At 73.9% G+C, this 107,321-nt stretch carries 78 protein-coding genes, 1 tRNA gene and 96 pseudogenes (1 of these 175 running past the window's edge); 76 read left to right on the plus strand and 99 right to left on the minus strand.

The features are described 5' to 3' along the window. The 22 genes and pseudogenes from UK94_RS55855 to UK94_RS55915 all read left to right on the plus strand — a co-directional run. Positions 1-30, plus strand: a pseudogene (locus UK94_RS55855) (nitrogenase component 1); its annotated part reaches 295 nt to the left of the window's first position; the annotation flags it as partial. Between the two features lie 92 nt (positions 31-122). Next, positions 123-1,447: pseudogene (locus tag UK94_RS17345) on the plus strand (nitrogenase component 1); the annotation flags it as partial. A gap of 1 nt (position 1,448) precedes the next feature. Then, positions 1,449-1,826, plus strand: a pseudogene (locus UK94_RS55860) (nitrogenase component 1); the annotation flags it as partial. Next, positions 1,820-2,032, plus strand: a 213-nt coding sequence (locus UK94_RS55865) for a NifB/NifX family molybdenum-iron cluster-binding protein (protein ID WP_313949534.1), incomplete at its 3' end; no start/stop codon positions are given. The pseudogene UK94_RS55860 and the gene UK94_RS55865, both read left to right, overlap by 7 nt. A 1-nt stretch (position 2,033) precedes the next feature. Continuing rightward, positions 2,034-2,251 (plus strand): annotated as a pseudogene (locus tag UK94_RS55870) (nitrogen fixation protein NifX); the annotation flags it as partial. Further along, positions 2,248-2,691, plus strand: a complete 444-nt coding sequence (locus tag UK94_RS17355) for a NifX-associated nitrogen fixation protein (RefSeq protein WP_011607841.1) — start codon at positions 2,248-2,250, stop codon at positions 2,689-2,691. The pseudogene UK94_RS55870 and the gene UK94_RS17355, both read left to right, overlap by 4 nt. After that, positions 2,681-2,747, plus strand: a pseudogene (locus UK94_RS74200) (hypothetical protein); the annotation flags it as partial. The gene UK94_RS17355 and the pseudogene UK94_RS74200, both read left to right, overlap by 11 nt. Before the next feature lies 1 nt (position 2,748). After that, a pseudogene (locus tag UK94_RS17360) lies at positions 2,749-2,914 on the plus strand (CCE_0567 family metalloprotein); the annotation flags it as partial. Beyond that, positions 2,911-3,306, plus strand: a complete 396-nt coding sequence (locus tag UK94_RS17365) for a nitrogenase-stabilizing/protective protein NifW (protein WP_011607839.1) — start codon at positions 2,911-2,913, stop codon at positions 3,304-3,306. The pseudogene UK94_RS17360 and the gene UK94_RS17365, both read left to right, overlap by 4 nt. After that, positions 3,303-3,953: a nitrogen fixation protein NifZ gene (locus UK94_RS17370; RefSeq protein WP_055750687.1), complete on the plus strand. Its 651-nt coding sequence runs from the start codon at positions 3,303-3,305 to the stop codon at positions 3,951-3,953. The genes UK94_RS17365 and UK94_RS17370 overlap by 4 nt, the downstream gene beginning before the upstream one ends. Before the next feature lie 17 nt (positions 3,954-3,970). Then, positions 3,971-4,767: nitrogenase cofactor biosynthesis protein NifB (gene nifB / locus UK94_RS55875; protein WP_235488442.1), on the plus strand; the 797-nt coding region annotated here is incomplete at its 3' end. A 1-nt stretch (position 4,768) separates the two neighbouring features. Next, a pseudogene (locus UK94_RS55880) lies at positions 4,769-5,483 on the plus strand (NifB/NifX family molybdenum-iron cluster-binding protein); the annotation flags it as partial. 7 nt (positions 5,484-5,490) lie between these two features. Further along, positions 5,491-6,111 carry an iron-sulfur cluster assembly accessory protein gene (locus UK94_RS17380; RefSeq protein WP_041939983.1) on the plus strand — a complete coding sequence of 207 codons (621 nt, stop codon included), beginning with the start codon at positions 5,491-5,493 and terminating at the stop codon, positions 6,109-6,111. A 59-nt stretch (positions 6,112-6,170) separates the two neighbouring features. Further along, complete coding sequence (locus UK94_RS17385) at positions 6,171-7,004, plus strand: HesA/MoeB/ThiF family protein (RefSeq protein ID WP_055750689.1); 834 nt, start codon at positions 6,171-6,173, stop codon at positions 7,002-7,004. Next, positions 7,001-7,417, plus strand: a 417-nt coding sequence (locus UK94_RS55885) for an aminotransferase class V-fold PLP-dependent enzyme (protein WP_235488379.1), incomplete at its 3' end; no start/stop codon positions are given. The genes UK94_RS17385 and UK94_RS55885, both read left to right, overlap by 4 nt. Before the next feature lies 1 nt (position 7,418). Then, a pseudogene (locus UK94_RS17390) lies at positions 7,419-8,455 on the plus strand (aminotransferase class V-fold PLP-dependent enzyme); the annotation flags it as partial. A gap of 83 nt (positions 8,456-8,538) precedes the next feature. Continuing rightward, on the plus strand, positions 8,539-9,000 hold a 462-nt coding region (locus tag UK94_RS55890; RefSeq protein ID WP_235488381.1), incomplete at its 3' end, for a 2-oxoacid:acceptor oxidoreductase family protein. A 1-nt stretch (position 9,001) separates the two neighbouring features. Beyond that, positions 9,002-9,260: pseudogene (locus tag UK94_RS55895) on the plus strand (2-oxoacid:acceptor oxidoreductase family protein); the annotation flags it as partial. Between the two features lies 1 nt (position 9,261). After that, a pseudogene (locus tag UK94_RS55900) lies at positions 9,262-9,934 on the plus strand (2-oxoglutarate ferredoxin oxidoreductase subunit alpha); the annotation flags it as partial. Position 9,935: 1 nt separating this feature from the next. Continuing rightward, positions 9,936-10,584, plus strand: a pseudogene (locus UK94_RS55905) (2-oxoglutarate ferredoxin oxidoreductase subunit alpha); the annotation flags it as partial. Beyond that, positions 10,581-11,136, plus strand: a 556-nt coding sequence (locus tag UK94_RS55910) for a 2-oxoacid:ferredoxin oxidoreductase subunit beta (protein ID WP_235488383.1), incomplete at its 3' end; no start/stop codon positions are given. The pseudogene UK94_RS55905 and the gene UK94_RS55910, both read left to right, overlap by 4 nt. A 1-nt stretch (position 11,137) precedes the next feature. Further along, positions 11,138-11,663, plus strand: a pseudogene (locus UK94_RS55915) (2-oxoacid:ferredoxin oxidoreductase subunit beta); the annotation flags it as partial. Positions 11,664-12,336: 673 nt separating this feature from the next. On the opposite strand, the gene UK94_RS17405 reads toward UK94_RS55915, so the two are convergent. After that, a complete protein-coding gene (locus UK94_RS17405; RefSeq protein ID WP_011607830.1) occupies positions 12,337-12,672 on the minus strand; it encodes a ferredoxin family protein in 336 nt (111 codons plus the stop codon). A 723-nt stretch (positions 12,673-13,395) separates the two neighbouring features. Continuing rightward, positions 13,396-14,253: an SDR family oxidoreductase gene (locus UK94_RS17415; protein ID WP_011607828.1), complete on the minus strand. Its 858-nt coding sequence runs from the start codon at positions 14,251-14,253 to the stop codon at positions 13,396-13,398. 89 nt (positions 14,254-14,342) lie between these two features. On the opposite strand from UK94_RS17415, the gene UK94_RS17420 reads away from it, so the two are divergent. After that, positions 14,343-14,771 (plus strand): helix-turn-helix domain-containing protein, encoded by a 429-nt coding sequence (locus UK94_RS17420; protein WP_083867063.1) that lies wholly within the window; start codon positions 14,343-14,345, stop codon positions 14,769-14,771. On the opposite strand, the gene UK94_RS17425 is transcribed toward UK94_RS17420, so the two are convergent. Further along, a complete protein-coding gene (locus UK94_RS17425; RefSeq protein ID WP_235488385.1) occupies positions 14,728-15,345 on the minus strand; it encodes a group III truncated hemoglobin in 618 nt (205 codons plus the stop codon). The two genes, UK94_RS17420 and UK94_RS17425, sit on opposite strands and share 44 nt — an antisense overlap. A gap of 462 nt (positions 15,346-15,807) precedes the next feature. Between UK94_RS17425 and UK94_RS17430 the strand changes: the two genes are divergently transcribed. Then, positions 15,808-16,254 (plus strand): response regulator, encoded by a 447-nt coding sequence (locus UK94_RS17430; protein ID WP_095212807.1) that lies wholly within the window; start codon positions 15,808-15,810, stop codon positions 16,252-16,254. On the opposite strand, the pseudogene UK94_RS55920 reads toward UK94_RS17430, so the two are convergent. The 4 genes and pseudogenes from UK94_RS55920 to UK94_RS17445 all read right to left on the minus strand — a co-directional run. Then, positions 16,226-16,534, minus strand: a pseudogene (locus UK94_RS55920) (SAM-dependent methyltransferase); the annotation flags it as partial. The gene UK94_RS17430 and the pseudogene UK94_RS55920 sit on opposite strands and share 29 nt — an antisense overlap. A gap of 16 nt (positions 16,535-16,550) precedes the next feature. Next, positions 16,551-16,957, minus strand: a pseudogene (locus UK94_RS55925) (class I SAM-dependent methyltransferase); the annotation flags it as partial. Positions 16,958-17,060: 103 nt separating this feature from the next. Then, a complete protein-coding gene (locus tag UK94_RS17440) occupies positions 17,061-17,264 on the minus strand; it encodes a cold-shock protein (protein WP_009741546.1) in 204 nt (67 codons plus the stop codon). Positions 17,265-17,465: 201 nt separating this feature from the next. Beyond that, on the minus strand, positions 17,466-18,461 hold the full coding sequence (locus UK94_RS17445; protein WP_011607823.1) for a LysR family transcriptional regulator: 996 nt from the start codon (positions 18,459-18,461) through the stop codon (positions 17,466-17,468). A gap of 74 nt (positions 18,462-18,535) precedes the next feature. Here UK94_RS17445 and UK94_RS17450 point away from each other — a divergent pair, with 74 nt between their 5' ends. The 5 genes and pseudogenes from UK94_RS17450 (at position 18,536) to UK94_RS17465 (ending at position 22,700) form a co-directional block, all read left to right on the plus strand. Next, complete coding sequence (locus UK94_RS17450; RefSeq protein ID WP_157734316.1) at positions 18,536-19,336, plus strand: CTP synthase; 801 nt, start codon at positions 18,536-18,538, stop codon at positions 19,334-19,336. Between the two features lie 66 nt (positions 19,337-19,402). Continuing rightward, a partial coding sequence (locus UK94_RS55930; RefSeq protein WP_313949538.1) for an SRPBCC family protein occupies positions 19,403-19,576 on the plus strand: 174 nt, incomplete at its 3' end. Position 19,577: 1 nt separating this feature from the next. Next, positions 19,578-20,173, plus strand: a pseudogene (locus UK94_RS17455) (cyclase); the annotation flags it as partial. A gap of 377 nt (positions 20,174-20,550) precedes the next feature. Beyond that, positions 20,551-21,543, plus strand: coding sequence for an adenosine deaminase (add, locus tag UK94_RS17460; protein WP_268761414.1), 993 nt, complete (start codon positions 20,551-20,553; stop codon positions 21,541-21,543). A 50-nt stretch (positions 21,544-21,593) separates the two neighbouring features. Continuing rightward, positions 21,594-22,700: a glycerate kinase gene (locus tag UK94_RS17465; protein ID WP_231861428.1), complete on the plus strand. Its 1,107-nt coding sequence runs from the start codon at positions 21,594-21,596 to the stop codon at positions 22,698-22,700. A 69-nt stretch (positions 22,701-22,769) separates the two neighbouring features. Here the strand turns inward: UK94_RS17465 and UK94_RS55935 are convergent. Further along, positions 22,770-22,992 (minus strand): peptidoglycan-binding domain-containing protein (locus UK94_RS55935; protein ID WP_235488387.1); only part of this gene is annotated, 223 nt, incomplete at its 5' end. Position 22,993: 1 nt separating this feature from the next. Beyond that, positions 22,994-23,570, minus strand: a pseudogene (locus UK94_RS17470) (N-acetylmuramoyl-L-alanine amidase); the annotation flags it as partial. Positions 23,571-23,918: 348 nt separating this feature from the next. Here UK94_RS17470 and UK94_RS17475 point away from each other — a divergent pair. Together UK94_RS17475 and UK94_RS17480 are read left to right on the plus strand one after the other, a co-directional pair. After that, positions 23,919-24,962, plus strand: coding sequence for a GNAT family N-acetyltransferase (locus UK94_RS17475; protein WP_235488388.1), 1,044 nt, complete (start codon positions 23,919-23,921; stop codon positions 24,960-24,962). Between the two features lie 140 nt (positions 24,963-25,102). After that, positions 25,103-25,726 carry a hypothetical protein gene (locus UK94_RS17480; RefSeq protein WP_041939979.1) on the plus strand — a complete coding sequence of 208 codons (624 nt, stop codon included), beginning with the start codon at positions 25,103-25,105 and terminating at the stop codon, positions 25,724-25,726. A 126-nt stretch (positions 25,727-25,852) separates the two neighbouring features. Here UK94_RS17480 and ahcY read toward each other — a convergent pair whose 3' ends face one another. The 6 genes and pseudogenes from ahcY to UK94_RS17495 all read right to left on the minus strand — a co-directional run bounded on the left by ahcY (position 25,853) and on the right by UK94_RS17495 (position 30,822). After that, on the minus strand, positions 25,853-27,289 hold the full coding sequence (gene ahcY, locus UK94_RS17485) for an adenosylhomocysteinase (protein ID WP_041939978.1): 1,437 nt from the start codon (positions 27,287-27,289) through the stop codon (positions 25,853-25,855). A 229-nt stretch (positions 27,290-27,518) separates the two neighbouring features. Further along, on the minus strand, positions 27,519-28,133 hold a 615-nt coding region (locus tag UK94_RS55940; RefSeq protein ID WP_235488392.1), incomplete at its 5' end, for an MMPL family transporter. Position 28,134: 1 nt separating this feature from the next. Next, positions 28,135-28,423 (minus strand): annotated as a pseudogene (locus UK94_RS55945) (MMPL family transporter); the annotation flags it as partial. Between the two features lies 1 nt (position 28,424). Next, positions 28,425-28,834: pseudogene (locus tag UK94_RS55950) on the minus strand (RND transporter); the annotation flags it as partial. 27 nt (positions 28,835-28,861) lie between these two features. Further along, positions 28,862-30,094, minus strand: a pseudogene (locus UK94_RS55955) (MMPL family transporter); the annotation flags it as partial. Positions 30,095-30,615: 521 nt separating this feature from the next. Beyond that, positions 30,616-30,822 (minus strand): DUF1918 domain-containing protein, encoded by a 207-nt coding sequence (locus UK94_RS17495; RefSeq protein ID WP_055750744.1) that lies wholly within the window; start codon positions 30,820-30,822, stop codon positions 30,616-30,618. A gap of 596 nt (positions 30,823-31,418) precedes the next feature. Here UK94_RS17495 and UK94_RS55960 point away from each other — a divergent pair. Both UK94_RS55960 and UK94_RS55965 read left to right on the plus strand, forming a co-directional pair. Continuing rightward, the coding region (locus tag UK94_RS55960) for a phosphatase PAP2 family protein (protein ID WP_235488394.1) at positions 31,419-31,925 on the plus strand (507 nt) is incomplete at its 3' end. A 1-nt stretch (position 31,926) separates the two neighbouring features. Further along, a pseudogene (locus tag UK94_RS55965) lies at positions 31,927-32,528 on the plus strand (phosphatase PAP2 family protein); the annotation flags it as partial. A 53-nt stretch (positions 32,529-32,581) separates the two neighbouring features. On the opposite strand, the pseudogene UK94_RS55970 reads toward UK94_RS55965, so the two are convergent. From UK94_RS55970 to UK94_RS17505, 3 pseudogenes are all read right to left on the minus strand, one after another. After that, positions 32,582-32,717 (minus strand): annotated as a pseudogene (locus UK94_RS55970) (acetyl-CoA C-acyltransferase); the annotation flags it as partial. A gap of 38 nt (positions 32,718-32,755) precedes the next feature. Beyond that, a pseudogene (locus UK94_RS55980) lies at positions 32,756-32,960 on the minus strand (acetyl-CoA C-acyltransferase); the annotation flags it as partial. Between the two features lie 40 nt (positions 32,961-33,000). Further along, positions 33,001-33,802, minus strand: a pseudogene (locus UK94_RS17505) (beta-ketoacyl synthase N-terminal-like domain-containing protein); the annotation flags it as partial. A gap of 180 nt (positions 33,803-33,982) precedes the next feature. Between UK94_RS17505 and UK94_RS17510 the strand changes: the two are divergent. Together UK94_RS17510 and UK94_RS55990 are read left to right on the plus strand one after the other, a co-directional pair. After that, positions 33,983-35,266, plus strand: a complete 1,284-nt coding sequence (locus UK94_RS17510) for a hypothetical protein (RefSeq protein ID WP_235488396.1) — start codon at positions 33,983-33,985, stop codon at positions 35,264-35,266. Next, positions 35,194-35,886 (plus strand): C2 family cysteine protease, encoded by a 693-nt coding sequence (locus UK94_RS55990; protein WP_235488398.1) that lies wholly within the window; start codon positions 35,194-35,196, stop codon positions 35,884-35,886. Before UK94_RS17510 ends, UK94_RS55990 begins: the two co-directional genes overlap by 73 nt. A gap of 14 nt (positions 35,887-35,900) precedes the next feature. On the opposite strand, the gene UK94_RS74205 is transcribed toward UK94_RS55990, so the two are convergent. The 4 genes and pseudogenes from UK94_RS74205 to UK94_RS56000 all read right to left on the minus strand — a co-directional run. After that, on the minus strand, positions 35,901-35,946 hold a 46-nt coding region (locus UK94_RS74205; RefSeq protein ID WP_268761416.1), incomplete at its 5' end, for a hypothetical protein. An 18-nt stretch (positions 35,947-35,964) separates the two neighbouring features. Beyond that, positions 35,965-36,030, minus strand: a pseudogene (locus tag UK94_RS55995) (hypothetical protein); the annotation flags it as partial. A gap of 1 nt (position 36,031) precedes the next feature. Beyond that, positions 36,032-36,758 (minus strand): annotated as a pseudogene (locus UK94_RS17515) (universal stress protein); the annotation flags it as partial. Positions 36,759-38,043: 1,285 nt separating this feature from the next. Continuing rightward, positions 38,044-38,235: hypothetical protein (locus tag UK94_RS56000; RefSeq protein WP_235488400.1), on the minus strand; the 192-nt coding region annotated here is incomplete at its 5' end. Positions 38,236-38,430: 195 nt separating this feature from the next. On the opposite strand from UK94_RS56000, the gene UK94_RS17525 reads away from it, so the two are divergent. From UK94_RS17525 to UK94_RS17530, 3 genes and pseudogenes are all read left to right on the plus strand, one after another. After that, positions 38,431-40,008: a hypothetical protein gene (locus tag UK94_RS17525; RefSeq protein ID WP_055750702.1), complete on the plus strand. Its 1,578-nt coding sequence runs from the start codon at positions 38,431-38,433 to the stop codon at positions 40,006-40,008. Positions 40,009-40,114: 106 nt separating this feature from the next. Further along, positions 40,115-40,476: FAD-binding protein (locus UK94_RS56005; protein ID WP_235488401.1), on the plus strand; the 362-nt coding region annotated here is incomplete at its 3' end. A gap of 1 nt (position 40,477) precedes the next feature. After that, a pseudogene (locus UK94_RS17530) lies at positions 40,478-41,881 on the plus strand (GMC family oxidoreductase); the annotation flags it as partial. A 167-nt stretch (positions 41,882-42,048) separates the two neighbouring features. On the opposite strand, the gene UK94_RS17535 reads toward UK94_RS17530, so the two are convergent. Next, a partial coding sequence (locus UK94_RS17535; RefSeq protein ID WP_313949535.1) for a hypothetical protein occupies positions 42,049-42,846 on the minus strand: 798 nt, incomplete at its 5' end. A gap of 280 nt (positions 42,847-43,126) precedes the next feature. Here UK94_RS17535 and UK94_RS17540 point away from each other — a divergent pair. Then, positions 43,127-43,654, plus strand: coding sequence for a peptidylprolyl isomerase (locus UK94_RS17540; protein WP_011607801.1), 528 nt, complete (start codon positions 43,127-43,129; stop codon positions 43,652-43,654). A 652-nt stretch (positions 43,655-44,306) separates the two neighbouring features. Beyond that, a complete protein-coding gene (locus UK94_RS56010; protein WP_235488448.1) occupies positions 44,307-44,759 on the plus strand; it encodes a rhomboid family intramembrane serine protease in 453 nt (150 codons plus the stop codon). Between the two features lie 35 nt (positions 44,760-44,794). Here the strand turns inward: UK94_RS56010 and UK94_RS17550 are convergent, their stop codons facing one another. Further along, positions 44,795-45,286 (minus strand): PH domain-containing protein, encoded by a 492-nt coding sequence (locus UK94_RS17550; protein ID WP_011607799.1) that lies wholly within the window; start codon positions 45,284-45,286, stop codon positions 44,795-44,797. 163 nt (positions 45,287-45,449) lie between these two features. Here UK94_RS17550 and UK94_RS56015 point away from each other — a divergent pair. The 10 genes and pseudogenes from UK94_RS56015 to UK94_RS17560 all read left to right on the plus strand — a co-directional run. After that, positions 45,450-45,574, plus strand: a 125-nt coding sequence (locus tag UK94_RS56015) for a hypothetical protein (RefSeq protein ID WP_235488450.1), incomplete at its 3' end; no start/stop codon positions are given. Between the two features lies 1 nt (position 45,575). Next, a pseudogene (locus UK94_RS56020) lies at positions 45,576-45,654 on the plus strand (hypothetical protein); the annotation flags it as partial. Between the two features lies 1 nt (position 45,655). Continuing rightward, positions 45,656-46,142 (plus strand): annotated as a pseudogene (locus UK94_RS56025) (glycosyl hydrolase family 15); the annotation flags it as partial. Between the two features lies 1 nt (position 46,143). Then, a pseudogene (locus UK94_RS56030) lies at positions 46,144-46,341 on the plus strand (glycosyl hydrolase family 15); the annotation flags it as partial. A 1-nt stretch (position 46,342) separates the two neighbouring features. Beyond that, positions 46,343-46,429: pseudogene (locus UK94_RS56035) on the plus strand (hypothetical protein); the annotation flags it as partial. Position 46,430: 1 nt separating this feature from the next. Next, positions 46,431-46,573 (plus strand): annotated as a pseudogene (locus UK94_RS56040) (hypothetical protein); the annotation flags it as partial. 1 nt (position 46,574) lies between these two features. Then, a pseudogene (locus UK94_RS56045) lies at positions 46,575-46,656 on the plus strand (hypothetical protein); the annotation flags it as partial. Positions 46,657-46,683: 27 nt separating this feature from the next. Continuing rightward, positions 46,684-47,045: pseudogene (locus UK94_RS56055) on the plus strand (glycoside hydrolase family 15 protein); the annotation flags it as partial. Between the two features lies 1 nt (position 47,046). After that, a pseudogene (locus tag UK94_RS56060) lies at positions 47,047-47,354 on the plus strand (glycosyl hydrolase family 15); the annotation flags it as partial. 52 nt (positions 47,355-47,406) lie between these two features. Further along, complete coding sequence (locus UK94_RS17560) at positions 47,407-47,766, plus strand: hypothetical protein (protein ID WP_011607796.1); 360 nt, start codon at positions 47,407-47,409, stop codon at positions 47,764-47,766. Positions 47,767-47,779: 13 nt separating this feature from the next. Here the strand turns inward: UK94_RS17560 and UK94_RS56065 are convergent. The 3 genes and pseudogenes from UK94_RS56065 to UK94_RS17570 all read right to left on the minus strand — a co-directional run. Next, positions 47,780-47,974, minus strand: a 195-nt coding sequence (locus UK94_RS56065; RefSeq protein WP_268761415.1) for a Rid family hydrolase, incomplete at its 5' end; no start/stop codon positions are given. A 3-nt stretch (positions 47,975-47,977) separates the two neighbouring features. Next, positions 47,978-48,172 (minus strand): annotated as a pseudogene (locus UK94_RS56070) (Rid family hydrolase); the annotation flags it as partial. A 174-nt stretch (positions 48,173-48,346) separates the two neighbouring features. Then, positions 48,347-48,656: pseudogene (locus UK94_RS17570) on the minus strand (cell division protein CrgA); the annotation flags it as partial. A 241-nt stretch (positions 48,657-48,897) separates the two neighbouring features. On the opposite strand from UK94_RS17570, the gene UK94_RS17575 reads away from it, so the two are divergent. Beyond that, positions 48,898-49,773 (plus strand): DUF881 domain-containing protein, encoded by an 876-nt coding sequence (locus UK94_RS17575; RefSeq protein WP_083866962.1) that lies wholly within the window; start codon positions 48,898-48,900, stop codon positions 49,771-49,773. Positions 49,774-49,786: 13 nt separating this feature from the next. Here the strand turns inward: UK94_RS17575 and UK94_RS56075 are convergent. The 23 genes and pseudogenes from UK94_RS56075 to UK94_RS56180 all read right to left on the minus strand — a co-directional run. Then, positions 49,787-50,185: pseudogene (locus UK94_RS56075) on the minus strand (aminodeoxychorismate/anthranilate synthase component II); the annotation flags it as partial. Between the two features lies 1 nt (position 50,186). Continuing rightward, positions 50,187-50,437 (minus strand): annotated as a pseudogene (locus tag UK94_RS56080) (aminodeoxychorismate/anthranilate synthase component II); the annotation flags it as partial. 35 nt (positions 50,438-50,472) lie between these two features. After that, positions 50,473-51,342, minus strand: an 870-nt coding sequence (locus UK94_RS56085; protein ID WP_235488403.1) for a PASTA domain-containing protein, incomplete at its 5' end; no start/stop codon positions are given. Positions 51,343-51,380: 38 nt separating this feature from the next. Then, a pseudogene (locus tag UK94_RS56095) lies at positions 51,381-52,075 on the minus strand (protein kinase); the annotation flags it as partial. Between the two features lies 1 nt (position 52,076). After that, positions 52,077-52,225 (minus strand): annotated as a pseudogene (locus UK94_RS56100) (protein kinase); the annotation flags it as partial. Position 52,226: 1 nt separating this feature from the next. Then, positions 52,227-52,578 (minus strand): annotated as a pseudogene (locus tag UK94_RS56105) (protein kinase); the annotation flags it as partial. After that, entirely contained in the window at positions 52,575-54,245 is a 1,671-nt protein-coding gene (locus UK94_RS17590) for a serine/threonine-protein kinase (RefSeq protein ID WP_011607790.1), read from the minus strand. The gene UK94_RS17590 and the pseudogene UK94_RS56105, both read right to left, overlap by 4 nt. Next, positions 54,242-54,392, minus strand: a 151-nt coding sequence (locus UK94_RS56110; protein WP_268761417.1) for a penicillin-binding transpeptidase domain-containing protein, incomplete at its 5' end; no start/stop codon positions are given. The genes UK94_RS56110 and UK94_RS17590, both read right to left, overlap by 4 nt. A gap of 1 nt (position 54,393) precedes the next feature. Next, positions 54,394-54,586: pseudogene (locus UK94_RS56115) on the minus strand (penicillin-binding transpeptidase domain-containing protein); the annotation flags it as partial. Position 54,587: 1 nt separating this feature from the next. Beyond that, positions 54,588-54,912, minus strand: a pseudogene (locus UK94_RS56120) (penicillin-binding transpeptidase domain-containing protein); the annotation flags it as partial. A 1-nt stretch (position 54,913) separates the two neighbouring features. Further along, a pseudogene (locus tag UK94_RS56125) lies at positions 54,914-55,222 on the minus strand (penicillin-binding transpeptidase domain-containing protein); the annotation flags it as partial. A gap of 461 nt (positions 55,223-55,683) precedes the next feature. Next, positions 55,684-55,832, minus strand: a 149-nt coding sequence (locus UK94_RS74210; protein ID WP_268761418.1) for a hypothetical protein, incomplete at its 5' end; no start/stop codon positions are given. A 1-nt stretch (position 55,833) separates the two neighbouring features. Further along, a pseudogene (locus tag UK94_RS56130) lies at positions 55,834-56,093 on the minus strand (FtsW/RodA/SpoVE family cell cycle protein); the annotation flags it as partial. Position 56,094: 1 nt separating this feature from the next. Continuing rightward, positions 56,095-56,259: pseudogene (locus UK94_RS56135) on the minus strand (FtsW/RodA/SpoVE family cell cycle protein); the annotation flags it as partial. A gap of 12 nt (positions 56,260-56,271) precedes the next feature. Beyond that, positions 56,272-56,882: pseudogene (locus UK94_RS56140) on the minus strand (FtsW/RodA/SpoVE family cell cycle protein); the annotation flags it as partial. Position 56,883: 1 nt separating this feature from the next. Next, positions 56,884-57,180: pseudogene (locus UK94_RS76180) on the minus strand (FtsW/RodA/SpoVE family cell cycle protein); the annotation flags it as partial. A gap of 492 nt (positions 57,181-57,672) precedes the next feature. Next, positions 57,673-58,158 (minus strand): annotated as a pseudogene (locus UK94_RS56150) (serine/threonine protein phosphatase); the annotation flags it as partial. A gap of 1 nt (position 58,159) precedes the next feature. After that, positions 58,160-58,370: pseudogene (locus UK94_RS56155) on the minus strand (serine/threonine protein phosphatase); the annotation flags it as partial. A gap of 1 nt (position 58,371) precedes the next feature. Further along, a pseudogene (locus tag UK94_RS56160) lies at positions 58,372-58,624 on the minus strand (serine/threonine protein phosphatase); the annotation flags it as partial. Further along, positions 58,621-58,825: FHA domain-containing protein (locus UK94_RS56165; protein WP_235488406.1), on the minus strand; the 205-nt coding region annotated here is incomplete at its 5' end. The gene UK94_RS56165 and the pseudogene UK94_RS56160, both read right to left, overlap by 4 nt. 5 nt (positions 58,826-58,830) lie before the next feature. Next, a pseudogene (locus UK94_RS56170) lies at positions 58,831-59,118 on the minus strand (FHA domain-containing protein); the annotation flags it as partial. Positions 59,119-59,124: 6 nt separating this feature from the next. Beyond that, on the minus strand, positions 59,125-59,938 hold an 814-nt coding region (locus UK94_RS56175), incomplete at its 5' end, for an FHA domain-containing protein (protein ID WP_235488408.1). Position 59,939: 1 nt separating this feature from the next. After that, positions 59,940-60,522: pseudogene (locus UK94_RS56180) on the minus strand (DUF3662 domain-containing protein); the annotation flags it as partial. A gap of 160 nt (positions 60,523-60,682) precedes the next feature. On the opposite strand from UK94_RS56180, the gene UK94_RS17620 reads away from it, so the two are divergent. After that, a tRNA-Leu gene (locus UK94_RS17620) sits at positions 60,683-60,765 on the plus strand. A 481-nt stretch (positions 60,766-61,246) separates the two neighbouring features. Here the strand turns inward: UK94_RS17620 and UK94_RS17625 are convergent. Beyond that, the gene (locus UK94_RS17625; protein WP_055750714.1) at positions 61,247-62,062 is read right to left on the minus strand and encodes an HNH endonuclease family protein; all 816 of its coding nucleotides are present in this window, start codon (positions 62,060-62,062) and stop codon (positions 61,247-61,249) included. Between the two features lie 287 nt (positions 62,063-62,349). On the opposite strand from UK94_RS17625, the gene UK94_RS56185 reads away from it, so the two are divergent. Beyond that, on the plus strand, positions 62,350-62,568 hold a 219-nt coding region (locus UK94_RS56185), incomplete at its 3' end, for a helix-turn-helix domain-containing protein (RefSeq protein WP_235488410.1). Positions 62,569-63,028: 460 nt separating this feature from the next. On the opposite strand, the gene UK94_RS17635 is transcribed toward UK94_RS56185, so the two are convergent. Beyond that, positions 63,029-65,143 carry a DUF4352 domain-containing protein gene (locus UK94_RS17635; RefSeq protein WP_235488412.1) on the minus strand — a complete coding sequence of 705 codons (2,115 nt, stop codon included), beginning with the start codon at positions 65,141-65,143 and terminating at the stop codon, positions 63,029-63,031. A gap of 349 nt (positions 65,144-65,492) precedes the next feature. Here UK94_RS17635 and UK94_RS34715 point away from each other — a divergent pair, with 349 nt between their 5' ends. Next, the gene (locus UK94_RS34715; RefSeq protein WP_173402717.1) at positions 65,493-65,666 is read left to right on the plus strand and encodes a hypothetical protein; all 174 of its coding nucleotides are present in this window, start codon (positions 65,493-65,495) and stop codon (positions 65,664-65,666) included. Positions 65,667-65,684: 18 nt separating this feature from the next. Here the strand turns inward: UK94_RS34715 and UK94_RS17640 are convergent, their stop codons facing one another. Beyond that, a complete protein-coding gene (locus tag UK94_RS17640) occupies positions 65,685-66,080 on the minus strand; it encodes a cold-shock protein (protein ID WP_009741588.1) in 396 nt (131 codons plus the stop codon). A 237-nt stretch (positions 66,081-66,317) separates the two neighbouring features. Between UK94_RS17640 and UK94_RS17645 the strand changes: the two genes are divergently transcribed. Continuing rightward, positions 66,318-66,545: a hypothetical protein gene (locus tag UK94_RS17645; protein ID WP_041939968.1), complete on the plus strand. Its 228-nt coding sequence runs from the start codon at positions 66,318-66,320 to the stop codon at positions 66,543-66,545. A 108-nt stretch (positions 66,546-66,653) separates the two neighbouring features. Further along, on the plus strand, positions 66,654-66,965 hold the full coding sequence (locus UK94_RS17650) for a hypothetical protein (protein WP_235488414.1): 312 nt from the start codon (positions 66,654-66,656) through the stop codon (positions 66,963-66,965). A 140-nt stretch (positions 66,966-67,105) separates the two neighbouring features. On the opposite strand, the pseudogene UK94_RS17655 reads toward UK94_RS17650, so the two are convergent. Continuing rightward, positions 67,106-67,605: pseudogene (locus UK94_RS17655) on the minus strand (HAD hydrolase-like protein); the annotation flags it as partial. Positions 67,606-67,756: 151 nt separating this feature from the next. Between UK94_RS17655 and UK94_RS56190 the strand changes: the two are divergent. After that, on the plus strand, positions 67,757-67,923 hold a 167-nt coding region (locus UK94_RS56190; RefSeq protein ID WP_235488452.1), incomplete at its 3' end, for a phosphoribosylformylglycinamidine synthase subunit PurS. Between the two features lies 1 nt (position 67,924). Beyond that, positions 67,925-68,026, plus strand: a pseudogene (locus UK94_RS56195) (phosphoribosylformylglycinamidine synthase subunit PurS); the annotation flags it as partial. Between the two features lie 58 nt (positions 68,027-68,084). On the opposite strand, the gene UK94_RS56200 reads toward UK94_RS56195, so the two are convergent. The 12 genes and pseudogenes from UK94_RS56200 to UK94_RS56230 all read right to left on the minus strand — a co-directional run. Then, positions 68,085-68,257 (minus strand): rhodanese-like domain-containing protein (locus tag UK94_RS56200; RefSeq protein WP_235488453.1); only part of this gene is annotated, 173 nt, incomplete at its 5' end. A 1-nt stretch (position 68,258) separates the two neighbouring features. After that, positions 68,259-68,303, minus strand: a pseudogene (locus UK94_RS56205) (rhodanese-like domain-containing protein); the annotation flags it as partial. Position 68,304: 1 nt separating this feature from the next. After that, positions 68,305-68,435: pseudogene (locus UK94_RS56210) on the minus strand (rhodanese-like domain-containing protein); the annotation flags it as partial. A gap of 16 nt (positions 68,436-68,451) precedes the next feature. Continuing rightward, on the minus strand, positions 68,452-69,330 hold the full coding sequence (locus tag UK94_RS17670; RefSeq protein ID WP_011607773.1) for a DNA-formamidopyrimidine glycosylase family protein: 879 nt from the start codon (positions 69,328-69,330) through the stop codon (positions 68,452-68,454). Positions 69,331-69,398: 68 nt separating this feature from the next. Next, on the minus strand, positions 69,399-69,471 hold a 73-nt coding region (locus UK94_RS74215; protein ID WP_268761420.1), incomplete at its 5' end, for a hypothetical protein. 1 nt (position 69,472) lies between these two features. After that, a pseudogene (locus tag UK94_RS17675) lies at positions 69,473-70,244 on the minus strand (1,4-dihydroxy-6-naphthoate synthase); the annotation flags it as partial. A 20-nt stretch (positions 70,245-70,264) separates the two neighbouring features. Continuing rightward, positions 70,265-71,245 (minus strand): futalosine hydrolase, encoded by a 981-nt coding sequence (gene mqnB / locus UK94_RS17680; RefSeq protein ID WP_041941148.1) that lies wholly within the window; start codon positions 71,243-71,245, stop codon positions 70,265-70,267. Positions 71,246-71,560: 315 nt separating this feature from the next. Continuing rightward, the gene (locus UK94_RS17685; RefSeq protein WP_157734317.1) at positions 71,561-72,019 is read right to left on the minus strand and encodes a hypothetical protein; all 459 of its coding nucleotides are present in this window, start codon (positions 72,017-72,019) and stop codon (positions 71,561-71,563) included. Positions 72,020-72,166: 147 nt separating this feature from the next. Beyond that, a pseudogene (locus UK94_RS56215) lies at positions 72,167-72,764 on the minus strand (MFS transporter); the annotation flags it as partial. 1 nt (position 72,765) lies between these two features. Further along, a pseudogene (locus UK94_RS56220) lies at positions 72,766-73,051 on the minus strand (MFS transporter); the annotation flags it as partial. A gap of 1 nt (position 73,052) precedes the next feature. Beyond that, positions 73,053-73,598 (minus strand): annotated as a pseudogene (locus UK94_RS56225) (MFS transporter); the annotation flags it as partial. A 1-nt stretch (position 73,599) separates the two neighbouring features. Next, positions 73,600-73,783: pseudogene (locus UK94_RS56230) on the minus strand (MFS transporter); the annotation flags it as partial. 238 nt (positions 73,784-74,021) lie between these two features. On the opposite strand from UK94_RS56230, the gene UK94_RS17695 reads away from it, so the two are divergent. After that, a complete protein-coding gene (locus UK94_RS17695) occupies positions 74,022-75,044 on the plus strand; it encodes a DUF3027 domain-containing protein (protein ID WP_235488416.1) in 1,023 nt (340 codons plus the stop codon). A gap of 7 nt (positions 75,045-75,051) precedes the next feature. Here the strand turns inward: UK94_RS17695 and UK94_RS56235 are convergent. From UK94_RS56235 to UK94_RS76190, 14 genes and pseudogenes are all read right to left on the minus strand, one after another. Continuing rightward, positions 75,052-76,441, minus strand: a 1,390-nt coding sequence (locus UK94_RS56235) for an AIR synthase-related protein (RefSeq protein ID WP_235488417.1), incomplete at its 5' end; no start/stop codon positions are given. A 1-nt stretch (position 76,442) separates the two neighbouring features. After that, positions 76,443-77,223: pseudogene (locus UK94_RS56240) on the minus strand (AIR synthase related protein); the annotation flags it as partial. Between the two features lies 1 nt (position 77,224). Further along, positions 77,225-77,439, minus strand: a pseudogene (locus UK94_RS56245) (hypothetical protein); the annotation flags it as partial. Between the two features lie 85 nt (positions 77,440-77,524). After that, positions 77,525-77,571: hypothetical protein (locus UK94_RS74220; protein ID WP_268761421.1), on the minus strand; the 47-nt coding region annotated here is incomplete at its 5' end. A 1-nt stretch (position 77,572) separates the two neighbouring features. Further along, positions 77,573-77,698: pseudogene (locus UK94_RS56250) on the minus strand (amino acid ABC transporter substrate-binding protein); the annotation flags it as partial. Between the two features lies 1 nt (position 77,699). Next, positions 77,700-77,830 (minus strand): annotated as a pseudogene (locus tag UK94_RS56255) (glycine betaine ABC transporter substrate-binding protein); the annotation flags it as partial. Between the two features lies 1 nt (position 77,831). Beyond that, a pseudogene (locus tag UK94_RS56260) lies at positions 77,832-77,944 on the minus strand (amino acid ABC transporter substrate-binding protein); the annotation flags it as partial. Positions 77,945-77,952: 8 nt separating this feature from the next. Then, positions 77,953-78,097: pseudogene (locus UK94_RS56265) on the minus strand (glycine betaine ABC transporter substrate-binding protein); the annotation flags it as partial. Position 78,098: 1 nt separating this feature from the next. Beyond that, positions 78,099-78,269: pseudogene (locus tag UK94_RS56270) on the minus strand (amino acid ABC transporter substrate-binding protein); the annotation flags it as partial. Between the two features lies 1 nt (position 78,270). Next, positions 78,271-78,610 (minus strand): annotated as a pseudogene (locus UK94_RS76185) (hypothetical protein); the annotation flags it as partial. Between the two features lie 318 nt (positions 78,611-78,928). Next, positions 78,929-79,600, minus strand: a complete 672-nt coding sequence (locus UK94_RS17710) for an ABC transporter permease (RefSeq protein WP_011607765.1) — start codon at positions 79,598-79,600, stop codon at positions 78,929-78,931. Then, on the minus strand, positions 79,597-79,955 hold a 359-nt coding region (locus UK94_RS56280), incomplete at its 5' end, for an ABC transporter permease subunit (protein ID WP_235488419.1). The genes UK94_RS56280 and UK94_RS17710, both read right to left, overlap by 4 nt. 1 nt (position 79,956) lies before the next feature. After that, positions 79,957-80,190, minus strand: a pseudogene (locus tag UK94_RS56285) (ABC transporter permease); the annotation flags it as partial. A gap of 1 nt (position 80,191) precedes the next feature. Then, positions 80,192-80,346 (minus strand): annotated as a pseudogene (locus UK94_RS76190) (ABC transporter permease); the annotation flags it as partial. Between the two features lie 171 nt (positions 80,347-80,517). Here UK94_RS76190 and UK94_RS56290 point away from each other — a divergent pair. Together UK94_RS56290 and UK94_RS56295 are read left to right on the plus strand one after the other, a co-directional pair. Then, the coding region (locus UK94_RS56290) for an ATP-binding cassette domain-containing protein (protein WP_235488456.1) at positions 80,518-80,634 on the plus strand (117 nt) is incomplete at its 3' end. A gap of 1 nt (position 80,635) precedes the next feature. Further along, positions 80,636-80,889, plus strand: a pseudogene (locus tag UK94_RS56295) (ATP-binding cassette domain-containing protein); the annotation flags it as partial. A 596-nt stretch (positions 80,890-81,485) separates the two neighbouring features. Here the strand turns inward: UK94_RS56295 and UK94_RS56300 are convergent. The 10 pseudogenes from UK94_RS56300 to UK94_RS56340 all read right to left on the minus strand — a co-directional run. Next, a pseudogene (locus tag UK94_RS56300) lies at positions 81,486-81,614 on the minus strand (phosphoribosylformylglycinamidine synthase subunit PurQ); the annotation flags it as partial. A 1-nt stretch (position 81,615) separates the two neighbouring features. Beyond that, a pseudogene (locus UK94_RS56305) lies at positions 81,616-81,888 on the minus strand (phosphoribosylformylglycinamidine synthase subunit PurQ); the annotation flags it as partial. A 1-nt stretch (position 81,889) separates the two neighbouring features. Beyond that, a pseudogene (locus tag UK94_RS56310) lies at positions 81,890-82,196 on the minus strand (phosphoribosylformylglycinamidine synthase subunit PurQ); the annotation flags it as partial. A gap of 135 nt (positions 82,197-82,331) precedes the next feature. Then, a pseudogene (locus tag UK94_RS74225) lies at positions 82,332-82,509 on the minus strand (ATP-binding protein); the annotation flags it as partial. Position 82,510: 1 nt separating this feature from the next. Then, a pseudogene (locus UK94_RS56315) lies at positions 82,511-82,581 on the minus strand (ATP-binding protein); the annotation flags it as partial. A 1-nt stretch (position 82,582) separates the two neighbouring features. After that, positions 82,583-82,628 (minus strand): annotated as a pseudogene (locus tag UK94_RS56320) (hypothetical protein); the annotation flags it as partial. A gap of 1 nt (position 82,629) precedes the next feature. After that, positions 82,630-82,731: pseudogene (locus UK94_RS56325) on the minus strand (ATP-binding protein); the annotation flags it as partial. Between the two features lies 1 nt (position 82,732). Continuing rightward, positions 82,733-83,060: pseudogene (locus tag UK94_RS76195) on the minus strand (hypothetical protein); the annotation flags it as partial. Positions 83,061-83,427: 367 nt separating this feature from the next. Beyond that, a pseudogene (locus UK94_RS56335) lies at positions 83,428-83,555 on the minus strand (NADP transhydrogenase subunit alpha); the annotation flags it as partial. A gap of 1 nt (position 83,556) precedes the next feature. After that, positions 83,557-83,862: pseudogene (locus UK94_RS56340) on the minus strand (NAD(P)-binding protein); the annotation flags it as partial. A 451-nt stretch (positions 83,863-84,313) separates the two neighbouring features. Here UK94_RS56340 and UK94_RS17740 point away from each other — a divergent pair. The 4 genes and pseudogenes from UK94_RS17740 to UK94_RS56355 form a co-directional block, all read left to right on the plus strand. After that, a complete protein-coding gene (locus tag UK94_RS17740) occupies positions 84,314-85,528 on the plus strand; it encodes a DUF5926 family protein (RefSeq protein WP_095212810.1) in 1,215 nt (404 codons plus the stop codon). Positions 85,529-85,560: 32 nt separating this feature from the next. Next, positions 85,561-86,213, plus strand: a 653-nt coding sequence (locus UK94_RS56345; RefSeq protein WP_235488420.1) for an FAD-dependent monooxygenase, incomplete at its 3' end; no start/stop codon positions are given. A 3-nt stretch (positions 86,214-86,216) separates the two neighbouring features. Next, positions 86,217-86,536 (plus strand): annotated as a pseudogene (locus tag UK94_RS56350) (geranylgeranyl reductase); the annotation flags it as partial. Between the two features lies 1 nt (position 86,537). Then, positions 86,538-86,817, plus strand: a pseudogene (locus UK94_RS56355) (geranylgeranyl reductase); the annotation flags it as partial. Positions 86,818-86,835: 18 nt separating this feature from the next. Here UK94_RS56355 and UK94_RS56360 read toward each other — a convergent pair. Together UK94_RS56360 and UK94_RS56365 are read right to left on the minus strand one after the other, a co-directional pair. Further along, entirely contained in the window at positions 86,836-87,057 is a 222-nt protein-coding gene (locus tag UK94_RS56360; RefSeq protein ID WP_235488457.1) for a hypothetical protein, read from the minus strand. A gap of 54 nt (positions 87,058-87,111) precedes the next feature. Next, a pseudogene (locus UK94_RS56365) lies at positions 87,112-87,696 on the minus strand (MinD/ParA family protein); the annotation flags it as partial. Between the two features lie 2,717 nt (positions 87,697-90,413). Between UK94_RS56365 and UK94_RS56370 the strand changes: the two are divergent. Continuing rightward, positions 90,414-90,956, plus strand: a pseudogene (locus UK94_RS56370) (phosphatase PAP2 family protein); the annotation flags it as partial. Between the two features lie 89 nt (positions 90,957-91,045). On the opposite strand, the gene UK94_RS32770 reads toward UK94_RS56370, so the two are convergent. From UK94_RS32770 to UK94_RS56395, 5 genes and pseudogenes are all read right to left on the minus strand, one after another. Then, on the minus strand, positions 91,046-91,685 hold a 640-nt coding region (locus UK94_RS32770; RefSeq protein WP_235488422.1), incomplete at its 5' end, for an aminoglycoside phosphotransferase family protein. A gap of 34 nt (positions 91,686-91,719) precedes the next feature. Then, positions 91,720-92,116: pseudogene (locus tag UK94_RS56380) on the minus strand (hypothetical protein); the annotation flags it as partial. Beyond that, positions 92,047-92,475, minus strand: a pseudogene (locus UK94_RS56385) (hypothetical protein); the annotation flags it as partial. The pseudogenes UK94_RS56380 and UK94_RS56385, both read right to left, overlap by 70 nt. A gap of 1 nt (position 92,476) precedes the next feature. Next, positions 92,477-92,929, minus strand: a pseudogene (locus UK94_RS56390) (hypothetical protein); the annotation flags it as partial. 1 nt (position 92,930) lies between these two features. Beyond that, positions 92,931-93,636 (minus strand): annotated as a pseudogene (locus UK94_RS56395) (hypothetical protein); the annotation flags it as partial. Between the two features lie 1,353 nt (positions 93,637-94,989). On the opposite strand from UK94_RS56395, the gene UK94_RS76200 reads away from it, so the two are divergent. The 10 genes and pseudogenes from UK94_RS76200 to UK94_RS56415 all read left to right on the plus strand — a co-directional run. Continuing rightward, complete coding sequence (locus UK94_RS76200) at positions 94,990-95,325, plus strand: GNAT family N-acetyltransferase (protein ID WP_313949539.1); 336 nt, start codon at positions 94,990-94,992, stop codon at positions 95,323-95,325. A 40-nt stretch (positions 95,326-95,365) separates the two neighbouring features. Continuing rightward, positions 95,366-96,383: pseudogene (gene folP, locus UK94_RS17780) on the plus strand (dihydropteroate synthase); the annotation flags it as partial. Between the two features lie 53 nt (positions 96,384-96,436). Further along, the gene (gene folB, locus UK94_RS17785; RefSeq protein WP_095212816.1) at positions 96,437-96,868 is read left to right on the plus strand and encodes a dihydroneopterin aldolase; all 432 of its coding nucleotides are present in this window, start codon (positions 96,437-96,439) and stop codon (positions 96,866-96,868) included. 4 nt (positions 96,869-96,872) lie between these two features. Further along, complete coding sequence (gene folK / locus UK94_RS17790; protein WP_235488425.1) at positions 96,873-97,475, plus strand: 2-amino-4-hydroxy-6-hydroxymethyldihydropteridine diphosphokinase; 603 nt, start codon at positions 96,873-96,875, stop codon at positions 97,473-97,475. After that, a complete protein-coding gene (locus UK94_RS17795) occupies positions 97,472-97,909 on the plus strand; it encodes a DUF3180 domain-containing protein (RefSeq protein ID WP_041939961.1) in 438 nt (145 codons plus the stop codon). Before folK ends, UK94_RS17795 begins: the two co-directional genes overlap by 4 nt. A 3,113-nt stretch (positions 97,910-101,022) precedes the next feature. Beyond that, a pseudogene (locus UK94_RS56400) lies at positions 101,023-101,913 on the plus strand (hypothetical protein); the annotation flags it as partial. Position 101,914: 1 nt separating this feature from the next. Further along, a pseudogene (locus UK94_RS17810) lies at positions 101,915-103,584 on the plus strand (helicase-associated domain-containing protein); the annotation flags it as partial. A 143-nt stretch (positions 103,585-103,727) separates the two neighbouring features. Next, positions 103,728-104,163, plus strand: a 436-nt coding sequence (locus UK94_RS56405) for a helicase-associated domain-containing protein (RefSeq protein ID WP_235488427.1), incomplete at its 3' end; no start/stop codon positions are given. A gap of 1 nt (position 104,164) precedes the next feature. Beyond that, positions 104,165-104,873: pseudogene (locus tag UK94_RS56410) on the plus strand (DEAD/DEAH box helicase); the annotation flags it as partial. Position 104,874: 1 nt separating this feature from the next. Next, positions 104,875-105,464, plus strand: a pseudogene (locus UK94_RS56415) (helicase-related protein); the annotation flags it as partial. A 28-nt stretch (positions 105,465-105,492) separates the two neighbouring features. Here UK94_RS56415 and UK94_RS17820 read toward each other — a convergent pair. Both UK94_RS17820 and UK94_RS17825 read right to left on the minus strand, forming a co-directional pair. Next, entirely contained in the window at positions 105,493-106,083 is a 591-nt protein-coding gene (locus UK94_RS17820; protein ID WP_041939958.1) for a Uma2 family endonuclease, read from the minus strand. A gap of 808 nt (positions 106,084-106,891) precedes the next feature. Beyond that, positions 106,892-107,321: TCP-1/cpn60 chaperonin family protein (locus UK94_RS17825; RefSeq protein WP_313949536.1), on the minus strand; the 430-nt coding region annotated here is incomplete at its 5' end.

Here is a 107,321-nt window from a genome sequence, read left to right on the forward strand (position 1 = left end):
GCCCCCTGGGACCTGGTCGGGGCCCACTGATGGCCGAGATCATCACCGGGGAGCGCCGCGCCGCGATCGACCCGCTCAAGTNCAGCCAGCCGCTCGGTGCCGCGCTCGTCTTCCTCGGCCTNGCCGACTCGCTGCCGATCATGCACGGCTCGCAGGGCTGCGCGTCGTTCGCCAAGGCCCTGCTGACCCGGCACTTCAACGAGCCGATCCCGCTGCAGACCACGGCGATCAGCGAGGTCACCGCGGTCATGGGCAGCGGCGAGGCGATGGTGGCCACCCTCGACGCCATCCGCAAGAAGCAGCGCCCGGCGATCATCGGCCTGCTCACCACGGGCGTCACCGAGGTCTCCGGCGAGGACGTCGGCGGCCAGCTGCGCACCTACCTGGCCACCTGGGCCGACGCCGACGCCGACACCGCGCCGCTGATCATCGGGGTGTCCACCCCGGACTTCCTGGGCGGGCTGTCCGACGGCTGGGCGGCCGCGCTGGAGGCACTGATCCGAGCGGTGGTGCCCGCGCCGATGACGGCCGAGGCCGGCCCGGACGCGCCGACCGCGCTCATCGCCGCCTCCGCCCCGCCGGCCGCCACCCTCCCCGCCGCCCCGCCGGCCGCTGCCCCACCCGCCGCTGCCCCGTCGGCCGTCACCTCGTCGGCCGTCACCTCGTCGGCCGCCACCATGCTGACCGGCGCCGCCCGCGCGATCCCCGCCGCGGCGCCGGTCACCACCACCGTCCCGGCCTCGCCCCTGTCCCGGCGGGCCGGTACGACCGACGAGGACGTCGCCGACCAGCGAGCAGCCGCCGACCAGCGAGCAGCCGCCGACCAGAGCCGGGTCGCCGACCAGAGCCCGCTCGCCCCTCGGGAGCCGGGTGGCGACCGGGAGCTGGTCGCCGTCCTCGCCGGTCCCGCACTCACCGCGGCCGACCTTGACGAGGTCGCCGGGCTGGTCCGGGCGTTCGGGCTCGAACCCGTGCTGGTGCCGGACCTGTCGGCCTCGGTCGACGGCCATCTCGCCCCGGCCTGGCAGCCGACGACGACCGGCGGCGCGGGCCTCGCCGAGCTGCGCTCGCTGCGCCAGGCCGGTGCCGTGCTCGTCGCGGGCGCCACCGCCGCCCCCGCCGGCGAGCTGCTTGCCGCCCGCACCGGCGCCCGGCTGCTGCGCCACCGGCACCTGTCCGGCCTGACCGAGACGGACGCCCTGGTCGCGGAGCTGATGGCGCACACCGGCCGGACCGCCCCGGAGCAGGTCCGCCGGGCCCGCGCGCGCCTGGCCGACGGCCTGCTCGACGCGCACTTCGTCCTCGGTGGCGTCCGGGTGGCGATCGCCGGCGAGCCCGAGACCCTGCTGGCCGCCGGTTCGCTGCTGTGCGACGTCGGCGCCGAGATCGTGACCGCGGTGTCGCCGACTCCGGCGCCCGCCCTGGCCGACGCGCCGTGGGCCGAGGTNGTCATCGGCGACCTGACCGAGTTCGCCGAGCGGGCGCAGGCGGCCGGTGCCGAGCTCGTCCTCGGCTCCAGCCACGCCCGGGCAGTCGCGGAGCGGATCGGCGCCGCGTTCCTGCCGATCGGGTTCCCGATCTTCGACCGGCTTGGGACGGCGATGGCCGGCACCGCCGGCTACGCGGGCAGCCTGCGGCTGCTGATCGACGCGGCGAACCGCGTCCTCGACCACGGGCACGCGCACGCCCGGCCGGGCCGCCCGCCGCTGCCCGCCTCGCCGGGAGCCGCGGCCGGTCATCTCGCCGCCACCGAGATCCCCCAGCAGGGGCGCGCGACGGCAGAACCCGACGAACTCGACAACCTGTTCCAGGAGTCCCCGTGTTGAAGATTGCCTTCGCGACCGGTGACGGCACCGCTGTGGACCAGCACTTCGGCTGGTGCCGACGGTTCGACGTGTACGAGGTCGGCCCCGAGGGGTCACACCTGTTCGAGACCCGCCTGCTCGAGGCGGCGTCGGACGACGAGCAGGACAAGATCGAATCCAGGCTGGCCGCGGTCACGGACTGCGTGATCCTCAACATCGCCGACATCNGCGGGACCGCCGCGGCGAAGGTCGTCAAGGCCAAGATCCACCCGGTGAAGGTGGCCAAGGGCACCAGCGTGGAGGACCTGCTCACCCGCTACGTCGCGACCCTGGCGGGGACCCCGCCGCCCTGGCTGCGCAAGGTCCTCAAGGCCCGCGACCCGCAGCCGGCCGCGCAGAGCTGGACCCGCAGCGTCGCCGCGGTGCTGAAGGGAGACGCGGCATGAGCGAGGCGAAGGACTTCCTGCGCGATCTGCTCGACCAGGTCCGGGCCGGCGACTCCTACGGCCAGCTCGACCGGTTCACCGACTCCCAGCTGCTCGCCCCGTTCGTGGTGACCAAGGAGCAGCGCCGCACGATCGCGACCAACTGCGACCTCGACATCGCCACCGCTGCCCGGCTGCGGTCGTTCTACCAGGCCGTCGCCGCCGCCACCGAGAAGGCGACCGGCGCGTTCACCACGACGATCCTCGACCTCAACAGCGAGGGCTTCGGCCGGGTGATCATCTTTGCGGGCCGGCTCGTCGTGCTCGACAACGCGCTGCGCGACGTGCAGCGGTTCGGCTTCAACTCGTTCGAGGAGCTCGCCGCCCGCGGCGAGGCCCTGGTCAGCGGCGCGAGCAAGCTGATCGAGCGCTGGAGCGAGGTCGCCCGCGATGACTCCTGAGACGCCGGCCCCGGACACCGCGGGCCTCGACGCCGCCGCCGCCCAGCAGCGGCTGCNCAAGCTCCAGAGCAAGGCCACCCAGCTCAAGCTCGATCTGCACGACCTCGCCGAGGACCTCCCGATCGGCTGGGAGGGAATTCTCGACGTCGCCCGCCGCACCTACGACGCCTACGCCGAGATCGCCCTGTTGGAGGGCCTGGCCGAGAAGGAGACGTCGCGATGAGCGCGACCACCGACGCCGGCCAACTGGCCGCGTTCCACCGCTGCTCCACCGCCGAGGAGTACTTCACCCTGCTGGAGGTCGACTACGACCCGCGGGTCGTGGCCGTCAACCGGCTGCACATCCTCAAGCACTTCGCCGGCGAGCTGGCCAAGCTGCCCGAGGCCGGGGCCGACGCGGCGAACCCGCGCCACCTCCTGCACGACTACCGCGACGCGCTCGTCCGCTCCTACGAGGCGTTCACCAACGCCACCGCGCTGGATCACCGCCTGTTCAAGGTGTTGAAGGACCGCGCGCCGAAGTCGGCCTTCGTGCCGGCGTCCGAGATCACCGTGGAGCGGCTGGGTTCCACCCAGCCGTCGGAAACGTCCGAGCAGACGGAGGAGGCCCGATGACCACCAACACCTACGACGTCGGCGACGTCGTCACGGCCGCCAAGGCGCTGCGCAACGACGGCACCTACCCGGACCCGGCGATCTCCATCGGCGAGATCCTGGTCGAGGCCGGCACCCGCGGTCAGGTCATCAACGTGGGCCTGTACCTGCAGGAGCACATCGTCTACGCGATCGCGTTCGAGAACGGTCGCATCGTCGGCGCGCTGGAGCGCGAGCTCGAGGCCGCCGAGGACGACCCGGCCGCGCAGCCCGCGGACGCCGAGCCCGTGGCCACGCCCGCCGCCACGGCGAGCGTCCCGGCGAGTGCCGCCGCGGCGGAGGGCTCTGCTCCGGCCGCCGTCCTGGTGGCCGAGAAGGTGCCGGCCGAGCCCGCGGCGCACGGTGCCGGCGGGCACGGGGGAAAGACCTGCAAGCACGGGTCCGCGAACTGCAAGTCCGCCGCGGCGGACGCCGAGCCCGCGGTGCCGGCCACGCCCGCCGAGCCCACGCCGACGGCCACGTCCGCCGCCCCGGCCAAGCCCGCCGCCCCGGCCAAGCCCGCCGCCCCGGCCAAGCCCGCCGCCCCGGCCAAGCCCGCGCCGCCGGCCACGCCCGCGGGCAAGACCGTCGGCGCCGGCACGCCCGGCGCGAAGGACGGCCGACGGTGACGGGGGAGCTGGCCGGGCTGCCGGTGGTCGCTGCCGTCCCCGCCGGCGGGCTCCCCCGGCGCGCTGCGCAGGCGCCCGCCCCGGCCGGCGGCTGCAAGACGACGACGAGCTGCGGCACCAGCGCCCCGGTGCAGGACCCGGAGATCGCCGAGAAGATCGCCAACCATCCGTGCTACAGCGCCGAGGCGCACCAGTACTACGCCCGCATGCACGTCGCGGTCGCGCCGGGCTGCAACATCCAGTGCAACTTCTGCAACCGGAAGTTCGACTGTGCCAACGAGAGCCGGCCGGGCGTCACGAGCACCCTGCTGACTCCCGAGGACGCGCTCGCCAAGGTCAAGCTGGTCGCCAGCGAGATCAAGCAGATGAGCGTGCTGGGGATCGCCGGCCCCGGTGACCCGCTGGCGAACCCGAAGCCGACCTTCCGCACGATGGAGCTGGTGGCCCGGGACTGCCCGGACATCAAGCTGTGCCTGTCGACCAACGGCCTGCGCCTGCCGGAGTTCGTCGACCGGATCGTCGACCTCAACGTCGACCACGTGACGATCACGATCAACATGATCGACCCCGAGGTCGGCGAGCGGATCTACCCGTGGGTCGCCTGGCGGGGCAAGCGGTACACCGGCCGGGAGGCGTCGAAGATCCTCTCCGAGCAGCAGCTCGCCGGGCTCGCGGCGCTGACCGAGCGGAAGATCCTCTGCAAGGTCAACTCGGTGATGATCCCCGGGATCAACGACGAGCACCTCGTCGAGGTCTCCCGGACCGTCAAGGGACTCGGCGCCTTCCTGCACAACGTGATGCCGCTGGTCTCGGCNCCCGAGCACGGCACCGTCTTCGGCCTGACCGGCCAGCGCGGACCGACCCCGCAGGAGCTCAAGGCCCTGCAGGACCGGTGCGAGCAGGACGACGGCGCCGAGATGAACATGATGCGCCACTGCCGGCAGTGCCGCGCCGACGCGGTCGGCCTGCTCGGTGAGGACCGCGGCGACGAGTTCCTGCCCGAGACGTTCCAGGGCCGCGAGATCGCCTACGACCTCGCCGGCCGCCAGCAGGCGCACGAGGAGATCGAGCGCTGGCGCACCGAGGTCGCCGCGACCCGGCAGACCCTCAACATCGCCACCGGCGCGCGCATCCCCGACGTGCCGGCGGCCGAGCCCGTGCGGCCCGACGAGGTCGTCCTCGTCGCGGTCGCCACCAAGGGCAGCGGCGTCGTCAACCAGCACTTCGGCCACGCCGGCGAGTTCTGGATCTACGAGGCCGGCCCCGGCTGGGCCCGTCTGGTGCAGACCCGCGACGTCGACCGCTACTGCAATGGCCCGTCGGACTGCGACGAGGACGCCTCGAAGCTCGACCGCACGATCGAGATGCTCTCCGACTGCGCCGCCGTGCTGTGCAGCAAGATCGGCCTCGGGCCGCGCGAGGCGCTCGAGGAGGCCGGCATCGAGCCGGTCGAGATCTACGACCTGATCGACAAGGCGGTGGCCGAAGTCGGCGCCCGCCTCGTCACGGACCGCGCCCCTGCGGAGGTAGNCACCCCATGACCGCGACCGCCACCGTCATCGAACTGACCGACAAGGCCGTGGCGCAGGTGCGCCACCTGCTCGGCTCGACCCCGGGCACCGAGGGCTTCGCCCTGCGCATCGGCGTCGACCCGGGCGGCTGCTCCGGCTACACCTACAAGCTGGCGCTCGTGCCCGGCGCCGAGGCCGGCGACGTCGTGCTGCCGCAGGACGGCTTCGACGTCGTCGTGCACACGACGAGCGTCGATCTGCTGCGCGGGATGCGCGTCGACTACACCGAGACGCTGACCTCCTCCGGCTTCACCTTCGCCAACCCGAACGCGAAGAGCTCCTGCGGCTGCGGGTCGTCGTTCGGCTCGTCGGACGATCCCGAGCGCACCGCGGCCGACGCGAAGCTGCGCGAGCAGGTCGAGGAGATCATGGAGGAGATCCGCCCGATGCTGCGCGGGGACGGTGGGGACGCGGAGGTCGTCGCCGTTCTCGCCGGGGGCGGGCAGCCCGGTTCCGCCGAGGTGCACCTGCGCCTGACCGGCGCCTGCGGCGGCTGCTCCAGCGCGAACGCGACGCTGACCGGCGTGATCGAGGCCCGGCTCAGGCAGGAGCTGCCGGAGATCGGCCGGGTCGCGCTGGTCGCCTGAGGCGCCCCGCCCGACCGCTCCGCCTTTCCCACCGTCCTGCCGAATCCGCGGAGAGCTCGATGGTCACTGCCCGGTCTCACTCACACCCGCGCCTGCGGTCGATGTGCCCCGGCCCGCCCGCGCGGATCCTGCCCGTCCAGGCGACTCCGCCCACGGCCGAGACCTCCCGGCGCTTCGACCGGCAGGTGACCATCCCCGGCTTCGGGGTGGCGGCCCAGCGGCGGTTGAGCCAGGCGACGGTGCTGGTGGCCGGCGTCGGCGGGGTCGGCGGGGCGGCGGCGACCTACCTGGCCGCCGCCGGGGTCGGCCGCCTCATCCTGATCCACCCGGGCGACCTGGCGGAGCCCGACCTGAACCGGCAGACGCTCATGCGGCCGGAGCGGGTCGGCGAGCCCCGGGTGTTCTGCGCGGCGGACACCCTGCGCGCCCACCACCCGGGCGTCGAGATCGTCGCGGTCGACCGTGACCTCACGGACCCGGCCGTGCCCGGCCTGATCGCCGAGGCGGACGTCGTCGTCGACGCCCGGCACAACTTTCCCGAGCGCTACCTGATCAACCGGTTGTGCGTGCAGGCGGCGGTGCCGCTGGTCGTCGCCGCGATGAACGCCACCGAGGCGTACCTGATGGTGGTCCGGCCGGGGGAGCCGTGCCTGCGCTGCGTGTTCGGTGAGGGCGACCCGGCCTGGGAGCCGCTCGGCTTCCCGGTGCTCGGCGCCGTCGCCGGCACGGTGGGCTGCCTGGCCGCGACGGAGGCACTCAAGATCGCCGGCGGGTTCGGCGAGTCGGCGGTCGGCCGCCTCGTCCATCTCGACCTGTGGGACGTCGACCTGCGCACCCCGCGGACCCGACGCGACCCGGCCTGCCCGGACTGCGGCCCGGGGAGCACGCCGTGATCTACCTCGACCACAACGCGACGACGCCGGTCGACCCCGAGGTCCTCAACGCCATGCTGCCGCTGCTGCGGGAGCACTTCGCCAACCCGGCGAGCCCGCACCCGGCCGGTCAGGCCGTCGCCCGGCTCGTCGAACGGGCCCGCCGCGACGTCGCCACCCTGGCCGGCGCGCGCCCGCGCGACGTGGTGTTCACCAGCGGGGCGACCGAGGCGGCCAACCTGGCGATCGCCGGGGTGCTCGCCACGGCGCCCCCGCACCGGCGGCGTGTCCTGGTCGGGGCGACCGAGCACCCGGCCGTCCTCGCCGCGGCGCACGCCGCCGCCGACCTGCACGGGGGCAGCGTGCAGACCGTCCGGGTCCATCCGAGCGGCGCCGTCGACCTGACCCACCTGCGCGCGCTGCTGCACCCCGTGNCGCTGTCCACAGGGGCCGGGCCGGCCGCGGATCCCGGGGGCTCAGGGGGCTCCCGGGGCCGCGACGAGGCCGACCAGGTCGACGAGGTCGACGAGGTCGCGCTGGTCGCGGTCATGGCGGCCAACAACGAGACGGGGACGCTCAACGATCCCCGACCGGTCGCCGCCCTCACCCACGAGGCCGGCGCCCTGTTCCTGTGCGACGTCACGCAGGCGTTCGGTCGCATCCCGGTCTCGGTCACCGAGACCGGGATCGACTTCGCGACAGCGTCCGCGCACAAGATCTACGGTCCCAAGGGCGCCGGTGCGCTGATCGCCGGCAGGTCGGCGCGGGCGCGCCTGGCGCCGCTGATCCACGGCGGCGGCCAGGAACGCGGCCTGCGCGCGGGCACCCTCAACACCCCCGGCATCGTCGGCTTCGGCGCCGCGGCCCGCATCGCCGCGGCGTTGATGGACGACGAGGCCACCCGGCACCGGGCCCAGACGGAGCTGCTGTTCGACCTGCTCGTCGGCTGGCTCGGCGTGGGTGCCCTGGAGGTCAACGGGCCGGTCGAGGACGGCACCGGCCGGCCCGGCCCGATCCGGCTGCCGAACACGCTGAACCTGCGCTTCCTCGGCGCCGACGCCGACGCCGTCCAGTCCTGCCTGCCGGACGTCGCGGTGTCCGCGGGCTCCGCCTGCCACGGCGGGGGAGACGAACCGTCCCCGGTGCTGCTGGCGATGGGCCGCTCGGCGACCGCCGCGCGGGAGAGCCTGCGGTTCAGCGTGGGCCGCTTCACCACCGTCGACCAGATCCACGCCGCCGCCGCGACGGTGGCCCGTGCCGTGCTGCGCGTGCAGTCCCTGCGGGCGGTCGGGTCCGGCGAGGTCCCCCAGCCCGCGGAACCCGAACCCGCCGAGTCCGCCGGGCCTGCCGGGCCCGCCGGGCCCGAGCGGCCGGGTGCGAGCGGCCGGCCCCCCGCCGGCTGGTCCGGCGCGGCCACCCCGCCCCAGGGGCGGACCCCGGAACTCCCCGTTCCCCGATCTGCCCTGCCCTGAATGACGGCCCGCGCTGCCAGTCTCGCCACGCCGTGGTCCTGGCACTCCCGGCGCGGGATCGCGACGTTGAGATGAGGTCCCTCATGCCCACCGAGCAGTTGTCCGAACGGTCCGAAGGGGCCAGACGGCTGGAGAACGTGGTGATCCGCTTCGCCGGTGACTCCGGCGACGGGATGCAGCTCACCGGTGACCGGTTCGGCGCCCAGGCGGCCGCGATCGGCAACGACGTGGCGACGCTGCCGAACTACCCGGCGGAGATCCGCGCCCCAGCGGGCACCGTGGCCGGCGTGTCGAGCTACCAGCTCCACATCGCCGACCACGACATCCGGACCCCCGGTGACCAGCCTGACGTCCTCGTCGCCATGAACCCCGCGGCGCTCAAGGCCAACGTCGGCGAGCTGCGTCCCGGCGGCGTCATCATCCTGGACACCGACGCGTTCTCGGTGCTGGGCCTGGAGAAGGCCGGCTACGACGTCGACCCGCTGACCGACGGCTCGCTGGACGCCTTCCAGGTGCACGCGATCAACCTCACCGGGTTCGCCGCGNCCGCCGTCGCCGATCACAACCTCAAGCGCAAGGACGCCGCGCGGACGAAGAACATGTTCGCCCTCGGCCTGGTCTCCTGGATGTTCAGCCAGCCGATCGAGGACACGATCGCCTACCTGCACAAGCGCTTCGCCTCGAAGCCCGACGTGCAGGCCGCGAACGTCTCCGCGCTGCGCGCCGGCTGGATCTACGGCGAGTCGACCGAGGCCTTCGCGAACGTCTACGAGGTGAAGCCGGCCCCGCTCCCGGCTGGCACCTANCGGCACATGAAGGGCAACAAGGCCGTCGCCTACGGGCTGGTCGCCGCGGCGCACCAGGCCGGGATGCCGCTGTTCCTCGGCGCCTACCCGATCACCCCGGCGTCGGAGATCCTGCACGAGCTGTCCGCGCTGGCGTCCAACGACGTGCGCTCCTTCCAGGCCGAGGACGAGATCGCGGCCATCGGCGCGGCGATCGGCGGGTCCTTCGCCGGCATGCTCGGGGTGACCGTCACCTCCGGGCCCGGGATGGCGCTCAAGGCCGAGGCGCTCGGCCTCGCGGTGATCATGGAGCTGCCGCTCGTCATCGTCAACGTGCAGCGTGGCGGGCCGTCCACCGGCCTGCCGACCAAGACCGAGCAGTCCGACCTGCTGCAGGCGCTCTACGGCCGGCACGGGGAGGCGCCGCTGCCGGTGCTCGCCGTGCGCTCGGCGGCGGACGGCTTCGACGCCGCGATGGAGGCCGCGCGGATCGCGCTGACCTACCGCACCCCGGTCATCCTGCTCTCCGACGCCTACATCGCCAACGGCAGCGAGCCCTGGCGGGTCCCCGACGTCGAGGAGCTGCCGTTCATCGGGATCGACCTGGCCACCGAGCCGAACGCGGTCGACGCCGAGGGCAACCCGGTCTTCCTGCCGTACGCGCGTGACCCGATCACTCTCGCCCGGCCGCTGGNGATCCCCGGCACCCCGGGGCTGACCCACCGGATCGGCGGCCTGGAGAAGGCCGACCTCACCGGCGCGGTGTCCTACGACCCGGACAACCACGACCTCATGATCCGGACCCGGCAGTCGAAGATCGATGGCATCGACGTGCCGCCGCTGGAGGTCGACGACCCGAGCGGCCCGCCCGGATCCGGCGCGGACGTGCTCGTGATCGGCTGGGGTTCGACGTGGGGCCCGATCGGGGAGGCCTGCCGGGAGGTTCGGGCCCAGGGCCTGAAGGTCGCCCAGGCGCACCTGCGTCACATCGCGCCGCTGCCGGCGAACCTCGCCTCGGTGCTCTCCGAGTACCACACCGTGCTCGTGCCCGAGATGAACCTGGGGCAGCTGGCCGGCCACCTGCGCCGCGAGACCCTGATCGACACCGTCGGTTACAACCAGACCCGCGGGATGCCGTTCCGGACGGCGGAGCTCACCTCCGTCATCACCCGGGTGATCCAGGGCATCGACGCCGACACCGCGCCGGAGGCGGGCACGAAGCCGCTCGGCGACGTCGGCGCGCGCCTCGCGGCCAGGTCGGACGCGGCGTCGGCGAAGCCCGCGGCACACACCGGCACCCCCACCGGTACCCAGAACGACGCGACCCGGGAGGCGGGACGATGAGCACGGTCAACGGAAAGGCCGAGGAGCCGGCCGGCGCGAGCGGCCGACGGGCGCCCACGGTGGCGGACTTCACCACCGGCCAGGAGGTCCGCTGGTGCCCCGGCTGCGGGGACCACGCGATCCTGTCGACGATGCGCGGGCTGCTGCCGGCCCTCGGCGTCGCGCCCGAGAACACCGTGGTGGTGTCGGGCATCGGCTGCTCCTCGCGGCTGCCCTACTACCTCGACACCTACGGCATCCACTCGATCCACGGTCGGGCGCCGTCGTTCGCGACCGGCATCTCGATCAACCGGCCGGACCTGTCGGTCTGGGTCGTCACCGGTGACGGCGACGCGCTCGCCATCGGCGGCAACCACCTGATCCACGCGTTGCGGCGCAACGTGAACCTCAAGATCCTGTTGCTCAACAACGAGATCTACGGCCTCACCAAGGGGCAGGCCTCGCCGACGTCCAAGGTCGGCACGATCGGCCCGTCGAGCCCGTTCGGCTCGCTCGACAACCCGTTCAACCCGGTCGCGCTCGCGCTCGGCGCCGGAGCGACGTTCGTGGCCCNCACGATCGACTCCGACCGCCGCCACCTCACGGCGACGCTGACCGCCGCCGCGGCGCACAAGGGCGCGGCGCTGGTGGAGATCCGCCAGGGCTGCCCCACGTTCAGCGCGATCCCCCGCCAGGGCGGCCGGGGTGCCGCCCAGGCGGCTCCCGCGGAGCCGGACAACCCGGGGGCGCCCGAGCACGGCCCGATCCGGCTCTCGCCCGGCCTGCCGATCGTCTTCGGCAGCAACGAGCAGTGGGGCGTGATCCGCGACCCGAGCACCGGCGAGCTGGGCATCGGGCACGGCGGCGACTCCCGCGTCGTCGTCCACGACCCGGGCACCCAGAACTCGACCTACGCCTACGCGTTGGCCCGCCTGGCGGAGACGTCGCTCGCCGAGCCGCCCATCGGGGTGTACCGGTCGGTCTCCCAGCCGAGCTTCGACCAGCTCTACCAGGAGCGGCTCGCGACGGCGCGTCCCGGCGGTCGTGGGGACCTGGGGACGCTGCTCAAGGGCACCGACTCCTGGGTCCACGCCGGCTAGCAACCAGATCGCCGGCCGGGGAGCTGCGCCCCTGGCCGGGGCGGACGGGCGGCCGGGCGGACCGCCCGTCCCGCGATGTGAGGGGACCAGGCCGACTCCGGTCGGCCTGGTCCCCTCCTGTGTGGCACGGCCGGGTCTACCACCGCGGAATGCCGCCCGGGAAATACCGCGTCGGCCGACCCCGCACGGGGGAACCTGTCCGGGCGGGTCGGTATCGGAAGGCCGGAAAGACCGGTGGGGGAGAGGCCGGAGCCGGCAGGCCGGGACCGTAAAGGCCGGAACCGGGGGCCGGAACCGGGGGCCGCAGTCGGAAAGGCCGAAGCCGGAAAGGCTGGAACCGGAAAGGCTGGAGCCGGAAAGGCCGCAGCGCGAAAGGCCGGAACCGGGGGCCGGATCCGGAGAGGTCGGGAGAAGGCCGGAGCGGAGTGGGTCGGCGCACGGAGTGGGCCTGAGCCGGGAGAACTCGAGTGGGAAAGCGGCGCCGGTCGGGGCATCGTCTGCCGGCGGGGGCCCACGACAAAGCCGCCGGTCGGCCGCTTCGCTGCGGCCGACCGGCGGCATGATGTGACGTTGAAAGGCCGGTGCCCGGACGGGGGTGGTCCTGAGCACCGGCCGTAGCCGGCGGTCCCGCTGACGCCGTGGCCGCGTCAGCCTTCGCCGGCGGCTTGTGCCGTCAGCGTCCGTACCCCGCGACGAAGGGGGTGTCGGCCCTGATCGGGCCTACCCTGCCTGCGCCGCCCGGATCGCCGACGGGTGCATCCCGCCCAGGCAGGATGGTGGTGAAGAAGCGGGCCTCGTCCACGACGAACTCGGCTTCCGCCCGCGGTACCAGCCGGACACTCATGATCGCGTCGACCGGACAGGCCGACTCGCACGCCCCGCAGTCGATGCACTCGTTCGGATTGATGTACAGCTTCCGCACGCCCTCATAGATGCAGTCGACCGGACATTCGCCCAGGCAGGCGGTATCCTTCACATCAATGCAGGCGGACGTGACGACAAACGTCATGAGTGCCTTCTTTGCCGGTCGCCGGGACGGGTCGAGTGTTGAAGGCGGGCCGGGTGTTCGGTGACCCGCGGATCGATGGTGGACTCCGTCGTCGACCACGAAATCCGTGCCACCGGAACCGGCCCGGTTCTACGGTTCGGCCTTACTTGCGGCTTCCAGGAAAGCGTAACAGGGGAGCGGGCCGGTTGGCGAGGACNGCTGTAAAGGGAGCGTAAACAAGTCGACTCGAACTCTGCGGCCATCGATATGAGGATCTCGCGGCCCCGGGAAAAACCTAAGGATAGGTTTATCCCCGGCCCGCCGGCGTCGGGCGGGACCTGGCGCGGCTCGGGTCGGCTCGGGTCACAACGAGTTGCCTCGGGCCGCCTCGGGTCACCATGAGTCGCCGCGGGTCGCTGCGCCGCGGCGACGCGTCGCAGGCCTGGCCGGCGTCGGTGGCGGACTGCTCCCCGACCGTCGCCGAGAGGATCGACTCATCGTCGACCCCGGGCCGCAGCGGCCCCGCCGTGGTCGTCGGGCGGCCGGCGGGGCCGGCGGGGCCCGGGGCCGGCGGGGGAAGCATCGCGGTGCGTTGGGCACGGTTTCGGGGCTCAGGCCGTGCAGAGCGCACCGCACCCGGTCCCCGCCGGGTCCGGGCTCACCCGCCTGGACGTCTCGATCTCCGCTTCGTCCCTGTGGAGAGGGCGGGCGAGGCCGGGGCTGGGTGGTCGGGGTGCGGCGGCGTCAGACCTTGGCGGCGCGCACGGAGTCGGCCAGGCTGGTGGTCGGCCGTCCGAGCAGCCGCTGCAGGTCGTCCGCGTCCACATCGAGCGCGCCGCCGCGGATCGACCCGTCGATGCCGGCGAACAGGCCCGCCGTCGCCTCGTCGAGCCCGACCTGGCCCAGCGTGGCGGCGAGCTCCGCGACCGTGACGTCGCGGTAGGTGACGGTGGTGCCGGTGACCTCGGTGATCGTGGCGGCCAGCTCGGCGAGGGTGAAGGGCGTGCCGCCGAACTCGTAGATCGCGTTCTCGTGCCCCGTGCTCGTGAGGACCTTCGCGATGCCCGCGGCGAAGTCGGCCCGGGAGGCGCCCCTGATCCGGCCGTCGCCCGCGGCCCCCAGGACGAAGCCCTGGCTCAGGTACTGGCCGAGCTGGGCGGTGTAGTTCTCGTGGTACCAGTTGATGCGCAGCACCGTGAAGGGCACGCCCGCGCCCGCGAGCACCTCCTCGGTGGCCTTGTGCTCGGCGGCCAGGGACAGGTCGGTGACGTCGGCCCGCGGCGCGCTGGTGTAGACGATCCACCCGACGCCGGCCGCCTTCGCCGCCTCGATCACGGCGGTGTGCTGGGCGACGCGCTGACCGAGCTCGCTGCCCGAGACGAGCAGCAGGGTGTCGACCCCCGCCAGGGCGGCGGGCAGGCTCGCCGGGTCCGAGTAGTCGCCCGCCCGGACCTGTACCCCCCGCTCGGCGAGATCGGCGGCGCGGGCGGGCGTCCGCACCACCGCGACGATCGTGGACGGCTCGACCCCGAGGGCGAGGAGCTCCTCGACGACGAGCCGGCCGAGGTGTCCCGTCGCTCCGGTGACGGCGATGGTGGCCATGGTGTTCTCCCCTGTCGGTTGCGGTTTCCTTTGGTAAGTACTAACTATCAGACAGCGGTGGCCGCCAGGTGGATCGTAGGCTTGTGACCATGTCTTCCGAGCGTGATATGGCGGTGCGCGAGCCGTGTCCCGGGGAGATCGGGCCCAGCGACGAGCTCATCAGTGACGTCTTCGCCCGGGGATGCAGCTCGCGGGCGGCGCTGGAGGACGTGGGGTCCAAGTGGGGGATGCTCGCCATGCTCGCGCTGGGCGAGGGCAGCTATCGGTTCAACGCGCTGCGTCGCCGCGTCGAGGGTGTCAGCGAGAAGATGCTCTCCCGGACGCTGCAGGTCCTGGAACGCGACGGCCTGGTGATCCGGGAGGTGGTCAGCACGATCCCGGCGCGGGTCGAGTACTCGTTGACCCCGCTGGGTGGCCGGGTCGCCGGGCAGCTGCGCGCCCTGGCCGACCTGTTCGAGGCGTCGGCGGCAGAGATCAGCCGGGCTCGGACGGCCTACGATGCCGACCGGGGGCCGTGACGGCGGTTGTGACGGCGGTTGCGACGGTGGCCGTGGCGGCGCGGGTGCTGGCGGGGGCGGGCGTCCCGGGGGCCGTCGGGGCTTCGGCGAGGCGGCGGCCCATCGAGGCGGCGATCCGGTGGGCCTGGAGCTTGGCGCGGTCCGCGTGGGGGCCGCTGTGCAGCTCGTCGACGGTGGTCGTCCACAGCTCCAGCCAGCGGGCGAAGAGCTCGGGCGTGAGTGGGACGCGGGAGTGCAGGTCGGCGTGCACCCCGAAGGCGTTGCGCCGGTAGGTGCCGGCCCGGAAGATCACCGCCTGCCAGAAGTCGCAGATCACCGGCAGGTGCGCGGGTAGGTCGAGCCGCGCGACGTCGACGAAGACGTGGCCGAGCCGCGGGTCGGCGAACGCCCGTCGATAGAACTCCGTCACCAGCGCGGCGATGTCCGCCCGCCCACCGATGTCCGCCCGCCCGCCCACATCTGCCCGCCCGCTGCTGTCGGGCTGCCCGGTGCTGTCGGCCCGCGCGCTGCTGTCGGCCCGCGCGCTGCTGTCGGCCCGCGCGGTGTTGTCGGCCCGCGCGCTGCTGTCGGCCATGGCGTCCGTGTTGGCCTCCCAGGGCTGCGGGCCGTCCGCGGGACCAGCCGTGTTCGAAGGGATCCGGGTCGGCCGAGCGTCGACAGTGGAGCGCGGGTTCCGGCAGGGCCGTGGTGGAACGAGGCGGTCCCCGCTACCGAGGCTACGTCTCGCCGGGCAGCGCGGCCGCGACCCTCCGCCGGGAGTGCCGGCGCCATACCCCGACCGGGGCGGTCGTCTGTGACAGTCGCCACAGAGCCGGCCGCGGTCGCCTTACAGTGCCCAGGGTGACGGCATCGTTGCCGAGGTGGAGGGCGACAGGTCAGCTCATCTGGCGTANGGTCAAACGACCGCTAGTTCGGTCCTGTATGCGGGCTTCTCGTCAGCGGCTGTCTCCGATCTTCCTCGACGAGGTTGCGGACGCCCCGCCTTCACCNTCGGCCGACCGCATCGCGGGTCGGCCAACACATCCTGAGGTGCCAGATGATGACGAGTCGGCCCGTCAACTCGTTCGACGTACTGCTGGTCGAGGACGATCCGGGGGACGTCCTCATGACCCGTGAGGCGTTCGCCGACGATCGGATCAACGGCCGGTTGCACGTCGTCAACGACGGCATCGAGGCCATGGCGTTCCTGCGGCGCGAGGCGCCGTTCACCGACGTCCCCAGCGCCGACCTGGTCCTGCTCGACCTCAACCTGCCCCGCCGCAACGGCATCGAGGTGCTTGCGGAGATCAAGGCCGACGCGGAGCTGCGCCGCATCCCCGTCGTGGTGCTCACGACGTCGGACGCGGCCGAGGACATCCTGCGCAGCTACAACCTGTACGCCAACGCCTACGTGACGAAGGCGGTCGACTTCGATCGCTTCGTCGACGACGTGCGCTTCATCGACGACTTCTTCATCACGGTCGTCCGCCTGCCCCGCCGCTGAGTGCTGGGCCCCGGCGCCACACCAGGGCGAGGGCGAACGGATGCCCGCGGAATCGTCCCCACTGCGGCTTGGCGGTGAGCCAGGCGTCGTCGACGACGTTCTCCCGCATCTCCGCCAACGCCCAGCCGGTGCACAGACCCGCCTCGATCTGGTCGCTGACCAGGTGGACGTGGGTGGTGATCGCCCGGTGCACGCCGCTGCGATCGGTGTAATGGGTCGGCATGCCGGAGGTCATGATGAAGTGCGGGTGGAAGGCGACCAGGACGAACAGGGCGCCGGGNCGGGCCAGCCGGGCNGCCTCGGTGTAGAGCGGGACGAGTGCGGGCAGGTGCTCGTCCATCAGGCAGGCCACGACGAGGTCGTAACCGGCGGAGGGCAGGCCGGTGGCGGTCGCGTCCGCCTCGATCAGCCGGTCATGCGCACCTCGCTGCGCCGCGAGCGCCAGCATCCCCGGGGTCAGGTCCACGCCGTCGACGGCCGCGACCCCGCGGGCGCGCAGCCAGGCGCCGGTGCGGCCGGTGCCGCAGCCCAGGTCCGCCGCCCGCCCGACCTGCGTCCAGGCCGGCTGACGGAGACGGTCCAACAGCGCGAGGTCCATGAAGTCCTCGACCGTCTGGTCATAGCTGGCCGACCACTGTTCGTAACCGGTCCGGACGTCCACGGTCGGGTATCCGCGCAGGTCGAACTGCGAGAAGGAGGACATCGGCGAAGTATCGCCAGATGAGACCCGGCCCACAACGCAGTTTCGGCGCGTGGCTCCTGGAGCGGAGCCACGCGCCGAACGCAAAGCTGGGGGTGGTGCGACCTTAGGCGGGAGTCACGTTGTCCGCCTGCGGCCCCTTCTGGCCCTGCACGATCTCGAACTGGACGCTCTGGCCCTCATCCAGGGACTTGTAGCCGTCCGCCACGATCGAGGAGTAGTGGACGAACACGTCCGGGCCGCCACCGTCGACGGAGATGAATCCGAAGCCCTTCTCCGCGTTGAACCACTTGACGGTACCCTGCGCCACGATACTTTCTCCTTGCCGCGCTCCCGGTAGGCGTCCTTCGCGTACCGGCCTCGCACCAGACCCCGATCGGTTCCGTGGTCTGGTCGTGCCGTTCTCCCGCGTAGGTCACGCACCGAGAAACAAGCAACACCTCCAGCCTACCCCCCGCCCGGCCCGACGCGCAGTACCAGCGTCGGNCTCGCTGCGGTCCGGGCCCGGCGATCACCCGCCGAACGCCCTGGACAGCGCCAGAGCCGCAGGTCCCGGGCGGCCGGTCCAGAGCAGCTCCGTGCGGAACTCCGGGGCGGGCCCGAGCAGCGGCACGCCGATCGGGTCCGCCCGGACGGTACCCGGGCTGTCGTCGCCGCCGTGCTCGGCGCCGCCGGACGTGGCGGGGCCGCGCGTGTCGGCGTCGTGCGGGTCGAGATCCTCGCCGCCGGCCGGACCGTGGCGCCGGCCGGCGGCGAGCAGGCGGCGGGGGAGCATCCCGAGGCCCTGGCCGGCGGCGACCAGCGCGAGCAGGCCCGCGACGTCCGCGCCGTCGTAGCGCAGGTGCGCCCGCAAGCGCAGCTCCCCGGTCACGAGCCGAAGATCGGCCATCGCGGTCGCCACCTCGGGCGCGTCGATCCAGCGGGCGTCGACGAGGTCGGCCAACCGCAGCCCGGTGCGCCGGGCGAACGGGTGCCCGCGGGGGAGGGCCACGGCGGCCGGATCCGCGGCGACCCCGACCGCCCGAACGGGCCCCACATCGGGTAGCCGCAACGGGTCGCCGGGTGTGGCCAGCCCGACGGCGAGGCCGAGATCGAACTCCCCCCGGGCCACGCCGTCGGCCACCGCCGCGGTGCCGGCGACGACGACGCGGACGTCCAGCCGGGGCCGGCCGGCCAGGACGTCGGCGAGGACCGGGGCGAGCCGGTCGGCGGCCAGCGCATGGGTGGCGACCGACAGCCGCTCGCTCGGCGCGCCGGCAGCGCGCGTGACGTCGGTGCGCGCGGCGGCCAGGCGCAGCAGCAACGGCCCCGCATGCTCCAGCAGGCGGGCGCCGGCCTCCGTGACGCCTACGGGCCGGCGGTGCAGCAGCACGACGCCGAGGTCGGCCTCCAGCGCCGCGATCTGCTGCGAGACGGCGGACTGGGTGTAGCCCAGTTCGCGGGCGGCGGCCGAGAACGACCCGGCGGTGGCGACGCCGACGAACGTGCGCAGGTGCTGGGGATCCACGACATCAGTCTTGCTTATCCGGGCTGCACCGATAATCGTTGGACCTGAACTGGGTGCACACCGACGATCGAGCCATGACCTCCAGCGCCGCCGTCACACCGTCCACACCCGTCGCGTCCTCGGCCCCCTTCCCGCGGTCCGCCCCGGTTGCTCGCGTGGCGCTGGTCGGCGACCGCAGCGCCGAGATCGCCGCGCATGGCCGCATCCCCGACCTGCTCGACGCGCTGCGCCGACGCGACGGACTCCCGCTGGACGCCTACTGGATCCCGACCGACGAGGTGGTCGCCGCGGGGCCGCTCGACGGCTTCGACGGCATCTGGCTCGTGCCGGGCAGCCCGTACGCCAGCGAGGCGGGCGCGCTCGCGGCGGTCCGTACGGCACGGGAGCGCGGCATCCCGTTCCTCGGGACCTGCGGCGGCCTCCAGCACGTCGTGCTGGAGTTCGCCCGCTCGGTGTGCGGGTTCGCCGACGCCGCGCACGCCGAGGTGGACCCCGACGCGCCCCACCCGCTGATCGTGCCGATCGCCTGCGCCCTGAACGGTCACGAGGGTGCCGTCCGGATCACCCGCGACTCTCTCGCGGAACGGGTCATCGGCGCGGACCGCACGGTCGAGCGGTACTACTGCTCGTACGGGATCAACCCGGACCACGTCGGCCTGTTGCTCGCCCACGGCCTGCGCTTCAGCGGGGTGGACGAGGCCGGCGACGTCCGCGTCCTCGAGCTGCCCGGCCATCCGTTCTTCCTGGCGACGCTGTTCCAGCCCGAGCTCGGCTCGGACGCCAGCCGCCCGCACCCGGTCATCCGCGGCTTCGCCCAGGCCGCGGTCGCGATGGCCGCGGCCAGGCGAACCTCGACGAGGGTGCCCGGCGCGTAGGTGTGTTAGGGGCTGGCGGCTGGGGATGAGCGTTGCATCCGACACCGAAGTCAGCCGGGAGGAAACATGGCGAGCACGGTACAGGAATCGATCGAGGTCCACGTCCCGATTCGCACCGCCTACAACCAGTGGACGCAGTTCGAGTCCTTTCCGAACTTCATGGACGGTGTCGAGTCCATCGCCCAGCTCGACAACACCCACACCCACTGGAAGGTGAAGGTCGGCGGGCAGGAGCGGGAGNTCGACGCCACGATCACCGAGCAGCTGCCCGACGAGCGGGTGGCGTGGAAGAGCACCGAGGGCACCTCGCATGCCGGCGTGGTGACCTTCCACCGGCTCGCGGACGACGAGACCCGGGTGACGGTCCAGATGGACTGGCAGCCCGAGGGGCTCGCCGAGAAGGCGGGTGCCGCGCTCGGTGCTGACGACCGGCGGGTCAAGGCCGACCTCAAGCGGTTCAAGTCGTTCATCGAGCACCGTCAGAGCGAGACCGGCGGCTGGCGCGGCGAGGTGCCCCGGCCCGATGCCGCCGGGCCTGCCGGCAGTGCGGGGGATCCCCGCCAGGGCCGGACGACGGGCGAGCCGTCCTTCGGCGCCACGGGGACTCCCGGGTCGACCGGTGGGTCGGGCTTCCCCGGTTCGGGCGGTTCGACGGGCGCTCCCGGGTCGGGTGGCGCCCCGGGGTCGGGCGGCGGCCCGGGTGCGGGTGGTGCCTCGGGCGCACCCGGCACCGGTGGCGCGCCGTACACCCCCGGTTCGGGCGGCGCGGCGGGTGGCCGTGGCCAGGCCTCCGGCGCCCAGAACCGGACCCCGGGGAGCCCTGCCGGCGGCTGGTGAGCGCGGCTGAACACAGCGCGAAGGCACGAAGCATGAAGGCACCAAGGCACGAGTGCACCAGTGCACCAGTGCACGACAGGCGGCGCGGCCGGTCCGGACCTCGGGCCGGCCGCGCCGCTTCTTCTTCTCCTCCTTCTTCTCCTTCTCTTCCTTGATCCTCCNAACGTCGCCCGGCGCCGCCCGCAGGCCGGGAGATGACAGGGAGGTAACAGGCCTCCGCGGAGCGGACCCGGCCCCGCGGAGCCGGAACCGGTTCTGATCCACCGCCGCCGCCGGCATGTGATAGTCCGGACGGCGGGGACGGCGTCAGGGCCGTCCCGCGAGGGCGTGAAGCCGTGCCGCGAGGAGGAAGAACGTCGATGCGGGACCTCCGCNACCTGCCCAAGGGGCATCTGCACCTGCACTTCGAGCTGGGAATGCGGCCGTCGACGCTCGCCGATCTGGCCGCCGCCGCGGGCATCGCGACCCCCCGAACCGGGGGATTCACCGAGTTCGGCGGCTTCAGCGACGTGATCGGCGGAATCCTGCCGGTCTTCCGCCGTCCCGCGGACTTCGAGCGGCTCGTGGACGAGATGGTCAGCGACGCGGCCGACGAGGGCGTCGTCTACCTCGAGCCCAGCTTCTGGCCGTATGCCCACCTGGGCGTCTTCGGCAGCGCCGACGCCGCCTGGGAGACCGTGCTGGCCCGATCGGAACAGGCGGGCGCGCGGTACGGGGTCACGGTTCGCTGGATGGCCGCGGTGGACCGGGTCTACGACTCCCCCGATCAGGCGGTGGAGGTGGCCCACACCGCCCTGCGCCACGCCGATCGGGGCATCGTCGGTCTCGGACTGCACAACGACGAGAACGGCTGGCCGCCGGAGCCGTTCGCGGCCGCGTTCCGGGTGGCCCGGGAGGGCGGGCTGCTGTCGACCCCGCACGCCGGCGAGCTCGACGGTCCGGAGTCGGTGCGCGGCGCCGTCGAGACCCTCGGCGCCGACCGCCTGCAGCACGGCATCCGGGCGATCGAGGACCCGGCGCTCGTCGACGACCTGCTCGACCGGGGCACGTGCCTGGACGTCTGTCCCACCTCCAACGTGCTGCTGTCGGTGGTGCCCTCCCTGGCCGCGCACCCGCTGCCGGCGCTGCTGCGCGCCGGGGTGCGCTGCTCCATCAACGCGGACGATCCGCTGCTGTTCGGGCCCACCTGCCTGGAGGAGTACGAGCTGTGCCGCCGCGAGCTCGGCCTGTCCGACGAGGAGCTGGCGGCCTGCGCGCGTAGCTCGGTGCTCGCCGGCGCGGCCCCACAGGCGGTGCGGGCGGCGGCCCTGGCCGGCATTGACGCCTGGCTCGCGACGCCGGCCCCGCTGACCGCTCCGGCCGCCGGCTGAGCCGGGCAGCCGGAGGCGCCGCGGTGTGCCCCGTGGGCGGAGCCGGGTCGGTGGCGGATGACCGGCCGCGGCGGGTGGTCATCGCCCCCGACTCGTTCAAGGGTTCGGCGACCGCGACGGAGGTCGCCGCGGCGCTCGGGGACGGCTGGCGCTCGCGCCGGCCGGGCGACGAGATCGTGACGCTGCCGATCGCCGACGGCGGCGAGGGCACCCTCGACGTCTTCGCCGCCGCCGTGCCCGGCTCGGTGCGCCACCCGGTGCGCGTGACCGGCCCGGACGGGCGTCCACACGACGCCGAATGGCTGGCGCTGCCGGGCGACGTGGCCGTGGTCGAACTCGCGCGAGCCAGCGGCCTGCCGCTCATGCCGGCCCCGGACCCGCTGCGGGCCCAGACCATCGGCCTCGGCGAGGCGCTGCGGGCCGCCCTGGTCGGCGGCGCCCGGCGGATCCTGGTGGCGCTGGGCGGTTCGGCCTCGACGGACGGCGGCACCGGTGCCCTCGCCGCGCTGGGTGCCCGCTTCCTCGACGCGCGCGGGGCGGTGCTGCCCCCCGGCGGGGGCGCCCTGCCGGAGCTGGCCCGGGTGGAGCTGGCCGGCCTGCGCACCCCCCCGCCCGGGGGAGTGCGCTGTCTGGTCGACGTGGACGCCCCCCTGCTGGGCCCCGCGGGCGCGGCCGCCGTGTTCGGTCCGCAGAAGGGGGCGGGCCCGGCCGACGTCGACCTGCTCGCGGCCGGGCTGCGGCGGCTGGCCGAGGTGCTCGGCGGTGAACCGGCGGCTCCGGGGGCGGGTGCGGCCGGCGGCACCGCCTACGGTCTCGCCGCGGCCTGGGGCGCCGACCTGGTGCCGGGTGTTGAGACGATCACCGAGGCGGCCGGGCTGCCGGCCGCCCTCGCCGGGGCCGACTGGGTGGTGACCGGCGAGGGCCGCTTCGACCGGACGTCCCTGGCGGGCAAGGTGGTGGGCGGGGTGCTGACCCTGGCCCGGGCGGCGGGCGTGCCGCTGCTTCTGGCCGCGGGCCAGATCGATGCCCCTCGTCCGGAGGGGGCGATCGCCGAGGTCGCCCTGGCCCGGTTGGCGGGCGGTGCGCCGGCGGCGGTCGCCGAGCCGCTGCGCTGGCTGCGCGCGGCCGGCGCGGAGCTGGCCGGCCAGGCTGGCTGACGTTGCAGCGAGAGTGTGTCGACCCTGCCAGCCCTGCCAGCCCGGTCGGGCGGGACGGCGGGGCCGACGTCAGACGGTGCGGTTCATCCCGGTGAGGATGTAGCCGATCTTGCGCCAGGTGTTCGTTCCGCAGACGCCGTCGTCGGGGATGCGGCCGAACCACGGGGACGCGTAGCGCTGCAGCGAGGCCACCCGCGCGGTGGTGCGTGGACCGTACGCGCCATCCGGACTGATCCGGTTGGGATCGCCGATCGGCGCCTCGTGGCCGAAGACGATGTTCAGCGCGTTCTGGNGCTCCACGACGTCGGCGCCACGGGCTCCCTCGCGTAGCGTCGGCCGGCCGGCATACCGCTCGCGGGGATCGGACGTCACGCCGCGACCGTCACCGAGTGCGAGCGACAGGATGTCGCCGCGGCGTGCCGCCCGGAGGTCGCCGGGGCAGGTGTGTCCGCCCCAGGCCTGCCCGCCCATCCGGTGGGTGCCGAGGCCATAGCCGTTCGGCGAGTCGGCGATCTCCGCTTTCCAGCCGAACTCCCGCATCCCCCAGCCGAACAGCTCGGCCAGCCGGGTGATTTGTACCGGTGTGTAGTCCTCGGTGTCGTAACCCTCGCATTCGCACGAGATCCAGTACGGATTCCCGGCCGCCTGCGCCCAGGCCCGCTGATCGAACGGCACATACTGCTCGAAGTCGCCGTTCCTGGACAGCCACAGATGGGAGCTGACCTGGCTCGCGGCGTTGTCGAACCAGCCGAACAGCGAACCGGTGCCGACCTGGACGTGCGGGATGAGTCCGCGGGTCGGCTGGATCATCGCGCCGGACGTGTTCCGCACCGGGCGCAGCCGGGCGGGCGGGTAGAGGGTCGGCGCCATCGTCAGCGGCCCTTCCGCGCGCACGCGTCGTCACGACTGGTTCTCGTCTGGACATTCACGATTCCGGGCCGCTTCCTCTTCGTGCGGTCGATAGTCGGTCGACCCAGGATGGTCGGTCCCGACCGGTACAGTCCTGCTTTCTACTCGGAGCGTCGAGATGGTCGCGATGCCGGGTCTGGTGGGTCGGTCCGTATCGGGCAGGATGCCCGGACATACCGCCCACGGAAACCTACGCGTCGCGCATCGTCGGCCTGGTGACGCACCCGCCGGTCGGCTGCGGGACCGGCGCCTAGACTGCCGGCCTATGTCCGGATCCGGCCCGTGCCTCCCCCGATCGGACCGGTGCCGGTGAGCGGGCGCGCCGGCGACGCCGCGGTCACCGTGGTCGCGGGGACGCCCCCGCGCACCGCGCTCGACCTGCGATACGAGGTCTTCGTCCGCGAGCAGGGCGTGCCGCCGGAGCTGGAGTACGACGGCCTCGACGCGACCGCGGACCATGCCGTCGTCCTCGATGACGACGGGCGGGCGGTGGCCACGGCCCGCCTGCTCGATCCGGGGCCCCGCCGGCCGGACGCGGAGCCGGTGGGGATCATCGGGCGGGTCGCCGTCTCCGCCGCCTGGCGCGGCCGGGGCCTGGGCCGGCTGGTCACCGCGGCCCTGGAGGCACGGGCGGGGGAGCGCGGTCTGCCGGCCGTGGAGCTGCACGCTCAGGCGAGGGTGGCGGACTTCTACACCCGCCAGGGGTACCGGCCGATCGGCGAACCCGACGTCGAGGCGGGCATCGAACACGTGTGGATGCGCCGCGAGCTGCTCCCCGGCCTGCGGCGGGTGCGGGACTCCGACGCCGCGGCGCTCCAGGAGCTGATCGCGACCGTCTGGGCGGAGTACCCGGGCTGCGTCCTCGACGTGGACGCCGAGGAGCCGTGGTTGCGGGCCCCCGGATCGGCCCACGCGGCGGGCACGGGGGAGCCCGCTCGGGCCATGTGGGTGGTCTCGGCGGACGCTGCCGGTCCGATCGGGGCGGGGCCGGCCGGCGGAGTGCTCGCCAGCGTGGCGGTGTGGGCGCGACCGGCGGCGGATCCCGCGGCGGCCGCCGATCCCGGCGCGGCCGCCGAGCTGAAGACGCTGTACGTGTCGGCCCTCGTCCGCCGCCGAGGGCTGGGTGCGGCCCTGGTGCACCGCGCGGAACGGGAGGCCCGGCGGTGGGCGGCGCGGCAGATGCGGCTGTGGACCGACACGAGGTTCACCGACGCGCACCGGCTGTACCGGCGGCTGGGTTACCAGGCCACCGGGCACAGCCGCGACCTGCACGACCTCTCGGCCACGACCGAAATCGAGTTCCGCCGCCCGCTGTCCTCACCGGCAGGGACGAACGAAGTCCCAACGTCCTGACAACTCTCGCTATCCTGGCGGGTATCTGCTGTTTTATTTACGGGAATCCCGGACCAAAGGGTGGAACGGGTGTTCCGATCCCGCGCAGACGGCTGTGGTCCGACGGTCGTTCGTGGCCGGGTTCGACAAGGAGGCATTCAATGCCGTATGCCGCAGCCTCGCGTCGGCGGGCCGGGCAGCCGATGCCCGCCCCCGCGGGGGCCCCGCCCGCTCCCGGTGACCACCACCCGCCGACCCGGCCGAGCGCAGGCCGGCGGGGCCGGTGCCTGCGCGGATCCCGGCCGGCCCGCAGGACCCTCGCGGCGGCCGGCGCCACGATCGCCCTGACCGGGCTGTTCGCCGTGGCCGACGCCGGGGCCGCCCGCGCCGGCGGCGTGATCTGGGCGAGCTGCCCGTCCGGCCAGGTCAGCGAGGTCAGCGTGCCGGCGTCGGACGGGGCGCCGGCGACCGGCGCGACCTGGCTCGAGGCCGGTTACTACGCCCACATCGCGACGTTCTGGCGGCCGGTGACGGCGCTGCTGTGCCGGACCGAGGCCGGCCGCGGGGTCGACGCGGGCGAGCCCACGTTCCGGTTCGAGCACCAGGGCTGCCCGGGCGGGGAGGCGACCTTTGGTGTGCCGCGCCCCGCCCTCGCCGACGGCGCGAACGGTGCCGCCGGGCCGCCGGTGACCTGGGGGACCTACCTGCCGGACGGCTGGTACGACCTCGGGGACACCGGAAACCCGGCGTGGACGTCGGTCTGCTGGTCGTCCTTCAAACGCTGACGGCCGGGCCGCGCCCCGGCGGGGGCCCTGGTCTTCTCCAGGCGGTGGAGAGGGCCCCCGGCGGGGATGGCCGCCAGTACCGGTAGCCGCCAGTACCGGTAGCCGCCGGTGGTGGTGCCGCCGGTACTAGTAGCGGTAGTGGTCGGCCTTGTACGGACCCTCGACGGGCACGCCGATGTAGTCCGCCTGCTGCTTGGTCAGCTCGGTGAGCTTCACCCCGAGCGCGTCGAGGTGAAGTCGGGCCACCTTCTCGTCGAGGTGCTTGGGCAGCACGTAGACGCCGATCGGGTAGCTCTCGGTCTTGGTGAACAGCTCGATCTGCGCGATCACCTGGTTGGTGAAGCTGTTCGACATCACGAAGCTCGGGTGGCCGGTCGCGCAGCCGAGGTTCATCAGCCGGCCCTCGGCGAGCACGATGATCGAGTGGCCGTCCGGGAACACCCACTCGTCGACCTGCGGCTTGATGTTGATCTTCTCGATGCCCGGGGTCTTCGTCAGGCCGGCCATGTCGATCTCGTTGTCGAAGTGTCCGATGTTCGACACGATCGCCTGGTGCTTCATCGCCGCCATGTGGTCGGCGGTGATGATGTTGAAGTTGCCGGTGGTGGAGACGAAGATGTCGGCGATCCCGACGACGTCCTCGAGCACGGTGACCTGGAAGCCGTCCATCGCGGCCTGCAGCGCGCAGATCGGGTCGATCTCGGTGACGATGACCCGGGCGCCCTGGCCGCGCAGCGCGTCCGCGCAGCCCTTGCCGACGTCGCCGTAGCCGCAGACCACGGCGACCTTCCCGCCGATGAGCACGTCGGTCGCGCGGTTGAGGCCGTCGATGACCGAGTGGCGGCACCCGTACTTGTTGTCGAACTTCGACTTCGTCACCGAGTCGTTGACGTTGATCGCCGGGAAGGCGAGCGTGCCGGCCTTGGCCATCTCGTAGAGACGGTGCACGCCGGTGGTGGTCTCCTCGGTGACGCCCTTGATGTTGGCCGCCGTCTCGGTCCAGCGACCGGGCTTCTCGGCGATGGTGCGGCGCAGCGTCTCCAGGACGATCGCGTACTCCTCGCTGTCGGAGGGGTCCGTCGCCGGCACCGCGCCGGCCGCCTCGAACTGCGCGCCCTTGTGCACGAGCAGGGTCGCGTCGCCGCCGTCGTCGAGGATCATGTTCGGCGCGCCGCCGTCCGGCCAGGCCAGCGCCTGGTCCGTGCACCACCAGTACTCCTCGAGGGTCTCGCCCTTCCAGGCGAAGACCGGAACGCCCTGCGGGTCGTCCTTGGTGCCGTTGGGCCCGACGACGATCGCCGCGGCCGCGTGGTCCTGGGTGGAGAAGATGTTGCAGGAGACCCAGCGGACGTCGGCGCCGAGCGCCACCAGGGTCTCGATGAGGACCGCGGTCTGGATCGTCATGTGCAGGGAGCCCATGATGCGGGCGCCCCGCAGCGGCTGGCTGGCCGCGTACTCCGCCCGGGTGGCCATCAGGCCGGGCATCTCGTGCTCGGCAAGACGGATCTCCTTGCGGCCGAACTCGGCCAACGCGAGATCCGCGACCTTGAAGTCGAAACTCATGCCTTCTCCTTCGACGCTCGGGCGGCTGCCGAGCCTGGGTGGCGGGTGCGGAGTCCCGGGAACCACCCGCCGGCAGGCGGTGGCCGTGATGCGCCGGCCCGGGAACACGTTTCCTGAGCGTGCCACATGCGGGCAGGGGAACGAAGACCCGGGCCAGTCGGGCGGCGCGACCGCGCGATCACACCCTTACGGCGGGGTAGCCCGGCCCGGGATCACCGTCACCCTCGTCTCACCCTCGCCGTGATGCCCGCTGAGCTGGTTCGACACCCGCTGCCGGCCCGGCTCCCGCTGCCGGCCCGGCTCCCGCCACGCCCGGCCGAGCGCCACCGGTGCCGGCCGCCGCGTCCCCGCCGCCGCGCGGTGCGTCGGTCGGCCGGGACGCTCCCGTCCTCTCCGTAGCCGCATGTCCGCTTATGAGCCACTTGTCCAGGGGGCCGGGCGCCGAGACCGAGACCGAGCCCGCACCGCCGCCGCGACGGTGCACCCAGCCCCGCTCGTCGGCCCAGACCAGCAGCGGCGGCAGGACGACCAGCGCGGACAGCAGGGCGACGGCCACGTTCAGGGCGACCAGCAGGCCGAAGTCCCGCAGCAGCGGCAGCGAGCTGAACGCCAGCACGGCGACGCCGATCACGGCGGCCAGCGCGGAGACGAGGAAGGCCCGCCCGGTGCGGGCCGCGGCCGCCTCGACCGCCGCGAGCGGCCCCAGGCCCCGGCGGCGTTCCTCCAGGTGGCGTAGCACGAGCAGGGTGGTGAACTCCGTGCACAACGCGATGATCAACGGGCCGCTGACCGCCGTGAGCGGGCTCAGGTCGACCCCGATCAGCAGGGCGATGATCGAGCTGAGNCCCACCGCGATCAGCACCGGCACCAGCGACAGCACCGCCCGCACCAGGCTGCGGTTGTAGAGCAGCAGCAGGACGAACACGGCGGCCAGGGCGTAGTACGTCAGCTCGACCCGGTTCTTGGCGAAGTTGTCCAGCAGACCGGTGCCGACGACGGCGAGGCCCGACGGGGTGGCGCTGATGCCGGCCGGGGGGCGCACGTGGTCGCGGATGTCGTCGACGACGCCGGCCTGGCGCTCCAGCGACCCGGAGCCGGTCCGGAACACGAGGTTCAGCGCGTGGTGCTCGCGGTNGACCATGGCGCGCTGGATGTCGGGCGGCGCCACCTGGTAGGCGAGCCGGATGTCGGCGCCGGTCGGCATCACGACGCTCGTGTTCGGCACCTCCATCATGAAGCTGATCGTCGTGACCAGGCTGGAGGCGTCCAGCAGGTCGTCGGGGTGGGCCGCGAGCTGTGCGTTGGCGAACCTGCCGACGAAGCCCGCCGTCGCGTCGTCGAACACGTCGCCCGACTGGACGAAGATGCCCAGCTCGCTGGCCGAGCCGGTGCTCGCCCGCAGCGCGTTGATGTTCTTGATCACCTGGCTCTGCTGGTCGACCCACTTCTCGGGATCCGTCTGGATCGTCAGCCGGCCGTCCGCGAAGATCCCACCAACGAAGATCGCCACGGCGGCCACGACGAGCGGGATCGCGGTGATCCGCGNCAGGGCGCCCAGCCGGATGACGGTGNGGCCGAGCGGGCCGTGGGTGTAGTCCTTCGGCGGCGTGGGGCGGCGCCGTTCCCGCATGGTCAGCGACGCGCTGAGCAGCAGCACCGTCGCGATGACGATGACCGGCAGCCCGAGCGCGAGCAGCGTGCCGAAGTCCCGGATCATCGGCACCTGGCTGAACTCCAGGGCCAGGAAGGCGAGCACGGCGGCGACCGTGGCCAGCGCCAGCGCGGGCAGCAGCCCGGCCAGGGCCGCCAGCACGGGGTTGCCGGCCCGGTCGAGCTGGGCTTCCTCCTCGACCCGGCTGTGGAGCTGCACCGCGAAGTCGATGCCGACGCCGAGCAGGACGGGCAGGCCGGCGATGGTCACCACGGACAGCGGCACGCCGATGTAGCCCGCGAGACCGAAGGCCCAGATGAGCCCGACCCCGACGACCCCGAGCGGCAGCAGCCGCCAGCGCACCGCGAACGCGACGATCAGCAGCCCCGCCATCAGGGCCAGCGAGATGACGCCCAGGGTGAGGAAGCCGCCGCGAAGGTAGTTGTTGATGTCCCGGAGCAGCACGGCGGCGCCGGTGGTCATCACCGTCGCGTGGTCGAACCGCACTCCGGAGGTGGCCCGCTCGACGATCCGCGCGCCCTCGCCCTCGGCCGCCAGCGAGGCGTTGCCCTCCAGCCGGGTGACCATCTGGGCCGTCGACGGGGTCGGGAAGAACGGCCGCAGCGACTTGCGGATCGCGCCGGTGTTGTCGTGGAGCAGGAAGTCCACCCAGGCCGGGTTGTCGAACGTGCGCTGCGCCTCGGGGATCGCCTGCATCCGCTTCAGGGTGGCCAGCGAGTCGGCGAGGCGGCGCTGCGCGGAGCCCGGGTCCGGGTCGCGGCTCTGGGCGCCCAGCAGGATCTTCGCGGCCGGGCTGTCGAGGACGTTGCCGTTCCTGCTGCGCACCAGGTTGTCGGTGAACTCCAGCGCAGTCAGCGGGGTGATCGTCGACTGGATGCGCGGGTCCGCGTCGAGTTCGGTCTGCAGGTCCCTGAACTGCTTGATGTTGCGCGGGGTGAACAGGTCGTCGGCGTCGGCGCCGCGCTCGATCGTGAACAGGGTGAGCATCGCCTGGCCGCCGAACAACGACTGGTAGTCGACGTTGTCCCGGGCCACCTGCGAATCGCTGTTGAGGTAGTTGTCCTGGCCGGTGGTGAACTCCAGCCGGTTCAGCCCGTACCCGAGGACGAGCGTGACGAGCAGGGTCACGACGGNGACGACACGGAAACGCCGGCCGCCGGGATCCGCGTCGGACGAGCGCGTGCGGTCGGTCGGGGCAGGAGGACTCGTCGGATCATCGGCTGGCATGGTNCTTGGCGGCATCGGGCACGCTCCGGAGTCTTCGTTGGCCTCCGGATCAACGCAAAGTGACCGGTCGGTCCGAGGGCTACACCCCTCGGTGTATAGCGCAGATCACATCTGAGTGGAGTAGCTCGGACGTTGATCTTTTGTGCAACTTCTGAATGAAACCGAGGGGGCACAATGCGTAATCGGCGGCGGAGGTCTCGACGCCTCATAGACGCAAGGCCGTCCCGGTGACCCTCGTTCGGCCTGAAGGTGGCCGTAGGAACGGGCGGGCCGGGGAGCGACCCCGCACCTCCCCCGTGCGTCGCCCGATGGTGCCGGTGCGCGGCGGCCGCGCGACATGATCGCCGGCTGGCCGGCCGGCGCGGGGCGTGCTCGTCGACGGCCGGCCGGCGCGGGGCGGGGCGGGCCGGCCGTCGACGTCGGCCGATCAGACCCGGACGGTCTCCCGGGCGCTGTGGAGCTCGACGAGCGAGTCGCAGCTCGGGAAGAACAGCCCCTCGTGCCCGTCGTCCCATCGAACGACGTACGGCGGACCGCCGTCGGCGCCGCGTATCTCGATCACGACGCCGTGCCGTTCCGGGCTGCCCACGGTGCGGCCGTGGACGACGAACCTGTCTCCGACGGATGCGGACATCATGGCGGTCAACCTCCCTGCCGTTGTGGTGACCGATGGCATGCACCTGCGCTATCTGCGTAACACAGCTGCGGGGGCGCGGCCGGCCCGAAGTCCGATAGGTCGCCGAAGTCGTGGGCGAGTCCGGCCGGTCCGCACGGATCTCCGCCGGTCGAGGCTGGTCGAGGCGGGTCGTCGGCCGGTCGTCGGCCGGGGCGGCACAGCCCGCGCGGCGGGAATCACGGGCACCGCCGGCGGCTGGGGGTCCCCATCCGGTCACACCCGCCGCCGTCGCCGGATCGTTCGTCCTACGCCGGGCATGTCCGGAGGCGGGCCGTTCGCTCTGCGCCGTCCAACCTGCGACGAAATCGGAGACAGCGGGTTCCCTGTTGTTAATCTGCGGGTAAGTCCGCCGTGGAAGGCGATCACTCGTTCGCCGCCGGTCTCACGGCTGGGACCGCTATGCGACCCAGCGTGAGATGTCGAGAAGAGTTCCGGGGACTGAGCCCTATCTCACATCTTTTTCCCGGTCCTCCTTACCGATCGGTCGGTAGGAACGATGGATGGGTTAACGGGAAGTGTCGTGATGGGGAGGCGGAGATGGTTCGGAGCTGCTCATGGTGAGCACAACGGGCCAGACCCTGATGGGCGGGCCGGTCCGGCCGGCCGCGCTGGCCCGGGGCTCCGGTCGGGGTGACCGACCTGGTCGGGCGGCTGCGGCGCTGCGCAACAGCGTTTTCATCGTGGGTCAGGTCGTTCTGCTGGGCTCGTTGTACTGGCTCTACGGGCTCGGCCGGCACTTCGCCGACGGCCGGGAGCTCGTCGCCCTGCACCACGCGAAGCGCGTCTGGCACGTCGAGCGGCTGTTCGACCTGCCGAACGAGTCGTCCATTCAGTCCCTCGCGCTGCACTCCAGCCACCTGCTGGAGTTCGCGAACCGCTTCTACGTCGGGGTGCACTTCCCCGCGGCGATCATCTTTCTGCTCTGGGTGCTGATCTTTCAGCGGCCGTCCTGGCGCCGGGTGCGGACGGTCATCATGGCGTCGACCGGCGCGGCGTTGCTGATTCACATCGCCTACCCGCTGGCGCCGCCGCGATTCCTGCCGCGGCTGGTGCCCGGAGTGNATCTCGTCGACACCGGGGCGGTGTTCGGGCCGACGCCCTACGGGCCGCACGACACCGTCGCCAACCAGTACGCGGCGATGCCGAGCCTGCACATCGGGTGGTCCATCCTGGAGGCGTGGGGGGTCATCACGATCCTGCGCGCCAGAGCCCGGTGGCTCGCGGTCCTGCACCCGATCATCACGACCATCGTCGTGGTCATCACGGCGAACCACTACTGGCTCGACGGCATCATCGGCGGCGGCCTGGTCGTGGCCGCGGTCCAGCTCACCCGGCCGGAGGTCCAGGCCCGGCTGCGGCTGTGGGCCATCGCCGTCCGCCTGCCGGTCCGGGCCCTGCCCGCCGCCGCGATGGCGGGCGCGCCGGGGACGGGCGCGCCGGTGACGTCGGCGGTAGGGCCGTCACCCGTGGCGATCGGCCAGGATCGTCCAGGGGCCGCCGGTCGGCCCGCGTCGAAGGTGCCGCGGGCCAGGACGGGCTCCTCGGCCGCCGCCGATGCGACCGCCGCCCGCGCTGCGGCCCCGCCCGGCGGGAATGCGTCCGGTGCCGCGCCGCCGCAGCGGGCCGCCGCCGAGGACGATGCCGGAGAAGTAGCCGGCACCTGAGGAAGCCCGGGGCGCCAGCAGCTCGGGTCGGCGGCCGTCAGGGTCGGCGGCCGTCAGGACAGCCGTTCCAGGACGAGCGCCATTCCCTGGCCCCCGCCGATGCACATCGTCTCCAGCCCGATGGTCCCGTCGGTGGTGCGCAGCCCGTTGATCAGCGTGGTCAGGATCCGTGCTCCGGTCATGCCGAACNGGTGCCCCAGCGCGATCGCGCCGCCGTGCACGTTCANCTTCGCCAGGTCGACCCCGAGCTCGCGGTAGGTCGGGATGACCTGCGCGGCGAACGCCTCGTTGAGTTCGACGAGGTCCACGTCGTCGATGGTCATCCCGGCCCGGGCGAGAGCCTGCCGGGACGCCTCGACCGGCGCCAACCCCATGATCTCGGGCGACAGTGCGCTCACGCCGGTGGAGACGAGCCGGGCCAGCGGCGTGATGNCCAGCTCACGGGCGCGGGTGTCACTCATCACGACGACCNCCGCCGCGCCGTCGTTGAGCGGACAGGCGTTGCCCGCGGTCACGGTGCCGTCGGGCCGGAAGACCGGCGGCAGGGCGGCGAGGGCCTCGATGGTCGTGCCCGGCCGGGGGCCGTCGTCGGCGTCGACGACCGTGCCGTCGGGCAGCCGGACCGGGGTGAGCTCCCGCTTGTAGAAGCCGGCGGCGATGGCCTGCACGGCGAGGTTCTGCGACCGGCAGGCGAACTCGTCCTGCTCGGCACGGCCCACGCCGGTGAGCCGGGCGACGTTCTCCGCCGTCTGGCCCATCGCCATGTAGACGTCGGGCAGCTCGCCGGTGCGGCGGGGATCCGTCCACGGCGGGGAGCCGGCGCCGGCCCGCGCCGCGGTGCGCGCCTGGGCACCGGCGTAGCTGGGGTTCTGGGTGTCGGGCAGGCTGTCGCTGTTGCCCTTGACGAAGCCGCTGACGACCTCGACCCCGGCGGCGACGAACACATCGCCCTCCCCGGCGCGGACGGCGTGCAGCGCCATCCGGATCGCCTGCAGGGACGACGCGCAGTACCGGGAGACGGTCGTGCCAGGCACCCTGTCGAGGCCGAGGCTGACCGCGACGACCCGGCCGATGTTGTGCCCCTGCTCTCCGCCGGGAAGCCCGCAGCCGACGATCAGATCGTCGATCTCGAAGGGGTCGAGCATCGGAACCTGGTCGAGCGCGGCCAGGATGATCGTCGCGGCGAGGTCGTCGGCCCGAAGCCCCCGCAGCGTGCCCTTGAAGGCCCGCCCGATCGGCGAGCGAGCGGCGGCGACGACGACGGCCTCGGTCACGGACGCCCTCCCGGAAGCTCGGCGCCGCGGTCACGTGATCGCGCGGCACACGTGGCTAAATGATCAAACTTTAGCGCGCCTCGGTGCCCTCGGTCGCGGCCCCGCGGCCGGCGCGGTGAGGGCGGATCGGTCGGGTTAACCTTTGATCATCGGGATGGGCCGAGTCGGACGGACGGGCGCATGCACGAGGGACCTGCTCCGAGGGGTGGCGCCGTGGTGTCGGCCGGCACCGCTGACGACCTGGGCCGGCACGCGGCCGCGCTGCGCCGGGCCGCCACCGAGGTGGCCGCGGTGCTCAGCGGGGTCCGCAGCACGGGTGGCACCGGTTCGCCCCTGCGCGCCCGGCTCGACGGCCGCGTCCTCGCCTGGCAGGCAGCCCTCGACGCGGATGCCGAGGCGCTGCTGGCCCGCGCCGCGCTGCTCGACCGGCTCGCGGCCGGCTCCGCCTGGGCGCTGCCCGCACCAGGTCCCTGGTCCGCCGCGGCGATCTCGCCCGGACCGACCTCGTCCCGGGTGCCGCCCGTGCCGCCCGTGCCGCCCGGGCCGATCGGGCGGCCCGCGTCGGCCGAGGCCGGGGCCGGGGCCGGGGGAAGCGGCGGCGCGCCGGTTCGCTTCGATCCGGTCCTGCTGGGCGTCCTCGCCGCGCGCCTGCGCGCCGCCGCGGACCGGGCGGCGGCGCTGGGCCGCACGGTCGCCGTCGCCGTCGGGGAGACCGAGCGCACCCTGGCGCGGATGGGCTCGCCGACCGGGACGGTCGGGATGGCCGGGCGCGGGCTGCGGCTCGTGGCGGTCGAGGCTCCCAACGCGGCCGGGGACATCGAGCTGCGGATGGCCCGCTTCGCCGCCGCGCCGATCACCCTGCGTCGAGTCGGGCCGGGCGGTCCACCTGAACGGATCAGCCGGCCGCCCGGCGCCCGGCCCGCCTCGCCGACCGCCCGGTTCGTGCCGTCGCCTGCCCGGCCCGCGTCGCCGACCGCCCTGGCCGTGGCGGCGGGGCTGCTGGCCCTGTTCGGCGCCGGCGCCGGCGCCAGGTCCGACGCCGTACCGGACACTCTCGGCGTCGACCGGCTGCGGGCGGTCCGGGCGCGGCTGGCGGACCTGCCGGATCCGACTCGCGCGGGTGTGATCGGGCTGCTGCGGGGCGGGCCGTTGACCGCTCTCGGCGCGATGGCCGCGCGGCTGGCCGGCACGCCGAAGCCGGGGGCGGTGCTCGCCGCGGCCGAACTCGCGGGCCTCGCGGACGACCTGCTCGCCGGGGCGCCGCCCGACCTGCTCGGCGAACTGGTGCGGGCCCTGCCATGGCTCGAACCCGCCGCCCCGCCGCCCCGCCGCCCCCCGGCGGCGAGCGGTCGGGGCCGGTCGTCGGGGTGGACCGGTCCGGCGACGCCATCGTGCGCGACGGCGCCGACCCCGGCGACGTCGGTCAGGGCGCCGTCGCCGACTGCTACCTCGCCGCGGCGTTGATCGGAATCGCCCGGCAGGACCCCGCCCTGCTCACCGAACGGCTGCGCCGCAACCCCAACGGCACCGTCACGATCACCTTCCACCCGGGCTCGGGCGCACCGGTCGGCGTGACGGTGACCGCGATGCTGCCCGCACGCCGGCTGTCGGCACCCGCGTCCACCGGCCGTGAGGGCGAGCGTGGCGAGGGGGTCCAGGAGATCGCGATGGACGGCGACAACGCCGCGGGCCAGCCCGAGCTCTGGCCGGCGCTCTACGAGAAGGCCTACGCCCGTCTGCACGGCGGATACCCCGCGATCGGGTTCGGCAGCGCCTCGCTCGCCCTGGGGACCCTCACCGGACGGCCGGCGAGCCGGCGAGCCGCCCGCGCGACGAGCGTCGCGGATCTCGCGGCCCTGCTCGACCGAGGCGAGGTCGTCGTGCTCGCGACCCGGAGCCGGACCCGGTCCGGCGGCCTCGTCGCCGCCCACGCGTACCCGGCGCTGGCGGTGGATGCCGCGCGGGGGCGGGTGCTGCTGCGCAATCCCTGGGATCCCGCGCCGGGTGCGGACAACGTCCGGTGGTATGCCTGGTCGCAGGTCGTGGCGGACGTGCACACGGTCGTGCACGGACCCACCCGGTGACGGCCCGCTACCGCCTACCGCCGACGGATGATCGCTACGGGAGTCGGGCAGTGGATCATGNACTGATGGCTGACCGANCCCAGCAGCAGCTCGGCGAACCCGCCATGGCCGCGGGCGCCGACCACGACGAGGTCGCATTCCCGGNCGGCGGCGAGCAGGGCCTGGGTCGGTGAGTCCGGCACCACCCGGCGTCGCAGCTCCAGCCCGGCGGGCAGGGCGTCGTGCACGGCGGCGACGGCCTCGTCGAGCGCGGCCCGGGCCTGTTCCTCCAGCGCCTGGGTGATCTCCCCGGGGGCCTCGGCGAAGGGGAGCGGTATCGCCGCGAGCCAGGCGTGCACGAGGATCAGCGCAACCCCGCGCCGGTCGGCCTCCTCGGCGGCCCAGCCCAGGGCGGCGAGTGAGTTCGGGGAGCCGTCCACGCCCACGGCCACCGCTCGCGACGGTCGGCCGCGGGTCTGGGCCGGGTCGCCGCCGCGCGCGATCACCACCGGTGCCGGCGAGTGCACGGCGACCGAGGCGCTGACCGAGCCGACCCGCAGTCGGTGCAGCAGGCCCCGCCCGCGGGCCCCGACCACGATCATGCGGGCGTTGTGGCCCACGGTGAGCAGGGCCTCCGCCCCGGGCTGATCGACGACCTCCTCGGCCACGTGGACCGAGGATCCGGCCGGGGCCGAGGCGGTGACGGTCTCGTGCAGCGCGTGGGCCGCCCGCTCGGCCAGGCCGTCGGCCGCCTCCGGCCGCGGCGGTCCGCCGTGCCCGATTCCGACCACGGCCCGCAGCCCGCAGCCGTGCCGCTCAGCCTCGTCGAACGCCCAGCACAACGCCACGTGGGAGCCCGCTGAGCCGTCGACCCCGACCACGATGTCGGCCATCCGCCGCCTCCTTCGCCGCCCGGGTGGCGCCGCGTTCGCGGAAGCACGGTCGGAATACCCCGCCCGCCGGTGGGGAACCCTGGGCGAGCGGGCCCGGCCGGCGGTCCGCCCCGCGCGGCCGACCCTCCTGGGCCGACCCTCCTGGGCTGGCCACCATGACCCGATCACCCAGGGTCCGACCGTCCTGGCCGACCACCCGGCCAGGGCCACCGGGGCCCGCAGCGTGGTGACTCCATAGGCAGACGGATGGGTTCGATGTTCCTGTCCGCCGTTTCCCGGTCGTCCGGAGGGTCCGGGGCGCAGCCGGCCGCATGGCGGCCCGCTGTGGTGTTCTCACCGTGGGTTGTCGCCGCGCACGCGCTACCCGGGACTTTTCCGTCCCACCTGCCGGCGGGAAAGTCGGTGGAGTGTGAGCCGTGGTTGGGCAAGCCCGGCTGTATCTGATCCGTGACCGTCTCGGTTGGCCGTGATCCGGCAATGATCCATATGATCCGGCAGATCATGCCAATCTGGCCGCGCGCGAATCACGGTGCCGCCGGGCGGCATTCGTCACCGGGCGCGACGGGATGTTGCCGGCCGTGNCCTGCCCCGCAATTCCGGCATTGATGTACCGGCCGACCCGGGCCGGCGCCGTCGGTCGGTGGTTGTCGCACGGTGCCCCGGCCCGCGGCGGGCTCCGGACGCGCGGGGAATGGACGCCAGAATCACCCGGAAAGATCGCGCAAGGATATGACGTGATGTTCGGAAGAATGGCGGCCCGTCGCGCGCTGACTCGCCGGCGGAGCGGTGTTGTCCGCCCTGTCCGCCGGCAGCGAAGCCGCTGGTTCTCGGGGCCTCGGCCCTGACGGGGAAGCGTCACTGCGGGGTCTGGAATTCCCGCGGCCGGCCTTCCGCGGCCTCCAGGCCACCTCGCCGCCGCCGCTTCCCCGCGGCGCGCGGGGCTGCGGCCGGCCCGTCCGGTTCGTGGCGGCGTCGGGAGTGTGGCCGGGCGGGGCCGCTGGTGAATGGCCATCCCCTGCAGGCCTGGGATGGCCGAGGAGAGGCGATGATTGTGCGCCGGGCGCCGCGCCCGGGGCAGATCCGGTCGTCTGCGCGCCCGCCGTGCGGGTGTCCAGGGGCGGACCGGGACGGCGTCCGGCGGGAGGCGACGCGGGCGGCCGCCGGGCGGTGGGGTGAACCAGAGTCGGGCGTGCCGCCCGGCGTGGGCGTGGTGCGGAAGGNCTCCTGCTCACGGTCACCTCCGCCGCCTCGTNGGAAGGCCAGGGACTCGGCCGAAGAATACCGATCATTTCGATGCCTGGTTGTCCTCGGCGGCTTGATCGGCCGAATTGTTCGGCTGCTTTGGCCTTGCCTTTCTGCGGCATTGGTGTGGCCCTTTCGTGGCCGCGCCGCCATCTTTTTGCTTTGCAGCAGTCGGGCGATGTTTGATGTTTCTGTCACACCACGACCACCCAACGGCGGTGATGGAGTCATGTCCNCTTCATGTGACCGCGGTGGCCCTCCACAGGAGCCGCTTGACCCGGTGCGGAGTACGGTGCCTGAACAGACGTCGACCCGCTCTCGTCCCACCGAGCCCGTTCCGGTGGGACTGATCCCCGGACACCCGGCCGTGACCGCATCGGGTCCGGGCAGTCCGTCAGCATCGAGTGATCCAGCCGAGGGAAGGAGGCTTGTGCCGCCGGACACGATCCAGCTCACCATCCCTGGTGCTCTGGTTTCGGTTCAGACGGTGCAGGAGCCGGGAACCCTGATCGCGGACCGCAGCGGATGGCAGCGGGCCGTGTTGCGCGCATCGATGCCCTCCGCGGCGAAACTCGTCGCGTGCACACTGGCGTGCCACCTCGCCGAGGCACCGGAGTTCCTCCCCGCCGGTGCGGCGGTGAGCGGTCCCGGGCTGATCACCCTGCAGGAGGAGACCGGCTACAGCCGGACCCACGTGCAGCGGCAGGTTTCCCTGCTGCGCCGGCAGGGTTGGCTGACCACCGTGGCGCGGCCGGCCGCCGGCAGGACGACCCGGTTCGCCCTGAGCATCCCCGACTCGATGGTCCGGGACGGTCTCGTCCGCCTGGTCGAGTCGCCTCTCGAGGCGACCGCCGGACCGACCGGCGAGACGCGCGCCGGGGCCGCGGGAACCCACGAGTCCTCGCGTGAGTCGGGCCGCCGCCGCGGGCGCCGCAGCCGTGCCGGCTCCCACCCGAAGGGCGCCGCCCGGCGCCGCACCCGCGAGCGCGAGATGGCGACCGTGGGCGGCGAGGCGCAGGACCGGGCCGGCGGCTTCGTCGTCGACCTCGTCCCCTCGCGCGATCGTGGTCCCTTCGGCCCCGAGGCGACCCAGCATCCCGAGCCCCATCAGCGAGCCGAGCCCCATCAGCGTCCCGAGGACTGGCGCCGCGAGGACCATCCGCACCAGCCGGTGGACGCACCCGTAGTGCCGGACGAACCGGCCACCGTCGCGCCGGCCGCGCCGCCGCACCCGGCCGCGCCCACGGCCACCGCCGTCACCGAGCCGATCTCCGCCGAGGCCGCCGCGGCGGAGCCCACGGATCAGGCAGCGGCCTACCAGGCGCCCGCAGCGCGGCCCCCGCTGGACGATGCGACCGCGCACGCATTCGGGCACGAGGCCCCGCGGGAGGACGGGGTGCACGAGGACGGGGTGCACGAGGACGCGGCGGACGAGGACGCGGCGGACGAGGCTCCGGCACCCACGGTTCCACTGCCCCCGCCGCCGCCCGCGCCGATGACTCTCGCCGCCACGCAGGTGATCAACGTGCTGGCGAACGCGATGCGCCGCCCGACCTCCGACTTCCTGGAGATCTTCGGCAAGCTGCAGATCATCTTCGACGAGGACAACTGGGATCCGGTCACGCTGGCCCTGCACCTCGTCCACATCATCCAGACCGGGGTACTGGTCGGGGATGGTGACGAGATCGACAACCTGTCCTGGCGCCTTGACCGGCTGCCGCGGGCGTCGACCGACTGCGAGTGCCGCTCCTGCCGGGAGCGCCGGGCCGACCAGTTGAAGTCGCCGTCAGCCCCTTCCCCCCGGGGCCGGTTCAACCGCCCGAGTGGGGCAGGTCGTGGCGCCGGCCGGCCGGCCGCGGCCGAGCCGAAACGCTCCGCGGCCGCGACGACCGAGGCACCGCCGGTGGAGATTCCGCGGCCGCCGCTCGAGGCGATCGAGCGAGCCGCCCAGGCGGCGCGGGAGGCCAGGCTGCGGGAACGGCAGCAGGCGGCGGACGGCGCGGCCTGAGCGGATCCCGCCGGGTGGCGGTGGGCCGCGCCCGCCGAGCGGTGTTGCGCAGGCCGGTCGCTGGGTCATCATGGAAGGCCGGCGTCGACGGCGGCAGGTGACAGGCATGGCGGAACGCGGATCCGGCGACGATCTCGACGCGGGTGGCCTCGACGCGGGTGGCCTCGACGCGGATGTGATCGTGGTCGGCAGTGGCTTCGGCGGCAGCGTCAGCGCGTTGCGCCTCGTGGAGAAGGGCTACCGGGTCCTCGTCGTCGAGGCGGGTCGCCGGTTCAGCCCGCGGACGCTGCCGCGCAACAACTGGCACATCCGCCGGTTCCTGTGGCTGCCGCGGCTGGGGTGCCACGGCATCCAGAAGATCACTTGGCTGGGTCGGGTCATCGTGCTGTCCGGGACGGCGGTCGGCGGCGGATCGGTCGTCTACGCGAACACCCTGTACCGACCGCTCGACGCCTTCTACGCCGACCCNCAGTGGCGCGGCATCACCGACTGGCGGGCCGAGCTGGCCCCGTTCTTCGAGCAGGCCGAGCGGATGCTCGGGGTGACCGCGAATCCGACGACCACGTACGCCGACGAGGTGTTCCACGCGGTGGCGGACGAGATGGGCGTCGGGCCGAGCTTCGCCCCGGCGCGGGTTGGGGTCTTCTTCGGCCGCGACGGCCGGCAGGAGCCGGGAGTCCGGGTACCCGACCCCTACTTCGGCGGGGTCGGGCCCGGCCGCACGGGTTGCGTCGAATGCGGCGAGTGCATGACCGGCTGCCGCCGCGGAGCGAAGAACACGCTGGACCGCAACTACCTGTTCCTCGCCGAGCGGGCCGGCGCGCGGGTCCTGCCCGACACCACCGTCACCGCCATCCGCCCGCGGCCCGGCGGCGGGTACGAGGTCGACGTCGCCCGGACGCCGGGGATGCCCCGGCGCGGGCGGCGCACGCTGACCACGGGGCAGGTCGTGCTGGCCGCCGGCACCCTCGGGACCCAGCGTCTGTTGCTCTCGGCGCGCGAGCGCGGGGACCTGCCCGCCCTGTCCCCCCGGCTCGGCGAGCTCACCCGGACGAACTCCGAGTCGATCCTCGGCGCGACGCGGTTCCGCCCGGACCGCCGGGTCGCCCGCGGAGTGGCGATCACGTCGTCGTTCTACCCGGACGGGCAGACCCACGTCGAACCGGTCCGCTACGGCCGGGGCAGCAACCTGATGGCCCTGATCAGCGCGGCGATGACGGACGGCGGGGGCCGGGCGCCGCGATGGCTGAAGTACCTGCGGGAACTACTGGTCCGCCCGCACCACGCACTGGCCATGGGGCTGCCCTGGCGCTGGTCCGAACGGACCATGATCGCTCTGGTGATGCAGGCGCGCGACAACTCGCTGACGGTGTCGCTGCGGCGCGGCCCGTTCGGTCTTCGCTGGCTGACGAGCCGGCAGGGCCACGGCGATCCGAACCCGTCGTGGATCCCGGCGGGCAACGAGGCCGTCCGCCGGATCGCAGCCCGGATCGGCGGCTACCCCGGTGGCTCCGTCGGGGAGATCGCCGACATCCCGATGACCGCGCACATCCTCGGCGGCGCCCCGATCGGCGCGGACCCGTCCACCGGCGTGATCGACCCCTACCAGCGGGTCTTCGGCTATGAGGGCCTGCACGTGGCCGACGGCGCGGCGATCTCGGCGAATCTCGGGGCGAACCCGTCGCTGACCATCACCGCCCAGGCCGAACGGGCCATGTCGTTCTGGCCGAACAAGGGCGAAGCGGACCCCCGTCCGACGATGGGCCAGCCCTACCGGCGGGTCGATCCCCGCGCGCCGGCCCGACCGGCCGTTCCGGCGGACGCCCCCGGCGCGTACCGCATCGGCGATCCGGCCGCGGCGCCGCGCCGTTGACCGGCCCGCCCGCCCGAGCCGGCCCGGCCCACCCGAGCCGGGCCGACCCACACCCCGGCCGCACGAAATCCTGGCCGAGGCCGAGGCCGGGGCCGGGACGGACGTCGGCGGCGGAACCGACCCCGGCGGGCTCGACGCCCGCCGGCCGGCTGCCGCCGCCGCGCGCCTCAGCGGGGCCGGCTGGGCTCGCCGAACGTCGTGTCCACGCCCGGCATCTCCTCGAGGCTGTTCGTCGAGGTCGACAGGCGGTCGTCGAAGGCGTCGCGGCCGCTCGCCCGGTCGGTGGCCGCGGCGGAACCGGTCGTGCTGCCGATCGGCGCCGGCTCCGCGGTGATCGTCGGGCTGTCCTGCTGGGCCAGGTAGCGGCGCACCGCGACGGTGCCCGCCGCGCCGGCGCCGGCGAGGGCGAGCGTCAGCAGGCCGCGGCGGCGCCGACGGTGGACCCTGGCGAGCTTGCCCTCGGCCTTGGCCAGCCGCTTCTCCAGGATCTCCTGGGCCTTGTCGGCCTGGATGCGGGCCTTGGCCTCGTTGGCCACGGCCTTACGCGAACGCTGCCGCTCCGAGCGCAGCTCGGCGGCGGCGCGCGCCCGCTCGGCGGACAGCTCGGCCTGGGACCGGGCCTTCTCGATCCGCCGGCCGGCCCGCCCGGAGACGGCGACGGCCTTGCTCGCAGCCTTGCCCGCGACGCGCGGGACGGCCGTTCCGCCGCGGGTCGCGGAGCCGGAGACGTCGGAGATCCGGTGCGCCACGGTCACGCCGGCGTCCCGGGTGGCCGACGCGGCGGTGCCGGCGGTTTCCCCGGCGATGCTCGCCGCGCGATGGGCGACCGTGCCGGCCCGGTCGGCGGCGTGCTTCGCCGCGTCGGAGAGCCCGCTGACCGGCGCGGTGTCGGTGACGTGCGAAATACGGTCCTTGATGGTGGTGCTCATGGCGTCCTTCCCTGGAGCCGAGATCGTGGCGGGGGGNCGCGGGCGGNCAAGATCTGTGCAGTGTGCCGTACCCCGTTGGCCGCCCTCTCCAACGCGCCGGGCCCCCGCAGGCGTGTCACGCCGACCTGGCGTGACATGCCTGGGCTNTGCACCGGGGGTGTGCACGGGGCACCGGCGGCGTGCACCCGGGTCCGTCACGCGGTGCATGCCGATGCGGGCGGTGCGGAACGCCGGCTGCGCCCGGCGCATACGATCGGGTCCGGCTCGGGCGCCGTCTGACCGGACATCGACCCAGACCTGAAGAGAAGAGAGGCTCATGGCCGAGGAGCTGTACGCGACGCTGCGGACGACTCAGGGGGATATCGAGATCCGTCTGTTCCCCGATCACGCTCCCAAGACCGTCCGCAACTTCGTCGGGCTGGCGACCGGGACGCAGGAGTGGACGGACCCGGCGAGCGGCGCCAAGAAGACCGGAACCCCGCTGTACAGCGGCACGATCTTCCACCGGGTCATCCCGAACTTCATGATCCAGGGTGGGGACCCGCTGGGCTCCGGCCGCGGCGGCCCGGGTTACCAGTTCGCCGACGAGTTCCACCCCGACCTGACGTTCAACAAGCCCTACCTGCTCGCGATGGCGAACGCCGGGCCGGGCACGAACGGCTCGCAGTTCTTCGTCACCGTCGCGCCCACCGACTGGCTCAACCGCAAGCACACGATCTTCGGTGAGGTCACCCGGGGCACCGACGTCGTCGACGCGATCGCCAAGGCGCCGACCGCCGCGCAGGACCGCCCGAAGACCGACATCGTGATCCAGGAGATCGTCATCGACCGTCGGCCGGCCTGACCGGTTCGGCCGGCCGGACCCGACCCCGCGGGAGTACGACCATGAGTCCACCGGACGTGCCGCCGGCCGGCCGGTCGTGCCCGGCACGGCGGGTGCGACCCGGCCGCGCTCACGGGGTCGGCCGATGACCCAGCCGCCGCCGGAGCCGGGCGGACCCGCGGGCGACGCGGGCTCCGGCCCGGCCGGGGCGGGCTGGCGGCCCACCGTCGGCCCGCCGGCCGGCCACCCCGGCTGGACCCCGCAACCCGGCTCGCCTGCGCCGTCGATTCCGCACTGCTACCGCCATCCGGAGCGGGAGACCTACGTCTCCTGCCAGCGCTGCGGCCGGCCGATCTGCCCGGACTGCATGCGGCCGGCGGCGGTCGGGTTCCACTGCCCGGAGGAGGGCCGCCCGGCGGGCGGGCGGATCGCCCCGCCCGAGCGCGAGCCGCGCACGACCCTCGGTGGCCGGGCGCAGCTCGCCCGGCAGGGGCTGGTCACCCAGATCCTCATCGGGCTGTGCGTGGTCGCGTACATCCTCCAGGGGGCGCCGGGGCTCGCCGGCGNCGACAACAGCAACCGGTTCACCGACGACTTCGCGATGATCGGTTTCCGGATCGCGGNGGACGACCAGTACTACCGGCTGCTCACCGCGGCCTTCCTGCACGCCGGCGTGCTGCACATCCTGTTCAACATGTACGCGCTGTACCTGCTGGGCTTCCAGCTCGAGGCGATCCTCGGCCGGGCCCGCTACCTGGGCCTGTTCGTGGCCGGCGCGGTCGGTGGGAACACGCTGAGCTACCTGCTCGGCGGCCTGTCCACGGCCTCGGTCGGCGCGTCCACCGCGATCTTCGCCTTCTTCGCCGCCTACTACGTCATCGCCCGCCGGCTGCGGGTCGATTCGCGGCAGATCCTCGTCGTGTTGGGGATCAACCTGCTCATCACCTTCTCGTTCAGCAACATCGACAAGTGGGGCCATCTCGGCGGTCTCGCCGCCGGCGTGATCGTCGGCCTGATCTACGCCTACGTGCCCCCGCGGCGGGCGTGGGCGCAGGCGGGCGGCGTCGTCGGCCTGATCGCGCTGCTGTTCGTCGCGGCGGCCGTCAAGTCCTCGACGCTGGTGTAGCCCGCCGGTCGCCGCGGTGGCCCCGGCCGTGCCGGTCAGCCCAGCCGGAGCCGGATCTCCTCGACGCGCTCGGCCACGGGGCCTGGATCGGTGCCGAGCTGGCGGCGGGTGAGCAGGATCGGGCCGTCGATCGTCTCCACCTCGAGGGTGCGCAGATGCACCGCGCGCCGATTGTGGGTGAGGGTGCCGGCGCGCACCCGGAGTACGGCCGCCCACGGCAGGTGCCGGCGGCGCAGCCCGTCGACGAGGTCGAGTCCGGCGGGGGAGACCCGCAGGGTCGGCCGGGCGAGCAGGTCGCGCACTGCCAGCACCCACAGGCCGGCGGCGAGCACCCCGACGAGCAGCCGGCCGGCGGCGTCGAGCGAGCCGACCCGCTGCGCCAGCGGACCGACGGCGGCCACCAGCGCCGCCGCCGTGCCGCCGAGGGCATAGAGCCCGACCCGCCACAGCGGCGGCGACCAGGCGGCGGACGTCGGCGGACGGTCGGCGCCGGGCGGTTCCCCGGACCCGGTGGGCTGCGTGGTCACGCCACCACGCAACCACATTGCCGAGTTGCCGGGCGGCCGAGGTGCTTGCACCATGCTGGGTAGCGGCTACTATTCGCTATCTCATCAACACTCATTGTATTGATCTCGGTGGGGTGGCGATGGCGTGAGAGATGCCGTGGCAGGTCGTGATCAGGGGGTACGGGTGGCACATTCACCGGTGCGACGCAGCGGGGGCAGTCCGTTCCCGCCGATCGCCGAGTATGGTTTCCTGTCCGACTGCGAGACGACGTGCCTGGTGGCGCCCAGCGGCAACGTCGAGTGGATGTGNGTGCCCCGGCCGGACGCACCCAGCGTCTTCGGCTCGGTGCTGGACCGCTCGGCGGGCGGCTTCCGGTTCGGGCCCGACCNCACGCAGATCCCGGCCGGGCGCCGCTACCTGCCCGGGACGAACATCCTGGAGACGACCTGGCAGACGCCGAACGGCTGGCTGATCGTCACCGACTGCCTGGTCGTCGGCCGCTGGCACCGCACCCACGAGCGTTCCAACACCCACCGGCGGACCCCCAGCGACTGGGACGCCGACCACGTGCTGCTGCGCCTCGCCCGCTGCGAGCACGGCTCGGTCGACCTCAGCCTCGTCTGCGAACCGAACTTCGACTACGGCCGCCAGGCGGAGTCCTGGGAGTACGAGGAGGACGACTACTCCTCGGGAGTGATCGCCAACGCGGGCAGCAACATCACGCTGCGGCTGCGCACGGACCTCCGGCTGGGCTTCGACGGCCGGCGTGCCCTGGCCCGCACGACCCTGCGGGAGGGCGACACGGCCTTCGTCGCGCTGACCTGGCGTCCCGAGGAACCGCTGCTGCCGGACACCTACCTGCAGGCCTGCGGCGCCNTGGACCGTACGACCGAGTTCTGGCGGCAGTGGCTCTCGCGCGGGATGTTCCCGGACCACCCCTGGCGGCGCCACCTGCAGCGCAGCGCCCTGGCACTGAAAGGACTCACCTACGCGCCGACGGGCGCCCTGCTGGCCGCGGCCACCACCTCGCTGCCCGAGACGCCACGCGGCGAGCGGAACTGGGACTACCGGTACANCTGGCTGCGGGACTCCACCTTCGCCCTGTGGGGCCTCTACACGCTGGGTCTGGACTACGAGGCCAACGACTTCTTCTCGTTCATCGCNGACGTCGCGGAGCACGACGAGAACATCCAGGTGATGTACCGGGTCGGCGGGGAGCCGCGAATCGACGAGGAGATCCTCGGTCACCTGTCGGGCTACGAGGGGGCCTCGCCCGTCCGGGTCGGCAACGCCGCCGCGCTGCAACGNCAGCACGACGTGTGGGGCGTCGTGCTGGACTCGGTCTACCTGCACACCAAGTCGCGCGACTACCTTTCCGAGCGGCTGTGGCNGGTGCTGGTGCGCCTCGTCGAGGCCNCCGCCGCCCACTGGCAGGAACCCGACTGCGGGATGTGGGAGGTCCGCGGCGCGCTGCAGCACTTCACCGTGTCGAAGATGATGTGCTGGGTGGCGCTGGACCGGGGCCGCCGGCTCGCCCAGATGCGCGGTGACACGAAGACGGCCGCGCGGTGGAAGGCGATCGCCGAGGAGATTCACGCGGAGGTCTGCGACTCCGGCGTCGACCATCGCGGCGTGTTCACCCAGTACTACGGGTCGAAGGCGCTGGACGCCTCGCTGCTGCTGATTCCGTTGCTGGGCTTCCTGCCCGCGTCGGACGAACGCGTGAAGGCGACCGTGCTCGCGATCGCCGACGAGCTGACCGAGGACGGCCTGGTGCTGNGCTATCGCACCGAGGAGACCGACGACGGCGTCGCCGGGGACGAGGGCGCCTTCCTGATCTGCTCGTTCTGGCTGGTGTCGGCCCTGGTCGAGATCGGTGAGCTGACCCGGGCCCGCCAGCTCTGCGAGCGGCTGCTGAGCCTGGCCAGCCCGCTGGACCTCTACGCGGAGGAGATCGACCCGAACAGCGGACGCCACCTCGGGAACTTCCCGCAGGCGTTCACCCACCTGGCCCTGATCAACGCCGTGATGTACGTGATCCGGGCCGAGGACGCCGAGGCGTACGCCCGCCCGTCCCCGTCCACCTGAGCCTCGGCCGTATTCGCGGCGTCGGCGGCGGTTGTGGCACTAACGTGGGGGCGTGGCAAGCCTGGAGGTCAGGGACAAGCGGGTCGAGGTCGTCATGAGCGGGTTGGAGCGGCTCGGCGCGCTACGCGGCGACGTCTCAGTATCCCTCGACGAGATCCTCGACGTCCGTCCGGCGCCGGAACCGTTCGCCGAGCTCTGCGGATGGCGGCTGCCGGGGACCGGGATCCCGCGCGTGATCGCGCTCGGCACGTGGCGCTCCCGCGACGGCAAGGCCTTCGCGGCCGTCTACCGGGGGCGGCCGGCGGTCGTCGTCGAGGTCCGCCCGGGCGGGGAGTTCCGGCGGCTGATCATCGGTGCCGACGACGCCGAGAGCACCGTGTCCCGGCTGCGCGCCGCGGTCCTCGCCCGCTGACACAACCGACGCCCTACTCAATCCCGAGTATCGCCTCGGCTTCCACCTCGACGACCCAACGCTCGTCGAGCAGGCCGGCGACCACGACCATGGTGGCGGCCGGACGGATCGTCGCGAACAGCTCCCGGTGGACCGCCCCGACCGCTGCGGCGTGCTGCGTGCCGGTGAGGAACATGCGGGTGCGGGTGACGTCGCGCAGGCTCGCCCCNGNCTGTTCCAGCGCGGCGCCGATGAGCTCGAAGCAGCGCCGGGCCTGCGCCTGCGCGTCCGCGGCCACCGATCCGTCCGGCCAGACGGGGCCCGTACCACTCACGAACACCCGGTCACCGACCCGGACAGCCCGGGAGAATCCGATGGTCGCCTCGAACGGGGATGTTCCGGCGATGAGCTGACGATCGGTATGCATGTGGTCGCTATCCGTCAATGGCGCGCGGGGGTTGATATCCACACTTGTGGACAACGGTTGTGGATAAATGACACCGCTGGAAGTCCGCCCGAGTGCGTGCCGGGCGCCGGCCGGAACGACTGCCGGCCAGGCGGATACCCGGCTAACGCCACTGGGTCGACACGGCGAGGCCGNCGACGACAAAGCCGAACCCGATGAGGATGTTCCAGCCGCCCAACCCCTCCATTCCCAGCACGCCGCCGTTGGAGAAGTAGTAGACGAGCAGGTAGGCGATCCCGATGAGGAAGAAGGCCAGGATGAGCCCGCCGAACCAGGGCGGGGACGGGGGCCTGCTGCGGCGGGTCTGGCTGGCGTTGACGCTCGGCGTCGGCTTCTTCGGCTTGCGACGTCGTGACTCGGGCACTGCGGGACTCCTCGGCTGGCCGTGCGTGGACGAGCGGCGACCGCCGCCGCCCTTCCGGTTCGGCGGGTAGCGGTCCCGCACTGGGCAACAGGTTAGACGGCGGGCAACACATTGGACGGCGGGCAGCGGGTAAAGCGCGGGCAGCGGCTGGTGACCGGGGTCAGGCGATCGTCGCGACGTGGCATCGCGGGTGTCGCCGGCCGCGTAGCCTGCGGCGAGAGGCGATACCTCCGACGCGGCGGACGGATCGCCCGGCCGGGTCCGTGGTGGCGTGTCCGCGCGCCGCCGACCGGTGATCCGCCGACAGGGGGAGGGGCGTCGGATGGCGAGCGCGGGCCGGCTGATCCGCGCGGCTCGGCTGGCTGGCTGGAATCGGACTGCCGGCGGCTGGGCGGGTGGCCGGCGAGCTCGGCGGCTGGTGGCGATCGGGCTGGTGTGCTGCCTCGGCCTGCTGGCCGGGGTCGCCGCCGCCAGCGCCGGACCGTTCGCCGATCCTGACGGCGTGCGCGACTCCCCGGCCAGCACCGCCCTGGGTCCCGGCGGCATCGCCGAGGTCGTGGGGGACGAGTCGGAGCGGGTCGCGGCGCGACGCGACGCGGTGGCCGAGGCGTCCCGCCGGCCCGCGGCGGCCGCCGCGACCGGCTCGGCCGCGACCGGGCCGGCGGCGGAGTCCGGCGGGTCGCCGAGAACCGGCGGGGGGCCGGTCACGGGCCTGGCGGCGGCCGCCGGGCTGGCGCCGGTGCACGGGCCGGCGCTGACCGTGGAGCTTGACGACGCGCCGCGGGAGAGCCGCCGCGGCCCGTATCCGGCGGGGATCCTCGCTCCGGGGCCGGACGATCTGGTCGTGCACCAACAGGACGTGCAGGCGGTCGTGAACGCGCTGTGGGCCGGCGGCGCCGAGGCGATGACGATCATGAATCGGCGGGTCACCGCCCTGACGGCCGTCCGGTGCGTGGGCAACACGCTGCTGCTGCATGGCGAGGTCTTCTCACCGCCGTTTCGGATCACCGCGATCGGCGGCCTGGCCGCTCTGCGCTCTGCGCTTCGCGACAGCCCGCAGATCGCGATCTACCAGCAGTACGTCGCCGCCTACCGGCTGGGCTACCGCGTCAGCGAGGTCGCGGACATGAGGATGCCCGCCTACGACGGGCCGTCGACCCTCGCCCGCCCGGGCAACGCGACGGGCCGGGCGGACTGAGCCGGAGACCGGCTCAGGCGAAGGCGGCTGCTCGCAGGGTCTCGACCTCGGCGGACAGCTCGGGTGCCAGCCGGCGCGCGGCGCCACCGTCGCCGCACTGGTCGAGCCAGCGCGCCAGGATCAGGTGACCGCCCTGGGTCAGCACCGACTCGGGGTGGAACTGCACGCCCTCGAGTGGCAGCTCGCGATGGCGCAGCGACATCACCACGCCGCTGTCGGTCCGGCCGGTCACCTCGATCTCGGCCGGTAGGGTGCCCTCCTCCACGGCCAGCGAGTGGTAACGGGTCGCGATGAACGGCGACGGCAGGTCCGCGAGGACGCCGACGCGGTCGTGGTGGACCTGGGAGGTCTTGCCGTGCAGCAGCTCCGGTGCGCGGTCGACCGTCGCCCCGAACGCGACGCCGATCGCCTGNTGTCCCAGGCACACCCCCAGCAGAGGGGTGCCGCGCCGGGCGCACTCGCGCACCATCGGGATGCTCACCCCGGCCGCCTCGGGCGTGCCCGGCCCCGGGGACAGCAGCACGCCGTCGACACCGAGGTCGCCGAGCTCCGCCGGCGTGATCTCGTCGTTGCGGCGCACGACGCACTCGGTGTCGAGCTGGCCGAGGTACTGGACGAGGTTGAAGACGAACGAGTCGTAGTTGTCGACGACCAGGATGCGCATCAGCGCGCCACCTCCCTGCTTTTCGGTACTCGGACTCATCCGGTCCCGGTCCCGGTCCCGTTCTGCGGCGCTCCGGCACCTGCGCCGCCACCGCCACCGGCGCCGGGGCCGGCGCCGGTGCCGCTGCCACGGTTGGCGCCGACCGCACCGAGCAGGCCGGTGCGGCTCGGGGACGGGTTCGGCTGGGGCTGGGTGGCCGCGGGGCTCGGGCTGGCGGTGTCCGGCTGCTCGGTCGGCTGCTGGTCGCTCGGCGGGGTCTGGGTGGGGCTCGGCGGCGGGGTCGTCTGGACCTGGGCGGCGACCGAGAGCTGGACCGTCGACCCGCGGGGGACGTTGCCACCGGAGGGCTGCTGGTCGACGACGGTGCCGGGGGCCACGTTGTTGTTCGCCACCGACTGCTGGGCCGCCTTCAGGCCGAAGCGGCCGAGCTCGGCGACGGCGTTGTCCAAGGAGCGGTTGCGCACGTCGGGGACGTTGACGTTGTCGCTGACGACGTTCAGCAGGACGGTGCTGCCGGGCTTGACGGCGGAACCCACCTGCGGATCGGTGCTGTCGACCGTGCCGACCTTGTGGCTCGTCGCGTTCGCGTAGGGGACCGAGTTCGGCACCAGGCCGAGCCCGCGCAGCTCCGCCTCCGCGGTGGCCTGCGACTTGCCGACGAGGTCGGCCGGGATCGCGATGTCGCCGGCGGCCTTGCCGATCGACAGGGTGACCACCGCGTCGACGTCGACCTGCTTGCCCCCGTCCGGGTCCACCTTGGTGACCCGGCCCGCCATGTCCGGCGCGTCCACCGAGACGATCGTCGGCTTCCCGGTGTAGCCGGCGCTCTGGAGGCGGGCACGGGCGTACTGCTCGGACTGGCCGACGAGGTCCTTGGGCATGGTGAACGACTTGGCCGTGTGGTCNCCGNCGCCACCGCCGAGGAAGGTGGTCGCGAGCAGGNCCACCGCGACGAACACGACGACGATGCTCAGGCCGGCGAGGACGTACTTCAACGTCTGCGACCGCTGCTGGTCCGGCACCGCCCGGCGGTCGATGGCGCCGGTGAGGTCGTAGCGGTCGAACGGACCGGTGCCGAAGCGGCCGTCGTCGTAGGCGTCGTCGCGGTAGGAGGTCGCGTCGTCGTCGAACCGGTCGTCGGGGTAGCGGTCCCGGGTCGGGTAGCCCGCCCGGTCGCCCCGGCCGAGCAGCGCGGTACCGGCGGTGGCGGCGGGGCCGAGGGTGGTGGCGGCACCGCTGGCGCCACCACCTCCCATCATCGCCTGCACCCGGCGTCCCGCCAACGCCCGTTCCAGATCGTCGCGCATCTCACCCGCGGTGAGGTAGCGGTCGTCCGGGTCCTTCTCCATCGCCTTCAGCACGATCGCGTCGGCCTCGGGGGAGATGTCGCGGTCGTGCGCGGACGGCGGGTCCGGATCCTCGCGGACGTGCTGGTAGGCGACTGCCACCGGGTTGTCCCCGCGGAACGGCGGGGAGCCGGTGAGCAGCTCGTAGAGCAGCACCCCGGTGGTGTAGACGTCGCTGCGGGCGTCGACGCGGGCCCCGCGGGCCTGCTCGGGGGACAGGTACTGGGCGGTGCCGATCACGGCCGCCGTCGCCGTCATCGTCGAGGACGTCGCGGTGGTGGCGCGGGCGATGNCGAAGTCCATCACCTTGACCGAGCCGTCCGGGCTCAGCATCACGTTCGCCGGCTTGATGTCCCGGTGGATGATCCCCATCCGGTGGCTGTAGTCCAGCGCGGCGCAGACGTCGGAGGTGATCTCCATGGCGCGGCGCTCGGTGAACCGGNCCTCGGCCTGCAGCGCGTCGCGCAGCGTCCGGCCCTCGATGAACTCCATGACGATGTACGGGATGTGGGTCCCGTTGATGACGTCCTCGCCGGTGTCGTACACCGAGACGATCGCCGGATGGTTCAGCGCGGCCGAGGACTGCGCCTCCCGCCGGAACCGGGCGAGGAACGTGGGGTCGCGGGCGAGGTCCGGACGCAGCGTCTTGATCGCGACCTCACGCCCGAGCCGGATGTCGCGTCCGCGGAAGACCTCGGCCATCCCGCCGTAGCCGATGCCCGCGCCCAGCTCGTAGCGGCCACCGATGAGCTGCGGCGCCGCGTCGGGTGTGTACATCTCCGTCGCGTCGGTCACGAATACTCCCCTGCCGTCGCCCCTCCCGCGTCGGAGAGCGCCGACCCGGCGTTGCCGCTGACGATTTCATCACCGAATGCGTTCGCGTACACCACTCCTGGTGGAGTGGCCGCCGAGTTCGATTCGGAGCCCTTGCTGGAGAACAGCTTGTTGGTCACGAAGGCGGTGATGGCGACCGTCAGGACCAGCAGGATGATCAGGACCGGTAGCGGCATCGGCCGTCGGGCCGCCGGGCCGGATCGGCGCCGGGCCGCCCGGCCCGGCCGAGCCGGGTCCGGTTCGGCCGGGCCGGGCGGGCCGCCCGGTGGCCGGGACCACGACGGGGGACCCGGTCGGTAGAGGGTGCCCGGGTCTCGGCTGTCGCGGCGGTCGCCGCGGTCGCCCGCCCGGTCGCCGCGGTCGCCCGCCCGGTAGCCCTGCTCGCCGTACGCCGTCTCGGCGCCGTAGCCGCCCTGCTCGCCGCGATGGTCGCCATAGCCCGTGTCGGGACCGAACGACGGGCTGTGCATCGCCGTCGCGGGCAGCTCGGCGGCGCCGTGCGGGGGGCCCGCCGGCCCGCCGGGCACCGCCTGGGTGTGGTCCGACCCGGCGCCGGCCCGGCCCGGCCCGCTGGTTCGCCCGCTGGTCGGCGGCGGGGGAGTGACCCATGAGGGCGGCCGGTTACGGGAGGTGGGCCGGCGGCTGCCGGGCCCCGAGGGGGGCAGGCCGGTGCCCGGACCGGGGTGGCGCGCGGTCGCGTCCGGCGCGTCGCCCGGGCCCGGCCATCGACCGGTGTCCGGGCTCCACAGACTGCGCCGGATGCCCGCGGCGGAGCGGGCGAACGCGCCTGCGGAACTCGGCCGGCGGGCCGGGTCCTTGGCCATGGCCGACTCGACCAGGGCCCGCACCTGGTACGGGACGTCGGCGGGCAGCGGGGGCGGAGTGTCCTGCTGGTGGGCCATCACGACGACGATCGGGTTGCGGTCGTCGAAGGGCCGGCGACCCGCGAGACACTCGTAGGCGACGACGCCGAGCGAGTAGACGTCGCTGGCCGGCGTCACCGGCCGCCCCGACGCCTGCTCGGGGGAGACGTAGTACGCCGTGCCCATCATGATGCCGGTGGCGGTCAGCGGGGCGGCGTCCACCGCGCGGGCGATGCCGAAGTCGGTGACCTTGACGGCGCCGTCCGGGCGCAGCAGCAGGTTGCCGGGCTTGACGTCGCGGTGGACGACGCCGAGGGCGTGGGCGGCCTGCAGCGCGTCGGCGGCCTGGCCGAGGATGTCCAGCATCCGCTCGGGCGACAGCCGCTTCTCCCGGTGCAGCGCGGCCGACAGCGGCTCGCCCTCCACCAGCTCCATCACCAGGTAGGCGGTGGGGTAGTCGTCCGCGGTGGCGACCTCGCCGTAGTCGTAGACCGAGGCGACCCCGGGGTGCGACAGCCGGGCGGCGTGGCGGGCCTCGCCGCGGAAGCGCACCAGGAACGACTCGTCGCTGGCGTACTCCGGGCGCAGCAGCTTCACCGCGACGGGGCGACCGAGGGTCTGGTCGAGGCCCCGCCAGACCTCGCCCATGCCGCCCGCGGCGATCCGGCCGTCGAGCCGGTAGCGGTTGTCCAGGACGGTGTTCGGCGAGGCGGCGCCCGCGAACGGCTGCGACGGTGAGGTGGGGTTACCCGGCGAGTTGTTCATGGTCTGTCCAATGCGGCCTGCATGACCTGTTTCGCGACGGGGGCGGCGATGGCACCACCGGTGCTCAGCTCACCCCCGCCGTCCTCGACGATGACGGCGACCGCCACCTTGGGCGCGTCCGACGGGGCGAACCCGACGAACCAGGCGNGCGGCGGCTCGCCCGTGCCGTGTTCCGCGGTTCCGGTCTTCCCGGCGACGGAGACGTTGTCGATGCGCGCCTTGCGGCCCGTTCCCGACGTCACCACGCTCTCCATCATGGTCCTGAGTTCGTCGGCGACGTCGCTGCTCACCGGCTTGCCGAGTTCCTTGGGACCGGTCCGGCTGATCGTCTTCTCGTCCGGNCCACGCAGCTCGGAGACGAGGTAGGGCTTCATCTCGGTGCCACCGTTGGCGATCGCCGCGACCACCTCCGCCATCTGTAGGGGCGTGACCCGGACGTTGTACTGGCCGATCGCCGACTGCGCGGTCTGCGCACCGTCGAGCTTGGTCGGGAACACGCTGCGGGCCTGCTGCAGCGGGAAGTCGGGGAAGGTCGAGTTCAGGCCGAACGCCTCGGCCTGCCGGCGCAACGTCTCGGCGCCGAGATCGATGCCGAGCTGCGCGAAGGCGGTGTTACAGGAGATCGTCAGCGCATGGATGATCGTGTCGGTCTCACCGTCGCCGCACCNCTCGCCGTCGAAGTTCGGCAGCCGCACCGTGCTCAGCGGCAGTTGGAGCTCGTCGGGGGCCGACACGCGGGTGTCGGGACTGCGACCCGCTGACAGCGCCGCCGCGGCGGTGATGAGCTTGAACGTCGACCCCGGCGGATAGGTCTGCTGCGTCGCCCGGTTCAGCAGCGGCTGCGCCGGGTCGCCGGAGAGCACGCCGTAGGCGTTGGTCGCCGTCTTCTCGGTGTGGCTGGCCAGCGGGCTCGGGTCGTAGGACGGGCTGGTCACCATCGCCAGGATGGCACCGGTGGACGGGTCCAGCGCCACCACGGCGCCCTTGCGGTTGCCCAGCGCCTGCGCGGNGGCCTGCTGGACCGCGGGCACGATCGTGGTGACCACGGAGCCGCCGCGGCGCTGCTTGTTGGTGAGCAGGCCGGTCACCCGGCTGGCGAGCAGCCGGTCGTCGTCGCCGGAGAGGAACACGTCCTGGGAGCGCTCCAGCCCGGCCGCGGTGAACAGCGTGTAGTAGCCCGTGACGTCGGAGTAGAGCGAGCCGGCCGGGTACTGCCGCTGGAACCTGTACTGGTCGTTCGACGGGGTGGACCGCGCGATCTCCACGTCGCCGGCCAGGATCGCCCCGCGTTCGCGTTCGAGCCGTTCGGTGATCTGGNGGCCGTTGGTCGGCTGGGTCTTGAGGTCNCTCGCCTCGCCGACCTGCAGCCAGTTGGCGTTCACCAGCAGCGCGGCGAACAGGACCAGGCAGGCGACGGCGACCTTGCGCACCGGGCGGTTCATGTCGTCTTCACCACCTGGGTGGGGCTGTCGGCGACCGCGCCCGGATCGAACAGCGGGGCGTCCGACGCCGGCTCGGGCGCACGGCGCGCGCTGTCGCTGACCCGCAACAGCAACGCGATGATCGCGGCGTTCGCCACGATGGACGNCCCACCATAGGAGACGAACGGCAGGGTGAGCCCGGTCAGTGGGATGAGTCGCATAACCCCACCGACCTGCACGAACACCTGGAGCGCCAGGGTGAACGACAGCCCGGTCGCCAGCAGCTTGCCGAAGGCGTCCTTCGCGCCGAGGGCCGCACGCATACCGCGCAGCACGATCAGCGCGTACAGCGTGATGATCGCCATCACCCCGGTGAGCCCCAGCTCCTCGCCGAGGCTGGCCATGATGAAGTCGGTGTTGGCGAAGGNCACCTTCTGCGGGTGGCCCTCGCCGAGGCCGGTGCCGGTGAGCCCGCCGGCCGCGAACCCGTACAGGCCCTGGACGAGCTGGTAGGAGGTGCTCGACGGGTTGTCGCCGTCGAAGGCGTGCAGCCAGCCGTCGACGCGGACCTGGACGTGGCTGAACAAGCTGTGNGCGANCACGGNGCCGATCATGAACAGCACGAACCCGATCAGGAACCACGACGCCCGCTCGGTGGCGACGTAGAGCACGACCATGAACATGCCGAAGAACAGCAGGGAGGAACCGAGGTCGTTCTGCACCACCAGGATGCCGAGGCTCGCCAGCCACGCCACCAGGACCGGGCCGAGATCGCGGGCGCGCGGCAGCTTCACCCCGAGCACGGACCGCGACGCCAGGGACAGCACGTCCCGCTTGTTCTCCAGATAGCCGGCGAAGAAGATCAGAATAATGATCTTCGAGACCTCGCTGGGCTGGAACGAGAACGGCCCGACCCGCAGCCAGAGCCGGGCGCCGTTGATGGAGGTGCCGATGCCCGGCACGATGGGCAGCAACAGGCCGACGATGCCGATCAGCCCGGCCGTGTAGGCGTAGCGGGAGAGGTTGCGGTGGTCGCGCACCAGCGCCAGCACCAGGACGAAGACCACGACCGCCAGCAGCGTCCAGACGAGCTGCACCTGCGCGGCGCTGGGCGGGATGTGGGTGCCGGCCTGCTTGGCCGCCTGGCTCTTGGCCAGGTCCAGCCGATAGATCATGACCAGGCCGAGGCCGTTGAGGGCGACGACGACCGGCAGCANCACCGGATCGGCGGCCGGCGCGAACCGGCGGACCGCGAGGTGTGCGAGCGCCCACAGGCAGAAGAAGCCCAGGCCGATCGAGAAGATGCCGAGCGAGAGCTCGCCGATGTCGGCGAAGGTCAGCGCGGCCAGCGCGCTGGTCGCCAACACCCCGGCGAAGACCAGCAGGACGAGCTCGCGGCGGCGGTACGGCGGCAGGTCGGTGCCCTGGGGCAGCGGCAGGCCGGCGAACGTCGCGGTGAGGTCCGCCGACCTCGGCCTGCGCAGCGGAGGAAGGGGTATCGGCGGGCGGGTCATCGCTGGCCTGAGGTCACGGGGACGTGGTGGGTACGGGCGTGCTCGGGCAGCCTGGGACGGCGGCGCCGGCGGGGCTCGCGGACTGGCACGCCGCGGACATCAGACCGGCGGGGTCCAGCGACGGGGACTTGGGACGGTTGGTCGGGGACGGGCTGGGCGTCGCGGTGACCGGCTGCCGCGTGGGGGCCGGCGTGTGCAGCTGGGCGATGATCTGCTTCCCCTCGTCCCGGCTGTTGGCCGGGATGCCGTGGCGCACATCGTCCTGATCGGCCGGGGAGATCTCGGACAGCAGGCGGTCGCTGTGGGAGACCTTCGACGAGAGATGGACGCCGGCGATGCTGCCCTTCACCCCCTGGAACAGGGCCACCCGCCCGTTCTCGTCGACGCCGACGTAGTACTGGCCGCGCACGTAGGTCCACCCCGCCGCGGCCCCCGCGACGACGAGGACGAACACGACGGTGGAGACGAACAGGATCCGCCGACCCGAGCGGNGTCGGCCGTCCCCTTCTCCGTCCGCGTCGTCGCTCTCGCCGTCGCCGCGGTCGCTGGCCTGCTCCTGGCGGTCCCGGCGGTGGAAGCCCGACCGGCCGATCCGGGCCGCCTTGGCCGCCGCGGACTCGGTGTCCGGGTAGCGCGGGTCGGGCCCGCTGCGCGCGGACGCGGCCCCGGGCACCACCCGCTTCTCCGCCGCGGCACCGGCGACCAGCGGGTAGGGCCGGCTCTCGCCGTGGTCCTCGGAGATGTCGGCGACGACGACCGTGATGTTGTCCGGGCCGCCGCCCTTGAGCGCCAGGTCGACGAGCTGGTCCACCGCCTCCTGCGGGGTGGGCAGCAGCAGCGTCTCCAGGATCGTCTCCTCGCTGACCACCCCCGACAGGCCGTCGGTGCACAGCAGGTAGCGGTCCCCGTCCCGGGCCTGGCGCACCGACAGGTCGGGCTCGACCTCGCGGCCGTCCAGCGCCCGCATCAGCAGCGAGCNCTGAGGGTGCGTGTTCGCCTGCTCGGGAGTGATCCGGCCCTGGTCGACCAGGTCCTGCACCAGCGTGTGGTCGTGGGTGACCTGGCTGAGGATGCCCTCCCGCAGCAGGTAGGCCCGCGAGTCCCCGACATGCAGGACCCCGAGCATGTCGCCGGAGGAGAGCACCGCGGTCACCGTGGTGCCCATGCCGTCCAGGGCGCTGTTCTCCAGCNACATCTCGCGCAGCTGACGGTTGGCGTCGCGGACGGCCTCGTTCAGCTCCGTCACGAGGTCGTCGCTGTCGATGTCGTCGTCGAGGTCGGCCAGTCGGGAGATCACCATGGAGCTGGCGACCTCGCCCGCGGCGTGCCCCCCCATGCCGTCGGCCACCGCCAGCAGGCGCTGCCCGGCGTAGGCGGAGTCTTCGTTTCCTTCCCGTACGTGCCCGACATCGGAGCGGACGGCGAAGTGAAGCCTGAGGCTCACCGGTGGAGCTCCAGGACCGTCTTCCCGATCCTGACCGGCGCGCCGAGAGGTACCGGCATGGGACTGGTCACCTTCGAACGGTTGAGGAATGTGCCATTGGTCGAGCCCAGGTCCTCGACGAACCACTGTCCGTCGTGGGGCACGAGTCTCGCATGCCGCCCTGATGCGAAGTCATCCTCGAGGACCAGAGTCGAGTCCTGTNCCCNTCCGATGGTGACAGGTGACGATCCTAGGGGAATCGTTGTGCCTGCCAAGTGCCCCTTGGTCACCACGAGTTTGCTCGGAGACTGTGGCTTGCGTGCCGGTTGTGGCGGGGTCCGAGGGGGTGTGGGCCGCGCCATCGGCGGTGGCTCGCGCCGCTGTTGACGCTTCGTCGGGCCGAACATGTCCAGCCGGACGGCGCGCACGGCGACCAGGACGAATCCCCACAGCAGGGCGAGAAAACCGATCTTGACGATCAGCAGGACGAGTTCGCTGGGCTCGGTCGGATCCATCGGCCGCTACCAGCCCCGATCCGACCGCGACCGCCCACGCCCACCGTCGCCGCCCGCCGGGGGGTCGAGCTGGCCCGGCAGGTACGTCTGCGCGTCGTACACGTCGTCCAGCGGTTCGAGGCCGCCGTCGGGCCCCGCCGCGCCGCGGGCGGGCCGGGCCGGCTCGCGGTAGCGGTCGACGGCGTCCTCCCGGTAGGGGTCGGGCCGGCGGGGACCGTCGTCGCGGCGGTCTCGCGGATCGCGGCGATACGGGTCTCGCCCGCCACGATCCGGCAGCGGGCGATCCGGCAGCGAGCGATCAGGCAGGGGGCGATCCGGTCCGGTGTCGCGGCCCGGGTCCCGGGGGCCGGGATCGCGGCGGGGCGGACGGGCCTGGTCACGGACCCGGCCGACATCCGACCCCTGGTCGTGGCCGCGCCCACGGTAGCCGGGGTCGCTGCCCGCCCGGGCGGGACGGTCCCGGTAGGGATCCGTCGGGTAGGGCTGGCCGCCGCGCGGCTCCCGCTCCTCGTACGGCTCCGGCCGGCCGCCGCGCGGGGTCGAGCCACGCCGGTACGGGTCGTCCGGCGGGGGCGTGGGGCGCCGGTCCGGCGGGGCCGTCGTGCGGTGCCCGATCCGCTCCGGCGGGGGGGTCGCGCGGGAGGGCGTCCGGCCCGCGACGCTGCCCCGGCCGTCCTCACGGCGGAACACGATGGTCGCGGTGCCAAGCTCGATCCGGTCCCCGCTGACGAGCTTGACCTGGGTGGCCGCACGGCCGTTGACAAGGCTGCCGTTCGTCGAGCCGGCGTCGACATAGAGGAACTGCCCGTCCGGCAGCCGGNGGATCTCCCCGTGCCGCCGGGACACACCGGTGTCGTTCAGCCGGATGTCGCACTCGACGCTGCGCCCGATGACGGTGGTCTCGGCGTCCAGCGGGTACTCCCGCTCCCCGCCGCCCCCCGTCCCGCCCGGGGCCTTCGTCGTGATCAGTAGATGGGGGGTGCCGGGCGCACTCGGGCGCGGACGGCCGCGTCGCCCGCTGACGACCCCCGGGTCCGCCGCCGCCACGCTGCTGCGGATCCGGAAGACGCCGACGTCGAGGTCGGCCGCCTCGGACATCCGGACGGACACCGGGCCGACGAAGGTGTAGCGCTGCTCAGCCGCATGCTCGCGAACCATCTCGGCCAGCTCGTCGCACAGCGCTCGGTCATACGGGGAGAGCCGGGCGAAGTCGCCGCTGGCGAGCTCCACCGCGAACTCGTTGGGCACCAGCACGCGGTTGGAACTGACCGCCCGCCGGTCGTCGGTCTCCCGGGCCAGCGCGCTGGCGATCTCCACGGGCTCGACCCCGCCCTTGAACACCTTGGCGAACGCACCCTCGACGAGGCCGCCCAGGCGCCGTTCGAAGCGTTGTAGCACGCCCATGCTCGACCTCCCTTCTCCCGGTCTGTGAGATCGTATGCCCCAGGGCGCGGACGCCCCACGGCTCGGCCGCTTGACAGGTCCACCGCGGTAGGCGACCCCCCGACGCAGCGGACATCTCCNACGTGATAGCGTGTCCCCTGGTTAAGAGATAGTCCCACTCGGGCGAGTGGCGGAATGGCAGACGCGCACGGTTCAGGTCCGTGTGTCCTAGCGGACGTGGGGGTTCAACTCCCCCCTCGCCCACGTCAGCCCCTACCGGTGCGTGCTGCGCCGGTGGGGGCTTCCTTATTTTGCCGGGGGGGCCGAGCCCCCCGAGCCCCCCACGGTGGCCTGGCCTGGTCGGGTGGGTGGCGGGGGGCGCGGGGGTGCGTCTTTTTTTGGTGCCTGGGTCGACCACCCCGTCTGGTGCGGGGTCGTTGTGGCTGGCACAAAGTAGCTAGTTGGGGTCTTAGGGCGACCATTCGGGGCGGGGGTGGGCCCGGTGGCCACCCCACGGGGTGCGGCCTCGGGGGTGGGTCGGGCGGGTGACTGTCGCGAAGTGGACGGCTGATCGTGGGGGTCGGGGTCGTCCTGACGTCGGGCTCGCCTCCGATGGCGTCGGCGCGGTTCCGCGGAACCGTCAGGACCGTGCCAGACCCTCCCGGTGGCGGGTCATGCCGCGGGTATGGGGCCCGCGGAAACGAAGATCATCCAGGTCGGAGGCCGGGCGCGGCGGGCCCGCGGTCTAGCGGGCGGCGGTGGTGCCCAGGGCCGGCTGGGCGGGGCACTTCTGGAGAACGGTTCGCATCGCCTGGGCCTCCGCCGCCACCACCCACAGGTGATAGCGCGATTTCAGGCCCACCTGGCGGGCGATGTACGGGCACTGCTCGCCGGGGCTGGGCGGCAGCCATTCGGCCGCGTCGTGGTCGCTCTTGCGCTGGTTCGTCGGGCCGTCCACCGCGAGCAGGTTCTCCGGGTCGTTCGCGAACTGCAGGCGCTGGGCGTCGGTCCAGTCGAGTGCGCCGGTCCGCCAGGCGTCGGCCAGCGGCACGACATGGTCGATCTGCACCGCCGAGGCGTTGCGGGAACGGTCGAAGCGGATGATCCGGGTCGTGTACGGATCGGTGAGCTCGCCGGTCAGCAACGTGCAGCCGTCGGAGCGCCGCACGGTGGTGCTGCGCATGTCCCGGTGCAGGATGTCGTTGCGGGTGTCGCAGCCGTTGTGGTCGACGTCGGACCAGGCGGTGCCGAACTCGTCGCGCTGGTACTTCGGCGAGTTGTCCTCGACGCGGACCGGCAGGGTGGCAAGCAGCGCGAGCGCCGAGCCCGCGGCGCCCCTGGCGGACGAGCCCGCCGAGCCCGCCGAGCCCGCCGCGCTCGCCGCGCCCGGATCCGCCGCGCCGGTCTGGTCGCCGAGGCTGTCGCAGGCGACCAGCGCCGTGGCCACCGCGAGCAGCAGCGCGAGCCCGACGGACCTGATCCGCCCGGGCGATCCCGGCCGTCCGTCCGGTCCTGCCTGTCCCCCCGCACCGACAGCGCTCGTCCGCACCTGACTCCCCACCTCGACGCCCCGCCACCTCGACGCCCCGGGTCCACGGGAAGAACGTCTCTGCCCGCTTGACGCCCGTCCGGGCAGAGAGTCACGTTAGCGGGAGATCGTGGGCCCTGGTGGTTGGAACAACCCGAAAAGAGCAGTTCTTGGCNCGAAGCATCGCACCGTAGCCGGTCAATCCCCTACAGTGTGCTGCCATGCTCAGACTGCTGGCGAAGGTTGCCGCCCCGACGCCGTCCCATCCCCGCGGGTAGCACGTGGTTGCCGTCCCGTCCGCGTCGCCGCGATCGTCGGCTGTGCCAGCCCGGCCCTTACGCCGCGACGCCGAACTGAACCGTGCCCGCATCCTCACCGCCGCTCGGGAGCTGTTCGTCGAACGCGGAAACGACGTCGGCGTCGAGGAGATCGCCCGCCGCGCCGGCGTCGGCATGGGCACCCTCTACCGACGCTTTCCGAACAAGGACGCGCTCGTCGAGGCGATTCTGCGCTCGACCGTCGACGACATCCGTGAGCTCNCCGTGACGGTGGCCGCCACGGAACCGGCGGCCAGCGCGCTGCACTGCTTCGTGGTGCGGGTGCTGGCGGCCGATCCCTGCCACGGAGCCTTCCTGGCCCAGCGGCTGTGGAGCGGGCACACCGCGGAACGCATGATCGCCGAGGTCGTCCCACCGGTGGCGGCGATGCTCGCCGGGGCCCAGCGGGCTGGCACCGTCCGCAGCGACGTGGTGCTGGCCGACCTGCTGGTCCTNATGCGGTCGCTGCGGCTGGTCGTGGATCTCACCGAGCGGGTCNCACCGGGGTCCTGGCGGCGTTCCCTGGAGATCATCCTGGCCGGCTTCCGGCCGGACTCCCGGGGCGAACAGCTGCCGGTGCCGGCGGCGGCCTACACCGCGCTGGCGGGCACCGGGGAGACCTCGCCGAGCGTCTGCTGAGGCCTGCTAGCTGCCGACGGCCGCCGGCCGGCGGCTGCGGCCGTCAGCGGACCGGGATGCGGACCCCGTCGCTCTGCGCACTCTCGTGGAGCTCGAGTTCCTGCGGCTGCGCGTCGCGGGGGACGTCGAAGACCAGGGTGCCGCGCTTGGTCTCGCCGGGGTCGATGGAGTCCCACAGATTCTCGTCCAGCTTGAAGCGGGCGAGGAAGTTCGCCTCGTGCCGGTCGCCGTGGTCGTCCCAGAGCAGCTCGGTGGTGTTGTCCAGCGCCGCGGCGGTGTCGCCGGTGTTGCGCACCGTCACCTGGGCCAGGCAGAACCTGCCGCTCGCGCGCAGTGCGAGGAGCCCGTCGCCCAGCCGGGACTTCGAGCAGTCGATGCCCGCCACGACGAACTCCAGCCGGCCGTCCGTCGCCGGCAGACCGAGCCCCGCGGTGGGGGTGGGGCTCGAGGTGACCGACGCACCGCCCGCGACCGTCGCGGTGGAGCCCGGCGGCCGGCCGGCGTCAGCCCCGCCGCCGCGGCCCGGCAGGACGACGACGACCGCGATGGCGATCAGCGCCGCCACGACGACTCCGACGATCAGTGCGAGCTGCCGGCGGTCCGGTCCGCGCCGGGGCGGGGCGGACGGTGGGTACGGCGGGTAGGGGGTGTCGGCGGCGCCCGGCATCGGCGCGGGACCCGGCACCCGCGCGGGCTCCGGGACGCGTGCCGGCGCCGGCATCCGTGCAGGTCCCGACATCCGTGCCGGCTCGGCCATCCGCGCCGGCTGGGGCCCGGGTCCCGGCGCCTGGCCCGGTGCGCGCTGGCCGCCCGGACCGGCCCACCTGGCCGCGGGTGGTGTGCCCGGCGCCGGCCCGCCCGGCTGGCGGCCGCTCGGTGCGGCGGGCTGGCGGCTGTCCGGCTGGCGGCCGTCTGGCTGGCGGCCGTCTGGCTGGCGGCTGTCCGGCGGGGACGGCGCGCGGGCGTCCGGGGACGGGCGTGCGCCCGGCCCGGCCGCCGGCCCGCGACCACCGGGAGGGCCGGCGGTCGCCGGGTAGGGGGTGCCTCGCGGCCGGCCGCTGTTCGCCGGGCCACCCACCGGCGCCGGGCCGGGCCCGTGGGCACCCGGAGCCCGGTCCGCGGCGGGCGCGCGGCCCGGGGGGACGGCCGTGGCGGGCCGCACCGCCGGGGCACCGTCCCAGGGCGGGCGGCGGGCGGGGGCCGAGGTCGCCGGACCCACCCGCGTCGGCGCCGGGCGGGGCACCTCTCCGGTGCGGTTGAGCAGCTCCTCGACCTGGCCGATCGCCGGCCCGAGGGCGGGGCCGCCGCGGGCCGGCGGCTGCGCGACGAGCCGCAGCAACAGCTCCCGGGCGCTCGGCCGGTCGTCGGGATGCTTCGCCAGAGCGGCGCTGACCAGCCCTACCAGCGGCTCCCGCAGGCCGCGCAGGTCCGGGGCGGAGCCCACGATGCGCATGCCGATCTCGATGTCCGAGCCGTCACCGAAGGGGTGCCGGCCGGTGCCGGCGTAGGCGATGAGGATGCCCCACGCGAACACGTCCGCCTCGGGTCCGATCGGCTGGCCGTGCACCTGCTCGGGCGCCATCCAGCCGGCCGAGCCGAACCCCCACGCCGTCGGCTTCGCCTTCGCGCCCTCCAGCGCCTGGGCGATGCCGAAGTCGATCACCCGGGGGCCGGACAGCGAGAGCATCACGTTGCTCGGTTTGAGGTCGCGGTGCACGAGCCCCGCGCTGTGGATGGCGGTCAGGGCCGTCGCCACCCCGACGGCCAGACCGGTCAGGGTCGAGGAGGCCAGCGGACCGGACTCGACCTGCTCGTCCAGCCGGACGCCGTCGATGAACTCGGTGACCAGGTAGGGCGCCGGCGCGTTCGGATCGGCGTCGAGCACCTCGGCGGTGCAGAAGGGGGCGACCCGCCGGGCGGCCTCCACCTCGGCCCGGAACCGCCGACGGAACTCCTCGTCGGCCGCGAGGTCAGGCCGGATCACCTTGACGGCGACCCGCCGCCCGGCGGTGTTGCGAGCCAGGTAGACCGTGCCCATCCCGCCGACGCCCAGGCGGCTGACGAGGGCGTAGGGACCGATGGACCGCGGCTCGTGGGGGTTGAGCGGGTCGCCCGGGTCGGTGCGGCGGGGGTTCGGGCCCGCGGCGTCGTCGACCACGGTCAGCACCCCAGGGATGTGATCACGACCGCTGCCCACTGCTTGTCACGCGAATGCCTCTCAGCTCCCGATCCCACGCACGGCCCGGACCCGACCCGTTACCGGCTCGCCCCCGTCCGGCGGCACGCGGCGGTCGGGGTTCGCCGGTGTTTCTGGGTCGCGTCGTCTCCGTTCGCAGTCTGCCGCACCGGGCGCCGTCTTCGGCACGCACGGGCTCTCGGCCGGTCGTTCGGGTCGGTTGGCCGACAATGTGTTGCGATTGTGGATGTTTGCGGACTCCGGGCGTTTGCGGATAGTGGATGTGGCGATAGTGGCCCGCGCCCGCGGGGGGATGAGGCATCGTGGGCGGATGGATACCGGCGGCCCGCCCGGCGTCGACGGACCGTGGCTGCTGTGCCCCTGGTGCGCGGGGCCGGTCCCGTTGACCCATCTCGTCGCGTCCGACGACGAACCCGGCGCCCAGGTGGCGGTGTGCACCGGCTGCGGCCGCCGGGTGAGCTTCCTGCCGCCGACGGAGCCGTGAGGGCCGACGCCCCGCCTCCTACGCCTCCAGCTCATTGGCGACGGCGTGCACGACCTTGGCCACCCGCTGCGCGATCCGGCGGTCGGGGTAGCGACCGCGGCGCAGATCGCGCTGGACATCGTCCAACACCTTGATCATGTCTTCGACCATGCTGTGCAGTTCGTCGGGGCTGCGCCGGGCCGCGTGCGCGGCCGCCTTCGCCACCGACGGCGGCGCGGCCAGCAGCCGGACCGACAGCGCCTGGTCCCCGCGCCGCCCGGCCGCGACGCCGAACTCGACCCGGTCGCCCGGCTTGAGCCGCTCCACCCCTGCCGGTAGGGCGGCCTTGTGGACGAAGACGTCGCCGCCGTCGTCGCGGCTGAGAAAGCCGAAGCCCTTGTCAACGTCGAACCACTTGACTTTGCCGGTGGGCACGGGCGACCTCGTTCTGTGTAACGACAGGACAACGCGACGAAAGCTGAGGGAATCCCAGGCTATCCGCCGACCGCACCACGCGCGGGGTCTTCGGTCGCGATCGGCTGTCGGCCGGACCTCACCAGTGACGATCGCCGCTGCNGTGTTATCCGGGGTGTACCCCGGGCATGCCAGGTCCTGACCCTGGGCCGACCGTCCGGACTGGACGGCCGGTCCCCGATGGCAGGAGGCGTTTCGATGGCGAATCCCGATCGCGAGGACTTTCGTACCTCGGAGGACTTCGAGGAGGCCGAGCGGAGCCGGGCTCGGGACGAGGCCGTGCTCGGCGCGGACAGCGGGCCGGACGACCCCGAGGCGAGCCGCGCGGCCGAGGGTCTGGAGGTCTCCGACCAGGAGGCCGCGAACTACCGCGAGCATGTCGAGCGGGGCGCACACCAGCAGGGCGAGGGCGCGCCGGTCGTCTGAGCGCCGCCCGCGGGGTGCCCGCCCCGGAGCCGGGCACCCCAGGAGTCCCCGCCGGCCGGTGCCCATGGCCGCTGCCGCGGTTGGGCGGCGGCCCGTAGGCTGGCGGCTGTGCCGTCGACGCCGACACCGTCCGAGCAGGTCGAACCCGGGGGTGAGCCGGCGGCCGGCCGCCCCGACCGGCTCGTCGGGGCCGGCTGCGTGCTGTTCGGGATCGGACTGATCGCCGCGGCGGTCGCGGTGATCCCGTTCTTCTTCGGGGTCAGGAACCTGCCGACGTGGCTGAACGCCGTGGCCGGCGGCGGGCTGACCCTCGGGTTCGCCGTCGCGCTGGCCGGGGTGCTGGCCGCCGTCCGCTCCCGGATCCCCGAGGAGGCCGATCCGGAGCTCTACCGGACCAATCCGCACCTGCCCGTCGACTGAACGGGGCTCAACGTCGGCGGGTGTCCTCGCCCAGCAGCCAGGGTGGGAACTCGCCGAGCCGGGTCAGGACGACGTCCGCGCCGGCGGTGTGCAGATCTCCCGCCGAGCAGGGACCCGTGGTCACACCCACCGCGAGCGCNCCGCCCTCGCGCGCGCCGATCATGTCGCCCAGGTGATCCCCGACGAAGACGTCCACCCGGTGGGCGCGCAGGGCGGCGCCCTTCGTCCGCGCGAACAGCGCACCCTCGACGACGTCGGCGGCGATGCCGATGCGGTCCAGGCTCGCCCGGGCGAGCGCGGTGCTCTTGGCGGTGACCACGACGACGCGACCGGCGAGCCGGCGCACCGCGTCCACCGCGGCGCGGGCGTCCGGCATCGGCCGCGACACGGGAAGGGCGTGCACGGCGTACAGCTCCCGGTAGCGCGCGGCGGCGGCGGGGACCTGCGCGGCGGGGAACCAGTGGGCGAGCTCGCTCTCCAGCGGCGGTCCGAGCCGGGAGACGGCCAGCTCGGCGTCGACGGACACGCCGGTCTCACCGGACAGGGCGGCGAAGGTGGCCCGGATGCCGGCACGGGCGTCCAACAGGGTCAGGTCGAGGTCGAACCCGACCACCGGGGCTGCGGCCTTCCAGGACGGCACGAACCGAGCCTAGGCCGGACTGGACGGACCGGCCGGACGTTTCGCCGGCAGGGCCCACCGGCATGGGCACAGCGGGCCGACTCGGCGCCGCGGCCCCCGGNGGCCCGCAATCGGCGCCGAGGGGGCCGCGGGGCCGGTAGTGTCCGCGGGTGTGACCAGGGTTGTGGTGGATGTGATGCTCAAGCCGGAGATCCTCGATCCGCAGGGCCAGGCGGTGCTGAACGCGCTGCCCCGCCTCGGGGTGAGCGGGATCGTCGGCGTCCGCCAGGGCAAGCGTTTCGAGCTGGAGCTGGCGGACGGCGTGGCGTTGGACGGCGCNGTGCTCGCGCGGGTCGAGCATCTCGCGTCGACACTGCTGGCCAATCCGGTCATCGAGGACTACGTGGTGCGGGTCGAGGACGCGTCGGCCGCCGGAGCCTAGTACCCAGTCGGCCGCCGGGGCCTAGTACCCACAAGCCCCGGGGAGGACGCCGCCGGGCTCAGAGGACTCTGGGCGCGGCGCCGCTCTCGCTCACCATCGGCCGACCGTGGGCCTGCCAGGCGAGCATGCCGTCGGTGAGGTTGCGGACCTGCCAGCCGCCCTGGACGAGGTAGCCCGTGACGGCGGCGGAGCGTCCGCCGGAGCGGCACACGACGACCACGTCCTGCTCGCNGGGCACCTCGTCGAGCCGGGTGACGAGCTCACCCATGGGGATGTGNAGGGCGTCGGCGATGTGGCCGGCGGACCACTCGTCGGGCTCCCGGACATCCACGAGCAGCGGGGCACCGTCCGCGGACAGGTCGGCAGGCAGGTCGGCGACGCTGACGGCCGGGATCTGATCAGAACTCACCCTGCCATCCTGCCACCTATTTCAGTAGTCGGGACAGCCGGCGATCGGCGAGCGTCCGCCCGCCGGTCTGGCAGGTGGGGCAGTACTGCAGGGCCCGGTCGGCGAACGAGACCTCCCGCACGGTGTCGCCGCAGCGTGGGCAGGGCGACCCGGCCCGTCCGTGCACCGACAGGTTCGCCTTCTTCTCGGCCTTCAGCTCGCCGGCGGCGAGCCCGGCGGCGCTGTCGCGGGCAGCGGTGAGCACCCCGACGAGCGCGGCGTGCAGGCTCGCGGTCTCCGCCGCCGACAGCCCCGAGGCCGGCTTGTACGGCGACAGCCGCGCCGTCCACAGCGCCTCGTCGGAGTAGGCGTTGCCGACGCCGGCCAGGCGAGACTGGTCGGTGAGCACCCCCTTGAGCTGGGCGCGCCCGGCGGCGGCGAGGATCTCCTCGAGCGCGGCCACGGTGAAGTCCGCCCCGAGCGGGTCGAGGCCGAGCCGGGCGATGCCGGGCACCTCGGCGGGGTCGCGGACCACATACACGGCCAGCCGCTTCTGGGTGCCGGCCTCGGTGAGGTCGAAGCCGCTGCGGTCGTCGAAGGTCACCCGCAACGCCAGCGGACCCCGCCCGGGGCGTGCCGGCGCCGCCGGTTGGCTCGGCTTCCAGCGCAGCCAGCCGGCCCGGGCCAGGTGGGTGACGAGGTCGAGGCGCTCCCCGGTGGGAAGGGCGAAGACGAGGTCGAGGAACTTGCCGTGCCGCTCGACCGCGGCGAGCGCGGCCCCGTGCAGCGCGGACACCGGCGGGTCGAACGTCTTCAGGGCGCTCACGGCGACCGGCTCGACCCGCTCGACGACCCGGCCCAGCGCCGTCTCGCGCAGGAAGGCGGCGAGGGCGTCGACCTCCGGCAGCTCCGGCATGACCGCAGTGTCTCACCCGCGGCACCGATACCAGGCCGGCGCAAGGCCGGCTCAGCGCAACGGCCGGCTCAGCGCAACGGCTGGGTCAGCCTCGGCACGAGGTCCGCGTCGGCGGCGCGGGCGAGCAGCGTCTCGATGGCGNCGAACCCCTCGTCGCCGAGGTCGAGGCTGAACTCGTTGACGTACAGCTTGATGTGCGCATCGACGACGTCCGGCGCCATCTCCTGCGAATGGGCCAGGACGTAGTCCGCGCTCGCGGACGGGTCGGCGAACCCGGCGGCGACGCTGGCGCGCACCGCGGCGGACAGCGCGGCGCCGTCCAGCTCGCGGCGGGCGAGGATCGCTCCCAGCGGGATCGGCAGCGAGGTCTGCTCCTCCCACCAGTCGCCGAGATCGGCGAGCGCCGTCAGCCCGTACGACGGGTAGGTGAACCGCGACTCGTGGATGACCAGCCCCGCGTCGTACCGACCCTCCTGCACCGCCGGCATGATCTTCTCGAACGGCACCACGTCGATGCTCGCCACGCCGCGATCGGCGGCCCACAGTCGGAAAAGCAGGTAGGCGGTGGTGCGGGTGCCGGGGATGGCGACCCGGGCGCCGCGCAGGTCGGTGCGGCCGGCGGTGAGCACCAGCGGGCCGCAGCCGCGCCCCAGCGCCCCGCCGGAGGTCAGCAGCTGGTAGTCGGCCAGCAGCCAGGGCAGGGCCCCGTAGGACACCTTGACCAGATCGTCACGCCGCTCGGCCGCGCGGGAGTTCAGCACGTCGATGTCGGCGAACGTCACCGTCACCGCGGGCGCGTCCGGCACCAGCCCGTGGGCGAGGGCGTGGAAGGCGAACGTGTCGTTGGGACACGGGGAGATGGCCAGGGACAGCGACCGGGTGTCCCGCGCCGTGCCCGCCCGGCGTTCACTCATCCGCTGTCCTCCCGCTCGTCTCAGCGCGCGCCGTTGCTGCCGTGCTGGGGGCCCGAGCCCGCCGGGGCCGTCCCGCCGGCGGCGGGCAACGCCTCGGCCGCGACCAGGCCCTCGGGGTGCGCGACCAGCGCCGCCGCGGCCGTGCGCAGGCTGGCCAGCGCGGCCGGCAGGTTCCAGGCGGCACGGTCACGGCGGCCGACCGGGTTGCTCACGGCACGGATCTCCGCGGCGGGGACGCCGAAGGACCGCGCGGCCAGGGCCACGGCGTAGCCCTCCATCGCCTCGGCCACCGGGTCCAGCCGCTCGGTGAGGGCGCTGGCCCGGCGCTCCGTGCCCGTCACGGTCGACACGCTGACCACGGTACCCGTGACGATCCGCCGGCCGGTGGCGTCGAGCACGGTGTGCAGCCGCGACACCAGCTCCGGCTCGGGGCGCACGGTGGACGAGCCGAGTCCCAGGTCGTCCAGGGTGAGGAACACCCCGCCGCCGGTCGGGCCGCGTCCATCGGGGCCCCGGCGGGCCGGCGCGCCGGCCGCGTGGAAGCCGAGGTTGCGGTCCATCTCGCTGATCCGGCCGGCCGGTGCCGGCGGGGGCTCCTCGTCGAGGCCGGACTCGGCGCCGAGATCCGCGGCGACCATCCGCTCGGCGACGACGATGTCGCCGAGCTCCGCCCAGCCGCGGAACCCGCCCGCCACGCCCATGGTCACCACGAGATCGAACGGCTGCCCGGCGGCGCTCGCGACCGCCAGGGCCGTCGCGGTGCCGGCGGCCGCGGCCGGGCCGCCGGTGCCCGCGGCGAGGACCGTGACCGGGCCACGCCTGCGCCCGACGTAGGGGCCCAACGTCGACGTGGTGAGCAACTGGCGGTCCCAGTCCGGGGACACCAGGTTGCCCGGGCCGGCCGGCAACCTCGTCCGGCCACGCGACCAGCTACCCATCAGCCCTGCGCACACCGCGTCGGCCTCGGCTGTCACCGCGGTGACGATCAGGGTGCGGCTCACGACCAGGTCCGGATCATGATCTGGAATGTCCTCGTCTGCCGTCATGCGCTGTCGGTCGATCTACTCGAATGCCACCGGGCCGGACGGCGATGTAACGGCACGGGATTTTCGATGTGGTGCAAATCGGACTTGTTGCCGGACCTTAGCACCACGGTCGACGCTGCGTGGCCCTGATGGCGACCAGGGGCACGCTGCGCGCATGCCGGGGGGCCGGGCGGTGGCAACGGGGGTACCCGGACGGTATGTCCCCCGATCCGGCCCGTATGGTCGCCGGTCGGGCCGCCGTCACGGGTGGGCNGCGCGGCGGAATGCGGGTCAGAGCTTGATCGAGACCACGAACGGCCAGCTCCCCGAGGCCGTGGTCGACTTCGGGCCGGTGGGCGCGGCGAAGACCACGAGGTTCACCGTCGCCTGCACGTTCGGGAGCAGGTAGCGGTAGTGGGTGTCGTTGATCGTCTCGGTGAGCCGCTGGTTGTTGACCGAGAGGAAGTAGCCGCGATCGGCCACCGAGGTCGGGACGTCGATGTTGAGGCTGCCCCCGGGCCGGGCGTGCAGGTGCGGCGGGGAGACCGTCTGCTGGATGAGGGCACCGTCCCGCAGGTACTGGGCCGCGTTCGTCTGCACGAAGTCGCCGCCCGACTCCATCGTCACCAGCGGTGTCGGACGGTCGCAGCCGGCCACCCCGAGACCGACCGCGACGGCCACGGCGACGGCGGCGGTGGGCGCGGCGGGCCGTGGGAACGGCCGGCGACGGGACCGCGTTGACGTGCGCACGCTCGGAGGTTATCGCCGCCGCAGTCGTGGCGTCCCAGGTCGAGGCGTCCGCGAGTGGCGCGGGGCCACCGTCGTGAGCGGAGTCACCTCCCGCCGGCGGATGCGGGCTGGGCCCTGCCGTCGGACAGACCGGTCAGGCCGGGTGAGTCAGGCGCGCCGCCGGCGACCCAGTCCCCGGCGCTGCCGCGGCGCGTCCGGGCGGGTGGGGTCCTCCAGCGTGGGCGGGATGGGCGCCGGCGTCTCCCACCAGGGATCGCCGGGCGGCGCCGGCGCGGACACCATCGCCGCCGCGCCCGGGTATGCCGTCTGGTCCGGGTATGCCGTCTGATCCGGGTATGCCGTCTGGCCCGGGTATGCCGTCTGGTCCGGGTGGACCGGGTACGCCGGCCCGGGCGGCCCCACGCGGGGCTCACCGGCGGGAGCCGGCACGGCGTCGAGGGGATCACCGGCGGGAACGGCGCTGCCCGGCGGCGGGAGCTCGGCGCCCGCCAGCCGGTCACGGGCCGCCAGGCGCGAGCGGCGCAGCGCGCCGGCCTGGACGAACAGCGTGGCGCACACGACGGCGGCGGCCACCGCGAAGCCGACCGTCCCAGGCATCTCGATGAGCCCGAGGGCGCCACCGGCGACCCAGGTCAGCTGGAGCGCGGTCTCGGAGCGGGCGAACGCGGAGTTGCGGGTCGCCTCCGGGATGTCGCGCTGGACGACGGCGTCGAGCGCCAGCTTGCCCATCGAGCCGGCCATCGTGNCCAGCAGCGCCGCGACGAGCGAGGTGAACCTGGTGTAGGTGATGGCGGCCCCGAGACAACCGCCGGCCGCCAGCACCAGGGCGAGCATCAGGATGCCCTCGGGGCGTCGCCGGCCGAGCCGGCCACCGATGAACACGCCGAGCCCGCTGCCGACGCCCGCGGCCACGGCCAGGCCGCCCAGCCACAGGTTGTTGCCGCCGTTGGTCCGCAGCAGGAAGGCAAGATAGAAGGTGAGAAAGCCGACCAGACCGCGCAGGACCGCGGTGGCGCGCAGAGCCACGGGCAGNGCGCCGAGGAACGCCCGCAGCCGCGCCCCGAGCCCGCGCCGGCCGCCGGGCGCGACCGGGGCGCGCAGCGGCAGCTCGCCGGCCGCCGAGTCGACGTGCCTGGGCAGGTTGAAGGCCAGCAGGACGCCGGCCATGTAGACGATCGCGCAGAGCCGCAGCACCCACGGATAGCCGACGAACGGGACGTGCGCGATGCCCAGCCCGACCGGCGCCACGATGGCGCCGGCGACGATGTTGACCAGCGAGATCCGCGAGTTGACCTTGACGAGGGTGAGCTCGGCCGGGGCGACCCGGGGGATGACCGCGCTGCGCGCCACCCCGAAGCCGCGGGAGAGCACGAGCAGGCCGAGGGCGAGCGGGTAGACGGCCAGCCCGTGCAGGGCCCCGGCAAGTTGCCAGGCCAGCAGGCCTCGGCCCAGGCAGATGGCGGCGAGCGCCGTGCGCCGGCCGTGCGCGACCCGGTCGAGCAGCGGCCCGATGACCGGTGCCAGCAGGGCGAAGGGCACCATGGTGATGAGCAGGTAGAGGGCGACCTTCGACCGGGCCNCCCCCGAGGGCACGGAGAAGAACAGCGACCCGGCCAGTGCGACCGTCACCAGCGCGTCGCCGGCGGCGTTGACGAAGGACAGTTCGGTGAGGGCGGACAGTCCGGTCCGGTCGGCACCGTCCCCGCGCACGCTCGACCGCAACCTTCGCAGGTTGTTCGAGACCGTGCTGCCCAGGTTCACCATGCCGAGTGTCCTCGTCCCTGGCCTGCGCTCCTACGACCACGTCGGGCGGTGCGAGTGTCCGTGGGTGAGAATACGTTGCGTGGATGCTCCCGAGGTCCGTTCCGCCACGACCGAGCCGCCGGATCCATCCGTTACCCTCGGTGCGGATTCGGTGCCGGACGCTGCGCAGGCGGCCGGCGCGGAACACGCGGAACACATGGCGGGTGCAACGGCCCAGGGCAGCGCGGAGGTCCCAGACGTGACAACGGTGACAACGGCTCCGGCGACGGACGCCGACGCGCCGCCGCGGCGGACGCGACCCCGGGCGTCGTCAGCCCCCACCACCGCGGCGCCGCCGCCCGACGTGAGCATCGCCACCGAGGCGGTCGCCGACCCGGCGGCGGTCGCGACCGCCCGGTCCCGGGTGGGCCGCACGTCGCGGGAGCCGGCGGTGGACGCGGTGTGCGCGGCCGCCGTGGACGTGGCCCGCGCGGCCGCGGTCGAGCAGGCGGGTGCCGAGGGCGAGGTCGGCGAGCATCTCGGCATCGAGGCCGAGGGCGACCGGATCGTGCTGCACCGCTTTGCCTGCACCTCGCCCGCCTACCCGGGCTGGGCGTGGACGGTCGTTGTCACCCGGGCCTCGCGGGTGCGCAAGGTCACGGTCGACGACGTGGTGCTGATGCCGGGCGAGGGCGCGCTGCTCGCCCCGGCGTGGGTGCCGTGGTCGGAGCGGCTGCGGCCGGGCGATGTCGGGGTCGGCGACCTGCTGCCCACGGCGATCGACGATCCCCGGCTCGCGCTGCGCGTCGAGGACGTCGAGGAGCTCCTCGACACCGACGACTACTTCGAGCTCGGTCTGGGCCGAGCCCGGGTGCTGTCCGTCACCGGTCGGGAGGAGGCGGTCGAGCGCTGGTACGCCGGCGACGCCGGGCCGGACGCCTCGATCGCCAAGGTCGCCCCGGCCTCGTGCCTGACCTGCGGCTTCCATGTCCGTCTCGCGGGCGCGCTCGGCCGCATGTTCGGCGCCTGCGCCAACGAGCTGGCCCCCGACGACGGTCGGGTCACCGCCATCGATCACGGCTGCGGGGCGCACTCCGAGGCGCTGGTGGCGCCGTCGGCGCATCCGGAACCGATCGTCTTCGACGAGGACCCCTCCGACCTGGAGCCGACGGACGTCGAGCTGATCGGCGTCGCCGCCCACAGCCCCGGCTCGGTGGCGGACGCCGAGCCGGGGGAGCTGGCCGAGGACGGCGCCGACCCCGAGCCCTACGGCCACTCCTGACCGCCTGCTAGGCGGTGCGGCCGAACAGGGCGGGCAGGGTGCCCTCGTGGGCGTCCCGCAGCTCGTCGAGGCCGACGCGCAGCACGTCCTGCACGTCGAGCGTGTCGCCGTCGACCACGCCGATGCGCCGCCAGGGCAGGCCGCGCACCGTGCACATGTCCGTGAAGCGCAGCTCCTCCGAGCGCGGCACGGCGACGACGGCGCGCCCGGCCGACTCGCTGAACAGCTCGACGAACGGGTCGGCGTCGGCCCCCAGCACGATCCGTGCGCCGCGGCCACCGCGCAGGCACGACTCGACGAGGGCCTGCGCGAGTCCGCCCTCGGACAGGTCGTGGGCGGCGGTGAGCATGCCGTCGCGGGAACCGGCGACGAGGACCTCCCCGAGCAGCTTCTCCCGGGCGAAGTCGACCGCCGGCGGCTGCCCGCCGAGGTGGCGGTGCGTCACCCAGGCCCACTCGGACCCGCCGAACTCGTCGGCGGTCTCGCCGAGCAGGATCAGCGCGTCCCCCTCGTCGGTGAACCCGATCGGGGTGCGCCGGGCGACGTCGTCGAACAGGCCCAGCACCCCGATCACCGGCGTCGGGTGGATCGGCGCGGCGCCCGTCTGGTTGTAGAACGAGACGTTGCCGCCGGTGACCGGCAGGCCGAGGCGCCGGCAGCCCTCGGCGAGGCCCGCGCACGCCTGCGCGAACTGCCACATCACCTCGGGATCCTCGGGGGAGCCGAAGTTCAGGCAGTTCGTCACGGCGATCGGCACCGACCCGGCGGCGCTGACGTTGCGGCATGCCTCGGCGAGGGCGAGCTGCGCGCCGGTGAACGGGTCGAGCCGGGCGTAGCGCCCGTTGCCGTCGGTGGCCAGTGCGATGCCGAGCCCGGTCGACTCGGACAGTCGCAGCACCCCGGCGTCCTCCGGTTGGGCGAGGACCGTGGCGGCCTGCACGTACCGGTCGTACTGGTCGGTCACCCAGGCCCGGGAGCACAGGTTGGGGGAGGCGATCATCCGCAGCAGGGTCTCGCGAAGTTCCGCCGCCGTGGTCGGCCGGGCGAGTCGGGCCGCCGTCGGAGCGTCCGCCCGGACCAGGTCGAGGTCGGCGGGGCGGCGTAGGGGGCGCTCGTAGACGGGGCCCTCGTCGGCGAGCGAGCCGGGTGGCACGTCGACGACGACCTCGCCGTGCCAGCGCACGATCAGCCGACCGGTGTCGGTGACCGTGCCGATCCTGGTCGCCAGCACCCCCCAGCGCTCGGCGAGGGCGAGGACCTCGGGCAGCGCCTCGGGCGTGACGATCGCGAGCATCCGCTCCTGGGACTCGCTGGCGAGCACCTCGTGGGCGGCCATCGACGGCTCGCGCAGCGGCACCAGGTCCAGATCGACGTCCATGCCGCCGGGTTGGCCGGTGNCCAGGCCCGCCGCCGTCGTCTCCGTCAGCGCACAGGTCAGCCCGGCGCCGCCGAGGTCCTGGATGCCGGTGACGAGCCCGCGGTCGAACAGCTCCAGGCAGGACTCGATCAGGATCTTTTCCGTGAACGGGTCGCCGACCTGCACCGACGGCCGCCGGGCCGGGCCGCCGCCCTCGTCGAAGGTCGCCGACGCAAGCACGGACACGCCGCCGATCCCGTCCCGGCCGGTCTTCGCGCCCAGCAGGACCACGGCGTTGCCGACCCCGGTGGCCGCCGAGGTCTGCACCCGGCCGACCGGCATCACGCCGACGCAGAGCGCGTTGACCAGCGGGTTGCCGGCGTAGGTCGGGTCGAACACGACCTCGCCGCCGATGGTGGGCAGGCCGAGGCAGTTGCCGTAGCCACCGATGCCGGCGACGACCCCGGGCAGCGTGCGCGCCGTGTCGGGCGCGTCGGCGTCGCCGAAGCGCAGCGGGTCGAGCACCGCGATCGGCCGGGCCCCCATGGTCAGGATGTCGCGGACGATGCCCCCGACGCCGGTCGCCGCCCCCTGGTAGGGCTCGACGAAGCTCGGATGGTTGTGTGACTCGATCTTGAAGGTGACGGCCAGGCCCTCGCCGACGTCGACGACACCGGCGTTCTCCCCCATGCCGACGAGCAGCCGGTCGGTGGCCGGGGTGTCCCGGAACTGCCGCAGATGGACCTTGGAGGACTTGTAGGAGCAGTGCTCGCTCCACATCACCGAGTACATCGCCAGCTCGGCGTCGCTGGGTCGCCGGCCNAGGGTCGCCACGATCCGGGCGTACTCGTCGTCGGTGAGTCCCAGCTCGCGGTACGGCTGCTCGGCGGTGCCGGTGGCACCGGACGTCGCGCTGCCAGTGGTCTCGGAGGTGGCCGCCGGGGCGGTCGGGTTGCCGGTCACCCCCCCATCCTCGCGGATTCCGCCAGCTCGCGGCCCCTGTGCCCGGACACCGGCCCCGCGCGCCCGGCGTGGCATGGGCCACTGCGACCCGGCGGGCGCGCCCCACCACCGCGCCGGCGCCCGCGAAGGGCGGCGCGGCGGTGGGGTGACCGGGGTGCGGCTAGCTGAGCAGGCCCTTGCTCCTGAGGTACTCCTTGGCGACGTCGGNGGGCTTCTCCCGCTGCGCGTCGACCTTCTTGTTCAGTTCGGCCAGGTCGGCGGTGGTGAGTACCGGTGCCAGCTTGTTCAGCGCCGCCGAGATCTGCGGCGTCAGCGACTTCGTGTTCACGATCGGNACGAGGTTGTCCGCGTTCTGGAGCTTCCTGTCGTCCGTCAGCACCACGAGGTCGTAGTCGGAGACGGTCGCGTCGGTGGTGAGGACCAGGCCGAGCTGCGCCGTGCCGTCCTTGACCGCGGCCTTCGTCTGNGGCGTGTCGACCCCGGTCTTGACGATCTCGCTGATCTTGATGCCGTAGGTCTTCTCTAGCCCGGGCTGGCAGAACGGCCGGCTCTCGCACTCGGGGCCGGCGGCGATCTTCACCGTCTGGNCGCTGGCGCCCAGGTCGGACAGCGTCTTGAGGTTGTGCTGGGTGGCGAACGACTTGCTGACGGCGAAGGCGTTCTGGTCGACCGCGTCGGCCGGGTCGAGCACCGTCAGGCCGAGCCCGGTGGCGAGCGGGCGCAGCGCGGCCAGNGACTTCTGCAGGTCCGGCGAGGAGACCGAGGCCGCGTCCGGACCGTGGACCTTGGAGTTGAGCAGGTCGGCGTAGGTCGCGACGTACTGCGGCATCGCGTCGACCGTGCCCTTCTCCAGCGACGACTGCGCGAGCTCGGTCTGCTGCACCGAGGTCCGCTCGACCTTGTAGNCGGCCTTCTCCAGGACCGCCGCGTACATCTCCGCAAGGATCTTGCTCTCGGTGAAGCCGGCGTCGGCGACCGTGAGCGAGCCCCCGGCCGAGGTCGTCGCGCTGGCCCCGGCGGCGCCGCTGCTGCCGCCGTCCGAGTCGGAGCCGCAGGCCGCGGCGGTCAGCGCGAGGGCGACCAGCGCGGCCAGACCCGCGACCACGCGGCGCGGACGCCCGCCGTGGCGGTGACCGGCTGTGGCGCCGCGGTGCAGCCGGCCCCACGGGGCGCGTCGGCTCCCTGGTTCGCGTCGGCTCCGCGACTCGCTCGGTGCTGTTGCATCAGTCACGTTCGAGGACCCCACCGTTCATCTTCGACTGCTCTCCCTGATCATCGGGCGCGTGCCTGGTGGCCCCCGACCGTCCCCACCCTCGCACCCCGGTCCGACAACTTCCGGACGTCCGGGACACGCTCCTCCGGGTCAGGGAGCCTCCGCAACCGGAAAAGACACAAGTAACAGCGCCAAGGTGGACAATCGGTCACGCAGCCGATTCGAGTCCGGTACCGAGGCGTAGGAGATGNCCAACCAAGCTGTACGGGGTGCCGTACGGACATGTGCCCTGGTCGAGTCGCCGCTGCCCCATCGAGGTCCTTGCGCGGGGCTCAGCGGGCTCAGCGGGCTTCAGCGGGTTCTGGGAGTCCGGGCGGTCGACACGGCGCGGGTCAGGACGAGCAGGAGGCCGTCCACGCCGAGCGCGAGCACGGCCACGAGGATCGCGCCGCCGACGACCTCGGGGCGGCGGTTGTTGGCCAGGCCGTCGACGACGAAGCGGCCGAGCCCGCCGCCGCCGATCAGCGCCGCGATCGTCGCCGTCGCCACCACCTGCACCGCGGCCAGGCGCAGGCCAAGCATGATCATCGGTAGGGCCAGCGGGAGCTCGACCCGGCGCAGGAGCTGGCCGCCGGACATGCCCATGCCCCGGGCGGCCTCCTTCGCCCCCGCGTCGACCTCCTGCATCCCCACGTAGCTGTTGGTGACCAGCGGAGCGATCGCGAAGAGGGTGAGCGCGACGACGGTGGTCGTGTCGCCGATGCCGAGCGGTCCGATCGCCAGCAGGACGAGCACGGCGAACGTCGGCACCGCCCGTCCGATGTTGGAGACGTTGATGGCCAGCGTGCCGCCCCGACCGAGGTGGCCCAGGCCGATCCCGACCGGCAGGGCGACCGCGCAGGCGATGCCCACCGAGGCGCCGGTGAGCAGCAGGTGCTCGCCGAGGCGGTGGGCGATGCCCTCGTCGCCGCGCCAGCTCGCGCCGGTGGTGAGCCAGTCGAACGCGCTGCCGAGGGTGCTCATACGGCGGTCCCTTGCGGATGCTGCGGGTTCGCGGCGGACGGCGGGCCGACCGCCCGGCCCGCGCGGGTCCGGCGGCCATGGCGCCACGGGGTCAGCAACCACTGCAGGCCGACGAGCAGCAGGTCGGCGACGACCGCCAGCGCCACGCACAGCACCGAGGCGGTCAGCACCTCCGACTTGAACGAGCTGGTCAGGCCGTCGTAGATGAGATCGCCCAGCCCGCCGTGGCCGATCGTCGCCCCGACGGTGACCAGCGCGATCGTCGAGACCGTCGCGACCCGGATCGCCGCCATGATCGAGGGCAGGGCGAGCGGGATCTCCACGGTGACCAGCAGCCGCAGCGGGCCGTAGCCCANGCCCCGGGCGGCGTCGCGCACGTCCGCCGGCACGGCGTCGAGCCCGGCGAGCAGCCCGCGGAAGAGGATGACCAGCGTGTACGCGACCAGCCCGATCCGCACCGTGGTCGTGGACAGGCCGGTGAAGGGCAGCAGCAGCGCGAAGAACGCCAGCGACGGCACCGTGTACAGGATGCTCGCCAGCCCGCTGATCCAGGCGACGGCGAACCGCCAGCGCCGGGCGAGCAGGACCAGNGGCACCGCGATCACCAGCCCGATCGCCACCGCACTCAGCGTGAGGCTGACGTGTTCGCGCAGGGCCGCCTGCAGTTCGTCCGAGCGCGTCTCGACGTAATCTCCGCAGATCCAGGCGTTCCGTTCGAGACAGCTCCCGGACGCGACGATGGTCACCGAAGCACCGTAACCGGTACGGAGGACTCGACGCCCATGACGACCGTGGAATCGACGACCTCGGCGGACCCGATGATCTCGTTGCGCGGGGTGGGCAAGCNCTATCCGGACGGCACGGTCGCGGTCGCGGACCTCTCCCTCGACGTGCCCGCCGGCGAGCTGCTGTGCCTGGTGGGCCCGTCCGGCTGCGGCAAGACCACGACCATGAAGATGATCAATCGGCTGGTGGAGCCGACGTCCGGGCACATCCTGGTGGCCGGCGAGGACGTGGCCCGCACCGACCCGGTGNGGCTGCGCCGGCGCATCGGCTACGTCATCCAGCAGATCGGCCTGTTCCCGCACCTGACGGTGCACGCGAACGTCGGCACCGTGCCGCGGATGCTGGGCTGGGACCGTGCCCGCATCCGTGCGCGGGTGGACGCGATGCTCGATCTGGTCGGCCTCGATCCGGCCACGATGGGCAGGCGCTACCCGCACGAGCTGTCCGGCGGGCAGCAGCAGCGGGTCGGCGTCGCGCGGGCGCTGGCCGCCGATCCGCCGGTGNTGCTCATGGACGAGCCCTTCTCCGCGATCGACCCGATCGCGCGGGACCGGCTGCAGGCGGAGTTCCTGCGGCTGCAGCGGGAGATCCGCAAGACGGTGGTGTTCGTCACCCACGACCTGGACGAGGCGATCCGGCTCGGTGACCGGATCGCGGTGTTCCGCCAGGGCGGTCACCTGGAGCAGATCGACCCGCCCGCCCGCATCCTCGGCCGCCCGGCCACCGACTTCGTCGCCGGCTTCACCGGTTCCGACCGGGCGCTGCGGCGGCTGTCGGTGACCACGCTGCGCCGGGAGGATCTCGAACCGCCCCGACCCGGCGGGCACCGNCCGGGCGGGATCGAGGTGGGGGCGTCCCTGCGGGAGGCGCTGTCCGCGCTGCTGGCGCAGGACAGCGGCGCGCTCGACGTCCACGCCGACGGCGAGCTGGTCGGCGTGCTCACGCCGGCGGCCCTGCATACGGCGCTGCGCCGGTCGGTGGCGCGGGACGACGAGCCCGCCGACGAGCTCGCATCCGAGCTCTAGTAGCCCGCCGGGTCGGGTGCAGCCGGCCGCGCCCGCCGCGCCCGGTCTCGGGCCGGTGTGGCCGGCGGGCCGCCTCAGGCGCGGGCGAGCAGGCCGGTCAGCACCGAGGTGAACATGCGCAGCCCGTCCAGGCCCGAGCCGGTCAGCTCGTCGACGGCGTGTTCCGGGTGAGGCATGAGGCCCATGATCGTGCGCTCGGCGTTNCAGACCCCGGCGATGTCGTCGGCCGAGCCGTTGGGGTTGCCGCCGAGGTAACGCAGGACGATCCGGTCCTGCGCAGCCAGCTCGGCGAGCACCTCGGGGCTCGCCACGAAGCGGCCGTCACCGTGCTTGACGGGGATGACGATCTCCTCGCCGGCCTGGTAGTCGCGCGTCCACGCCGTCGCCGTGGTCTCGACCCGCAGCCGCTGGTCGCGGCAGACGAAGTGCAGCCCGGCGTTGCGGGTCAGCGCGCCCGGCAGCAGGCCGGCCTCGCACNGCACCTGGAAGCCGTTGCAGATGCCCAGCGTGGGCAGGCCGTCGGCGGCCGCGGCGACGAGGGCCGCGACCATCGGGGAGAACCGGGCGATCGCGCCGGCGCGCAGGTAGTCCCCGTAGGAGAAGCCGCCGGGCAGGATGACGGCGTCGACCCCGGCGAGGTCGTCGTCGCCGTGCCAGAGGGCGACCGGCTCGGCGCCGGCGGCCCGCACGGCGAGCGCCGCGTCCCGGTCGTCGAGCGAACCCGGGAAGGTGACGACCCCGATCCTGGCCGTCGTCCTGGTCGCGTCGGTCCTCACCGCATCCATCCCGGCACCCACCCAGCCCCCGCTCGCCGTCAACTTCCGCCAGCTTCCGTCAACTAGCGTCAGGGTAGCCGCTTCCCCCGCGCGGGAAGGCCGGTCGAACGCCCACGCGGTGACCGTGGGTGGGTTGGGGTGGGGTCAGACGGGTTCGTCGGCGGCCTTCGGCGGGTGGGGGGTGCCCCACGGGCCGGTCGCCCTGCGTGCCCGGGCCAGCTGCGCACCCGGGGCGCTCTCCTCCCAGGCCAGTACCTTCTCCAGGTGGACGCGGGTACCCCGATGTGGGCCCTCGACGCGGTGGAACTGGACGCGGTCCATGNGCGCCCGCATCAGGAAGATTCCCCGCCCCTGCTCCGGGACGTTCTCCGGCGCCGTGCCGTCCGGGGTCGGGNGGGTCGCCCGGTCCGGATCGAACACGCTCTCGAAGGTGCTGTCCAGNCCGCCGCCGCGGTCGCTCACCTCGATGACGGCCACCTCGTTGTCGACGCCGACCGACACCTCGTACTCGTCCTCGATCTGGGCATGGAGAAGAACATTCGCANATGCCTCCGTCAACGCAAGCTCAACATCATCGATGCATTCCTGGGATACCCCGAGAACCTTTAGCGACTGCGTACAGATTCGTCTAACCACCGGTATGGAGATCTCATCGCGAGGCAACGACAGGCTTAGTTTGATCTCCATGTCGGCTGGTGTACCCCCCGCGAGCAACGTCAATCGACCCTGGTAGACGAACATTCTCGGAAGTGCGTCACACCGTTGCGGATCATCGGAGTCGCTCGGCGATCGCCCGGCCCAACCCGGTGCCCGAGAGCCAGGCATTCTCGATCTTCGGGCGGCCCCATCCGTCGCCCGCGAGGCCGATTCCATTGTCGGAGAGGTGGAACGGTTGCTCGTGCGGGCGCTGCGGCCGGGCGAACGTCCACCGCTGCACGTACATCCACCGGGGCTGCTCCGGGATGGCGAGCAGCCGCCGCAGCGACTCGATGAGCGCGGGGCCGGCCGTGGCCGGCTCGGTCAGCCGCGGCCGGGCGAACCCGGCCGTCGAGTGCGCCACCAGGACGGGCGCGTTGTCCCCGCGGCGGCGCCCGTCGTCGGCGATCCACTCGATCGTGTCGTCGTCGTGCACGAAGGCGCCGTCCATGGGCGCCCAGCAGCGGTGCGACCAGCCCGCGAGCAGCGCCAGCGCGGGCGACCAGGGCCGGTCGGCGACCAGGGCGCGTTCCTCGGTGAAGGNCTCGTCGAGGTGGCGCACCGCCTGCGGATCGGGCATGGCCAGCACCACCGCGTCCACCGGCTCGCCGTCGACGAGCGGGCCCGGGGTGACCCGGACGATCGGGGCGGACTGCGTCACGCTGACCCCGGNGCGGGACGCGAGGTCCGCGACCAGGGACCGCAGCCCGCGGGGCGCGGCGTAGCGCAGCGGCCCCGGTTCGGCCGCGGTCAGCGTCGCGTCCGGCCCGCTGATCACCGACATCCGCCGGGTCCACAGCCGCACCGTGCCCCGGGCCGTCCAGTCGTCCACGACCTCGGCGAACTCGGGTGCGGTGACGGTGAAGTAGGAAGCGCCGGAGTCCACGATCCGCCCGTCAATCCACCGAGAGGCCATCCGGCCGCCGATCACCCGGCCCCGGTCCCGGACCTCCACCGTGATTCCTCGCGCTTGCAGCACACTGGCACAGGCNATTCCCGCAATTCCACCGCCGGCCACGACGACCTTTGCCACCAAGCCCCCCGTTGTCTCGACATCGACGCTGGCCGGCTCGCGGGAAAACCCCCATTCTCCGCCCCGGGATGTCGCTTTCGTGGGATCGCGGGGTCCGACCGGGCGGCGCAGGCGAGCCGAGCACGGCGATCATCTCCGCGCACCCGCCGGGAGCGCCCCGGCGGACAGGCACCATCATCGTGCCTGTCGACCCCGAGGCCCGGGTACGGCCGGTGCCGGCTTGACGGGACAACACCCAGGGTGGATGGGGGTTCTCCCGGAATGCGCGGGCGGGGTGCCGCCGCGGCGCCCGGCGTTCCCGCCTCGCNCCGCTCATGGCCTAGCCTTACCCCGAATCCAGCCGTACCCAGCCCATGCCCACGACCGTGCGTGACGGTCATGACCTCAGGAGCCCGCGATCGCACGTCGACCCGCACCCCAGCGTCCGGGCGCCCGCCCCTCCTCTCGCCTCGCGGCCGGTTCGACCCCCGCCGCCCGCCGCCGTCCCTCCGGGCCGGGGCCCGGCTCGACCGGCTCGGCCGATCCGACCGGCGTTGTCGGGCCGCGGGAACCCTGCCCCTGTGGCTCCGGGCGTCGCTACAAGGCGTGCCACGGCGAGCGGCGGCGGCCGGCGCCGGTACTGCGGCCCTTCCTCGGCCGCCGGGACGAGCCCGACCTGGTCGCGTTGCGAGAGCTGGTGCCGAGCGCGACCGCCCCGGTGATCCTCTCGGCCGACCATCTCGCCAAGCATCCCGAGCACGCCGAGAGGCGCATCACGCTCTGCACGATGCTGCCGCAGGCGGCGCCGGCACTGGTCCGCGAGGACGGGGAGATCCTCGTCGCGATGCAGACCGCGCTACCCGGGTTGGACCCGTCCCGGGACATCGCCGGGGCGCTGCTCGCCGCGCTCGACGCCGACCCGGGCAACGTGGTGGACGTCCCGGCGGCCTCGTCGCCGCGCCTGGTCGAGCAGCGGCCGGACGGGCTGGCCGGGCTGCCCCGGCTCACCGACCTGCTCGACCCCGCTCCCCTGGAGATCACCGTCCATTCCGGCTTCGGGTGGTGGCTGCCGCCGTCGGACGACGACAGCGGGCCCAACCAGGAGGTGGCGGCGATGCTGGAGCGCGCCAACGCCACCGTGGTACCCACCGTGCGGCTGTCCGCCGTGCCCGCCGCCTACTGGTGTCACCCGAGCGACCGGTGGCATCTGCGCTGGGCGCTGCCCCTGGCCGCGCCGGCCGGAGCGGCCTCGGGCGCGGCGGCCACGGACCCGGCGGCCACGGACCCGGCGGCCACGGACCCGGCGGCCACGGACCCGGCGGCCACGGGCGCGGCGGACACCGGCGACGCCGCCCGTTCGGAGGAGGCGTTGCTGGACGCCCTCGCCCGGCTGGCCGCGGCCGAGCGGCTGACCGTCGGTCCGGGAACCCGGTTCGTCGGCTTCTTCCGGGCCGACGGCCTCGTCATCCCGGTCTGGGATCTCGCCACGGACACCGCGGCCGAGCGCTGCGAGGAGCCCGCAGCCGCGCTGGCGCTCGCCTACCGGGAGGCGCTCGCGGACCCGACCCCGCTCACCGCGCCGGAGCGCCGGGTCCGGGCCGGTCTCGTCGGCCGCAGCCTCACCCTGCGCTGAGGCGGGCCGTGGTCCGACAGGAGGGGATTGCGGTGGGCACGAGCGACAGGCCGGACAGCACGTTCGACGTCATCGTCGTCGGGGCGGGCCCCGCCGGGGGCAGCGCGGCGCGGGCGGCGGCGGCCGCCGGGGCCCGGGTCTGCGTCCTCGAACGGTCGTCGATGCCGCGCTACAAGACCTGCGGGGGCGGCCTGGTCGGCCTGTCGACCGACCTTGTCGGCATCGATCTGGCCGGCCTGGTCCGCGCCACGGTCAGCTCGCTGACCATGACCCTGGACGGCCGGTACACGGTCAGCCGCGGCCAGCCGGACGCGCCGCCCTGGCTGTCCATGGTGATGCGGGCCGACCTGGACGCCGCGCTGCTGGCCGGGGCCGAGGCGGCGGGCGCGGTCGTGCGGACCGGCGTGCAGGTGCTGGGCCTGCGCGAGGCGGCCGATGTGGCCGAGGCGGCCGATGTGGCCGATTCGGCCGACCGGCGGGCGGGCGCCGCGGTGCTCGGGGCCGACGACGGCTGGGTGCACGTCCGGGTGCGCGGCGGCGCCGACCTGCGGGCCCGGGTCGTGATCGGGGCGGACGGCGCCTCGGGGCGCTGCGGCACCCACGTCGGGGTCCGGTGCGATCAGATCGACGTCGGCCTGGAGGGTGAGTTCGTCGTGGACGCCGCGCTCGCCGATCGGTGGGCCGGNCNCATGCTGCTCGACTGGGGCCCGGTGCCCGGCTCCTACGGCTGGCTGTTCCCCAAGGGGCGGGTGCTGACGGTGGGGGTGATCGGCGACCGGGCCAGGGGCGCCGCCCTGCGCGGCTACTACGAGCGGTTCGTCGCGCGGCTCGGGCTCGCGGGCGTCCCCCGCCAGCACGACTCCGGCCACCTCACCCGGGTCCGGGCCGTCGACTCCCCACTGCGCCGTGGCCGGGTCCTCGTCGTCGGGGACGCCGCCGGCCTGCTCGACCCGTGGACCCGGGAGGGCATCTCGTTCGCGCTGCGTTCGGGCCGGCTCGCCGGGGAGGNGGCGGCGGGCGCAGTCGGTGCCCCCGGCGCCGCCGGGCCCGTCGGCTCGGCCGCCCTGGACGCCTACCCGGCTCGCGTCGAGGCGACTCTGGGGCCGGAGATGGCGGCGGGCCGCGAGGTGCTCGGCGCGTTCACCCGGCGGCCGGGGGTGATGCACGCACTCATGGCGGGCCCGGGCACCTTCGGCCTGTTCACCCGCCTCATCGAGGGCCGCACGACGGTCGCCCGCCAGCTGCGGCGCCCCGGTGTCCGCGCCGCGGTGGCGGCGTTGGGCCGCTGAGCTCGGGGCGGCCCCGGCTCAACGGAGGTCGCTGCCGCGCTCCTCGCCGAAGCGTTCGGCAACGGCTCCCGCGATCTCCCGGTAGGCCGTCCGGGTCTCCCGCTTCAGGTCCGACAGCACGATCCGCCCGCCGTCGGCCAGGTGCGGGTCGAAGGGGACCTGCACCACGCGCCGGGTCCGCGCCTCGAAGTGGCGGGCGAGAGCGTCGACGTCGACCCGTTCGCCCTGCGCCGGGAACATCGAGATCACCGCGACCGCCTCGCGAACGTGATCGGCGTACCCGTGCGCGTCCANCCAGTCCAGCGTGGCGCTCGCGCTGGAGCCGCCGTCCGCCGTCGCGCTGCTCACGATCACCAGGGTGTCGGCGAGCTCCAGCACCCCGTGCATGGCGCTGTGCAGGATGCCCGTCCCGCAGTCCGTGAGCAGGATCGAGTAGTGCCGCTGGAGCAGATCGTCCACGGCCCGGTAGTCGTCGGCGCCGAAGGTGTCGGACAGCTCCGGGTCGTTGGCGGAGGCCAGCACCTCCAGCCGCGAGTCGGCCTGGGACAGGTACTTGCGAACGTCCACGTACCGGTGCAGGCGCGGGGCATCTTCCAGCAGCTCCCGCACGGTGTGCGCGGAGGTGCGCGGCACCTTCGAGCCGAGGGTGCCGCGGTCGGGGTTCGCGTCGATCGCCACCACCCGGTCACCCCGCAGGCTGGCCAGGGTCGATCCGACCGCCACCGTCGTCGTGGTCTTGCCGACCCCGCCCTTGAGGGACAGCACCGCGATCCGGTGGCAGTCCAGCAGCGGCGTGCGGATGCGGGCGAGCTGCCGGCGATCGCGGACCTCGTCGGGCGACGGCCCGGGATTCACCGCGCCGGCCGACACCTGGTACACGAGCTTGCGCCAACCGCGGGAGGCCGTCTGCGGCGGCGGGGGCAGCAGGGCNCTGGTGAGCAGCCCGGCGCGGCCACCCGCGTCGCGTGGCCCCGGCTGCGCGACGGTCGGCCGGCGGGTCTCGCCCGGCGTCGTCCCGGTGGACGGGTGTTCCCCGGACGGATACGGGTCGGACCCGTCCGCCCGGTGCCGTCGGGTCTGGCCGAGGGGGGCCTCGCCNTCCGGATACGGGACGTAGGGAGCGGCCGAGACCGACGGAGCGTCGTCCGGGTAGGGGTCGTAGTCCGCCCGCGATCCACGGCCGGCTCGCGCCCCGCGGCTCGACCACGTCCCACCGTCCTGGCGGCCGGCTGAGTCCTGGCGGTGCCCGCGGTCCGGACGGATCTCCGCATCCCGGCGGGGGCCGACGTCCTGGGTGGGGTGGCGGCGCTCGCGGTGGGGGCCGCGGTCCGGCCGGGGTTCCTGGTCCGGCCGCGCCCGGGACTCCCGGTCGGTGCGGGGCGTGTGGTCGGTGCGGGACTCCTGGTCGGTCTGGGGCGCCCGGTTGATCTGGGGGGCCTGGCCGGTGCGGGGCGGCTGGGCGGTGCGCAGCGGCTGGTCGGTGCGGGCGCCGCGGTGACGTCCNGAACCGGTGCTCCGCTGGGCGCGCTGCCGGTCGGCATCCGTCGGGCGGCTCGCCCGGCCGTAGGAACCGTCGTCGGGATACGGGGTCGACCCCTGCGGCGGGCCGACCGGTGCCCGCCCGGCACCGTACGGCGCACCGTCGACGGGCGGCGGGGTGGGGAGGGCGCCGCCGCGGCCGAGCGCCTCCTGCCGGATGACGCGGCGATGACTGTCCACGCGCGGCGCGGGCCGGGGCGCGTCGCGGCCGGGCATGTCGCGGGCCGGTATCTCGCGGCGGGGCATGTCGAGGCCGGGTAGGTCGTGGCCGGGTGGGTCGGCCGGCCGGCCCTGGTGGGCCCAGCCCGGGTGGGGCGGCTGCGCGGGCGGGCGGTGCTGGCGCGTCTCGCCCGGGTGCGGGGCCTCGGGTGCCGGGAGCCGGCGCCGGGGGTCGGGCCCGGGACCGCGGCCCTCGCGGCCCACCGAGGCCGCGGGGTCCACTGGCGCTGGCCGGTGGCGGGCCGGTGACACGGTGGGGTCGCGCAGCCAGGAGGGGACGCGCCCCGGCGGGGCAGGAAGCGCCGCCGGCCCGGTGAGCGGCCCACCGAGGGCGATCGCCTCGGTGGCCGTGCTGCCGGGTGGCGGAGCCGGGTACTCGGTCGAGGGGCGGTACCCGTCGAAGCGCTCGCCAGGGGGCGCGCCAGCACCGGTGCCGGCTGGGGGGAGGGACCCCGAACCGGCCGGACCGCCCAGGCGCTCGTCGCCGCGGATCACCGGAGTGGCGTAGCGCGCCGTGGGCGCGGCTGGCAGCGGTGGGGTGGGGGTGGGCGGCAGCGGTGGGGTGGGCGGCGCAGGGGCAGCCGGGGGCGGCGCGGCGGGCGGCTGTGCCCGGGGGCCGGGCGGGAGCGGCTCCGCCCGCCAGGCGCGGGTCTGCGCGGGTGGGGCCGACGGGTACGGCTGACCGAACGACCCGCCCGGGGCCAGCGGGAGGCGGTCGAGCAGCGGGTCGAACGTGCGTGTCTCGATCGGCAGCATCCGGCCGTTGCGGCTGGTCCCACCGGGTTGCGGGGCCGGATCGGGGGCCGGGCCGGGCTCGGCCTGGGGGATCGACGGCCAGGTGTCGGAGACAGCCGGCGGCGCCGCGTGACCGGCCCCTTCGGACGGCAGGGCGACCGCGTCACCGCCGCGCGGGGCAGCGTCGACCGACCAGCCCTGGCCCGCGGCGGGACCGGGGCCGGCGGTGCTCGCGGCGGACCACCCGGAACCGCCCGCTGCTCCTTGGCCCGGGAGCGGGGTTGCCGGCCAGGACGCCGGCCGCCGGCCCTGCGGCCAGGACGGATGCCCGGGTCCCGGCAGCGCGCTTCCGCCGGCCGGCCCGCGGGTCGAACCACGGACGGGCGACTGCGAGCGCCCAGGCTCGTCGACGGTCCACCCAGGCTCCTCGACGGTCCACCCAGGCTCCCCGACGGTCCGACGAGGCTCGTCGACGGTCCACCCGGTGCCGCCGGCGGCCCACCCGGAGTCGCCGGCGGCCCACCCGGAGTCGCCCGCGACCAGCCTGGCATCGCCCTCGCGCCGCGCGGCGTCACCGCTGGTCCNCTCGGTGTCGGTCACACCGCCGACCTGGATGGCGCTGATCTCTCGCCCGTCGCCGTTCACGGCCGGACTCCCCGGGCGGCGCGGCCCAGGGCTGGATCTTCCGATCCGGGCTTTCCCTCCGCGATGTCCAAGGGTCTCCCCTCCGATCGGGCGAGCCGAGCCATGCGGCCGGGGCTGTCTGACGCCCGTGCGGGGGGACGGTACGTCGGTTCGAGGCGAGCTGAACCGACCGTCTGTGGCAGGACGTGGCCGGCCGGACGGGTCCGGCGGGTTGAACCAGAATGACATGCGGGAGGACGGACCGCACGGGCCGGTGTGTCCCATCCGTCGTGCCTCGCCCGTATCGCCTCGGCAACGCCCAGCTCGCGCGGTTCGAGAGCCGGGCGCTGCCCGGGATAAGCCGGACGAAGCTGGGCAGGGACACGACGATGCCATCGGGAACCCGCGGGATTCGCCGGGGGGCGCAGGCCGCCGCCCTGGCGTTCGTGATACTTGCGATCATGGTCGACGTCGGCTGGATGCCGGTGGTGGAGAACGACGCCGACGTCGCGGAGGCGCTCGGTCGGCTGGCGGCCACCACGGGATGGCTGGTGACGGCCCTGCGCTGGGTGAGCGAGGTCTTCCACCCGACGGTCTTCCGGGTGATCGCGGCGGTCGGCGCCGCCGTGCTGTGGTGGCGTTCCGGCCGCGGTGGCGTGGGCCGGGCCGATCCTGCGGCCACCCGGCGACTGGCGGTGTTCACCCTGGTCACGGTCGGCGCCGGGGGCCTGCTGGTGACGGGGTTCAAGGACCTGATCGGGCGGGCCAGGCCGTCGTTCACCAATCCGGTGGCGCACGCCGCCGGGCTCAGCTTCCCCTCCGGGCACGCGCTCGGCGCGATGGTCGCCGCCGTCGTCTGCCTCGTCGCAGTCCGGGCCGTCACCGGTCGCCGGGCGCCGTGGCCCTGGTGGGTCGGGTGGGGCCTGATCGTCACGCTGACCGGTTTCTCCCGGCTCGGGCTGGGGGTGCACTTCGTGTCCGACGTCGTCGGCGGCTACCTTCTCGGCGTCGCGTGGGCGCTGGGGATGGCGGCTCTGCTGCGTCCGTGGCAGCCGGGTGCACTCGCCGCCGGGCGCGCCGGGCCGGCGCGCCCGGCTTCGGGGGAGCAGGATCACCGGTACGGTGACCAGCGGGCGTCGTGGTCCCGGTGGCGCAGGCTGTCGATCCGGATCCGGAACTGGGCCGCGACGGTCGCGCTGCTGGCCAGCACGGGCAGGACGCTGGTGACCAGCTTCAGCTCGCGCACGGCTCGCAGGACGGCATAGCCCTCCCAGGACGTGACATCGAACCCGTACCCGCGGGCGAGGTCGCGGTGGGCCTGGGGATCGTGGCCGAACCGGCTGCGGCCGACCGCGACCGGCACGAGGTCCCATTCGGCCGGGCCGAGGCTCGTGGCGTCGAAGTCGCACATCAGTACCCGGCCGTCCGCCGCCCGGATCAGGTTGCCGAGGTGGGCGTCGCCGTGCACGACGACGGTGGGCAGGGCGTAGCGGACGTGATCGAGCGCCGCGGCGACGCGTTCGGTCATCCGTTCCAGGAACCGGCGGTCGGCGCCGGCCAACACCTCCGCGTCCGATAATCGGCGCCGGACGTCGTCGAGGGGGTCCCAGCGGGGCAGCGGTGGACTGGGCGGGTCGAGGGTGTGCAGGACGCGCAGCAGGGCGGCGAGGTCGCCGGTGTGCGGGGCCGGGCCGGCGGACGGTGCTCCGGCGGGCGTTGCGTCGATCCAGACGGTCGCGACGAAGCCACCGNCCTCGACCGGGGCGGGCACGCCGGGCAGGAGGNGGACGGCCGGGGCGCGCCGATCGGCCAGCCAGCCGGCAACACGGACGACCTTCGCCACCCGGTGCGTCATCGCGGCGGAACCGGTGATGCGCATGACCGCTCCCGCGCGGGGTAATCGGTACACCGCGTTCACCGTCCGTTTGACCAGGACGGCGCCGGCGTCGTCGAGCCCGGCGCGGGCGGCGAGCTCTGCCACCGCGCGACGGGTGGCTGCCGCCGTGAAACGGGCCCGCCGCGGCGGGCCGGGTGGATCGTGCCGAGCAGGACTGTCGTCGGCCATCGCCGCGGTCCTCCCGATCGAGGGACACCCCGGGTCGGGGTGCCCGATCAGACGGTCAGGCCCGGGGCGGTGACCGCACCCGGTCCGGGACGTTGCCCGGCGGCGGAGCGCTGCCATTCCCGGACGAGCAGCGCGAGGTCCCGGACCTCCCGCACCTCGCTGTGCGGACGGGTCGCGGACAGGAGCTGGTCGGCGCGCCCGGAAACGGAGGCGACCGTGCGTCCCCAGGAGATCTGGATGGCCTCGGTGGCCAGGTCGCACACCCGTTCGAGCTCCAGCCGGCCCTGGCGGGCGAGGGCGAGGGCGAGGTCCAGCCGGATGACCGAACGGAAGCCGGGGGCGTTCATCGCGTCGAGCTTCGGCAGGGCGAGTTCGGCGTGCTCCTGCGCCGCCTTCGGCCGGCCGAGCAGGCACAGCGCGGTGGTGGCGTTGTAGGACACCTCGACCGGGTTGAAGTTCTCGAAACTCGGCCCCGGNCGGCCCCACTGGTCCGGTGGGATCAGATCCGCCAGATCGTAGGCCTGGTCCAACGCCTGGGCGGCGCCGCGCACATCACCGAGGGCGGCCAGGGCACGGGCCACCTGGCAGGTGAGCCGCGCACGCACGGGTCCGTCGCCGACGTGGGTCAGCCCGTCGCGGGCGAGGCGGAGGGCCTCGTCGGGGCGGCCGGCGTAGAACTCGTTGACCGCGGCGACTTCCCGGGCGGAGCCGCGCAGTGCCCCCTCCCCGGCGAGCCCCCCGGCCTGGAAACCGAGGGCGGTCAGTGACCGGGCGGTCTCGATGTCGCCGAGTTTGAAGGCCGCGTCGGCGCCGAGGACCGCGACCCGCCCGGTGAGCACGTCGCGGCGACGGGCGTCGCCGGTCGGCATCGAGCGGCGGCCGAGTCGTTCCAGCCCCCGGCGCAGGCGGGCGGTCTGGGCGAAGATGTGCNCCGGTGGGGTCGCCTCGTGGGCGTCGAGGAGGTCGCCGAGCATGTCGTCCGCCCGCTCCAGCGCAAGCTGGATGGGACTGGCCGCGAGGACGTCGGAGACCTCCATGATCTGGCCCTCGGCGAGGATCGCGGTCATCATCGCCGCGCCGGCGTAGCGGTGGAACTGGCGTCGGTCGGAGACGCCCGGGGCCGCGGGCCGCGCGGCCGGCGGTGCGGCGTCGGCGGGCGCGGGCCCGGCCGTGGTCGGCGCGAACGCGGCCGGGCCGCCGAACATCGTCAGGGACAGGGTGGCCGGATGCGTCGACGGCGCCGCGCACGACGGGTGCGGGCCACCCGCCGACCAGCCGGAACCGATCGGGCTCCCGCTCCCGATGGTGCTCCCGCTCCCGATGGTGCTCCCGGGGCCGACTGGATCCTGGCCGAACAGGGACGCGGCACGGGCCAGGTCCGCGAGGTCGTCCGCGGCCCAGAGCCGCTGGGCGGACGGCGCGCTGATGGGGCCGAGGTCGCACCGGTCGACCGGCGGCTGCGCGGGCGGCTCCGGCAGGTAGTCTTCCGGATGATCATCCGGGGGGGTGCGGGCCGGCGGGATGCTGATCGACTCGCTCGTCGCTCGTCGCACCGGGAGAGGGCCGGAGCGACCGGTCGGACCCGAGGACCCGTGGTCGGCTCCACGGCCCGGTGAAGATCCGCTCGACTGCGGCATGNCGCGCGTCCTTCCTTCCGAAGACATCACGGTCTGNGACCGTGTTGACAAGGTAGCGAGGGGCGAGGTCCGCTTCGAGGGGCAACCCGTCGGAAGCGCACAGTGAGACCACGCGATCTGACGGGTTCCGTGACCACCGGCTGCTCCGGCGGCGGTCCGGTCTGCTTCGGCGGTCGATGGCCGGCTGTTCCGGCGATCGCGCGGTGGCGACGCTGCCACCGGCCGATCACGCCGGTCGTGGTGACCCGGCTCTCCCGGTTCCTCGTTCTCGATAGTAGGAGGACCACTGCGCCGGAGGGTGACGATGAAGCAGCCGCAATGTGCCGGTCATTGTGGCTCTACGTGGTGTTTCTCCGAGGTTTCCACAATTGATCTTGTTGTGGCCGGCGGCTCTCGATCGCCTGGTGGGGCTGCGCCGAGACCGGTTCCGGCGGCCGCGGGAGAAGGAAATCACGTCCTGACCGGACCGAACGGTGAAGGATTGTGCAGGTGCCGTCGGAATCCNCCGGCCTTGCGTGGTGAGGCCGGATCGGTCGCCGGTGGCAACCGACCGTCGGTCTGCGCCAGAATGGGAACGAAGCGGCAATAGTTCGGAAATTATGACATTCGGTCATGGTTGCCGCTGCTGGGTGGGGTACAGAGGTGGTGCTCATCCGACCTGTGCCGCCGTCCATCGACGCCATCGGGTCGGTAGCCTCGGGATGATGGCGGATGCGGCCCAGCAGAACTCCCACTCCAGCAGGTCGCGCCGGGGGCGCGGACCGGCCCGGTCGACCGGGGNGCGCCGTGCCCGGTGACCAGGCGGCGCCCTGCGCGTCGGACCCGCTGATCGGCCCGCGGGCCGATCTACCCGCGGCCGAGGCGTCGGTGGCCCGCGAGCTCGAGGCCGTGGCCCACCGGGCGTGGCCGCCGCTGCGGCAGATCGAGATCGGCGGCTGGACGCTGCGGGCCTCCGCCGGCTCGTCCCGGCGCGGGAACTCGGTCTGGGCGCATGGCGGCGTGCCCGACGTGCCGGCCGCGCTGGCCGCGGTCACCGACTTCTACGCCGCCGCCGGCCTGCCGCCCACCTTCCAGCAGACCCCCGTCACCGAGCCGTCGCAGCTTGCCACCGTGCTCGACGCCGCCGGCTACGACGACACGGGGCCCACCGACGTGTGCGTGGCGCCGCTCGGGGCGCTGACGTCGACATCGCCGTCGACATCGCCGTCGACATCGACCTCGCTCGCGGTGACCACGGCCCACGTGCCCGGCGACGCGTGGCTGCGGGTCGCCGGGCAGGTGCTCGCCACCTTCGACGGGCAGCGGGCCGGTACCCTCGCCGTGCTTTCGGCGCTGCGCCTGCCCACCGTCTATGTGACGCTGACCGTCGACGGTGCGCCGGTGGCGGTGGGCCGTGGTGTCGCCGACGATCGCTGGCTGGGCATCTACAGCATGGCGACGTTGCCCGCGGCCCGCGGCCGGGGCGCGGCGCGCCGCGTCGTCGCCGCGCTCGCGCAGTGGGCCGGGGCGCGCGGAGCCACGCACGCCTATCTCCAGGTTGAGGAGGTCAGCACCGTGGCCAGGGGTCTGTACGCCGATCTCGGCTTCCGGCCGGTCTACCGGTACTCCTACCGCCGGGCGCCGCTCTCGGCTGCCCGGGACCTGCCGGCTGCCCGGGACGGCGGGCCGGCGGGGACGGGGGTCGCGTGAGCGTCGACGACCTCCTCGAGCCGGATGGCCTCACCAGGGNGATGGGCGTCGTCAACGTCACGCCCGACTCGTTCTCCGACGGCGGCACGTTCCTCGACCCGGTGGACGCGGTGCGGGCCGGGCTGCGGATGGTGGACGAGGGTGCCGATCTCATCGACGTCGGCGGCGAGTCGACCCGGCCGGGCGCGTCCCGGGTGGTCGCCTCGGAGGAGATGCGCCGGGTGTTGCCGGTCGTCGCCGAGCTCGCCGCCGCCGGGGTACGGGTCAGCGTCGACACCAGCCGGGTCTCGGTGGCCGCCGCCGCCGTCGACGCGGGGGCGGTGCTGGTCAACGACGTCTCCGGCGGCTGCGACCCGGATCTGCTCGCCCTGGTGGCCGACCGCGGCGTTCACTATGTGCTCATGCATGCCCGCGGGCCCAGCGTCGACATGTCCAGCCGAGCCGTCTACGGCGACGTCGTCTCAGAGGTGATCGCCGAGCTCGCTGCGCGGCTGGAGGTGGTCGTCGCCGCCGGGGTCGCGCCGGAGCGAGTGATCCTCGACCCGGGAATCGGCTTCGCCAAGACGGCGGCGCACAACTGGGCGCTGTTGAACAACATCGACGCGTTCGCCGCCCTCGGCCGGCCGCTGCTGGTGGGCACGTCGCGCAAGTCCTTCCTCGGCACGGTCCTGGCCACCGGGGGCGCGCTGGCGCGCCCGAGCGACGAGCGCGACGACGCCACGCAGGCGACCACCGCGCTGTTGGCCGCCGCCGGTGTGTGGGCCGTGCGCGTGCACGCGGTGCGACCGGCGGCCGACGCGGTGCGCGTCGTGCGGGCATGGCGGCAGGGCGGTGCCGGGGACGCGGCGAGGACCGCGAGTCTGCCGGTGGTCGTGCCCGGCACCGCCGGCGGTTCGGCCGAGCACCGGCCGCGGCTGGGCACGGCGCCGCGGACCGGCGCCGGCCCGGCCCGGGGCACGGGCAGCAGCGGCGGCGGCAGCGTCGACTCGGGGCCGAGTCGCCGGGCCCGACCCGCGGCCACGCCCGGCTGTGCGGGGGAGCGGGAGGTGCCGTGGTGAGCCCGGTGACGGACGGCTCGGAGGCGGGCCGGTCGGAGGCGGGCCGGTCGGAGCTGGTCGGGGCCGGGCCTGGCGACGTGCCGCTGGACCGGATCACCCTGACCGGGTTGCGGGTCCGCGGCCACCACGGGGTGCTGGCCGCCGAACGGGAACTCGGCCAGGAGTTCGTCATCGACGCCGTCGTCTGGCTGGACGTCTCCGCGGCGGCGCGCGACGACGACGTCACCCGCACTGTCCACTACGGCGAGCTCGCCGAGACGCTCGCCGAGATCGTCGGCGGGCCGCCGGTGGATCTGATCGAGACCCTGGCCCTGCGTCTCGTCGCCGCCTGCCTGCGCGCTGACCGGGTGGTGCGCGCCGAGGTGACCGTGCACAAGCCGGCTGCGCCGATCCCGCTCCCCTTCGGGGATGTCGCCGTCACCGTGACCCGGGCCCGACCCCCGGTCCCGCCGCCTCCGATCGGCCCCGCCCCCGATGGCCGCTGACCCGATGGCCGCTGACCCGATGGCCGAGGCCGCCCACGCGGTGCTGGCGCTCGGCTCGAACCTGGGTGACCGCTGGGCGCTGCTGCGGGCCGCCGTGCGCCAGCTCGACGAGCTCCTCGGCGTGAGGGCATGCTCGTCGGTGTACGAGACCGACCCCGTGGGCGGTCCCGAGCAGGACGACTACCTCAACGCGGTCGTGCTGACGGCGCCGGCGCCACCGCGGGAGCTGCTGGCTGCCGTGCGTGCCGTCGAGGAGCGGGCGCGGCGGACGCGGACCGTGCGATGGGGGCCGCGCACGCTCGACGTGGACGTGATCGCCCTCGGCACGCTGCACAGCGACGACCCAGAGATCATCATCCCGCACCCGCGGGCGCACCTGCGGGCCTTCGTCTGCGTTCCCTGGCTGGACGTCGACCCCGAGGCGACCCTGCCGGATCACGGCCGGGTCGCGGACCTGGTCGCCAGGATGGCGAGCGCCGGGGAGCTCGCCGGCCTGCGGCGGGCCTCCGGCCGGCTCGGCCCCGATCCGTCCGGCCCCGATCCGTCCGGCACCGCCAGGACGTCCACCTCGGCCGGGGAGCTCGGTGCAGGCGGTGCGTCGGCGTGAGACCCACCCGACCGCGCGATCTCGCCTTGGCCGCGGTCGTGTTCGGGATCCTCGGCTACCTGCTGCTGTGGTGGGCTTACCGGTCCATTCCCACGCTGCCCCGCACGGCGTCGCTGTCGGTGCTGGTCATCGGGGTCATCGAGCTTCAGGTCGCCGCCCAGACCCGGCACCGGTTGGAGGGCCGGCCGGGCACCCGGCCGATCCTGCCGCTCACCGTTGCCCGCCTGGCGGCCCTGGCGAAGGCCAGCTCGGTCGTGGGAGCGGCGCTCGCGGGGGCCTGGGCGGGCGCGCTCGCGTACACCACGCCGCGGACGGACGAGTTCCCGACCGCGGGCGGCGACGCGATCAGCGCGGGGCTCGGCCTGGCCGCCGCCGTCGTGCTCGTCGTCGGCGGGCTGGTCCTGGAACGAGTGTGCCGGGTCAAGAAGCAGTAGCGCAGCCGCTCACCGACTCCGGTGTTCGGTGCCGGCCTGCGTGGCTTGGGCTGCGGCGCGGTGTGCACGGTTCGCCGTGTCAGACCATGCAGGACGTACCGCAACTACTGTGCCGGGGCGNCACGGGAATCGGCGCCGCCCCGGTCGGACTCCCGCGCCTGGTGCGGGCGGGCCCGACCCGCCGCCCGGCGTCCCGACCTGCCGGGGTACGACTGTGCTGGCCCGAACGAGCCTGCCGTCTCCCGGTGCCCGCGGTGGGCGGATCGGGGCTGGTCACGACCGCCGAGCTGGTTGTTGGGCAGCTCGACACCGGAGCTACTCTGAGGTGAATCGCCGCATGTGACCCCGATCGGTGCCAGGGTTGTCCGTGTTAAGACCACCTTGTGGTGATTGGCAGGAATTTTGCTGATCGGCCGATGTCGCGGTGGCAGGACGCGAAGGCGGGAAGGTGCGGGTGGTGGTCGCTGAGGGCCGGAGCCGCGATGGTGCGCGGGGCTACCCGTCCGACGCCGGCCGACGCGCCCCGCCCCCTCTCCCGGCCCCGCCCCCTCTCCCGCCTCCGGAGCCGNCTCGGTACGCGGACCCACCCGGGCTGGAGCAGACCGGGGGCGGCCGGATCGTCGCCTTCGGCACCCTGCAGACCGGCCCCACCAGGCGCCCCGAGCCCCGGGCCGAGCGCATCGCGNCCGTGACCGGGTTCGACCCGGCGGACATGATGACCGCGCAGCCCCCGGACGGTGGCCTGCCGACTCGGTCCGCCGACGTGCCCCCGGCCGTCCCTCCACCCTCCGGGCGAGCGCCGCGGGGCCGGGCCCGCCAGACGTTTCGAGCTGTGGCCTTCGGCAATCCCACGGCCGGCGGGGCCGAGGTGGTGCCGTTCGATCCCGCGGAGATACCGCCGCCGGGCCCGTGGCGTCCCGATCCCCCCGACCGCACTCCGGGCGGTGATCCGCTGGCTGATCCGTCCGATCGGTCGAACCGGTCCGATCGGTCCGACCGGTTCGACCGATCGGACCTCGCCGGAATTCGGCGACGGCCGGCGTACGCGGAGTTCGGCGGCGAACCGGCGCCGCCGCCGACCGGCTTTCGGGATGATGCCCCGCCGGCCTGGCGGGGATTCCGGGACGCCGATCCGCCGGGCCGTAGCGACTTTCCCGCGGTCGATCCGCCGGGCGGCCGGCGCTTTCCCGACCAGCGTCGGCAGGCCACGGTCGCCCCCGTCCCCGGGGCGCCGGACCCTCGCCGTCCGGACCCTCGCCGTCCGGACGCTCGTCACCCAGACTCCCGCCACGGCGATCCCCGCCACGGCGATCGCCGCGATCCGGATCTTCGCCACGGCGATCCCCGCGATCGGGATCCTCGCCACCGGGACCGGGAGCTCCGTCAGCCCGAGCCGCGCCCCGCCGCCGGGCCGACCAGCGATCTGCCCGCCGCGCCCAGCCTGCTCGACCGGGTCAGCTTCACCGGCGTGCAGCGGGCGGTCCCGGTCGGTGAACCGGGGCCGGCCGGCCCCCGCGGACGGAGTCCAGACGGCGGCTCGGCGCTGGACGAAGTCAGCTTCACCGGCTATCAGCCCGCCGTCCGCGAGGGCTGGCAGCCCCGCGGGGCGACCCGGGACGGGACGCGGCCACCCGCCGGCGCCGAGCGACTGGGGGCGGGTCACCGTCTCCCGGATGACCGGCGGGCCCGGACCTCCGGGCGATCGCCGCAGGCCGGCGGGCCCACCGGGGGCACGGCCGTGCGCCGAGACGACCGACCTCGCGGGCGATTCGACCGCCCGCCCGAGGAGGGGCGCCCGCCGCCGGACCCGTACGACCGTGACGACTCGTACGACCGCGACCCGTACGACCGTGACGACCCGCACGACCGCGACGACTCACACGACCGCCGGGGTGCGCGCGAACGCGGCTACGGACGTGCCCGGACGGGCGGACCGGTCGGCGGGCCTGGCGCTCGCCCGGGCGGGCGCCGTCGGCCCGGCCTGCTGCAGGCCGTGCTCGTGCTGGTGGCGCTTGTCGTCGGGGTGTCGCTCGGCCGGACGCTGGCGTTGCCCGGGGACGCCGGAACGATCTCGCGGATCGCGGACTGGGGCCGCGCAAACCACCTGACGTTCCTCGTCGATCGGGTCGACGCGCTGCGCTGAGGGCCCGACAGGTGGCCGTTTTGGTGGTCCGGGTGGGAATGCCGTCGCAGGCGGTGACATAGTTACCGGTTTGTCAGGTGGAGGGGCATTGTTGTCGCCGTTGTCGAGCTTGTCGCTTTATGGTCGCCCTTGCGTGTGATCAAGTCAATGTTCGGGTAACCTGCGATCTAGGTTGCGTGTGACGTTCCCCGCCCCCGAGGAGGGGGAAGCGGACCCGGCCGAAATTGATGCGTCCCAGTTTGCCGAATCCCCTTGCGTTCGGCGGTCCTCGGCGTGTCCAATCGGTATTGGTAGGTCTGTCGCATTCCGTCGGCCTCGTCTCGTGAGCGCCCGCAACCGCCGGGCAGCCTGGTCGCCGATGTTCGACCGAATGCGTGCCCTGGCCTGCCAAGGCATCCAAGGAGGCCACGTGCGTCCGAGACTCGCAGTAGCCCCTGCGGTCCCGCTGGCTGGCGACGCCGGTCGCGGGGTGCCGCAGCGGGACTGGACGGCGCCGGGTCTCACGGGGACGGGGGCCACCACGGCCGACGTCTCCGANGGCCCCGGTCGCCCGGCGACCGAGGCCGAGGCCGCCGCGATCGCCGCCGCCGTGCTCGACAGCCCGCTGGTCGCCACGGTCGCGGCGGACCTGCGCATCACCGGCATCCGTACCTCGACCGGCGCGCCGGACTGGGCGTTCGCCGTCCTGCGCACCCCGGGTGGCACCGATCCGGCGATCGCCGTGCTGCGCTGGGACACCTGCTGCGGCTGGGTGCTGGACCAGGTCGGCACGGCCCGGCTCGGACTCGGGGCGGGCGGCGGTGGCGGCCCGACCATGCGGCGCGCGGACCTTCAGGTCGCCGGGGCGCCGCCGGTCCGCCGTGACGGCGGCGTCCGCCGGGGTTGCGACTCCGTCCTGCGGACGGGTGACGCGGCGCGTTCGGGGTAGGTCGCGGCGCTGTGTCCGGCCGCCGCCGGGCCAGCTACCGTCATGATGGTGTCGATGCCGGCCGATCGCGCGCCAGACGAGTCCACGACGCTCGTGGGCTGGTTGCGCGCGCTGCCCGACGAGGCGATCATCCGGCTTTTCCTGCTGCGGCCCGATCTCGCGACGCCACCGCCCCCCGACTTCGACGTCCTGGCCGCCCGGCTGGAGATCCGGGTGAGCGTCGCGCGTGCCCTGGAACGCCTCGACACCTTCGCCTGCGAGGTGCTGGAGGCGCTGACCGTCCTGCCCTCCCCGGTGCCGCTCGCCGAGCTCACCGCGTTCTGCGGGCACGACGAGGTCGCCGGGGTGGTGCGCCGGCTGCGTGAGCTGGGTCTGCTCTGGGGTGACGACGGCGCACTCCGGGTCGTCGGCATGGTCGTCGACCTCGTGGGGGCGCGGCCGCTCGGGCTCGGCCGACCGGTGCGGGAGTGCCTGTCGGTCTACCGGCACACCCAGCTCGCCAGGATCGCGGGCGCCCTGGACCTGATCCCGGCCGCGACGGATCCGACGGAGTCCGGGGGCAGGTTCACCGTGCGAGCCGACCTCGTCGACGCCATCGCCGACCTGTTCGCCGAACCGAGCCGGGTCCGCGGCTGGCTCGACGGATGTTCCGAACGGGCCCACCAGCTCCTGCTCCGGCTGGCGGCCGGGCCCGCGCTCGGCACCACCACCGAGGCGGGTCGGCTGCTCACCGTCGCCACCGCCCGCAGCCCGGTGGAGGAGCTGCTCGCCCGGGGTCTGCTGGTCGGGATCGACGACGACACCGTCGAGCTGCCCCGGGAGGTGGGCCTCGCGGTGCGCGGCGACGAGCCGGCCGGCCGGCTGCATCCGCATCCGCCCGAGCTGACCGGCGGCGCTGTCGGCGCCTCGGCCGCCGACGCCGCGGCCGCGCTCNCCGCGGACACCGTCGTGCGCTGGGTCACCACGCTGCTTGAGGCGTGGGGCACGACGCCCGTGACGCCGCTGCGCACCGGCGGCCTGAGCGTGCGCGACCTGCGCGCGACCGCCAAGCTGCTCGACACCGACGAGCGGACCGCCGCCTTCGTCGTGGAGCTCGCGGCGGCCGCCGGACTCGTCGACGCCACCGCCGGCGTCGACGTCCAGTACGTGCCCACCGCCGCCTACGACCGCTGGGGCACCGACCTGGTCGCGGCGCGGTGGGCGGTGCTTGTCGAGGGCTGGCTGCGGTCACCGAGCGCCGCCTGGCTGGTGGGCGAGCGCGACGAGCGGGGCCGCCAGATCGCCGCGTTGTCGTTGGAGGTCCGCCGTTCCAACGCGCCGGATCTGCGGGCCCAGGTGCTGCGCGCACTCGCGGCGGCGCCGGCCGGGGTGGCACCGACCGGCGAGTCGCTGCGCGCCCTGCTGACCTGGCGGGCGCCGCGGCGGGCCGGCACGCTGCTGGCCGGCATGATCGACGGCACGCTCGCGGAGGCGGAGCTGCTCGGTCTGACCGGGCGGGGCGCACCCAGCGCCGTCGGGCGCCTGCTGGCCGCGCAGCTCGACGAGGAGAGCGCCGACCCGGCGCGGGTCGTCGGCCTGCCGAGCCGGCCGGCCGGTGGGGACGCGGCGCTGTGCGCCCGGCTCGCCGACGCGCTGGCGCCGCTGCTGCCCGAACCGGTCGAGGAGCTGCTGCTGCAGGCGGACCTGACCGCGGTCGCCCCCGGCCCGCTGGTTCCCCGGGTGGCCGCGCAGCTCGCGCGGATGGCGGACGTCGAGTCGTCCGGGGCCGCGACTGTCTACCGCTTCTCGGAGGAGTCGCTGCGTCGGGGGTTCGACTCGGGGCTGGTCGCCGAGGACATCCACGCCGCGCTCGGTCGCCTGGGCCGCACCGGCGTTCCCCAGGGACTGACCTACCTGATCGACGACACCGCCCGCCGGCACGGCCGGCTGCGCGCCGGTCCGGCGTCGAGCTACCTGCGCTGCGACGACACCGCGCTGCTCGCCGAGGTGGTCGCGAGCCGTCGCACGCAGGCGCTGGGGCTGCGTCGGATCGCGCCGACCATCGTCATCTCGTCGCTGCCGACGGGCGAGTTGCTGGCCGGCCTGCGCGCCGCGGGCTACGCGCCGGTCGCCGAGGCTCCCGACGGCAGGGTGGTGCTCAGCCGGCCGGCCGCCCACCGGACCCCGGCCAGGCCGCGCCCGGCGCCGGTCGACGTCGCCGACGGGCGGCTCGCGCAGGCGCGCGACGTGCTGCGGCTGGTCCGCCGCGGTGACGACAGCGCGCGGGCGCTGCGGGCGGCCGGTGGCGTCGCCGGCGCCGAGATCGGACTCACCCGCTCCGCCCCGCTGATCCTGGTGATGTTGCAGGGCGCCGTCCGGGACCGGCGTCGGGTCCTGCTCGGGTACGTCGACCAGCAGGGCACGCCCAGTGACCGGATCGTGCGGCCGACCGCGGTGGACGGCGGCTGGCTGACAGCCTGGGACGAGCTCAGCGCGGGCCCGCGCCGTTTCGCCCTGCACCGGGTGACCGGGGTCGCCGACATCGACGAGGGGTTCGGTGCCGGTGGCGCCGCGACGCCGGCGGACTGGACGGCGGCCACGCCGGACGCGGCCGACCCGAGCTGAGCCGTGGGCCGCGGTGGGGCGGGGTCGACAACCTGTCGGTGGGCGCCTGTACCGTCGAAGGACGTCGCCAGCACGGTGGCGTGCCCGTCGGGACCTGCCCGGCGTGGGCCTGTGCCCTACGGCGGACCTGGAGGATGGTGAGGGTGGCGGACGGCCCGTTGATCGTTCAGTCGGACAAGACCCTGCTCCTGGAGGTCGACCATCCCGGCGCGGCCGAGGCCCGCGCGGCCATCGCGCCGTTCGCCGAGCTGGAGCGGTCCCCGGAGCACGTGCACACCTACCGGGTCACCCCGCTGGCCCTGTGGAACGCCCGCGCCGCCGGGCACGATGCCGAGCAGGTGGTGGACGCGCTCGTCCGCCACTCCCGGTACGCGGTCCCGCACGCGCTGCTCGTCGACGTCGCCGACACCATGGATCGTTACGGCCGGCTACGGCTGGAGAACGATCCGGTCCACGGCCTGGTGCTGCGGGCGCTCGACCGGGCCGTGCTCGTCGAGGTCGCGCGGGCGAAGAAGGTCGCGCCGATGCTGGGCACGCGCCTCGACGACGACACGATCGCCGTGCACCCGTCCGAGCGCGNCCGGCTCAAGCAGGCGCTGCTCAAGCTCGGCTGGCCCGCCGAGGACCTGGCCGGCTACGTCGACGGTGAGAAGCACGCGATCGAGCTCCGGCAGGACGGCTGGGAGCTGCGCGAGTACCAGAAGGGCGCGGTCGCGGGCTTCTGGGAGGGCGGCTCGGGGGTCGTCGTGCTGCCCTCGGGCGCGGGCAAGACCATCGTGGGCGCCGCGGCGATGGCCCAGGCCGGCGCGACCACGCTGATCCTGGTCACGAACACGGTCGCCGGTCGGCAGTGGCGGCACGAGCTGCTGCGTCGCACCTCGCTGACCGAGGACGAGATCGGCGAGTACTCCGGCGAGCGCAAGGAGATCCGCCCGGTCACCATCGCGACCTACCAGGTGATGACGGCACGCCGCAAGGGCGAGTACCTGCATCTGGACCTGTTCGGCGCCCGTGACTGGGGGCTGATCGTGTACGACGAGGTGCACCTGCTGCCCGCGCCGGTCTTCCGGATGACCGCCGACATCCAGTCCCGCCGCCGGCTCGGCCTCACGGCGACCCTGGTCCGTGAGGACGGCAGGGAGGGCGACGTCTTCTCGCTCATCGGGCCGAAGCGGTACGACGCGCCGTGGCGCGAGATCGAGGCGCAGGGCTGGATAGCCCCCGCGCAGTGCACCGAGGTGCGGGTCACCCTGACCGAGGACGAGCGGATGACCTACGCCGTCGCCGAGNCGGAGGAGCGCTACCGGATGTGCGCCACGGCCCACAGCAAGCGGGCGGTGGTGGAGCGTCTGGTCCGCCGGCACTCCGACGACCGGGTGCTGGTGATCGGCGCCTACCTCGATCAGCTCGACGAGCTCGGCGAGCTGTTGGGCGCCCCCGTCATCCAGGGCTCGACCCGCAACCGGGAGCGCGAGCGGCTGTTCGAGGCGTTCCGCACGGGCGAGATCACCACGCTGGTCGTCTCCAAGGTCGCGAACGTGTCCATCGACCTGCCGGAGGCCGGGGTGGCGGTGCAGGTCTCGGGCACCTTCGGCTCCCGGCAGGAGGAGGCGCAGCGCCTCGGGCGGGTGCTGCGGCCCAAGGCGGACGGCCGGGCGGCGCACTTCTACACCGTGGTCGCCCGCGACACCCTCGACCAGGAGTATGCGGCCCACCGCCAGCGCTTCCTCGCCGAACAGGGCTACGCGTACACGATCGTCGACGCCGACGACATCCCCGATTCGCGTGACACCGGCCGTGGCGACGGGGCGAGTCCACGAGACCTCGCGGATCCGGACGATCTAGCGGATCCGGACGACCTCGCCGGCGGCCGGGGCTGACCGGCCCGGCCCGCGGCGGCGCCGCCGCCTACTCGGCGTCGGGCGGGTCGATCAGTTCGGCGGGTCGGACGGTCACCGGGAAGGGTCGGGTCGCGGCGAACTCACCGTGTGGGCCGGTCGCGCTGGCGGTCACGTAGACGCCACCGACCAGCTCGAACGCCTCCAGCGTCGCCGTGTCCGGATCGATCAGCCAGCACGCCGGTACCCGGCGCTCCCGGTAGAGGTCGAGTTTCAGCGTGCGGTCGTAGCGGCGGGTGCTCGCATCCGCGACCTCGACGACGAGGTAGGGCGTCTCGCGTAGCCGGCGGCCCACCACCTCGGCGCTCGGGGCCACGACGATGTCCGGCACGAGCAGGGATCGCTCCGACAGTTCCACCCCGACGCCGGCGGGCAGGACGTGGGCGCCGGAGGTCGCCGCCCGCGTCAGCAACCGGGTCAGCCGGCTGGTCACCCGGGCGCGCAGGGGGGTCGGCCACGGGCGCAGGAGGCACAGCCCGTCGAGCAGCTCCAGCCGGGCATCGTCATACCCGCCGGTATCCAGGTCCTCGACCATGACCGGAGGCGCGGGCACGGTCACTGACGGGCGGTGGGAGCGGGACTGCGCGGGTGCCTGGACCACGTGTCCATGGTGCCCCGCCGTGGCGGTCCTGTCGAAAGGCCGGCTGCGTTAATTGTCCGTGTCGTGCAAATAGTCGAGCTCTAACCGGCCCCACCGCGAATTGTTGAAAAGAAGTGATATAAAGCTCTTGTCGGCCCCAATACCGGGTGGTAACTTGATCGCCGTTGCTGGTGGCCGAGGATCTTTCTTGGCGCAAGGCCGTCTTTGGGGGCACCTCCCGGCGTTCGCTCCGTCCCGAGTGGCGCCGCTCCCAGGCCGATGAGCCCGCCTCCGCGGAACCTCCCGTCCGCGGAGGCGGCGCCTTCCCCCGTGAATCGCCTTCGGCGATTCACGGGGACCCCTGGCCCAGGGCACCGTTCGGGGTCTCCGTCAGATCGCCTTCGGCGATCTTCCTGGGGGAGCCGTTGGGGCCTTCGGCGATTCACGGGGACCCCTGGCCCAGGGCGCCGTTCGGGGTGTCCGTCAGATCGCCTTCGGCGATCTTCCTGGGCCGGTCAAGCTCGACGAAAAGCCGGAGATGTCGGCTTTGCCGTGCGAGTGTCGATGGTGCACACTTTCAGTGTGACGCACGACTCTGATATTCATCACCCCAATAAAGGGGTATTGCGGCATTGACGTGGCGTCGGAACGGGTGGAGGTCTGCGCGGTAGTCCGCCCACAGGCCGAGTGGACTGCTGCGCCTTCGTGCGGGTACGGCGCANGGCGGGCGATGGGGAACGGCGAAAGGCGGCCCCGTGAGCCGGAGCCGCCTTCGTCGTGACGGTGGTGCTGATCCAGCGCGTGCGCTGGGTGACGCGGAGGAGCTGGACTAGAAGTCCATCTCGCCGCCGCCGCCGGGGACGGCCGGGGCCGGGTTCTTCTCCGGCTTGTCGGCGATGACGGCCTCGGTGGTGAGGAAGAGGCCGGCGATGGAGGCGGCGTTCTGCAGGGCGGAGCGGGTGACCTTGGCGGGGTCGATGATGCCGGTGGCGATGAGGTCGACGTACTCGCCGGTGGCGGCGTTGAGGCCGTGGCCGGTGGGCAGGTTGCGGACCTTGTCGACCACGACGCCGCCCTCGAGACCGCTGTTGAACGCGATCTGCTTGATCGGTGCCTCGAGCGCGAGGCGGACGATGTTCGCGCCGGTGGCCTCGTCGCCGGAGAGGTCGAGCTTCTCGAAGGCGGTGATCGAGGCCTGGAGCAGCGCGACGCCACCGCCGGCGACGATGCCTTCCTCGACGGCGGCCTTGGCGTTGGAC

This window comes from Frankia sp. AvcI1 (assembly GCF_001420875.1).
GTDB lineage: Bacteria > Actinomycetota > Actinomycetes > Frankiales > Frankiaceae > Frankia > Frankia alni.

What these genes read in the sequence shown, in the direction of transcription:
- UK94_RS17355 (WP_011607841.1), top strand. Translation starts at nt 2,248, where the DNA reads ATGAGCGAGGCGAAGGACTTCCTGCGCGATCTGCTCGACCAGGTCCGG.
- UK94_RS17365 (WP_011607839.1), top strand. Translation starts at nt 2,911, where the DNA reads ATGAGCGCGACCACCGACGCCGGCCAACTGGCCGCGTTCCACCGCTGC.
- UK94_RS17370 (WP_055750687.1), top strand. Translation starts at nt 3,303, where the DNA reads ATGACCACCAACACCTACGACGTCGGCGACGTCGTCACGGCCGCCAAG.
- UK94_RS17380 (WP_041939983.1), top strand. Translation starts at nt 5,491, where the DNA reads ATGACCGCGACCGCCACCGTCATCGAACTGACCGACAAGGCCGTGGCG.
- UK94_RS17385 (WP_055750689.1), top strand. Translation starts at nt 6,171, where the DNA reads ATGGTCACTGCCCGGTCTCACTCACACCCGCGCCTGCGGTCGATGTGC.
- UK94_RS17405 (WP_011607830.1), bottom strand. Translation starts at nt 12,672, where the DNA reads ATGACGTTTGTCGTCACGTCCGCCTGCATTGATGTGAAGGATACCGCC.
- UK94_RS17415 (WP_011607828.1), bottom strand. Translation starts at nt 14,253, where the DNA reads ATGGCCACCATCGCCGTCACCGGAGCGACGGGACACCTCGGCCGGCTC.
- UK94_RS17420 (WP_083867063.1), top strand. Translation starts at nt 14,343, where the DNA reads ATGTCTTCCGAGCGTGATATGGCGGTGCGCGAGCCGTGTCCCGGGGAG.
- UK94_RS17425 (WP_235488385.1), bottom strand. Translation starts at nt 15,345, where the DNA reads ATGGCCGACAGCAGCGCGCGGGCCGACAACACCGCGCGGGCCGACAGC.
- UK94_RS17430 (WP_095212807.1), top strand. Translation starts at nt 15,808, where the DNA reads ATGATGACGAGTCGGCCCGTCAACTCGTTCGACGTACTGCTGGTCGAG.
- UK94_RS17450 (WP_157734316.1), top strand. Translation starts at nt 18,536, where the DNA reads ATGACCTCCAGCGCCGCCGTCACACCGTCCACACCCGTCGCGTCCTCG.
- UK94_RS17480 (WP_041939979.1), top strand. Translation starts at nt 25,103, where the DNA reads ATGCCGTATGCCGCAGCCTCGCGTCGGCGGGCCGGGCAGCCGATGCCC.
- ahcY (WP_041939978.1), bottom strand. Translation starts at nt 27,289, where the DNA reads ATGAGTTTCGACTTCAAGGTCGCGGATCTCGCGTTGGCCGAGTTCGGC.
- UK94_RS17495 (WP_055750744.1), bottom strand. Translation starts at nt 30,822, where the DNA reads ATGTCCGCATCCGTCGGAGACAGGTTCGTCGTCCACGGCCGCACCGTG.
- UK94_RS17510 (WP_235488396.1), top strand. Translation starts at nt 33,983, where the DNA reads ATGCACGAGGGACCTGCTCCGAGGGGTGGCGCCGTGGTGTCGGCCGGC.
- UK94_RS17540 (WP_011607801.1), top strand. Translation starts at nt 43,127, where the DNA reads ATGGCCGAGGAGCTGTACGCGACGCTGCGGACGACTCAGGGGGATATC.
- UK94_RS17575 (WP_083866962.1), top strand. Translation starts at nt 48,898, where the DNA reads ATGGCGAGCGCGGGCCGGCTGATCCGCGCGGCTCGGCTGGCTGGCTGG.
- UK94_RS17590 (WP_011607790.1), bottom strand. Translation starts at nt 54,245, where the DNA reads ATGAACAACTCGCCGGGTAACCCCACCTCACCGTCGCAGCCGTTCGCG.
- UK94_RS34715 (WP_173402717.1), top strand. Translation starts at nt 65,493, where the DNA reads ATGGATACCGGCGGCCCGCCCGGCGTCGACGGACCGTGGCTGCTGTGC.
- UK94_RS17645 (WP_041939968.1), top strand. Translation starts at nt 66,318, where the DNA reads ATGGCGAATCCCGATCGCGAGGACTTTCGTACCTCGGAGGACTTCGAG.
- UK94_RS17670 (WP_011607773.1), bottom strand. Translation starts at nt 69,330, where the DNA reads ATGCCGGAGCTGCCGGAGGTCGACGCCCTCGCCGCCTTCCTGCGCGAG.
- UK94_RS17710 (WP_011607765.1), bottom strand. Translation starts at nt 79,600, where the DNA reads ATGAGCACCCTCGGCAGCGCGTTCGACTGGCTCACCACCGGCGCGAGC.
- UK94_RS56360 (WP_235488457.1), bottom strand. Translation starts at nt 87,057, where the DNA reads ATGTTCCCGGCGCAGGGCGAACGGGTCGACGTCGACGCTCTCGCCCGC.
- folK (WP_235488425.1), top strand. Translation starts at nt 96,873, where the DNA reads ATGGCCGCTGACCCGATGGCCGAGGCCGCCCACGCGGTGCTGGCGCTC.